This is a genomic window from Dehalococcoidia bacterium, assembly GCA_041649635.1.
In the GTDB taxonomy this organism is placed as follows: domain Bacteria; phylum Chloroflexota; class Dehalococcoidia; order E44-bin15; family E44-bin15; genus JAYEHL01.
In genome coordinates this window covers 1-107,053 of sequence record JBAZMV010000006.1, presented here as the reverse complement: position 1 = coordinate 107,053, position 107,053 = coordinate 1, and the positions used below count along the sequence as shown (strand labels likewise).

The 107,053-nt window shown below is 54.9% G+C and carries 84 protein-coding genes, 1 tRNA gene, 1 rRNA gene and 2 riboswitches; of the genes, 51 read left to right on the top strand and 35 right to left on the bottom strand.

The window, feature by feature from the left end:
* From WC562_09060 to WC562_09040, 5 genes are all read right to left on the bottom strand, one after another.
* Window positions 1-559, bottom strand: a 559-nt coding sequence (locus tag WC562_09060; GenBank protein MFA5056295.1) for a hypothetical protein, incomplete at its 3' end; no start/stop codon positions are given.
* Window positions 560-601: 42 nt separating this feature from the next.
* Entirely contained in the window at window positions 602-1,378 is a 777-nt protein-coding gene (locus WC562_09055) for a sulfide-dependent adenosine diphosphate thiazole synthase (GenBank protein MFA5056294.1), read from the bottom strand.
* Between the two features lie 253 nt (window positions 1,379-1,631).
* A complete protein-coding gene (gene thiC / locus WC562_09050; GenBank protein MFA5056293.1) occupies window positions 1,632-2,927 on the bottom strand; it encodes a phosphomethylpyrimidine synthase ThiC in 1,296 nt (431 codons plus the stop codon).
* Between the two features lie 58 nt (window positions 2,928-2,985).
* Window positions 2,986-3,107: riboswitch (TPP riboswitch) on the bottom strand.
* A 130-nt stretch (window positions 3,108-3,237) separates the two neighbouring features.
* Complete coding sequence (locus tag WC562_09045; protein MFA5056292.1) at window positions 3,238-4,023, bottom strand: hypothetical protein; 786 nt, start codon at window positions 4,021-4,023, stop codon at window positions 3,238-3,240.
* A 214-nt stretch (window positions 4,024-4,237) separates the two neighbouring features.
* The gene (locus tag WC562_09040) at window positions 4,238-4,834 is read right to left on the bottom strand and encodes a hypothetical protein (protein ID MFA5056291.1); all 597 of its coding nucleotides are present in this window, start codon (window positions 4,832-4,834) and stop codon (window positions 4,238-4,240) included.
* Between the two features lie 335 nt (window positions 4,835-5,169).
* On the opposite strand from WC562_09040, the gene WC562_09035 reads away from it, so the two are divergent.
* The gene (locus WC562_09035) at window positions 5,170-5,646 is read left to right on the top strand and encodes a thioesterase family protein (GenBank protein MFA5056290.1); all 477 of its coding nucleotides are present in this window, start codon (window positions 5,170-5,172) and stop codon (window positions 5,644-5,646) included.
* Between the two features lie 265 nt (window positions 5,647-5,911).
* Here the strand turns inward: WC562_09035 and WC562_09030 are convergent, their stop codons facing one another.
* Window positions 5,912-6,325: a protease inhibitor I42 family protein gene (locus WC562_09030; GenBank protein ID MFA5056289.1), complete on the bottom strand. Its 414-nt coding sequence runs from the start codon at window positions 6,323-6,325 to the stop codon at window positions 5,912-5,914.
* Window positions 6,326-6,684: 359 nt separating this feature from the next.
* Here WC562_09030 and WC562_09025 point away from each other — a divergent pair, with 359 nt between their 5' ends.
* From WC562_09025 to WC562_08985, 9 genes are all read left to right on the top strand, one after another.
* A complete protein-coding gene (locus WC562_09025) occupies window positions 6,685-7,557 on the top strand; it encodes a DegV family protein (protein ID MFA5056288.1) in 873 nt (290 codons plus the stop codon).
* Between the two features lie 352 nt (window positions 7,558-7,909).
* Window positions 7,910-9,049 (top strand): 2-hydroxyacyl-CoA dehydratase family protein, encoded by a 1,140-nt coding sequence (locus WC562_09020; GenBank protein MFA5056287.1) that lies wholly within the window; start codon window positions 7,910-7,912, stop codon window positions 9,047-9,049.
* Window positions 9,050-9,356: 307 nt separating this feature from the next.
* Entirely contained in the window at window positions 9,357-10,619 is a 1,263-nt protein-coding gene (locus tag WC562_09015) for a 2-hydroxyacyl-CoA dehydratase family protein (protein MFA5056286.1), read from the top strand.
* The gene (locus WC562_09010) at window positions 10,619-10,909 is read left to right on the top strand and encodes a hypothetical protein (GenBank protein MFA5056285.1); all 291 of its coding nucleotides are present in this window, start codon (window positions 10,619-10,621) and stop codon (window positions 10,907-10,909) included. Before WC562_09015 ends, WC562_09010 begins: the two co-directional genes overlap by 1 nt.
* 92 nt (window positions 10,910-11,001) lie before the next feature.
* A complete protein-coding gene (locus WC562_09005; protein MFA5056284.1) occupies window positions 11,002-11,925 on the top strand; it encodes a hypothetical protein in 924 nt (307 codons plus the stop codon).
* 64 nt (window positions 11,926-11,989) lie between these two features.
* Complete coding sequence (locus WC562_09000) at window positions 11,990-12,784, top strand: acyl-CoA dehydratase activase (GenBank protein ID MFA5056283.1); 795 nt, start codon at window positions 11,990-11,992, stop codon at window positions 12,782-12,784.
* Window positions 12,781-13,845 carry an acyl-CoA dehydratase activase gene (locus WC562_08995; protein ID MFA5056282.1) on the top strand — a complete coding sequence of 355 codons (1,065 nt, stop codon included), beginning with the start codon at window positions 12,781-12,783 and terminating at the stop codon, window positions 13,843-13,845. Before WC562_09000 ends, WC562_08995 begins: the two co-directional genes overlap by 4 nt.
* A 173-nt stretch (window positions 13,846-14,018) precedes the next feature.
* Complete coding sequence (gene plsX, locus WC562_08990; protein ID MFA5056281.1) at window positions 14,019-15,041, top strand: phosphate acyltransferase PlsX; 1,023 nt, start codon at window positions 14,019-14,021, stop codon at window positions 15,039-15,041.
* A gap of 78 nt (window positions 15,042-15,119) precedes the next feature.
* The gene (locus tag WC562_08985; GenBank protein ID MFA5056280.1) at window positions 15,120-15,350 is read left to right on the top strand and encodes a phosphopantetheine-binding protein; all 231 of its coding nucleotides are present in this window, start codon (window positions 15,120-15,122) and stop codon (window positions 15,348-15,350) included.
* A 164-nt stretch (window positions 15,351-15,514) separates the two neighbouring features.
* Here WC562_08985 and WC562_08980 read toward each other — a convergent pair whose 3' ends face one another.
* Window positions 15,515-15,961, bottom strand: a complete 447-nt coding sequence (locus WC562_08980) for a PsbP-related protein (GenBank protein MFA5056279.1) — start codon at window positions 15,959-15,961, stop codon at window positions 15,515-15,517.
* Window positions 15,962-16,441: 480 nt separating this feature from the next.
* On the opposite strand from WC562_08980, the gene WC562_08975 reads away from it, so the two are divergent.
* Genes WC562_08975 through WC562_08960 form a run of 4 tightly spaced genes read left to right on the top strand, consistent with a single transcriptional unit; the run spans window position 16,442 to window position 22,035 of the window.
* Window positions 16,442-17,227 carry a sulfite exporter TauE/SafE family protein gene (locus tag WC562_08975; GenBank protein MFA5056278.1) on the top strand — a complete coding sequence of 262 codons (786 nt, stop codon included), beginning with the start codon at window positions 16,442-16,444 and terminating at the stop codon, window positions 17,225-17,227.
* Window positions 17,224-17,895, top strand: coding sequence for a uracil-DNA glycosylase (locus WC562_08970; GenBank protein MFA5056277.1), 672 nt, complete (start codon window positions 17,224-17,226; stop codon window positions 17,893-17,895). Before WC562_08975 ends, WC562_08970 begins: the two co-directional genes overlap by 4 nt.
* Window positions 17,896-17,905: 10 nt before the next feature.
* Window positions 17,906-20,185: a DNA translocase FtsK gene (locus WC562_08965; GenBank protein ID MFA5056276.1), complete on the top strand. Its 2,280-nt coding sequence runs from the start codon at window positions 17,906-17,908 to the stop codon at window positions 20,183-20,185.
* Window positions 20,182-22,035: an acetyl-CoA carboxylase carboxyltransferase subunit alpha/beta gene (locus WC562_08960; protein ID MFA5056275.1), complete on the top strand. Its 1,854-nt coding sequence runs from the start codon at window positions 20,182-20,184 to the stop codon at window positions 22,033-22,035. The genes WC562_08965 and WC562_08960 overlap by 4 nt, the downstream gene beginning before the upstream one ends.
* 7 nt (window positions 22,036-22,042) lie before the next feature.
* On the opposite strand, the gene WC562_08955 is transcribed toward WC562_08960, so the two are convergent.
* From WC562_08955 to uvrB, 3 genes are read right to left on the bottom strand one after another with little or no spacing between them, the layout of a single operon-like run.
* Window positions 22,043-22,186, bottom strand: coding sequence for a hypothetical protein (locus WC562_08955; protein ID MFA5056274.1), 144 nt, complete (start codon window positions 22,184-22,186; stop codon window positions 22,043-22,045).
* 26 nt (window positions 22,187-22,212) lie between these two features.
* The gene (locus WC562_08950; GenBank protein ID MFA5056273.1) at window positions 22,213-22,719 is read right to left on the bottom strand and encodes a YkgJ family cysteine cluster protein; all 507 of its coding nucleotides are present in this window, start codon (window positions 22,717-22,719) and stop codon (window positions 22,213-22,215) included.
* Window positions 22,716-24,683: an excinuclease ABC subunit UvrB gene (gene uvrB / locus WC562_08945; GenBank protein ID MFA5056272.1), complete on the bottom strand. Its 1,968-nt coding sequence runs from the start codon at window positions 24,681-24,683 to the stop codon at window positions 22,716-22,718. Before uvrB ends, WC562_08950 begins: the two co-directional genes overlap by 4 nt.
* 289 nt (window positions 24,684-24,972) lie before the next feature.
* Here uvrB and WC562_08940 point away from each other — a divergent pair, with 289 nt between their 5' ends.
* Window positions 24,973-27,978 (top strand): hypothetical protein, encoded by a 3,006-nt coding sequence (locus WC562_08940; protein MFA5056271.1) that lies wholly within the window; start codon window positions 24,973-24,975, stop codon window positions 27,976-27,978.
* Window positions 27,979-28,084: 106 nt separating this feature from the next.
* Here the strand turns inward: WC562_08940 and rimO are convergent, their stop codons facing one another.
* The 12 genes from rimO to WC562_08880 all read right to left on the bottom strand — a co-directional run bounded on the left by rimO (window position 28,085) and on the right by WC562_08880 (window position 38,342).
* Entirely contained in the window at window positions 28,085-29,419 is a 1,335-nt protein-coding gene (rimO, locus tag WC562_08935; protein ID MFA5056270.1) for a 30S ribosomal protein S12 methylthiotransferase RimO, read from the bottom strand.
* Between the two features lie 18 nt (window positions 29,420-29,437).
* Window positions 29,438-30,469 (bottom strand): hypothetical protein, encoded by a 1,032-nt coding sequence (locus WC562_08930; GenBank protein MFA5056269.1) that lies wholly within the window; start codon window positions 30,467-30,469, stop codon window positions 29,438-29,440.
* A 55-nt stretch (window positions 30,470-30,524) separates the two neighbouring features.
* A complete protein-coding gene (locus WC562_08925) occupies window positions 30,525-30,968 on the bottom strand; it encodes a protease inhibitor I42 family protein (protein MFA5056268.1) in 444 nt (147 codons plus the stop codon).
* A 39-nt stretch (window positions 30,969-31,007) separates the two neighbouring features.
* Entirely contained in the window at window positions 31,008-31,445 is a 438-nt protein-coding gene (locus WC562_08920) for a protease inhibitor I42 family protein (protein ID MFA5056267.1), read from the bottom strand.
* A 73-nt stretch (window positions 31,446-31,518) separates the two neighbouring features.
* Complete coding sequence (locus tag WC562_08915) at window positions 31,519-32,058, bottom strand: hypothetical protein (protein MFA5056266.1); 540 nt, start codon at window positions 32,056-32,058, stop codon at window positions 31,519-31,521.
* A gap of 178 nt (window positions 32,059-32,236) precedes the next feature.
* The gene (locus WC562_08910; protein MFA5056265.1) at window positions 32,237-32,935 is read right to left on the bottom strand and encodes an AAA family ATPase; all 699 of its coding nucleotides are present in this window, start codon (window positions 32,933-32,935) and stop codon (window positions 32,237-32,239) included.
* 39 nt (window positions 32,936-32,974) lie between these two features.
* Window positions 32,975-33,463 carry a Holliday junction resolvase-like protein gene (locus WC562_08905; protein ID MFA5056264.1) on the bottom strand — a complete coding sequence of 163 codons (489 nt, stop codon included), beginning with the start codon at window positions 33,461-33,463 and terminating at the stop codon, window positions 32,975-32,977.
* 209 nt (window positions 33,464-33,672) lie between these two features.
* On the bottom strand, window positions 33,673-35,148 hold the full coding sequence (locus tag WC562_08900; GenBank protein MFA5056263.1) for a radical SAM protein: 1,476 nt from the start codon (window positions 35,146-35,148) through the stop codon (window positions 33,673-33,675).
* A gap of 332 nt (window positions 35,149-35,480) precedes the next feature.
* The gene (locus tag WC562_08895) at window positions 35,481-36,440 is read right to left on the bottom strand and encodes a methyltransferase domain-containing protein (GenBank protein MFA5056262.1); all 960 of its coding nucleotides are present in this window, start codon (window positions 36,438-36,440) and stop codon (window positions 35,481-35,483) included.
* A 4-nt stretch (window positions 36,441-36,444) separates the two neighbouring features.
* Entirely contained in the window at window positions 36,445-37,017 is a 573-nt protein-coding gene (ruvA, locus tag WC562_08890; protein ID MFA5056261.1) for a Holliday junction branch migration protein RuvA, read from the bottom strand.
* Window positions 37,014-37,547 carry a crossover junction endodeoxyribonuclease RuvC gene (ruvC, locus tag WC562_08885; GenBank protein ID MFA5056260.1) on the bottom strand — a complete coding sequence of 178 codons (534 nt, stop codon included), beginning with the start codon at window positions 37,545-37,547 and terminating at the stop codon, window positions 37,014-37,016. The genes ruvA and ruvC overlap by 4 nt, the downstream gene beginning before the upstream one ends.
* A 45-nt stretch (window positions 37,548-37,592) precedes the next feature.
* Window positions 37,593-38,342, bottom strand: coding sequence for a YebC/PmpR family DNA-binding transcriptional regulator (locus WC562_08880; GenBank protein MFA5056259.1), 750 nt, complete (start codon window positions 38,340-38,342; stop codon window positions 37,593-37,595).
* Window positions 38,343-38,507: 165 nt separating this feature from the next.
* Here WC562_08880 and lepB point away from each other — a divergent pair, with 165 nt between their 5' ends.
* From lepB to WC562_08855, 5 genes are all read left to right on the top strand, one after another.
* Entirely contained in the window at window positions 38,508-39,038 is a 531-nt protein-coding gene (gene lepB / locus WC562_08875; protein MFA5056258.1) for a signal peptidase I, read from the top strand.
* A gap of 121 nt (window positions 39,039-39,159) precedes the next feature.
* Entirely contained in the window at window positions 39,160-39,276 is a 117-nt protein-coding gene (locus tag WC562_08870; protein MFA5056257.1) for a desulfoferrodoxin, read from the top strand.
* Window positions 39,277-39,294: 18 nt separating this feature from the next.
* Window positions 39,295-39,438, top strand: a complete 144-nt coding sequence (locus tag WC562_08865) for a desulfoferrodoxin (protein MFA5056256.1) — start codon at window positions 39,295-39,297, stop codon at window positions 39,436-39,438.
* A gap of 163 nt (window positions 39,439-39,601) precedes the next feature.
* A complete protein-coding gene (gene lsrF / locus WC562_08860) occupies window positions 39,602-40,474 on the top strand; it encodes a 3-hydroxy-5-phosphonooxypentane-2,4-dione thiolase (protein MFA5056255.1) in 873 nt (290 codons plus the stop codon).
* Between the two features lie 2 nt (window positions 40,475-40,476).
* On the top strand, window positions 40,477-41,505 hold the full coding sequence (locus WC562_08855; GenBank protein MFA5056254.1) for a zinc-dependent dehydrogenase: 1,029 nt from the start codon (window positions 40,477-40,479) through the stop codon (window positions 41,503-41,505).
* A gap of 465 nt (window positions 41,506-41,970) precedes the next feature.
* Here the strand turns inward: WC562_08855 and WC562_08850 are convergent, their stop codons facing one another.
* The 4 genes from WC562_08850 to WC562_08835 all read right to left on the bottom strand — a co-directional run bounded on the left by WC562_08850 (window position 41,971) and on the right by WC562_08835 (window position 52,717).
* Window positions 41,971-48,780, bottom strand: coding sequence for a GLUG motif-containing protein (locus WC562_08850; protein ID MFA5056253.1), 6,810 nt, complete (start codon window positions 48,778-48,780; stop codon window positions 41,971-41,973).
* 112 nt (window positions 48,781-48,892) lie between these two features.
* Entirely contained in the window at window positions 48,893-49,486 is a 594-nt protein-coding gene (locus WC562_08845) for an aldolase (GenBank protein MFA5056252.1), read from the bottom strand.
* Between the two features lie 750 nt (window positions 49,487-50,236).
* Window positions 50,237-50,524, bottom strand: coding sequence for a 30S ribosomal protein S20 (gene rpsT, locus WC562_08840; protein ID MFA5056251.1), 288 nt, complete (start codon window positions 50,522-50,524; stop codon window positions 50,237-50,239).
* Window positions 50,525-50,536: 12 nt separating this feature from the next.
* Window positions 50,537-52,717, bottom strand: coding sequence for a bifunctional (p)ppGpp synthetase/guanosine-3',5'-bis(diphosphate) 3'-pyrophosphohydrolase (locus WC562_08835; protein MFA5056250.1), 2,181 nt, complete (start codon window positions 52,715-52,717; stop codon window positions 50,537-50,539).
* Between the two features lie 396 nt (window positions 52,718-53,113).
* A riboswitch (cyclic di-GMP riboswitch) is annotated at window positions 53,114-53,197 on the top strand.
* A gap of 31 nt (window positions 53,198-53,228) precedes the next feature.
* Between WC562_08835 and WC562_08830 the strand changes: the two genes are divergently transcribed.
* The 24 genes from WC562_08830 (at window position 53,229) to purQ (ending at window position 89,216) form a co-directional block, all read left to right on the top strand.
* Complete coding sequence (locus WC562_08830; GenBank protein ID MFA5056249.1) at window positions 53,229-53,696, top strand: hypothetical protein; 468 nt, start codon at window positions 53,229-53,231, stop codon at window positions 53,694-53,696.
* Between the two features lie 91 nt (window positions 53,697-53,787).
* Window positions 53,788-54,378, top strand: a complete 591-nt coding sequence (locus WC562_08825; GenBank protein ID MFA5056248.1) for a hypothetical protein — start codon at window positions 53,788-53,790, stop codon at window positions 54,376-54,378.
* 19 nt (window positions 54,379-54,397) lie between these two features.
* Window positions 54,398-56,665, top strand: coding sequence for a DUF2341 domain-containing protein (locus WC562_08820; protein MFA5056247.1), 2,268 nt, complete (start codon window positions 54,398-54,400; stop codon window positions 56,663-56,665).
* Window positions 56,666-56,766: 101 nt separating this feature from the next.
* The gene (gene hisS / locus WC562_08815) at window positions 56,767-58,023 is read left to right on the top strand and encodes a histidine--tRNA ligase (GenBank protein MFA5056246.1); all 1,257 of its coding nucleotides are present in this window, start codon (window positions 56,767-56,769) and stop codon (window positions 58,021-58,023) included.
* Window positions 58,024-58,357: 334 nt separating this feature from the next.
* Window positions 58,358-59,419: a peptide chain release factor 1 gene (prfA, locus tag WC562_08810; GenBank protein MFA5056245.1), complete on the top strand. Its 1,062-nt coding sequence runs from the start codon at window positions 58,358-58,360 to the stop codon at window positions 59,417-59,419.
* Window positions 59,419-60,276 (top strand): peptide chain release factor N(5)-glutamine methyltransferase, encoded by an 858-nt coding sequence (gene prmC, locus WC562_08805; GenBank protein ID MFA5056244.1) that lies wholly within the window; start codon window positions 59,419-59,421, stop codon window positions 60,274-60,276. The genes prfA and prmC overlap by 1 nt, the downstream gene beginning before the upstream one ends.
* A gap of 34 nt (window positions 60,277-60,310) precedes the next feature.
* Window positions 60,311-61,648, top strand: a complete 1,338-nt coding sequence (locus WC562_08800; GenBank protein MFA5056243.1) for a glutamine synthetase family protein — start codon at window positions 60,311-60,313, stop codon at window positions 61,646-61,648.
* Between the two features lie 219 nt (window positions 61,649-61,867).
* Window positions 61,868-64,812, top strand: a 23S ribosomal RNA gene (locus WC562_08795).
* A gap of 50 nt (window positions 64,813-64,862) precedes the next feature.
* Window positions 64,863-64,937 (top strand) — tRNA-Met (locus WC562_08790).
* A 137-nt stretch (window positions 64,938-65,074) separates the two neighbouring features.
* Window positions 65,075-66,700 carry a CTP synthase gene (locus WC562_08785; protein MFA5056242.1) on the top strand — a complete coding sequence of 542 codons (1,626 nt, stop codon included), beginning with the start codon at window positions 65,075-65,077 and terminating at the stop codon, window positions 66,698-66,700.
* 210 nt (window positions 66,701-66,910) lie between these two features.
* Window positions 66,911-69,547: a PEP/pyruvate-binding domain-containing protein gene (locus WC562_08780; GenBank protein MFA5056241.1), complete on the top strand. Its 2,637-nt coding sequence runs from the start codon at window positions 66,911-66,913 to the stop codon at window positions 69,545-69,547.
* A 35-nt stretch (window positions 69,548-69,582) separates the two neighbouring features.
* Window positions 69,583-71,256, top strand: a complete 1,674-nt coding sequence (locus WC562_08775) for an FMN-binding glutamate synthase family protein (GenBank protein ID MFA5056240.1) — start codon at window positions 69,583-69,585, stop codon at window positions 71,254-71,256.
* A gap of 88 nt (window positions 71,257-71,344) precedes the next feature.
* Entirely contained in the window at window positions 71,345-71,977 is a 633-nt protein-coding gene (gene hisH, locus WC562_08770; GenBank protein ID MFA5056239.1) for an imidazole glycerol phosphate synthase subunit HisH, read from the top strand.
* 10 nt (window positions 71,978-71,987) lie between these two features.
* Window positions 71,988-73,139: a glutamine-hydrolyzing carbamoyl-phosphate synthase small subunit gene (carA, locus tag WC562_08765; protein ID MFA5056238.1), complete on the top strand. Its 1,152-nt coding sequence runs from the start codon at window positions 71,988-71,990 to the stop codon at window positions 73,137-73,139.
* Between the two features lie 75 nt (window positions 73,140-73,214).
* Window positions 73,215-74,213: an NrpR regulatory domain-containing protein gene (locus tag WC562_08760; protein ID MFA5056237.1), complete on the top strand. Its 999-nt coding sequence runs from the start codon at window positions 73,215-73,217 to the stop codon at window positions 74,211-74,213.
* Window positions 74,214-74,929: 716 nt separating this feature from the next.
* On the top strand, window positions 74,930-75,697 hold the full coding sequence (gene hisF / locus WC562_08755) for an imidazole glycerol phosphate synthase subunit HisF (protein MFA5056236.1): 768 nt from the start codon (window positions 74,930-74,932) through the stop codon (window positions 75,695-75,697).
* A 34-nt stretch (window positions 75,698-75,731) separates the two neighbouring features.
* Entirely contained in the window at window positions 75,732-76,409 is a 678-nt protein-coding gene (locus WC562_08750; protein ID MFA5056235.1) for a response regulator transcription factor, read from the top strand.
* Between the two features lie 37 nt (window positions 76,410-76,446).
* On the top strand, window positions 76,447-78,306 hold the full coding sequence (locus tag WC562_08745) for an FAD-binding protein (GenBank protein MFA5056234.1): 1,860 nt from the start codon (window positions 76,447-76,449) through the stop codon (window positions 78,304-78,306).
* 27 nt (window positions 78,307-78,333) lie between these two features.
* On the top strand, window positions 78,334-79,743 hold the full coding sequence (locus WC562_08740; protein ID MFA5056233.1) for a glutamate synthase-related protein: 1,410 nt from the start codon (window positions 78,334-78,336) through the stop codon (window positions 79,741-79,743).
* Entirely contained in the window at window positions 79,740-81,221 is a 1,482-nt protein-coding gene (locus WC562_08735) for a glutamate synthase-related protein (protein ID MFA5056232.1), read from the top strand. Before WC562_08740 ends, WC562_08735 begins: the two co-directional genes overlap by 4 nt.
* A 15-nt stretch (window positions 81,222-81,236) precedes the next feature.
* The gene (locus WC562_08730; GenBank protein MFA5056231.1) at window positions 81,237-83,882 is read left to right on the top strand and encodes a glutamate synthase; all 2,646 of its coding nucleotides are present in this window, start codon (window positions 81,237-81,239) and stop codon (window positions 83,880-83,882) included.
* A 45-nt stretch (window positions 83,883-83,927) separates the two neighbouring features.
* Window positions 83,928-85,526, top strand: coding sequence for an asparagine synthase B (gene asnB / locus WC562_08725; protein MFA5056230.1), 1,599 nt, complete (start codon window positions 83,928-83,930; stop codon window positions 85,524-85,526).
* 36 nt (window positions 85,527-85,562) lie between these two features.
* Window positions 85,563-88,433 carry a phosphoribosylformylglycinamidine synthase subunit PurL gene (gene purL, locus WC562_08720; protein ID MFA5056229.1) on the top strand — a complete coding sequence of 957 codons (2,871 nt, stop codon included), beginning with the start codon at window positions 85,563-85,565 and terminating at the stop codon, window positions 88,431-88,433.
* Between the two features lie 6 nt (window positions 88,434-88,439).
* The gene (purQ, locus tag WC562_08715; protein ID MFA5056228.1) at window positions 88,440-89,216 is read left to right on the top strand and encodes a phosphoribosylformylglycinamidine synthase I; all 777 of its coding nucleotides are present in this window, start codon (window positions 88,440-88,442) and stop codon (window positions 89,214-89,216) included.
* A 249-nt stretch (window positions 89,217-89,465) separates the two neighbouring features.
* Here the strand turns inward: purQ and WC562_08710 are convergent, their stop codons facing one another.
* Window positions 89,466-91,598, bottom strand: coding sequence for a zinc-ribbon domain-containing protein (locus WC562_08710; protein MFA5056227.1), 2,133 nt, complete (start codon window positions 91,596-91,598; stop codon window positions 89,466-89,468).
* Window positions 91,599-91,834: 236 nt separating this feature from the next.
* The gene (locus tag WC562_08705; protein ID MFA5056226.1) at window positions 91,835-92,179 is read right to left on the bottom strand and encodes a hypothetical protein; all 345 of its coding nucleotides are present in this window, start codon (window positions 92,177-92,179) and stop codon (window positions 91,835-91,837) included.
* A 353-nt stretch (window positions 92,180-92,532) separates the two neighbouring features.
* Here WC562_08705 and WC562_08700 point away from each other — a divergent pair, with 353 nt between their 5' ends.
* Together WC562_08700 and WC562_08695 are read left to right on the top strand one after the other, a co-directional pair.
* Window positions 92,533-93,252, top strand: a complete 720-nt coding sequence (locus WC562_08700; GenBank protein ID MFA5056225.1) for a hypothetical protein — start codon at window positions 92,533-92,535, stop codon at window positions 93,250-93,252.
* A complete protein-coding gene (locus tag WC562_08695) occupies window positions 93,249-95,570 on the top strand; it encodes a hypothetical protein (GenBank protein ID MFA5056224.1) in 2,322 nt (773 codons plus the stop codon). Before WC562_08700 ends, WC562_08695 begins: the two co-directional genes overlap by 4 nt.
* Before the next feature lie 151 nt (window positions 95,571-95,721).
* Here the strand turns inward: WC562_08695 and WC562_08690 are convergent, their stop codons facing one another.
* Entirely contained in the window at window positions 95,722-95,862 is a 141-nt protein-coding gene (locus WC562_08690; protein MFA5056223.1) for a hypothetical protein, read from the bottom strand.
* Between the two features lie 219 nt (window positions 95,863-96,081).
* Here WC562_08690 and WC562_08685 point away from each other — a divergent pair, with 219 nt between their 5' ends.
* Window positions 96,082-96,351 carry a hypothetical protein gene (locus WC562_08685; protein MFA5056222.1) on the top strand — a complete coding sequence of 90 codons (270 nt, stop codon included), beginning with the start codon at window positions 96,082-96,084 and terminating at the stop codon, window positions 96,349-96,351.
* A gap of 390 nt (window positions 96,352-96,741) precedes the next feature.
* Complete coding sequence (locus WC562_08680) at window positions 96,742-97,185, top strand: DUF488 domain-containing protein (protein MFA5056221.1); 444 nt, start codon at window positions 96,742-96,744, stop codon at window positions 97,183-97,185.
* Here WC562_08680 and WC562_08675 read toward each other — a convergent pair.
* From WC562_08675 to WC562_08665, 3 genes are all read right to left on the bottom strand, one after another.
* Entirely contained in the window at window positions 97,182-97,940 is a 759-nt protein-coding gene (locus WC562_08675) for a hypothetical protein (GenBank protein ID MFA5056220.1), read from the bottom strand. The genes WC562_08680 and WC562_08675 overlap by 4 nt on opposite strands.
* A 165-nt stretch (window positions 97,941-98,105) precedes the next feature.
* The gene (locus WC562_08670; protein MFA5056219.1) at window positions 98,106-98,606 is read right to left on the bottom strand and encodes a tetratricopeptide repeat protein; all 501 of its coding nucleotides are present in this window, start codon (window positions 98,604-98,606) and stop codon (window positions 98,106-98,108) included.
* A 361-nt stretch (window positions 98,607-98,967) separates the two neighbouring features.
* Window positions 98,968-99,240, bottom strand: a complete 273-nt coding sequence (locus tag WC562_08665) for a hypothetical protein (protein MFA5056218.1) — start codon at window positions 99,238-99,240, stop codon at window positions 98,968-98,970.
* Between the two features lie 14 nt (window positions 99,241-99,254).
* Between WC562_08665 and WC562_08660 the strand changes: the two genes are divergently transcribed.
* From WC562_08660 to WC562_08650, 3 genes are all read left to right on the top strand, one after another.
* Window positions 99,255-100,586, top strand: a complete 1,332-nt coding sequence (locus WC562_08660) for a hypothetical protein (GenBank protein MFA5056217.1) — start codon at window positions 99,255-99,257, stop codon at window positions 100,584-100,586.
* A 394-nt stretch (window positions 100,587-100,980) separates the two neighbouring features.
* Window positions 100,981-101,166, top strand: a complete 186-nt coding sequence (locus tag WC562_08655; GenBank protein MFA5056216.1) for a hypothetical protein — start codon at window positions 100,981-100,983, stop codon at window positions 101,164-101,166.
* A gap of 159 nt (window positions 101,167-101,325) precedes the next feature.
* Window positions 101,326-103,668, top strand: coding sequence for a PAS domain S-box protein (locus WC562_08650; protein MFA5056215.1), 2,343 nt, complete (start codon window positions 101,326-101,328; stop codon window positions 103,666-103,668).
* Between the two features lie 192 nt (window positions 103,669-103,860).
* Here the strand turns inward: WC562_08650 and WC562_08645 are convergent, their stop codons facing one another.
* The 3 genes from WC562_08645 to WC562_08635 are packed head-to-tail and all read right to left on the bottom strand — an operon-like array spanning window position 103,861 to window position 106,802.
* A complete protein-coding gene (locus WC562_08645; GenBank protein ID MFA5056214.1) occupies window positions 103,861-105,204 on the bottom strand; it encodes a glutamine synthetase beta-grasp domain-containing protein in 1,344 nt (447 codons plus the stop codon).
* A gap of 27 nt (window positions 105,205-105,231) precedes the next feature.
* Window positions 105,232-105,570 carry a P-II family nitrogen regulator gene (locus WC562_08640; GenBank protein ID MFA5056213.1) on the bottom strand — a complete coding sequence of 113 codons (339 nt, stop codon included), beginning with the start codon at window positions 105,568-105,570 and terminating at the stop codon, window positions 105,232-105,234.
* The gene (locus WC562_08635; GenBank protein MFA5056212.1) at window positions 105,567-106,802 is read right to left on the bottom strand and encodes an ammonium transporter; all 1,236 of its coding nucleotides are present in this window, start codon (window positions 106,800-106,802) and stop codon (window positions 105,567-105,569) included. Before WC562_08635 ends, WC562_08640 begins: the two co-directional genes overlap by 4 nt.
* Window positions 106,803-107,053: the final 251 nt, after the last annotated feature.

Below are 107,053 nucleotides of genomic sequence, written 5' to 3'. Positions count from 1 at the left end.
TGTATCCGTAGATGTCTGAGTTGTAGTTGCCATTGCGATTGCGGCCATCTTCCCATACGACTATGTCACCCGAGATGGCTGGATGGCGCTGGGAGGCGGAATCAACGCAAATGGGGAACTCGGTATCCGTGGTGATGTTATAGCCGTATATGTCCCAGATGCCATTCTGCCAGCTGCCGTTCCGGTTGTCCATCCATACAATGATGTCTCCCGATACAGCGGGCATCCATTGGCTGGCTGAGTTGGTGGTGATAAGGATATTGGTACCGACGGAAAGATTAAGATAGTAAGCCTTACCTATATAATATGCGTCGCTTTGCCACCCATCGCTGTTACTCTGCTCGCTCCATACCACAATGTCACCTGAGATTGACGGATAATTTTGTTCTAGCGAGTTGGTGTACAGAGGGAACTCCTCTTTTACATATGGGGTTGCTGGCGTGGAGGTGGGGGTAGTGGTTGGCGTAGGTATCGTCTCAGTTGTAGAGCAACTTGCCGCTACCAGCACTATCGACAGCATAAAAAGAAAACCTAAACAACAGGTAATTTGCCTTTTCATCAGCACCTCCAGCTAAATGGAGCTACTGAATGATACCATGCCTTAAACCATTTGTGAAGCAATTGAGGCAGCACGTTTCCCCGAAAGGAGCATCCCGCCGAACGTCGGGCCCATGCGCGGCACGCCGTAGACCGTGCCCACCGCCATGCCGCAGACCACCAGGCCGGGATACACCTCCCCGGTGTGCTCCACAACCTGGTCCTCGGAGGCGGTGATCCAGAGCGGGCCCTCGCCCCGGGTTTGCAGCAGGCCGCGCTTCTCCAGTTTCTTGACTACGCATGCGTCGTGCCCCGTGGCGTCGATGACTACCTTGCATTCCAGCGGCACCGGATCGAGGGCGGATATCTCGTTGGGAAGATAGGCGATGGCGCTCCAGTTGACCACCACGCCGGCTACGCGCTTGTCGGCTTTCAGAACGAGGTCTTCCAGCGAGGTCAGCGAAAATATCTTTACGCCCGCGCTGCACGCGGCGGCTATGGCGGCGGCGCAGGTGTGGGGGGCGCTGGCGGTGTAAAGCCCCTTGCTGTGCTTCTCGTAGGGCACGCCCAGCTCGTCCAGCACCTTCTGCGCCGGCGCGCGTATCGTCAGTATGTTCATGAAATAGCCGCCGATCCAGAAGCCGCCGCCGAGGTAGTTGTTGCGCTCGATGATGAGAGTTTTCACGCCTTTCTTGCATAGGTCGATGGCGGCTATGAGTCCGGCGGGCCCTCCGCCGACGATGATGACGTCGCTCTGGACGTATTCGTCGAACTGGGCGGAGAATTTGCGTATTATGGCGCGGGTTACGTCGCGCTCTTCAACCGGCTGGAAGATGGGCATCTTAAGCTCCTCTGGTGGGCACAGCCCACCCTACGATTCTAATCTGTCATTATCCGACTTGATCGGATAATCCAGAAGGCGAATACAAGATTCGCCCCTACTTGGCAATTGTTAATCAACCCCCTGTATCCCCCAGTCTTGGGGGAATTTAAAAAAGGATAGGGGACACCCCTAAAACCCCGTCAGGAGATTATCTCCTGCACCTCTTTTCACCACTCGCCCCTACACCGTACGGGCACGGCGCGCCGTGCCCCTAACATTTCTCAACGCCCTTGCCGAGGTACTCGGAGACCAGCTTCATGGCGCACATGCCGCCGCACATGGTGCAGGTATCGCCTGAGCCCGAGTGCTGCTTGTGCAGCGAGCGCACCTTTTCCGGGTCCAGCGCCAGCCTGGCCTGCTCCTCCCAGTTGAGGCTCTTGCGGGCCACCGACATCTTGCGGTCGATCTCGCGGGCTCCTTTGATTCCCCTTGCAATGTCGGCGGCGTGGGCCGCGATGCGCGACGCGATGACGCCCTGCCGCACGTCCTCCGTCCCAGGCAGGCCGAGGTGCTCCGATGGCGTGACGTAGCAGAGGAAATCGGCTCCGGACATGGCGGCTATCGCGCCGCCGATAGCGCCGGTGATGTGGTCGTATCCGGCGGCGATATCCGTGACCAGCGGGCCCAGCACGTAGAACGGCGCGCCCTGGCATAAGGTCTTCTGGATCACCATATTGGCCGCTATCTGGTCCAGCGGCACGTGCCCCGGCCCCTCCACCATGGCCTGCACGCCGGCCTCCCGTGCGCGGGCCACCAGCTCGCCGAGGATGATGAGCTCCTCGATCTGGGCCCGGTCGGTAGCGTCAACTATACTGCCGGGGCGCAGGCCGTCGCCCAGGCTCAGCGTCATGTCGTGTCGTTTGGCTATGTCGAGCAGGCGGTCGTACTGCTCGTACAGCGGGTTCTCCTTATCGTTGTGCAGTATCCAGCCGAGGAGTATGGCCCCGCCCCGCGATACGATATCGGTGACCCGCCCCTGCTTCTTCAGCCTGTCGATGGAGGCCCTGGTGACGCCGCAATGCACGGTGACGAAATCGACGCCGTCCTGAGCATGCTGTTCTATCGCATTGAACAGGTCGTCGGCGGTCATGTTCACCAGCGCGCCCCTGTCCTTGATCGCCCTTATCGCCGCCGTGTAGATAGGCACCGTGCCCACCGGTATCGGGCTGTTGGCGATGATGGCTTTGAGTATCGATTGCAGGTCTCCGCCCGTGCTCAGGTCCATGACCGTGTCGGATTTATACTGTACGGCGACCTTCAGCTTCTCAAGCTCGGTCTCTTTGCTGCCGCTGTCGGCGGACGTTCCGATGTTGGCGTTGACCTTTATCTTGAGCCCCTTGCCGATGCCGCAGTGCTGCGTTATCTTGTGTTTTTTATTCGACGGGATAACGATAGTCCCCCCGGCGACGCCCTGCTGTATAAACTCCGGCGTGACGCCTTCGTCCGCGGCGACGCGCTTCATCTCGAAGGATATCCCCCCGCTTTTTGCCAGCTCTAACTGTGTCATATCTCACCCCTTTATAAAACAGAAAACCGAGAGCCTCGGTACTCGGTTCCAGACTCCCGGTCTATTCGGTCCCGCTTCCCTACGCTCGCATTACCGAGATCAGGTTCCAGGGGTTGTCCTTCTATGTCCTCTAGGAATCACGGAAGGGCTCTCAGCCTAACGGCTCCCCCGCGGAGAAATCAATGGTAAGTACTTAATATTTTAACATAATCAGCTATGAGGCGCAAATATTATGCAGTCAAAAACAGAAGAGGACGAAATCGCAGAAAACCCAGAGGCTTAGTCAATAAAAATGCTGGCTCGTAAAAATCTATAACAATTTCGCGGCAGGATTACTGAAGAATTCTGTAATAATCTTAGTCATCTCTATATCTGACAGACTGAAGATTTTATGAATCTGATTGAATAAACTATATTCTGGCACTACGAAGCATGCTGATATCTTTACACATATCTGGAATCGTTCCTCCAAATCTACACGTCCTAATATCCTTTGAATATTCCCCGAAACCCGCTCAAATGGATTTACTGACTCATCAAGTTCCTTAAATTTTTCGCGAACATCATTAATTCGATAGCTAGTGGTGTATTGATAGAACACAGTATCTAGGATTTCCATAGCATCATCTTGAGTGATACTTTTTTCATATTCCGTTAGTTGTTTAACTGTCTCATAGAGAAAATAGGTGCCCAACTCGTGGATTATTTTATGTCTTTGTTCTTTATGTGACTCTTTTCTGAACCTAAATATTTTCTTTTCATAATATTTGAACAATTCCTGTATTAGGTCATTTACTGTGGTAAAACCTGTTATGTAGATACATAGTCCTCTTTTCATGTTTGTTGGATATTCTTTAAAGTTGAAATTCTTATTTTCCTTAGCAGAAATGTTTAGAGACCTCTCGATCCTCTGTGATCTCATATCTTGTGCAGTCCTTGATAAAGGCTTATTGCCATCCCAATTGCCACTCCCAGCCTCATCAACGGAAACCTTCCCTTTACACTTAGGATAATTGACACATACATGGAAATCACATCCATCTTTCTTAGATGTCCGTAGGGTTGTTTTTGCTCCACATTTAGGACAATAAGGCATTATTTTCCTCTATACCGCTGAATCACCATGGCGAATCTACCCTACCAAACAAGTATGCTATAGGACGAAGAAGCCCACCGATAATTAAACCTATTAGTAATATTGGTAACAACCACCAAAACATAAATAGTGCAAAGTTTTCGATTTCAATCTTATCCTCCTTAATTATGAGTCCACGTTCTCTACTCCAGCGCATTTTGCTTCCCCCTCTGGGCTATCTATAAAATGACGAGATATCGAAGTAGAAATCTCGGACAGTTCCGTTCTTTAGTACCACAATCAATAGGTCATAAGACTTACCGTCTGATCCTTCTAACAGTTCTTGGGTCTTCAATTTCCAGTCCACATTTCTCTTGCCACAGCGCATCTCTACATATCTGTACTCCGCATGTACCCCACTTGGCTCCGATGTAGTCGTGATTACTACTGCATCTTCCATCGTTGTGCCTGACCCTCCACTATATAGGCTAGATTGATTAGGTCTTCGTCGGTCATCCTTTTGCAGTGTTTTCTGATTTTGAGCCCTATTGTATTTTCTTTTTCGGGGCAGGTTTCCCTTTGAGATAATGCGTAGTTCCGTTTTATAAACATAATAAACTAATAAAAACGACATCACAGCGATGAAAATTATAATCAATCCGCATATCTGCAAGATGTTCAAAGGGCCCATATCCATGTCTATAGTAGAACCAAAGACAAGAAAGCCGATACCCGCTACCATGCCAAAGAACGGAAGAACACAATTATTTAGCAGATTATCTTTTGATTGCTGTTTCAGTTTTTCTGTTGATTGTTGTCTCATGTTTTCCATTGCTTGTTGTCCGACCACTGTCGCTTGTACCCTTTTTAAAACTTCTGGTTTACATCGTTTACACATTATCTTATCTGCAAGTATATAAGAACATTCTGTGCATATAGGTTCACTACACACACAACATATTTGCGTCGCGACTCTATTTGGATGACAATAACAATTTACGCTCATTTAGCCTTTCCCTTAAGCAGCCTAACTGGGTCAAATGGCGCTGGATAAGTTGGTAACACTTTAGTGCCGATGAGAGAATCTGTCAACAATAGCATCTTTATGTTATGCTTTTGTCGCCGCGGCGGGGATACGAGATCGCAGTATGAAAAAGGAGGGGCGCCATGCCGATAAAGGTTAAGGTCAAAGGCGAGGAACTGCAGGAGGTTAGCGAGCACTTCGCCAAGTTGGCCAGCCCTTCATTCAACGACGTGCTCAACTACAGCATCGAGTCGCAGTCCCTGGAAGAGGGCACCCTCAAATTCGATATGCGCGACGAGCTCTTGGGGAACCCCATATTCCGCGTGCTTCACGGCGGGGTCATCTCCTCGATACTGGATATAGCCGGCGCCCATGCCGTGTATCTGCATATATTCAAGCAGGTCATGGGCAAGCCTATAGATAAGAAGATGGAGCGGCTGGGCCGGATAAGCACCATAGACCTGCGCATCGATTACATCAGGCCGGGGAAGGGGCGGCATTTCACCGCCACGAGTAATATCCTGCGGGTGGGGAGCAAGATAGCGGTCTCCCGCATGGAGCTGCGCAACGAGGAGGATGTGCTTATTGCGGTGGGCACGGGGACCTATACGGCGGGGTAGCAGTTTGTCATTGCGAGGAGTCCTTCCATGATATTGCGGTATATGGAAGGATGACGTGGCAATCTCGTTTTCGTATGGTGTAGGGGCGGTTCGCGAACCGCCCCTACGGTAATCGATATATAAGGGCTCGCAATGACGAGGCGGGGAGCGCAATAATTATTGTGGTGGGTTTTCGAACCCACCCTACACGGTCGGATAAATGGAAAAGGGGGCCGTTTTAAACAACCCCCTTCGTCCCCAACCACCCTTCCGTAGAAAGATATTGTTATTTCACAACTACTGTAACGATGAACGTCTCGACGGGCTCTACATCCGTCTCCCAGGAGCGGCTGTACTGCATCTCGATAGTGCTTGTGCCCTCATCGATAGCCTCGAACGTCCAGACCTCCTGGCCTCCCGCGCCCACCATCCCCGTGTCGGCGCCCACAAACTCGTTGCTCACATCGTCGATTACGGCCTCATCGCCGATCTCCGAGATCGACCAGGCATATCCCGTCGACGGATTCGAGTCGAGGGTCACTATCAACGAATCGCCGGGGGAAAGCTCTATCTGCTGGCCGCTTTCGGCGACGTTGAAAATCTGCGGGTCGCCTGTATCCGCCGAAGCCGTGCAGGCCACTCCCGCGATGGCGGCCGCGGCAAGCACCGTTACCGCTGCTAATCCTAGATAATTCTTCATTTCCTTCCTCCTCTTGCGCCGATTAAAATCGGGTTTCTATTTGCCTGTCTTGTTAATAAAGACGTGCCAGGATTTGTTTTGTCAGCCGCGACATTCCGGTCATTATGTAGGGGCAGGGCTTGCCCTGCCCGATAAAGAGGGCGCAGCGAGCAGCGCCCCTACAACGGAGGGTGGAGAGGGTCAGGGTGAGGGTATTCAACTACAGATATCGAGATTGCCACGTCGTCCCTCCATGATATCGCGGTATATGGAAGCACTCCTCGCAATGACATACGGAATGAGGCATTTCCGGTTGTGCAACCGCCAGAGAATCGTGTATATTAGGGAATACCGTAAAATGAAACTGAGGAGGCGCTTCGATGTCTAATGTGATCGTCATGACCGATACCACGGCATGCTTGCCAAAAGACGTTGCCGATAAGCACGGCATAAAGGTCGTTCCCGCCTCTCAGATAACCTGCGACGGCAAGACCTATATCGAGGGCGTGACCATCACCGCCCGGGAGGCTTACGATATCATCAAGAAGGACCCGGACAGCTTCTGCACCGCGGCCATCACGCCGGGCATACTCCTGGAGGAGTTCCGCAAGGTCGCTAAGGAGCATCCCCAGATATTCTTTGTAACCATATCGTCCGGTCTCAGCGCGGTAGCCCAGTCCGCCAACGTCGCGGCGGATCTGCTCAAAGAGGAGTTTCCAAATTCCAGGGTCGTGGCTTTCGATTCCAAGACCGTGGCCGGCGCGGAGGCCATGATCGCCATCGAGATGGCCGGGCTGGCGGCGAAGGGTAAGGGCCTCGATGAGCTGGCGGGCTACGCCGCGGCGATGCGCAAGGTAACGGGCGGCGTGCTCATGCTGGACACCGTCGGCTACACCTATCGCAGCGGACGCATGTCTAAAGAAGACGCGCTCAAGACTGCGCAGTCGAACATCAAGCCGGTAAACCGCATGTCGGATGAGGGCGTTATGGAGTTTGCCGACATGACGACGGACAGGCTCGAGGGGTTAAAGAAGATGATAGAGGTCGTGAAGAAGGATGCGGCAGCCGCTGAAGCGATGCATTTCATGGTCTCTCACGCCGACGCGCCCGATACGGTGCAGACACTTGTCGATATGATCAACAAAGAGTTCAAGGTCCTGAGCATGATAGTGAGCGACTACAGCCCGGTTATGGGGTACTCCACCGGTCCCGGATGCATGTTTATCGGATACCACCCAGAGATGGGTTTATGAGGCGTATGATTGTCGCAATGTAGGGGCAATTCATGAATTGCCCCTATGCGGGGGAACGTCGGATTTGATTGTAGGGGCGAGGTCGTCTCGCCCTGTTGCGGGCAGACACGCAGGTCTGCCCCTACGCGAATGTCGAAATATGAGGGCTAAGGGTTTGAATATCGACGAGATTGCCGCGTCGCCAACGGCTCCTCGCAATGACAGATTATTGAGAGAGGTACCCCGATGAATCGGGGACAGGGTTTTAGGGGTGTCCCCTATCCCTTTTTAAATTCCCCCAAGAGTGGGGGATTAAGGGGGTTGATTAGTTTAAAGCTGATGAATTTATCTCGACATATGGAGAAATCATAAATTGAGCGTACTCGATCGATTCCGTGAAGTAAATGAATCCTTCCCAAAAACCGCTCAAATCCTGGAGCACAAGAAGCGCGGCGGCAAGGTCATCGGATGGCTGTGCACCTACGTTCCCGAGGAGATAATCCACGCCGCGGGCGCTCTGCCTATACGCATCATCGGTTACTCTCGCGAGGCCAATCTGGACGATGCCAACGCCCATCTTTACATAAATAATTGCACGTTCTCGCGCAGCTGCCTTCAGCTCGGCCTTGAGAAGCAGTACGACTTCCTCGACGGCGTCGTGGGCGGCTCGACCTGCGACGGCGCGCGGCGGCTGTTCGATGTCTGGCGCCAGTATGTAGGCACCCCTTTCCATCACGTGCTGACCGTGCCGCGCAAATTCACCGAGCGCGCTCACCAGCTTTACTATGACGAGGTCGTGCTGTTCAAGAAACATTTCGAGGAGCACTTCGGCGTCGAGATAACGGATAAGGCGCTGTTAAAATCGACAATTTTATTAAACGAATCGCGCGGCCTGTTGCATGAGCTTTATGAGCTGCGCAAGTGGGGCAAGCCGCCGATAAGCGGGGCCGAGACGCTGGAGGTGCTCAACGCGGCGTACAGGATGCCCAAGGAGCTCTTCAATCAGTGGATCACCGAATTAATCGATGAATTGAAGGCCAGCGACAAGGCCTTCACCGGCAGGGCGCGGGTCATGCTGGTGGGCAGTGTGCTGACCAATCCGGAGTTCGTCAAGTCGATAGAGGATCAGGGCGCGCTTGTCGTGACCGACGAACTGTGCACCAGCACGCGCTACTGGGGCGATAAGGTCGTTCTCGACGATGGGAGGCCGATACTGGAGGCCATCTCGCGGCGATATTTGAACAACTTCCCCTGCGCCCGGATGTACCCCTCCGACGAGCGCTTCAACCGCATCATCGATTACGCCCGCGACTTCAGGGTCGACGGTGTGATAAGCGAGATCGTGAGGTATTGCGTGCCGTATGCCCACGATTTGCCGCTACTGACGGACAGGCTGTCGGAGGTTGGCATACCGACATTGGCACTCGACGTGGAATACGGTTCGGCGGGTTCCGGGCAGGTCGCCACGCGGGTGCAGGCGTTCCTGGAGATGCTGGAGGCGCGGAAGAAATAGATGTCGCGTCGAATTTGATTGTAGGGGCGAGGTCGCCTCGCCCTATGGATTCCGGTCTTCACCGGAATGACGATTCGGAAATATAGGTATCCCGTAGGGGCGAAGAATTTTTCGCCCCTACATGAGGATCGAAATATGGGGGTTATTGGGTTTAATATCGACGAGATTGCCGCGTCGCCAACGGCTCCTCGCAATGACAGACTCTTGAGAGAGGTACCCCGATGAATCGGGGACGGGGTTTTAGGGGTGTCCCCTATCCCTTTTTAAAATTCCCCCAAGAATGGGGGTCAGGGGGTTGATTTAAACTGTGAGCACTGAAAGCAATAAAAAAATCGAATCCATAATCAGGGCCTGCAGGCTCATGCTGCGCATGAACCAGGCCAAGCCCGATGCGCGCAAGAGCGACACCCTGTATTATAAGATGCTCGAGACCTATTACCGCCGCCTGCTCGACGCGCACGACGGCGGAAGGCTCATCGCGGCGCACACGGTGTTCTTTCCCACCGAGCTCATCTACGCCATGGACTACGTGCCGATGCACACAGAGGTTACTACCTGGATGATGGCGCTCTTTACCGGCGAGAATTCGGACATTCTCTCGTCCGGCGCTGAGCTGGGTCTGGCCTCCGAGATATGCACGCCACATCGTGGGCTGGCCGGCGCCTTCGCCAACAAATCGATACCGTGGCCGGACGTCATGCTCTGGTCCAGCCTGGTCTGCGACAACACGGCCAAGGCCGGCGAGCTAATCATGAAGATAACGGGCGCGCCGGGGTTCTTCATCGACCACCCGTTCAAGGAGAGCGAGGGGGAGCTGCAGTACCTGGCGGGGGAGCTGCACGACATGGTATCGTTCCTGGAATACAAATCGGGCAGGCGCATGCACTGGGACCGGCTGGCGGAGATCGTGGCCCGTATGGACCTGCAGATAGAGCTCATACGTGAGATAAACGAGATGAGGAAGGCCGTTCCCACTCCGTTCTCGCCGCTGGGTTTCCTGCAGCTGCTTACTATCGACTATCTTTTCCCCGGCCAACCCGAGGCCATTGAATACCTGGAGACGCTGCGCGATGAGCTGGCAGAAATGGTTGAGCAGGGCAAGGGCGCCGTCGACAAGGAGAAATTCCGCCTGATGACGTTCTTCCTGCCCCCGATGTACCTCATGGGCTTCCTGGACCGCATCGCCGTTGAGCACGGGGCGGTCAGCGTGACCGAGCCGTTCTTCACCTTCTGGGGCGAGGGTAAGCTCGACCCGTCTAAGCCGCTGGAGGCAGTGGCCAAGAAGTCCTTTATGATACCGGAGATGCGCATGTACGGCCCGCTCGATAACCGGGCCATAGGCAGCATCAAACAATGCGCCGAGGAGTATAAAGTCGACGGGGCGGTCTACTGGGCCGACGTGGGTTGCAGGCACACCTGCGCCACGATAAAGCTGTTCAAAGACCTGCTGGAGGAGATCGATATCCCTGTCGTGACCATCGATTGCGACGTGGTGGATCCCACAGTCACCTCCGAGGCCGAGGTGCGTGCCAAGATGGAGCAGTTCTTCGAGATGCTGGAGGACAGATAATGGCGGACGAAGAGGAGAGCCCAGTCGAGCCGACACGAAATCGGAAGAAAACAGTCGGCGTGATTCTTATGATTGTAGGCGTATTCGGTTTTATCTTGTGCCTTATTTGGTTTTTTTGTGGACATCGCAATTCCGACGCTGAAATATACATTGGCACATATATTATCTTGTTATTTATGGTTGTCTTCTTTTTGGTATCTATGACAGGAGGAATCCTTTTCTGGGTAGGAGACAACGAGGATAGACGACAAAGCAAGCTTAATAAGGCCGTCGACTCGCAATCGAAATAGCAGTCCTTCGAGATGCTTGAGGATAGATGAGAATTAGAGTATATTAAACAAACAATATTTTTCGATATCGCACGGTATTGAGGTATTAGAAAATGGGCGTTATCAGGTGTCCCGAGTGCGGCAGCAGAACAACCTTGCGTACGTCAAAAATAAGCGATATCAAGTACTACGTCTGCATTAATTACCCCAAGTGCAAAGGCATGGTTCCCATCGAGGGCAGCGTGTACACCGAGATAGGCGGGGGAAGGTCTATGGGAAGACCCCGGATGGAGGACATGCGGCGGCAGAGGGATGAGCATGCTACCAAAGGCATGGTTCTGGCTGATGAACCCCCGACAAATATCTGGAACAAGGGTGACTACACATCAAGGGCCGCGTCTACTCCGTCTCAACGTAAAAAGACGCTTAATTTAGCGGCAGGAACCAGGAAAGGCGAATTTTCCAAGACCAGATGGCCGGGATCCGCCGAGGCCGCGGAATACAGGGCGCGGCGGCAGGGGGAGGGGGTTTCCCCTGACGCCGGGGCCGTACGCGCCATCAGTAATCCCGCAAAGGGCGAGCGCGGGTCGGCTCATGGGTCCGGTCGTTCCATGAGAAGAAGAGATGCTTCTGATTCGTCATGGGGTGACGATTGGGGCGACGATAGCTCTGCGTCGAAGGCTGTGTCTGAGAGGCCTGCCCGGCGAATAACAGAGGAACAAAAAGCTCATACTGTTGAAAGGAAACAGCCAGTTTCGCGGCGGGAAACGGTGCCTGCAAAAGGCGTCTCCGCTAGGAAAAAAGTAGCGCCGGAGCCTGTGAGGAAGAAAGCGCCGAAGGCCGCACCCGCTAAACCGCGGCGGCCGCAAGAGCCTGAGCTTGTGGATGATGAATTCAAGCAGATGGAATCGACGGAGGAAGCTGCAGACGCCGGCGGAAGGAAACGCTCTCCCCTTGTGATCATCATAGCCCTGGCCGTGGCCTTCCTGGCGATAGACGGGATAATCTATGCCGCGGTTCAATTGATAAGCGATTGAAAATGACAGCTGCTTCCCCGCCGCTGTCTTCTCATCAGGATTCCGCTGGGTTAGAATATAGCTCATGAATTACTTAGGTATTGATGTCGGCAGTTTGACCACCAAGGCCGTCGTTCTTAATGATGACGGCGGCTTCGCTTTTGGCGTTGCCGAGACGGGTGACGACGCGGAGCAGAGCGCGCGGGAGGCGGTTCGGCTGGCGTCGAACGGAAATATCGTCGACTTGACGAACGGCTGGCATATCGTTGCGACGGGCATGGGGGGCAAGTCGGTAAAGTTCAGCCCGCAGCACAAGGCGATAAACACCTGCATCGCCCGCGGCGTCCATCACCTCAACCCCTCGATTCGCACCGTCATTGATGTTGGCGGGGAGAGCAGCGCGGCGCTCAAATTGAATGCCAAGGGAAAGCTCAGCGCGTGGGAGAACCAGGACAAGTGCGCCTCGGGGACGGGGATATTTTTACAGCAGATGTCAAAGATAATGAGGATGTCGCTTGAGGAGATGTCGGAGATATCGTTCCAGGCCAAGGCGCGGGCGGAGATATCCAACACCTGCGCCGTCTTCGCCGAGTCGGAAGTGATATCGAACGTGCACCGCGTGCCGCCTACGCCCATGCCGGACATCGTCGCCGGTATTTTCGCCTCAATGTCCAGCCGCGTCATGGCCATGTGCAAGCGCGTCGGCATCGAGCAGAGGGTGGCCGTGGTGGGCGGGGTGGCCATGAACAAAGGATTCATCAACATACTGGAGCAGGACATGGGATTCAAGGTCTTCGTGCCGGAGTCACCCCAGATTGTAGCTGCGCTGGGCGCGGCCATAATCGCAAAAGAAAATGTCGATAAGGGGGCCGCGGCATGACCATAGTCGCCGGCATCGATATCGGCTCGCGCGCGGCCAAGGCGGTGCTGCTCAAGGATGGGCAGATCGTCTCTTCCACCATCGGCGATACGCTTCCCGACAGCGTGATGACATCGACCACGACGATGTCGAATCTGCTGGAAGGCACGGGGCTGAATGTCGAAAATATCGATTACATCGTCGCTACCGGCTACGGGCGCGTGCTCGTGCCGTTCGCGAAAGAAAATGTGTCAGAGATAAGCTGCCACGCGCGCGGCATCAACTTTTATTTCCCCTCGGTGCGCACCGTGCTGGATATGGGCGGGCAGGACTGCAAGGCCATCAGCGTGGACGGGCAGGGGCGTGTCACCAAGTTCGTCATGAACGACAAGTGCGCCGGTGGAACGGGCCGGTTTCTCGAGATGATCGCGGAAGTCCTGGGCGTTCCGCTGTCGGAGAGCGGCGCGCTGGCCACTCAGGCTAGAAATCCAGTTCCTTTCAATACGATATGCGCCGTTTTCGCCAAGACCGAGGCCCTGGCCTATCGCAGAAAGGGCGCGGAGAAGGGCGACATACTGGCCGGACTGAACGACGCTATCGCGCAGAGAAGCCTGGGGTTGCTGAAGCGCGTCGGCATACAAGCGGATTTTAGCATCACGGGCGGCATTGCCAAGAACAAGGGGATGGTCGCTAAATTGACGGAGAAGGTCGGCATGGAGCCGCTGCTGTGCCCGGACCCGCAGCTCGCGGGTGCGCTGGGCGCCGCGCTTTACGCCGAGGAACGGCTGAAAGGTGTCATTGCCGGCGGCGTCGAGATACAGTACGGGTACTCGGACGGCACGGGAGAATATTTCATTACGGTCGACACAGCAAAATGCGACGGCTGCGGGCTTTGCGTGGAGGCTTGCCCAGGTCGCGTTTTGACCATGATTAGCGAGGACGGCCGAGGTCCGTACGCCGCGGTCAAAGAGAATCTGCGCAAGAAGCTGTCATACGTGTGTCCCGGCATCGTGTCCTGCGCCGCGAAGGGCAGCAATTGTCGCGATGTCTGCAAGCACGATGCGATAAAGGTTAGCTGGTAGGGGGCACGGCGCGCCGTGACCGTACGGTGGAAGGGTGTCGAGATTTATTTTGTAGGGGCAGGTCTTGTACCTGCCCTCTGGAGGGCGACCACGAGGGTCGCCCCTACAAAAATCCCCCTGAATCCCCCTTTTCTAAAGGGGGACCAAGGGGAATCAGGCAGAGGAGGCTTTTGATGACCAATACCCCGAAGAAGCTGAGAGTCGCGATAGATGCCATGGGCGGCGACTTCGCCCCGGCCGAGATAGTGAAGGGTGCGATAATGGGCGCGCGCGAGTTCGATGCCGAGGTCATCCTGACTGGCACCGTCTCCGATATCGAGCGCGAGGTCGCTAAACACAACGTCGACGGCATCACCTGTCGCATCGTCGAGGCTACTGATGTCATCAAAGATGGTCAGGAAGCGGCCTACGAGGTCTTCAAAAAGCCCAACAACTCCATCTCCATCGCCGCGAAGCTGGTCAAGGACGGCGAGGCCGATGTCATGGTCAGCGCGGGCAATACCGGCGCGTGTATGGTGGCCGCCATGCAGCACCTGGGCGTGCTGCCCGGCCTGGACCGCCCCATGATCGGTGGAGCCTTCCTGGGGCTGGCGCCCGGGACCGTCCTGCTGGACATGGGCGCTGTCGTCGGCGCGCAGCCCTATCACATGGTCAACTTCGCCGTGGCCGGAGCCGTCTATTGCCGCAGCTTCATGGGCATCGAGAACCCCACCGTCGGGCTGCTCAACGTGGGCGCCGAGGAGGGCAAGGGCAATGAGATGACCAAGGCGGCCTATCCGCTGCTGAAGCAGAGCGGCCTCAATTTCATCGGCAACGTGGAGGGCATGGACATACCGCTGGGCAAGGCCAACGTCGTCGTCTGCGACGGCTTCGTCGGCAATATTCTGATCAAGTTCTGCGAGGGCATCGGGCGCACCGCGACCGCTTGGCTGGAGAAAGAGCTCAAGGACAGCGTCGACGGCGGCATATTGAAGACCACCAACGATAAGCTCTATAAGCTGCTGAGCCCGGCTACGGCCATGGGGGGCGGCCCGATGTGGGGGGTGGGCGGGGTAGCCTGCGTGGCGCACGGGGCGGCGGACGCGGCTCAGATCGTGGGCACTATGAAGCAGGCCAGGCAGACGCTTGAGAGCGACTTCGTCGGCAAGCTGAGAGCCGAGCTGGAGCGCATACAGGGGCTTGTTAACCGTCAGTGATTTTTAGATAATAGCGTGTAGTGAGTAGCGTGTAGGGGCGAGGTCGTCTCGCCCTTTTCTTGAATCCGAGGAGGATGCATGTCCACATTAGACCAGTTAAAGAAGATGATCGCTAAGGTTACGCACGGCACGGAGGGCGATATAGCATTGAACACGCCTTTAAAAGATATTAAGGCCGATTCACTCCACTGGGTTCAGATAATCATCGCCGTGGAGGGCGCATTCAACGTCGAGGTTGATGTGGACGCCATGAGGAATTTTGTTACCATAGGCGACTTTGTGCAGTACATCGAGAAGGCGGGGAAATAAGTTTCATCCTCGATGCCACTTTAATCGAGGTAGCCTCACAATATTCCCTCAGTAGCTTCGAGGCCTATAAGCTACTAATATAGAAGATTGAAGCTGTTCGCCATGGTATTAAATGTGCCCTGATATGTATTCCAGCATGTAACGTCGCATGAACCGACAATCAGCTACGCTGTTTGCTGGCTGATAAGAACACAGAACGTTTCCTGCACAGACTCTCCGTAATCGCCCACATAGGTATATATCACTCTTAACGCAGGTATGCCGTCTATAGTAAGGTTCTGTTTGGAAACGAGGTTGTATTCATTAAAGATTGCGATCATCGGTTCAATGACTTCGGTGAAATATATCTCAGCGCTGGTGTACCCTTCTTCATAAGAAGCCGTCACGGCGCCGAAAGGATACCACTCCGCGCATGTCGTGGGAGAGATGAAGAAGACTCCCGATGCGTCCTCATTCGGTTCCCAACCGTCGGGTACGGATATAGAGAAGCCGTTGATACTATCGGTATAAGTTGTAAATCCGGTCGTTGGCGTTCCCGACGAACCGCATGCGGCAGCGAACACAGCCACTATGCCTATCAACACAACCGCAGCTATTTGTGACAATTTCATAAATCCCCCTTGTAATGAGTACTGTGTGTATCGATTCGAAACATGCGTAACGGGAACACTTTAGATGCCGGCGATAGGGTATGCCAAGCCCAACATCTGACTGGGTATTTAACACATGGCGCTGAAGAACAAGACGCGGACAAAGCGCCGTTGCTAGAATTTCCCATGCGGAGTTTGACGAATTATTAATCAGCCCAGATAGTAAACCGCAATGCTAGCACGACAATCACAATAAGGATGCAGGCTCCAACAATCATCATCGTTGTCCGCGACATACCAGTCCTCCTATATATTAACACTGCAGGCGCAATCCTTATTGTCGGGTCGCGCCTTTTACAAAGGTTGTAATACTCTAATACTGAGGGCAAGTATTTGTCAAGCGTGTCATGGCTAGGCAGCGTCGTTTGTAAACTTTTTGTAGTTCGATTGACTTGAATATACTCGTATGCTATCATCCGTGAATATCCAAAGGCGAGACTAATGTCCAAAGAGAAAGCCCTGGCATGCATTCTAGTCGGCGCGGCGGTGGGTACTCTGGCAGGGCTCACCGGCATCGGAGGGGGAGTCTTCCTGGTGCCCCTGCTCGTCGCCGTGCTGTATGTCCCTCAATATGAAGCCCATGGCACATCTCTTGCCGTGATTTTCCCTATGGCTCTGGCCAGCGCCGTGATGTACGGCGTGAACGGCCACATCCAGTGGGATGTTTTTATGGCGCTGGCCGCCGGCGGTGTCGTGGGCGCTGTGCTGGGGGCCAGGCTGATGAAGCGCGTTCCGGAGAGGCGCCTGCAGTGGTTGTTCGGGCTGTTCATAATCTGTGTGGGATTCGTCATGGTTGTAACCCACCCTACGGTGGCCGAGACCCTTGTAGAGCGTGACCTGGGCGTAGCGGCGTATTTCGGGTTTATACTCGGCGGCCTTGTGGCCGGATTCCTGTCAGGGCTAATGGGGGTGGGCGGCGGCGTGGTGCTGATACCGGTGATGGTGCTTCTGATGGGGCTGGACCAGCATTCGGCGCAGGGGATATCGCTGGCGGCTATAGCGGTCATAGCGTTCTTTGGTGCCTTCACGCATCTAAAGCAGAAGACGGTCAGGAACGATATCGCGATGTATGTTGCTCCCAGCGCCGTGTGTTACGGACTGCTGGGCAGCTTTCTCGCGGACAGGATAGATGCCAATATACTGAGGGACATGGTTGGCGTTATAATAATCATTACGGGCGTACTGGCCGTGTTTAGAGACTGGCGTGCCGGAGGTTTTGCGTCGTGAGCAGTTTTACCGAGTTGAATGGAAAGATCGCAAAGTGCGATGCCTGCAGGCTGTGCAAGCAGCGCAAGCGCGCCGTGCCCGGCGAGGGGCGCGAGGATGCCGATATCATGTTTATCGGGGAGGCGCCCGGGTGGCACGAGGACCAGCAGGGGCGGCCTTTTGTGGGGCCGGCGGGGCAGTTCCTGGACGAGCTGCTGCAATCTATCGGATTGAAGAGAAGCGAGGTCTATATCGCCAACGTCGTTAAATGCCGCCCCCCGAGCAACCGCGACCCCCTGCCCGACGAGATCGAGTCTTGCCGCAAGTGGCTCGACCGGCAGATCGAGGTCATTAAACCGAAGGTGATCGTAACACTGGGACGGCATTCCATGGCCAGGTTTTTCCCGGGCGCTACAATAAGCAGGATCCACGGCACCTCTCGTCAGGGCGACGGAGTTACCTATTTCGCCATGTACCATCCGGCGGCGGCCCTGCATCAGGGAAGCTTGCGCAGGGTCATGATGGAGGATATGCTTAAGCTTCCGGCGTTGCTGGCGGATGGCGGGTCGGCCGGAGAGCAGCCGTTGCCGCAGAAAGAGAAGACAGAAAAGAAAACGGAGAATATCGAGAAGGTCGCAAAGGGAGAGAAGTCGGAACAGACGGAGCCCAAACAGCTATCGATGTTCTAGAGATTTTGTTATGGGAGAAGCGAAGGACAAAGGGTCGACGAAGCATCGGCAGGGGACGGGCCGCAGCGCCGTTTTCTATGTTGTGATAGTCCTGACCGTACTGGTTGCGGCGGCGGTGCTGCTGTTCTGTTTCTACAAGCCGGCGCGAAGCCCGTTCGTCGATACATTCGGATACGGGCTCATCCCGCTGGGCATCTTCATCCTCGCCGTTATGTGGTTCCTTTTCCGTCGCTGGATCCGCCAATTGTTCGAGAAGATGCACGTTCCCGCCTTCCTGCATGACATCAACGTCTGGCTCGGCATCATCTCTATGGTCTTTGCCGTCTTCGGCATACTGGCGTTCTTCGATATGGGCGGGAAGCTGGGCGACGTCATTATCACCGATTCGTTCATCGTCGGGTTCCTCATCGTTCTCGGGCTCATATTTCTCGGCATAATACTTATATGGCCGAGAAGGTGCTGGGCTCTGGTCGTGTACCTAGCCCGCTCGATCGCGAAAATCTATAAGCGTTATCCTCTCCACAGCTATCTGTGGCGCGCTCTGTGCCGGCCGTTCATCTATGTCAAAGAGCATCCCATAGAGCGTAAACCCAAGCCGATACAGGTCACGGCGGTTCGTACCGATATCGGCGTGCAGGAGACTGAAGTCGTACAGCCGAAAGAGAAGCCCGCGAAGAAAGAGAAGAAAATTCCGGCCCCGGTCGAAGACAAGACCGAAGCAGTTAATATTGTCGAGCCGGCGGTGCGTGCGGGAGGGGAGGAGAGCAGGTGGCAGCTTCCATCCCTGACGCTGCTCGAGCGGGAGCCCGAGGCGCAGAAGCCGGCGGTGGACACCGAGCGCGGGGCGCGCATCATAGAGGAGGCGCTGGCCAGCTACGGCGTTGAGGCCAAGGTGGTTGAGTCCAACGTGGGCCCGGCTGTGACGCAGTACGGCGTGGAGCCGGGGTGGGACCGCAAGTTCAAGGAGATAAAGGAAAAGGACAAGGACGGCAATATCACTATTCGACAGAAAGAGGTCTCCAAGACCAGGGTCAAGGTCGAGCGCATCGCCTCGCTGGCCAACGACCTGGCGCTGGCGCTGGAGTCGCCTTCCCTTAAGATAGAGGCGCCGATACCGGGCAAGGCCATGGTCGGCATCGAGGTGCCGAACCCCACGGCATCCACGGTGGCGCTGAGGAGCATAATAGAGACGGGCACTTTCCAGAAGGTAAAGGCCAAGACAAAACTGCCGCTGGCACTGGGCAAAGGCATGTCCGGGGAGAGCATCGTTGCGGACCTAACCAAGATGCCGCACCTGCTGATAGCCGGCGCCACCAACAGCGGCAAGAGCATCTGCATGAAATCCATCATCGCTACGATATTGATGTATGACAGCCCCGAGGAGGTGCGCTTCATCATGGTGGATCCGAAGCGGGTGGAGCTGGTGTCCTTCAATAATGTGCCGCACCTGCTGACCCCGGTGATAGTCGATCACGAGAAGGCTGTGGCCAGCCTTAGATGGCTGGTGCGTGAGATGGATGATCGCTACAAGAGGCTGGCCGCGGTCGGAGCCAGGGATATAGAGTCCTACAACAAGAGCCCGCGTGTCGATAAGCCGCTGGCGTATCTGATGCTCTTCATCGACGAGCTGGCCGAGCTTATGATGACAGCGCCCGATGACACGGAACGCATGCTGTGCCGTCTGGCGCAGCTGGCGCGGGCCACCGGCATCCATCTAATAGTAGCCACGCAGCGCCCCTCGGTCGATGTCGTGACTGGATTGATCAAGGCCAATTTCCCGGCGCGCATCAGCTTTGCCGTGGCCTCGCAGATCGATTCGCGCACCATCCTCGACACCGTAGGCGCGGAGAAGCTGCTGGGACGCGGCGACATGCTGTTCCTGCCGCCCGATGCGCCCAAGCCGAGGCGGCTTCAGGGCACATACGTATCGGAGGCCGAGATCGAAAAGCTCGTCAGCTTCTGGATAGGCCAGCACCCCAGGGAGGCCGGCGTGCAGCTGCTGCCGGATCTGGATACCCAAGCGGCCGCCGGCGACAGGGTCCCGGAGGACGCCTTACTGCAGCAGGCCATAGGTTTAACGGCTGGGCTGAACAACATATCAACATCATTCTTGCAGAGACGGCTGGGCGTGGGCTACCCGCGCGCCGCCAAGATAATGGATCTGCTTGAGGAGAAGGGCATTGTGGCCCCCGGCGAGCCGGGGAAATCGCGTCAGGTGCTGATGAAACAGGATATTAAGAAACAAACGGATGTTAAGAAGCAAGATGCCGCGGAGGGCGATGCGATATGATGAAGGGCTTCTTCGATAAGATTCTGCCGCGGCGGCCGGAGCGTCTAGAGCACGGCGCCTTCGATAAGATGAACACCTGCCTGTACTGCGGCGGGAACCTTCTATCGAACGACACGTTCGAGCGCTTCCGAATATGTCCCGAGTGCGGCTACCACTATCAGATATCGGCCTACGACCGTATCGCGCTCATAGCGGACAATGAGAGCTTTATCGAGATGAACAGGTCGCTGGCCTCGCTCGATCCGCTGTCCTTCTCGGGCGAGACGTCGTATAAGAAGCGCGTCTTCGAGGCGCAGAAGAGGACCGGCTTGCCCGAGGCCGTGGTCACCGGTGTGTGCCAGATAGAGGGCACCTGGACTGTTATGGTGGTGCTGGACTTCAGCTTCCTGGGCGGAGGCATGGGTTGTGTGGTGGGCGAGAAGGTGGCGCTGGCCTTTGAGCATGCCCTTAAGAAACGGCTGCCGCTTGTGGCCGTAGTGTCGAGTGGAGGCGCGCGAGTGCAGGAGGGCGTGCTGGCGCTGATGCAGATGGCCAAGACGGCGGCTGCGGCCAAACAGTTCATCGATACGAACCTGCCCTTTATATCGGTTCTCACCAATCCCACCACTGGCGAGGTTTATTCCAGCTTCGCCAATCTGGCCGATATCATCGTTGCCGAACCCGGGGCGCTCATAGGCTTCGCTCCCATGAGGCTGGTGGCGGAGATGGAGGGAGGAACACTGCCTCCCGATACGCATACGGCTGAAGCTCATCTGAAACACGGGTTGATCGACCTGATCGTGGAACGCCCAAGGCTGCGCGAGCTGCTGGCCGTGCTGCTGGACCAGCTTTTATCTCAGTATCGAATATCGATCAAGAGAAGGTTCGGGCCATATCCGCCGATAAAGACGCACAGGGAATCGGCGTGGAAGAGCGTCCAGCTTGCCAGGCACGAGGACCGGCCCACGTCGCTGGATTACATCGGCAGGATATGTTCCAGCTTCATCGAGTTGCACGGGGACCGCTGCTTCGGCGATGACGAGTCGGTGGTCTGCGGGCTGGCGGATATCGGCGGCGGAACCGTCGTTGTTATCGCTCAGGAGCGCGGACACGGGGACATGGGCAAGAAGGGCTGGATATATCCTGAGGGCTTCCGCAAGGCGCAGCGAGCCATGAAACTGGCGGCCAAGTTCATGCTGCCCGTGGTGACATTTATCGATACCCCGGGCGCCTACCCCGGCCTGAACTCCGAGGAACGGGGGGTGGGCAACGCCATTGCACAGTGCCTGGCCCAGATGTCGGATCTGCCCGTGCCTATAGTGGCCGTGATCATAGGTGAGGGCGGCAGCGACGGCGCGCTGGCCTTCGGTGTCGCCGACCGCATACTGATGCTGGAGAACGCCATCTTTTCGGTGATACCGCCGGAGAGGGCCGCCAGCCTTCTCTACCGGGATTCCAGCAAGGCGGAGGAGGTCGCCACGGCACTGAAGCTGACGGCGAAGGACTGCTCTGACCTCGGCGTGATTGATGTGATTGTGCCGGAACCCAAGGGTGGGGCTCACGTCTCGCCCGATGAGGCGGCGCGCCAACTGAAGAAATACATATTGAACGAGATGGTTCAGTTGCAGGGGACTTTCTGGAGCCGGCTGACCAAGAACAGGTATGAAAAGTATCGCGGCATGGGAAGATATAACTCGCGGTTGAGGGTTGCTTTCTCCAAGGAGAGGGCACAGCTTTCCGAGTATATTTCACTGAAGGTGGATGAGCTCAAGGAGCGCAGGGCTTCTCGTTCGGATGGCGGTGAACTAAAGGAAGGGGCTCAATCGCCTGACGAAGAAGGAAAGCATAAAGAGCCGCCCGAGAGCAAATAGAATCGATTCATTCCGCTTTTTTCCGCAGCCGTTTTAGCACTGCGTCGCGGTAAACTTTACCCAGCGTCCTGCCGTGCTGCGGCATCCGTTCCCGCTTCTTCCTCAGTTTTTTCTCGCGGCGCTCCTGTCTGGTCTCTATATTGTCGCTCATTACTTGTGAACCTTTTATTGATATTATCAAAGATGACTTCTTAACATGGAGACTACGTCTTTAAAGAGATTACATGCTGCTGGACAATAAGGATCTACAGTTATGCAGAGACGCTCTTCTGGCCCTATAGGCACAGGCTCGTCCAGAGGGTATGTTTTGCAAATAGAAGGGCGATCTTCGTAAATTGTGCAAGTAGGCTTCTTGTGCTCATTATAGAACGGGCAAGGTAGTTTCAATGCAAGAGTACCGTCATTCCTAGTTAATAACATTTGTCTAAGAACTTTAGCTTTTCGATATCGCTTCAACCTATTTAATTCCCTTGAGGTAATAGCTATCCCCTTCTCGTGCAGTATAATACCATTGCAGCATTGGCCACATCTTAGACACATGAAGTGTTTTCGAAATATTTGCATACCTTTTTCAGAAAATGGTAAAAATGTTACTAACGCCAAGCTTTTTTCCCTCATTTCGTTTATGAAGGATTCAGCTTTTGCTTCTGTCATGGAGTACAAATCGATTTCTACGAGACTCATTCCATGGCCCTCCGCATCTCGATGATACGGTCCCTTAGCAGCGCCGCCTTCTCGAATTCGAGGTTCTTTGCCGCCTGTTTCATCTGCGATTCCAGGTCTTTGATCAGGCGGAGCTGCTCGTCTTTGGGGAGCGCGCTGACCTGGTAAGGGGCGCGGGTCTCGGCTACGGCGGCGATGCGGTCGCTGATATCCTTGATCGCTTTCTTGATGCCCTGCGGCGTGATGCCGTTGGCCTCGTTGTACGCAACCTGAAGCGTTCTCCTGCGCTGCACCTCGTCCATGGCCGCCTGCATGGATCCGGTGATTGTGTCCGCGTACATGATGACGTTGCCTTCGATATGGCGCGCGGCGCGGCCCATGGTCTGTATCAGCGAGTCGCGCGACCGTAAAAAGCCTTCGTTATCGGCATCCAGTATCGCCACCAGGCTGACCTCGGGCAGGTCGAGCCCTTCCCGTAAAAGATTGATTCCGACAACCACGTCGTAAATTCCAAGCCGCAGGTCGCGCAGGATGTCGATTCGTTCCAGCGTATCGATCTCCGAGTGCAGGTAGTGCGTCTTTATCCCCATCTCCTTCAGGTATTCCGCAAGCTGCTCGGCCATGCGCTTGGTCATGGTAGTCACCAGGCAGCGCTCCCCGCGCTTGACGCGAATCCTTATCTGCTCCATCAGGTCGTCGATTTGATTTTTCGTCGGCTTGACCTCTATCGACGGCTCCAGCAGGCCGGTGGGCCTTATCAGTTGCTCGGCGATACGCCGGCTGTGCTCGTATTCGTACGGCCCCGGCGTTGCGGAGGCGTATATAACCTGATTAACGTGTTCCTCGAACTCCTCGAAGTTCAGAGGGCGGTTGTCCAGCGCCGAGGGGAGGCGGAACCCGTAGTCGACGAGCGTCTGCTTGCGCGACCTGTCGCCGTGATACATGCCGCGTATCTGCGGCAGTGTCATGTGCGACTCGTCGATAATGAGCAGATAATCGTTGGGAAAGTAGTCGATCAGAGTCCATGGCGGGCTGCCCGGCGCCCGCCGCAGCAGGTGCCGCGAGTAATTCTCTATACCGGTGCAGTAGCCGACCTCGCCCATCATCTCGAGGTCGTAGTTTGTCCTGGATTCCAGCCTGGCCGCTTCCAGGAACTTGCCCTGCTCCTTTAGCCCGGCCAGCCGCTCCTTCAGCTCCGCGCGAATATCGTCCATCGCCGCATTCATCTTGTCCGGGGATAGAACGAAGTGCTTGGCGGGGTAGATATCGACTTCTTCGCGCTCGGCCAGCAGTTCGCCGGTCAGCGGGTCCACCTCAACCAATCGCTCGATGGTATCGCCGAAGAACTCCACCCGTACCGCCAGCTCCTCGTAGGCCGGCTGCACCTCCAGCGTATCGCCGCGCAGGCGGAAGCGGCCTCTGGTGAAGTCGATATCGTTGCGCTCGTACTGCATGGCGACCAGCTTGCGGGATACCGTCTCCGGCTTTATCGTTTGCCCTTTCTTCAAGCTCAGCACAAAGCTTTTGTATTCCTCCGGCGAGCCCAGGCCGTAGATGCAGGACACGGAGGCTACGATGACGACATCGCGCCGGCTCAAAAGCGCCCTGGTCGAGGCGTGGCGCAGCTTGTCGATCTCCTCGTTGATGTCGGTCTCTTTTTCTATATACGTGTCGGTCTGCGGGACGTAGGCCTCTGGCTGGTAGTAATCATAGTAGCTGACGAAGTATTCCACGGCGTTATCCGGGAAGAACTCCCTAAGTTCGCTAGCGAGTTGCGCGGCCAGGGTTTTGTTATGTGACATGATTAGTGTGGGGCGCTGCACCCGCTCGATGATGTTGGCCATGGTGAATGTCTTGCCGCTGCCGGTGACACCGAGCAACGTCTGGTGCTTGAGTCCGCGCGCGAGTCCGTCGGCCAGCTTCTCTATAGCCTGAGGCTGGTCCCCTGTGGGCTTGAAGTCTGATACTATTCTGAAATCCGGCATTCTCGCAGCTCGAACGTTCCATAGAAGAGATCAAATTCAATAAATTCGACCGATTACAGTTTAAGTCGTTATGATGGTATTTGTCCAACGCATTTATTCGATAGCACGTAGAAGTAACGAAATCAAATCCTCGAATATCTAATATACGCGTATTGAGTTTATATCTGCGGTCGGTATATAATACAATTCCTGTGATTTAGTCGCATTTTTTGAAAATTATATTAGCAAGCCTTGACAAATTCTGCTATGATGTGGTAGAAAGTGTGAATTGCGTTTGTAAGAGGCGGGTATGAAAGATAGAAGAATGAAGGCCTTAGGTTTATTCGCGGCTCTGTCGTTAGTAGTATGTTTAATTGCCTCCGGCATCGTCTCTGACGCAAACTCTTCTTATGCCGCAACTAGCTCTCTCAAGTGGACCCAGATATCCATCCCGGATGAAGATGATATGCAACTGTATCCCGGTTATGATATCGGCCCCATGGCGGTCTCCCCGGATGGCTCTACTGTTTTCGCTGCCGTACAAAATGAGCTTGTCTTGACCGACTGGGCTCTTATGAAATCTACGAATGGCGGGTTTGGCTGGCAGGAAACGGGACTTGCCGGTGCCATGGCCGCAATAGCCGACACCAGTGACATAGTGGCTGTGGTGCTCTCTCCTTCTTGGAATACAGACAGCACGATATTTGCTGCCACAGAAAAGAATGCTTACTATTCTGAAGATCGCGGCACTTCTTTTGACAATCTGGCAGAAGTTCCCGGGACAGGCGGCGCTGCCGTTATCACGTCTTTAGCCTTGGGGCGGGAGAACGGTAATGTTGTTGTCGCGGTGGGAACGTCGGATGGCGCATTGGGTGGGGACGTGTACATCCTCGATATGGCTGTATGGAACGTCCAGACCATTGGTGCGTATGATGTTCTGGCGGTGGGATTGTCTCCAAGTTATGCGTCGGACAGCGCGATTATTGCGGTAGTTACGGATGCTTCGCAGACGCGGGTGCGCACCAAACTCGGCATCGCAGCCTGGGATGCTGCTGTTAGAGATGCGACTTTCAAGGATCAGGACGGTCTTGATTTTGTATCATACAGGGCCAGCATCGGTTTTCCCAGCGATTATATAGCGGCGAGTGGCAGTAGCAGCATTAGGGTTTTTGTGGGTTTGTCCGCAGTCGGACCGCGAGGAGACGTCTTCAGTATTCAATGGGCGGGTTGGCCGGCGATACCTACAGTTGCTGATTGCCAGGTAAGGGGTTACGAAAATCCTCCTACTAATACGATACCTACCGAAACCAATATATGGAGCATGGCCGTATCTGGTAGCGGTGCGAGTGTAGTTATTATTGCGGGGACTGAGGCTGCGGATCCGGCTGCCATACCGTCACCTCCCGGGCAGTTTATTACCTATGTAAGTCCTGATGGTGGAGCGACTTGGTCTCCCTCTCAATCTGATTATTTATCTTGTAAACAGCCAACAGGAGAAGATAGAGCCACAGCGGTCATGACGTCTTCCGTAGCATATGTGGGTACGTTCGGCAGCCAGAGTGCTGTTTCTAGTGCCAGTGCTTCAGGTACGGGCGGGGGGTTTTCATCTTGGAATCAGCGTGGTCTTGTAGATGTAGTTATAGGTGAAATAACCGATATGAGTCCATCCGAAGGATATTTTGCGGATGGAACAATATATATTACTACATTAAATGCCAGTGACGCCAGTCTTTGGCGTACGCAGACTGAGGGCAGGACGTGGGAGCGCGTTTATTGCTCGACACTGACCGGGACTCCTGCAACATGTGTCTTCGATACAGTGAGGCTTGTCGGAAACATACTTGTCTTGGCTGAGAGTAACAACACAGGTATAGTGCCGTCCTTTGACGGCTGCGTTACTTTTGGGGCTACTCGCTATACTTCGCAGCCGGTGACTGCTTTTGTGATAGAGAGTGAAGAAATTTATTATGCCGGTGATGCCAGTGGTGGTGTGTGGGGAAGCACCGATGCTGGTGTAACCTGGGCAACTTCTTCTGACAGCGACATTCCGACGACCGATATGATTATTGATCTTGTTCTTATGGAGGATGGGGAGATATACGCTGGAACCAATAACGGCGGGGTTTACAAGGCTGGCTCTAGTCTCGCTTTTGAAAGGGTGGGGCCGGATACCCCGGGCGCAACCCCGGATATAGTGCACGTGGCGCCGGACCCCTATGACAGGAACTATGTCTACGTAGGAATACAGGGCGGCGCTGCCACCCAGGGTATCTGGCGTTTCGATCAAAGCGATGATGAGGCGGAATGGGAGCGGATTAAGGATGGTGTAGATATATCCTCGATAGTTTGTGAAGAGCAGGACGGGATCCTATATGCGATAAGTTCAAGCACCGGTATCGGATTGCGCTCCGTAGATCCAACAACGACGAAGAGCGCACCTGAATTTCAGGATATTAACAATGGGTTAGAGGTCGGCGATTCGGTTTTACGCGGGCTGAAGCTGATTCCCAATCCCACCTTCCTGTTTGCCATAGGCGGCGCGTCATATACACAGCTGTGGATCACCAGCGATGAGATGGTCAGGATGAAGCTGCTGGCGCCGGAGGATGGCTCCGAGTCTGGCATCATCTTGGAAGACGAGGTATTCCTGGGCAGGGCTATGGTAAGGCTCGAGTGGAAGGAGATCGAGGGAGCGAAGACATATGAGGTGCAGCTCGCTTTCGATGAGGACTTTATCAGTCCCGTTGATGACAGCTATTACGACGGCGGAACTCACGAGAGTACGGGACTGCTCAAGATGGTATATCCGTGGCTGGGGACGAAATATTACTGGAGGGTGCGTGTTATCGACCCATATATGAGCCAGTGGTCTGAGCCATGGAGTTTTATCACTCCCCTGGGACCGGCGCTCTCCATGCCCGTATTGCTCAGTCCTGAACCCGGCAGCGAGGGTGTTAGCCTCAGGCCGCTTCTGCAGTGGAGCAGTTCCGTGGCCGCTACCGGTTACGAGCTGATATTGACCAAGAATTGTGATTGGAGTAATCCTGTACTTAATCTTTACGGGGACAACGCAGTCAACGAAACGGCATACCAAGTGACGTTTGACCTGGCTAAGAATACGAACTACTGCTGGAAGGTGCGTGGGGTCAACGACATAACCAATTCCCCGTGGAGCGATTCGCTCTCATTCACCACCGGTTCTACGGTCGTGACAGAGAACGAAGGCTTGCCGATATGGGTATGGGTTATCATTGCGCTGGGGTCTATCCTGATGCTGGCTATAATAGTTTTGATAGTACATTCCAGAAGCGGCTGACAGCGACTTTCCAAAATGATTTAATACATCAATTTTGATGTGGCGTATGAAGAGCCCCCGATGAACTGGGGGCTTCTTTTTTAACAGGCGCAACTTTCACTGTTGTTCAATTACGGGTGAATTTTCCTCTCAGGTCGTAGGGCATTGCGTCTGTGATTTTGACTCGTACCATCTGTCCAGTATCCGCCTCCCCTTCGGTAATAACCAGCCCGTCGACCTCGGGCGCGTCGCGGTAGGATCGGCCCACGGTGATGCCGTTATCACAGCCCTCCACCAGCACATCGAGCGTCCGTCCCACGAATGTCCGGTTTACCTGCAAGGACATGTCCTGCTGCAGCGACATCAGCCTATCCAGGCGCTCCGTCTTAACCTCTTCCGGTATGGGGTCTCCCAGTGACTCGGCGGGGGTGCCCGGCTCAAAGGAGAACTTGAAGGCTCCGAGTCGGTCGAAGCGCATCTCCCGTACAAAGTCGAGTAGCGTACGGAACTCTTCCTCAGTCTCTCCGGGGTATCCGACAAGAAACGTCGTGCGTACCGCCAGCCCCGGCATCGCTTCTCTCATCCTGGCGAGTGTCTTGCGCACATTGTCGATATTAGATGGCCGCTTCATACGCCGCAACGTCCTCGGGTCGGCGTGCTGCAGCGGCAGATCGATATATGGCAGAATCTGTTTGCGCCCGGCCATGATATCGATGAGGCGATCGCTGATACGGCCGGGGTATGCGTACATGATGCGGATCCAGTCGATATCGGGAACGGCGTCGATTAGTTTCTCCAACAATACAGTCAAACCGTCCTTCATACCGAGGTCGTGTCCGTAATCGGTGGTGTCCTGTGCGATCAGAACCAGCTCGCGCACGCCCCTGTCGCGCAGGATGCGGGCGTCGTTCAGTATCGCATCTATCGGACGGCTTACGGGCGGCCCCTTGATGAGGGGGATGGCGCAGAAGGAGCACGGCCTGCGGCAGCCGTCCGCTATCTTGAGATAAGCGCTGCCGCCGGAGGCGCTTGCACGAACCGTATCGCGCTCGTCACGGCCAATCGTCGCAGTTGCCGGCAGGTGGCATACGGGTTCGATGGAGCCTCTCTCTCTCAGTCGATCTACTACCTGGACGATGTCCATCCAGCGCCGCGTGCCGAGTATGCCGTCGACGCCGGGCACCTGCTTAGCCACCTCCTCGCCGTAGCGCTGTGTCAGACAGCCCGCCGCGATGAGCAGCTGGCCGTCGCGCTTTTTCGAGGCCAGGCCGCACAACGTGTTGATAGATTCTTCTTTTGCCGGGCCGATGAATCCGCAGGTGTTGACGATGATGATTCCGGCCCGCCCCGGCTGCCCGACGCGTTTATGCCCGGCGCGGACCAGAAGCTGTGCCATCGATTCCGAGTCGACGGTATTTTTGGCGCAGCCGAGCGAGACTATGTGAAATGCTTTTCGCGGCATAATTGTCGACGCTTCATTCTACGTGTCGAACCATTCGGAATAGCTCGTATCCACGGCATAGCCGTTGTCCACTATCTGCACTATTAACCTCGTATATTCGGCTTTAGGCGTGTTCAACTGCATGGTGATGGTGACGCTCTGGTCGATCCCGAGGTCGAAGAGATCGCTCTCCTCGGCGTTCCAGACCATGCCGCTGCCCGCGTCGAAGGCCGCGTATATGTAAACGTCAGTGGCCGCGGCAGTGCCGAGGTTCTCTATCGTTATAGTGAGACTCGTTTTGCCGAACGATGAACTTTGTGCGCTCCAGTCCTGGGAGAGTATAGGCACCGGTGCGATGTCATAAATGTTATTGGCATTTAGCCCCTCGTATTCCGGCGGCAGCTCTCCTATCTCCCAGCCGGAGCCGGTGGTCTCAAGGTAGTAATAGTTCCCGTCGCTGCGAGGCCAGTAGGTTCCCGAAACCCCCTCACCGCCGAGGACGCCCACGGCCATATGATTCGGCAGAGATATGAGCACGGTCCCGTAACCCATATGGTGAAGGATGGCCGCCATCAGTATTGAGGTATCCTCGCAGTCACTGCCGTTATCGGCGAGCGTCTCGATTGGGTAGCGCGGATACTCGTCATAGGCAGTGGTTACGTCGTCCGTAGCATATGGCAGGCCCTGCACGAAGGACACGGCGAAGTTAACGGTCTCCCAAGCGTCGTACCCCGCACTGGCGGCAACCTCTTCTATTTTATCGACAAGCGTGTCAATGTAATCGTCGTCGGCCGGGTGTGTAACGTAAATCGAATAGTCCTGGGTCGTGGCACGCGGCCTTTCCGCGTAGTAGTCGTATAGGCTCTGCGGTATCGCCAGTGTCCACTGCCAGGTCTGTTTATCGTAGCTCCATTCGTATTGCCTGTTGATCGTGTCCGGCGAATAGGTAGGCTCCGCGATTATCTGAACGGGTTCCGATGTCGACGTTGAATTTGGTAGTAGCGCGCATGAGACGGTCGAGGTAAGCGATACCGCCAGTATTAAGATTATCACCGGTATAGCTAACTTCATCCTGCTCCTCTTGATATTAATGGCCCCTTTTTATAAGTATCGATATATCAAATTTCTATTCTACTATCACCGTGATATCGAAGGTTTCGGCAGGATCGGCATCCGGCATCCAGGGCTGGATGTATCTCATCGATATCGCGGCGGTGCCGGCAGCGAGCGCCTCGAATGTCCAGACTTCCTCGCCGGGGGCTCCTACCACGGGAGGGTCGCTCTGCTCCGGCGCTACGTATTCGTCGCTTACATACCGGATAATAGCGGCGTCGCTTATCTCTGAGAGATTCCATGAGTAGCCGGTCGTCGCGTTGGAGTCCAGCGTTACGATAAGAAGGTCGCCGACCGCGAGCGTCTTCTCACCGCCGGAATCGGAGTCGTCTACGTTTACTCCTGTGACCGTAGGTGTTGGCGTGGTCGAAGGTGACTCGCTTTCGCCGCTACACGCGACGCTCGTGACGAGAGTTAATCCCAGTACGACCGCGGCTAATATTTTCAAAGCTTTCATGGTTGCCTCCTCGTCTTTCTCGCGATATTCATGAGTTCTCTATTCAACTATTACAATGATTTCGAAAATGTTCACCGGCTCCGGCTCCGACGCCCTGAATTCCTGCATCGATATCGTGGCCGTGCCCGCCGCCAGGGCTTCGAAGTACCATGTCGATATAGGAAGGCCGCCTGCAGGCGCCTCGTAGGTGTTCCGCACCTTGTGTATGACGTTCGTGTCGCTTATCGCCGAGAGGTTCCACGTATAGCCGGCCGGACCATTAGAATTCAGCGTTACGATGAGCTGTTTTCCCGCGGCCAGAGCGACCTGGTTGCCGTTATAAGAGGCGTCTATATATAATTCATTAGCCGCCGCCGTTGGTGTAACTGTCGGCGTCGGCGTCGGCTGCGGCTCGGTCGAAGCGCTCTTGCAGCTACAGGCTGCGCCCGCCAGAAGAATCGCCAGAAGAATCGCTGCCGCCGCCTTTGTCATATTCATATATTTCTCCCTTAAAGATGCGGATATATGGATTTTAGAGCTAAGGGGTAGGTGTGTCAAACAGCAGCGGTTATCACAGCTTGGAACCGCAGTTGATGCATTTCCAGTTGCGGGTGCTTTCCGGCTCCGGGTTCAGCTTGCCGCAGTAGTGGCATTTCCTGGTGGGCAGCGGGCTCACCTTCTTGGACATAACCTCTCTGATAACCACCTGCCATCGCGGTGATTCGATAAGGCTGCTTCTTGATTCTTTGTCCAGCTGTTCGTACTGTTCGCACTTCTCCAGATCGTATCTGTCCGACCGGCATTCAGTGGGATGCGTGTAAAACTTCCTGCACCAGGAGCAGTCCTCGCGCAGGAAAAATCTCAATAATTCGTCCGGGGTGTAGCTGTGCGATGTGCGCGGCCTTATCCCCGACTCTATCTTGCCTCGCGTATCAGCGCTTGGCGGCGCGGATGTTTTGAGCCTTTGAGCGAGGCGCTCCTGCTTCGCCGCGCTTCCGGCCTGCCATCCCTTGTGTGTGGCCACAGCGGGGCGTACATTGGGATTGTTAGCCTGGGCCGGCGCTTTTCGTGCCGGCGGCTGTTTTGTTTTCTTCTTCTTAAACCAACTCATGAATATACCTGCAAAACAGTGACTACTCGCGAATCTGCATACCTGCGTTCTTATAAAAGATTACACCTCGCGGAGGAATGTGTCCATAGCGGCTTCGTGTTCGATGAGAAGTCGATACCATCGCCGGAATTACTTACCATGACAGGAACCTTGTGACCCCGTCGAGTCGTCAGAGGGCTTAATGGCTGCTGAAAAAATCCTTATAGATACGGTAATGACTGGTGTCCCGGTAGGAGATGAGTTCGATTGGAATTTTGTCAAAGCTGTATATTGCCGCCTGCTTACAGGACATGATTATCGGCGAGTGTGTGGAAATAAAGAACTGAGCTATACCCGCCTCGCCCATCTCGGTGATGACCTTCACGAACTCCACCTGGCTGGCCGGCGACAGGGCGGCCTCGGGCTCGTCGAGGAAATGTATACCCTTTATCTTAAAACGCGCCTTAAAATAGGATAAGCATGATTGCCCGTGGGACTGTATCAACAAGGATTTGCCTCCGAAATAATCAAGCAGCCCCGGGCTTGACTCGGCCCATTCATCGACAAGCTGGGAAAAGTGGCGGAACAGCTCGGGAGAAAAGAACGACCCCGGCACTGAATCGTCGAGCCATTCTATATCCAGGGCGCTATCCAGCATATTTTCATAGGGGTTGTTGGTGCATCTTCGTCGATACTCGCCTTCCCACATATAGATGTTGCACTTACGGCATAATGCCGTGAGAAGGGTCGATTTTCCCGTGCCGTTCTCCCCGGCGAAGATGGTTACCGGGGTGTTGAATTCAAGAGAAGAAGTGCGCTGGAATATTTCAAGATTGAACGGATAGGCCTCTCTTGTCGGGAACCGGTTATGATCAATGGTCGCTTTCTTCAAAAACACAGATTAACTCCTGTCGTCGCCGTCGATATCGTTCTGCCGCTATTCTCCGGTATCGATCTCCTCCGCGATGGCGATGCGCTCGACCTTGAGCGGCACATAGAATACCTTGCCCGCCTCGATGAGGTCTCGCAGCTTCTTCTCATCCTCGCTCAGGCGCGATTTGCCGGACTTGACCTCGATGAAGTCGACGCCTTCGTCGTATTTCACGCCGACAAAATCGATGGGCGAGCCCATGTAAAAGAGGCGGTCGTACTTGGTCATCTCCAGCGCGGCCATGAGCTCGTTGAGCTTGCCGGAGCGCTTGCTGGTGCTGGCGATGATAGACTGCACCACGTCGCGCGGGATGCCTTCGAGCAGATCGCGTATCTCTTTGACCGACGACTGTGAGGCGAGGGCATAGAGCAGCTTTTGCTCCATGCCTTTTATGTCGGGCGTCTCAGCTTGCCGGGGGCGCCGCACCAGAGCGATGATTACGATGATTAAAGCTATGATGACTATGGAGAATACAGCATAGGCAACAGCATCCATATCACACCTCTTAATATTTGGGAGTTGTCGCTGCGTTCAACACCCTGTATCCCCCAGTCTTGGGGGAATTTTTAAAAATAGGGGACACCCCTATTACCCCGTCAGAAGATTTTTCTCCTGAACCTCTTTACTTCGGTCTGTAAGGAAATTAATACCATAACAATCAATCGTGTGGCGACGTTCTTGTAATAAGTTTTAGAAAGGTGCAGTTATTTCTTTTCCCAGACCTTGACCTCGCCGTCGTGGACAGCGTAGCATGTGCCGCCGGAGATCCTTTCGCCGGGCGCTTTCCCGCGGGAAAGTCTATGCTTTAATCTCAGCACACAACGTTCGGTGGCCGCCAGCACTCCGAGGTCGATGAGCTTTTCGCCCAGCTTATCGAATGGCGCGGGCACGTCGCGGCACCGCGAGTATGTGCGAACCAGCGGCTCGAAGCGGTCCTTCATCGCCCGCACCTGGTCGGTTGATATGCAGGGCTGCTCCAGCACGCTGTCCTCGTAGTAGCTGTCGATGAACTTATCGGTCAGCAGCCCCTCCTGCTTGCAGCGCTCGAAAGCCCCGGTGCCGGGATAGGGATAGAATATCGAGACGTGGACGACCCTGGGCTTGACCGCGGCGTTCATCTTGACCGTGTCCAGTATCTGTTTCCTGGTCTCGTGGGGCAGGCCGACCATGTTGTAGCTCAGCGTCTTGATATCCACCTCGTCGCAGCAGCGGAAGGCGTCGCGGATGCGCTGGTTGGGCATGTGTCGGTCCAGGATGTCGCGGCGTATCTTCTCATTGCCGCTCTCGATTCCGAAACGTATAAGCGCGCATCCGGCGGACTTGGCCATGACGGCTATGTCTTTATCCATAAGGTTCGGATGACAATTCATCTCGAACGGTTTCCTGATGCGGCGGCTGTATTGCTTTGTGAACTCGGCGAACCAGTCCTTCTTCATCGGCAGCAGGTCGTCGTGGAATACATGGTACTCGATCTGAGGGAAATCCTTCGTGACCCGTTCCACTTCCTCGATGAGGTTGTCCACGCTGCGGAAGCGGATGTATTTCTCTCCCCCGTACATGCGCTTCATGGCCGGGCTGCAGCAGTAGGCGCAATTGAATGGGCAGCCGCGCGAGGCCATAAAGACGCCGCGCTTCATGAAGTTCAGGTCGAAGCTGTCGGCGAAGGGCATCACCTCGCGATCGGGGAAGGGCAGCGTGTCCAGGTCGTCGATGAGCGGGCGCAGCGGGTTGCGTACGATATCGCCGCCGCGCTTGAGCCATAAGTTCGGTATGTCGGATATGTCGCCGCCGCTTTGCATGCGGTCGCACAGATCAAGTAGAACGCCCTCGCCCTCGCCGATACCGACCATATCCACGCCGTCGATCTTGATTACCTCCTCCGGATAGAGCATGGGATGGGCCCCGCCGCAGATTACCCTGGCGTCGCTGTGCTGTTTGGTGAGCGCGGCCAGCGGTGCGAGATGAGGGAAGGCGTTCGTTATCAGCGAAAATGCCGCGATATCGGGGCGGTTCTTCTTGAGGAATTCAACGTATTTCTCATCCGGGGTGTCGCCCAGCAGGTGGAAGAACTGACACTCGTGACCGCCTTGTTTGAGGTAGGCGATAAGAGAAGCTATTCCGACGTGGAACGGCCCCATGTGCTGGTAGCTCGGATCGATGTAGACAAAAGCGATTTTCATATAAAATCTTTAAGACCTTTGCTTAAGGCTTGGTCAACCCCCTGTATCCCCCAGTCATGGGGGAAGTTTAAAAAAATTGGGGGACACCCCTAAAACCCCGTCAGGAGAAGAATCTCCTGTACCTCTCTTCATAATTGTCGACGTTCAGTGCCGTCGATTATCCAAACCCCCTAACCCCCAATCTTGGGGGAGTTTAAAAAAGATAGGGGACACCCCCAAAACCCTGGCCCCGATTTATCGGGGCACCTCTTTCAAATTTCCTCTCCCTTGAGGGGAGAGGGCTAGGTGAGTGTGAAATCACCTCTAATCTGGTGGGCATAGCCCACACTACATTATAGCTTCTTTTGTCCGCGCACGAGGAACTCGAAGGCGAAGTGTTTGAAGAGCCACGGCATGGCGCGTCCCTTCCAATTCCAGATGCGTGCTGCGAGCTTCGGCGTTCCCGGCGGCGCGTGGGTAAAGGCCTCCGTATGAATATCGTCGACACCTTTAGTCTTTAATATCTTAACGATGTCCCGGCTCGACAGGTGGTGCTCGTACGGCGTGGGCACGGCGAACCCTTTCGGCAGGCGCGAGCGCGGCAGGGTGACTAACTTGTTCGGCTCGACCAGGACTATGTGACCGCCCTTCCTGCATACTCGTATCATCGATTGCAGCGGTTCGTCGATAGGCTGTGAGTGGTGCAGTGAGCCTTTGGAGAATACTACATCGAAAGAATCCTCGCGGAAGGGCAGTTGGCGTATGTCGCCGCAGACGCAGGTTTTGGCTCCCCAGTTCATCAGGTCCTGCATCGACTCGTTGACTATATCGAGGTTAACCATGAGAGCGCCTTCGTTCTGAAGCGGCAGGGAAACCAGTCTGTCGTTACCGCTGCCTACGTAAAGCAGCTTCTTGCCAGAGACGCCTCCGCAAATATCCCTCACCCGTCGGCACAGGTCGCTCGCGCCCTTCTCGGCGTATGCAATGAATATCTCCGCCGCCACGGCGTTGGTGAAGATAGACTCTTTGCCAACGTCGTACAGGTGGTGCTCCCACATGAGCCGGTCGGTCTCGAGGTTCGCCGGATCGGTGGGGCGCTCTCCCGCCCGTGTCGCCGTCATCAGCCTGCCGGTGTATTCTTCCTTAGATTCAAGCGACTTCGCCAGTCCGGACGGCAGCATCTGCGGCACGTTGTTAATTATCGGAAACGTTGCTTTGCACGCAGCGCAGACCAGTCGCTCGCCGGAATCGAACGCAAGATCACTGGAGCCGCAATCGGGGCAGGCTAAAAGGGAAAGAAGGTTATCGTCCATCACATCATTTGCCGGAGAATTGTTGCAGCGCCAGCCGTATCTTCTCCTCTAGCGTCATATCGGGCGATACCGGAAGCGCGGCGACGGCGGAGGCCACCTCGGACGGCGAGTAGCCCAATCCCAGCAGCGCCGCTGTGAGGTCGTTGCCCTCGGCTGAGGCGGTTCCGACAGTGATGCCTCCCATCTTGTCCTTGAGTTCCAGCAGCAGACGGCTGGCCGTCTTTTTGCCCACGCCGGGTATGTGGCTCAGCATGTCGGCGTTGCCGCTGGAGACCGCCAGCGCAAGCTGGCCCGGGTTCAGCGCCGAAAGCACGGAGAGCGCCACCCGGGGCCCGACGCCGGTGACGGTGAGCAGGACACGGAAGGTCTCCAGTTCCTCCTCGGTGGCGAACCCGTACAGAGCGATGCTGTCCTCTCTGACCTGCATGTTCGTGTATAGCGAGACCGTGCTGCCCGTGTTGCCCAGCGCGCTCAGCGTGGAGGCGGGCACCTGGATATGGAAGCTGACGCCTCCAACCTTAATCACAGCCCCGGAGGCGTTGCGGGAGATCAGCTTTCCTTCAATTCCTGCTATCATTTCAGCAAGCTCGATATATGTTGCGCCTGGATGTGGCACACAGCCACCGCCAGGGCGTCGGCGGCATCGGAGGGCCGCGGCGGCGCCGGCAGATTCAGTATAACACAAACCATCTCCGCCACCTGTTCCTTACCGCTGCGACCATAGCTGGTCACAGACTGCTTGACCTGGGTAGGAGTGTAACGGTGAAGCGGCATCCCGCTTTCGATTATCGCTATCGTCGCCGCGCCTATAGCCTGTCCTACGGCAATGGCCGAGCGGGCGTTCTTGGCCACGAAGGGCTCTTCGATGGCAGCTGTGTCGGGATGGTATTGTCTTATGACATCGCGCAGCTCTCTATGTATCTTGTAGAGCCGGTCTGGCATCTGCATGGTTGATGGAGCATTAAGCGCTCCGCAGGCGACATACTTTATCTCGCCGGATACCTCGTCGATTATGCCGTATCCCAGCGTGAGCGTTCCGGGGTCGATTCCTATGATTCGCATTTCACAAACAATTAATTGCAGGTTCGATATCGCTTGCAGCGGCATTCCATGTACTTAGCGGTGTAGAGCAGTGATACGATTAGTCTTTTATCACTGGCCGCCGTATTCTTCGATGGCGTCATCGGGGAAGTCGGCATTGGTGTATACACGCTGCACGTCGTCGAGCTCCTCAAGCCTGTCCATAAGCTTCAGAGCCTGAATAGCGGATTTCTTATCGAGCGCTATCATGTTCTGCGGGATTCTCGTCAGTTCGGAGGAGGTGATCTTGATGTTCTGAGCTTCCAGCTTCTTCCTCACCGCCTCAAGTTCCTCCGGCACGGTCTGTATTTCCAGGGTGTCACCGTCCTGTTTTACGTCTTCAGCGCCAGCGTCGATAGCTAAAAGTGCCAGGTCGTCGGCGTTGCCCAAAGCTTCGACTACAATCACTCCCTTAGGCTGGAATATCCAAGTGACACAGCCGTTCTCGCCGAGGTTGCCGCCGCCGCGTGAAAAGACATTTCTTACCTCTGCGGTTGTCCGGTTCTTATTGTCTGTAAGTACTTCAATCAGTATTGCTGCACCGCTCGGCCCGTAGCCTTCGTAATGATGTTCTGCAGGTTGGACTCCGCCCAGTTCGCCGGATGCCCTTTTGATGGCCCGTTCGATATTATCTACGGGCATATTGCTGTCGCGGGCCTTCTGCACCGCCAGCCTCAGCTTGAAATTCATCTCGGGATTGGGATCACCCCCGCGCGCCGCGGCCTCGATCTCCTTGCTCAGCTTGGTGAAGAGCGTCCCTCGTTTGGCGTCGGCTGCGCCCTTCTGGCGTTTAATGGTTGACCATTTGGAATGACCTGACATCTTATTTTCTCCCAGCCAACATTACAGACAAATTCTATCACCTTGCAGGTTTCAGGTCTATATGCGCTGCGGCCAGCTTGAAGACAGCTTTAAATGCCATGCCATAGATTTGCAGTAACCAAGACCTTGTGAATAATTTCGTCATATATTGCATAATGTTGTATAATGACAAATATGAAGATGTCGATAGTCCTGCAGATAATAGCGTCCGTGGCGCTGGCTTTGCTGCTATTCTTCGGCGTGCAAACCATCATAGAGAGCCGGGTAGTTGAAGGCTCATCGATGGAGGTTAATCTCCACGATGGCCAGCGCCTGATCGTGGTCAAGGCCGCCTACTGGTTCGGCGAGCCGCAACGGGGCGACGTTGTCATTTTCACGCATCCGCTCGATCCGGAACGAACGCTGGTCAAGAGGGTCGTCGGTTGTCCCGGAGAGTCGATTGAGATTAAGAATTCAACAGTATACATTAACGGCTCTCCGCTGGAGGAGCCTTACGTGAAAGGAACAACAAGTCCTTTGTCTAATATGAAAATACCCGACGGCTGCTATTTCGTTATGGGCGATAACCGCCAGGCCAGCAGCGATTCCCGCAGCTGGGGGCCGCTCCCTGAAGAGAACATCATCGGGCGGGCGTGGCTTCTTTACTGGCCTCTGGAAGACTGGCACCTTATCGACGGCTATTCTTACGCGGAGTGACGCGCTGTCTGTCGTAGAGGAATATTCCGTTCTCGCAAGTATGCTCACAGGTGTTGACCGTCCTTTTTTTGAGGGCTATAATAATACTACATTTGGTATTCAATGTAATTGGAGGGTTCCGGTGGCAAACGAAGTAGGCAAAAGATATGTATGCGCGAAATGCGGCTCCGAGTTTATGGTTACCAAAGCCGGGCAGGGAGCCATAACCTGCTGCGGCGAGCAGATGAAGAAGAAGTAAGCAAAAGGAGTAAGTTCTGTGGCTAATCAGCTAGGCAAACGGTTCAAATGCAGCGTATGTAACACCGAGGTATTGTGCGTAAAGGCCGGCGATGGTGTGGTTTCGTGTTGCGGCAAGGATATGGAAATGCAGGAAGCCCGCCCGTTGCCGTCCTCGGATTAACGGTCTGATCCGGATCGAATTTATCAAGCCGGAGGCACCTTATCGCAGTTGCGGTGAGGTGCTTTTTATTTGATGCGAGAGGGAGCCGGGCGATATACTTGACTAACGTCAATCCAACTAATAAACTACGGACACGAGCATATATCAGGAAAGGGACACGATTATGGACTGGGGATTGAAGAACAGGATATATCAGGTGGTGCAGCGCAACGGGCGCTGCCTGATCATGCCCATCGATCACGGGTATTTCCAGGGGCCTACGCGCAAGCTGGAGAAACCGGGCGATACTTTGAAACCCCTGTTGCCTTATTGTGACGCGGTATTCGTCACCAGAGGCGTCCTGCGCCAGGCCATCGATCCCAAGGGCTCGAAACCGATTATCCTCCGCGTATCCGGCGGCTCCAGCGTCGTCGGGCATGATCTTGCCGATGAGGGTATAACGACGGCGATCGAGGATGCAATCCGTCTCAACGTCTCGGCGCTGGGCATATCGATATTTGTAGGCACTGATTACGAGAAACAGTCGCTCCTGAACCTGGCGAAGCTGGTCGATGAGGGCGAAAAGTATGGTATACCGGTAATGGCCGTTACCGCCGTGGGCAAGGAACTGGAGAAGCGCGACGCACGATATCTGGCTCTTGCCTCGCGTATCGCCGCGGAGCTCGGGGCGCGCGTGGTCAAGACATACTGGTGCGAGAACTTCGAGAAGGTCGTGAACGGCTGTCCCGTCCCCGTCATCATGGCCGGCGGGCCCCAGGTCGAGTCGGAGAAAGAGGTCTTCAGTTTCGTCTATGACGGAATGGAGAAGGGGGCCATAGGCGTTAACCTGGGACGGAACATCTGGCAGAACGATTATCCTGTGGCCATGATCAAGGCGCTCAGGGCAATAGTCCACCGGGACGCGTCTCCAATGGAGGCCCAGGAGATATACGATAACGAAAAGAGCGAGGATACGCGCAAGAAGTTCGTCAGGAAGCTAAAGCAGAAGTCGAATTTTGCCGGCGGCGGTGCCGGCGGTAAAGAAATCAAGGATTAACCTTGCGTGTCGCGGTTTACTATAATAACAATGACGTCCGTATCGAAGAGCGGCCTGTATCGAAGATAGGTCCCGGCGAGATGCTGGTGCGCGTCGAGGCCAGCGGCATCTGCGGCAGCGACGTGGCGGAGTGGGACCGCCTCCCCAAGGCCCCGCTTGTTCTCGGTCACGAGATAGCCGGCGTCGTCGCCGCTGTCGGCAAGGGCGTCGAATCTTATAAAGAGGGCGACCGAATCGTCGCCGCGCACCACGTCCCCTGCAATACCTGCCGCTATTGCCTGAGCGGCCATCATACCGCATGCGATACTTTACGGCGCACCAAGTTCGATCCCGGCGGCTTCGCCGAGTTCGTGCGCCTGCCCGCGATAAACGTCGACCGCGGTGTGTTCAAGATACCGGAGGGCGTCTCGTTCGAGGATGCCAGCTTCACCGAGCCGCTGGCCTGCGTGCTGCGCGGCCAGCGCACGGCGCGGCTGCAGCCGGGGCAGAGCGTCCTGGTCATGGGCAGCGGCATCGCCGGGCTGATCCATATACACCTGGCCGGATTGCTGGGGGCCACGCGCGTCATAGCGACGGATGTATCTGACGCGCGGCTGGAGGCGGCGGGACGCTTCGGCGCTTACGCCGCGCTGAACGCCAACGAGGATATCGCTTCGCATCTGCGTCGACTCAACAACGGCCGTCTGGTCGACCTTGTAATCGTCTGCACAACTGCGCCGGCGGCTTTCGATCAGTCGATCAGCCTCGTCGAGCGCGGCGGCACCGTGCTCTTCTTCGCGCCGCCGGAGCCTGACTACAGAATGTCGCTGCCGGTGAACAAGCTGTTCTACAAGAACGATATCACGCTTACCACATCGTACGCGGGCAACCCGGCGGATTATGCCACGGCGCTGGAACTCATCGCCAGCCGCAGAGTGTGCCTGAATCGAATGATCACGCACCGATTGCCGCTGGCTGATATCGGCAAAGGTTTCAACCTCGTCGCCGCGGGCAGCGAGTGCATCAAGGTCATCATCGAGCCGCAGAAGTAGAGAGTGGTATTAATCAACCCTCTGTTATCCCCCATTCTTGGGGGATTAAAAAAGAGTTAGGGGACACCCCTAAGACCCCGTCAGGAGACGCCGTCTCCTGTACCTCTGTTAGGTCGCTAACCTCTTCAGGAGGACTAACACTGACGGTTTATTGACAGCCCATCCGGTGTCGGGAAAACCACGAGGCGGAGCCTCTTCCCCCTCTTTTTAGAAGAGGGGGTTAGGGGGTGTTAATTCATAATTTCTTCCCTCTCCCTCCGCAGGGAGAGGGTCAGGGTGAGGGTCGTGCCCGTCATTCCGGCGAAGGCCGGAATCCATAGCGAGGGCGTATCGCGCTACGACCATACGGGGCCGCTTGTTATTCGGTGGGCGTAGCCCACCTACGTATCTTCGTCGTGTAGGGGCAGGGCAAGCCCTGCCCGATATATAGGGCGCAGCAAGCGGCGCCCCTACTGCGCCGCCCGGCTATCGTTTTCTTAATCTGAGCACTAGAGCAATGACCAAAGCCGCCGCCAGAATACAGCCCACTATGATTAGAACCAGCGTCTCGGTGTTATCCGAGTCGTCGTCTGCGCCTCCAGTCGGCGGCATGGCTGTCGCTGTCGGCGTCGCGGTCGGAGACACGGTCGGCGTGGCCGTCGGCGTCGGCTCAACCGTGGGCGTCGCTGTGGGCTCGGCTGTCGGCGCGGGCGTCTCGGCGGGCTCCGGGGCACATTCGCCCGGGGCCATGACGGCGAAGATAGTGAAATGGGTCACGGAGAAGGTTATCGTGTTGGTGTCAGGGTTCACCGTGCCGTTCAGGTATTCCCACGTCCCTGTTGTCTCGTTATAGAAGGCAATGACCAGCTGCGACGCGTCCGTCCCTTCCGGCAGGGCATCCGGATCGTACGTTACGGTTATCTCTATTGCGGGGTCGAAGGTGGCCCCGTCGGGATGGAAGTCGAATGCGGCGATGACCGTCTTGCCGTCCGGAGGACCGGGACAGTAGTCAATGGAATCGACGTTCAGCTCGGTGAGGGGGCTGCCGTTGCCGAAGAGCGCCGTCGTGCCCGCCGGGATATGGATGGACACGTTGCCCTCCGGCGATATGGCGTACACATCACCCTGCACCGTCCCGCTGCCGTCCGTAAGCGCCATTATCTCGTGGTCGAAGATGTCGATATTGAGCTGCAGAACGGATGGAGGAGAGTAGCCGCCCCCTCCGCCCGGCCGCCTGAAGTTGGCTGTGACGGTGATATCGCCGAGCACGTTGGTATCGGTACGGGCTGCCGTGGTTATGCCGTCGCTCCAGCTCAGGAAGTTGTATCCGGCGTCTGGTGTCGCCGTGACCCCGGTGCCGTCCGCGCCGCAGTCCACGGTCTGGGGCGTAGTGCCGTTGATTGTTCCTCCCGTGCCTGCCGTATAGGTCAGGGTGAACTGGTCGATGGCGAAGTTGGCCGTGACCGTGATGTCGCCGAGAATGTTTGTATCGATGCGGGCCGCCGTGGCCAGGCCGTCGCTCCAGTTGACGAAATGGTAACAGGCGTCGGGAACGGCTGTGACCTGGGCGCCGTCCGCCCCGCAGTTGACGACTTGCGGCGTGGCGCCGGTGATAGAGCCCCCGGCCGACGCGTTATAGGTAAGGGTAAAGGTATCGATGGCGAAGTTGGCCTGGACGGCGTAGCTGCCGCTCATATTGATGGTGGTGGAGGCGGTGTTGGGGTCGGCCACCCGGTTGGCGTCCACGCCCGTGCCCGTCCAGTTAACGAAGTGGTAGCAGGCGTCCGGTGTGGCGTTTATGGTGACTATATCGCCGCAATTGTAGCCGTAAGGCCCGGGCTCTCCCGGCGCGGTGACATTCCCGCCCGCGGTGGAGGAAGTGGTCAGCGTGACCTGATCGATGGCGAAATTGGCCGTTGCCGCGATGTTTCCGAGCACGTTAGTATCGGTGCGCGGGTTGTCCGTTACGGCATCGTTCCAGTTAACGAAATGGTAGCAGGCGTCCGCGACGGCCGTGACCGGCAGGCCGTTAGAGCCGCAGTTGACTATCTGGGACGCGTTGGCCGCGATTGCGCCGTGGGCGCCCGCCGAATAGTTGAGAGTGTACTGATATATGGCGAAGTTGGCCTGCACCGAGTAGCTGTGGCTCATATTGATTGTGGTTGAAGCATTGCCGGGGGCGGCCACCATGCCCGCATCCACGCCCGTGCCGCTCCAGTTGACGAAGTAGTAGCATGAGTCGTTGACGGCGGTGATGGGGACTATCTGGCTGCAGTTGTAGGGGCCGAACGGGCCCTCGCCGGGGACGGATACGTTGCCGCCGACGGTGGATGAGGTGTTGAGCATGAAGGTGTCCATGGCGAAGTTGGCTATAACCGTGATATTGCCGAAAACATTGGCATCGGTGCGCGGATTGTCCGTTATGGAATCGCTCCAGTTTACGAAGACGTAGCAGGCGTCCGGGACGGCCTGCACCGCCGAGCCGATCCCGTTGCAGCCCACCACCTGCGGCGACGTGCCGTTGATGGTTCCGTTCGGACCTGCTGTATACGTTAATGTGAAGCTGACATTATGAGTGAGCCCCTGCCACCAGAGGAAAGGATAGCCGTTATTGCTGGCGCCGCTGTAGTCTATGCCCCAGATATCGTCCGTGCCGTTGTCCGATTCGCAGATGAGGTCCCATCCCGCAGCGTAGAAGGTGAAGAAGTCCTTCATCTCGGAGGTGTTTAGGCCCGTGCCGCCGGCGCTGGTTAATTGGCCGGACGTCTGCATGTCCCAGAAGCTGACAGACACTGAACAGTTGTCGTTGAAACCTATCAGACCGCCCAGATTGCCGCTACCGCTCACAGTTCCTTTAGAGTAAGAGTGTTTTACCGAGCCGCCCGAGGTGTCGCCCGAGGTGTAACCAGCTAACCCGCCTACGGTGGTGCCTCCGCTGACGTTCCCGATAGCGTATGAGTTGTTTACCGTGCCGAAGCTGTTTGAACCTACAAACCCGCCGAGATTGGAGGTTCCGCTCACGGTCCCTGTAGAGTATGACATGGTTATTACGGCGGAAAGGCCGTGGTTCTGTCCTGCAAATCCGCCGATGTACTGGATTCCGCTGACATTTCCCCTTGCGTATGAATCGGACACGTTGGCGTAGTTTGTTCCCACGAACCCGCCGACACGGTTGTTGGTTCCGCTGACGTTTCCTGTGGAGTACGAGTTGTTCACCGTGCCCCAGTTGTTTAATCCCACAAATCCGCCTACATCCCAGTTTCCATTCACGCCGCCAGTGGAGTATGAGCTATTCACTGTACCATAGTCGTTATAACCTGCGAATCCACCGACGTGTTGATTACCCGTCACTTTCCCGGCAGCATATGAATCTGATGTAGAGGCGTTGTTTAGACCAACGAGCCCGCCGATGCAGTTGGTTCCGCTTGTATTCCCTGTGGAGTGCGAGTCGTATATTGAGCCGTTGACTTGGTTCTCACCCGCGAGCCCGCCCACGTAATAGCGTCCGTTCACTGCTCCCGCGGCGGAGGAGTTGGATACCGAGCCGCCGGTGACATTTTCTCCCACGAGCCCGCCGACGTCGTCGTTTCCATCTACACTCGCTGTGGAGGAAGAGTTGTCTATGATGCCGTTGCTGGTTCCCGCGAGCCCGCCGACATTGTCCACTCCGTCAACGGTTCCCGAGGCGTAGGAGTTGGAAATGGTGCCGTATCCGCTGCTGTTGTCGTTCCATCCTACAAGCCCGCCGGTATGCATATAAGTTCCGCTCACGTTTGCCGCGGCGGACGAGTTGGAAACGGTACCCATGTTGTATCCCATAAGGCCGCCGACGGACTGAGAGCCGCTCACGTTTCCCGCGGCGGAGCAGTTGTATACGGAGCCGTAGTTTGACCCTGCGAGACCGCCGACAAAGTCGGCTCCGGTTATATTCAAATCGACTAGGCTGACATTGCTCACTGCGGCCCATTCCGGATTTACATATCCGAAAAGGCCCACATTGTCGGCAGAGCGGTTGATGAACAGTCCCGTGACTGTATAGCCGCGCCCGTCGAAGGTGCCGGTGAACGCGCCCGAGCCGTTGCCCACGGGGATGAATCCCGCGCCGCCGTTCCAGCCGGAAGTAGCGGACGCGTCGATGTCATTGGCCAGGGCGTAGTGCGCGGACAGATTGCATATCATGGCCTGCAGTTCGGAGACATTCGTGATGAGCCAGGGATCACCTACGGTGCCGCTGCCGTTTGCGTAGGCGTAGCCCGCGGCGAAATTGGCCGTGACTGTGATGTTGCTGGTGACATTGGTATCGGTTCGCGGATTCTGGGTCGAGCTATCGTTCCAGCTGACGAAGTAATAGCAGGCATCGGGGACGGCGGTGACCGCCGTGCCGTTGCCGCCGTAGGCGACTATTTGAGATGTGTTGCCTGTTACGCTGCCGCCCGCGCCCGCGGAGTAGTTCAGCGTGAAGCTGAAAGGCCCCGGGTAGATATACCAGACCGGCGAGTTCCCCGGCGTCTGCCATGAAAGGTAGGGATAGCCGTTGTTGATATTTACCGTGTTTTCCTCTATGTCCCAGCCGGAGCCGTTGAAGGTTGACAGGGTCTTCATCTCGGCTGTGGTCTTGCCCGTGCCGCCGGCGCTTATCGACTGGTTGGAGGTCTCCGTGTCCCAGAAGCTGTTGTACACCTCGCTGCTTTCATTCCGGCCCAGGAATCCGCCGATTTCGACGCCGGTTCCGCTGACGTATCCCGTGGAATACGAGCTGTTGATCACACCGCAGCCGTTATCGGTCCCCACGAGCCCGCCGACGTCGCTGGCCCCGCTCACGTTACCTGCAGCATACGCGTCGATTATATCGCCGCAGTTGTTATAACCCACGAGCCCGCCGATGTTGCTGTTCCCCGCGCTCACGTTTCCCGTGGCATAGGAGCGGGATATTAAACCAAGGTTTTCTCCGGCGAGCCCTCCCGCTACCTGGTTCCCGGCCACGTTCGCCGCGGCGTACGAACAATTGATCGTAGCGTCATAGGAGTTCTCCCCTATGAGCCCGCCGGTATTTTCGCTTCCGCTCACAGCCCCGGCGGCGGAGCAGTTGTACACGGAGCCGTCGTTGTAACCCGCCAGCCCGCCGACATCCAGGTTTCCGCCGACGTCTCCGGTGGCGTAGGAGTTGCTTACCGAGCCGTATTCCTCGCTATACCCCAGGAGCCCTCCGATATAGTCGTATCCGTTGACAGTTCCCGTGGCGTAGGAGTTGTTTATCACGCCATACCCGTAGTTATAGCCTACGAGCCCGCCGACGTTGCCGTCGCCCCCGATGACGTTTCCGGTGGCGCAGGAGTTGTTGACCGAGCCGGAATCAGCGTTGTCCCCCACGAGCCCGCCGACGTTGTCGGTGTTTCCGCTGACTTCGGCGGCGGCGCATGAGTTGTTGACCGTGCCGTTATTGTCCCCTATCAGCCCTCCGACGTCGCCCTGGATTGCATTGACGCTGCCGGTGACGTAGGAGTTATTCACCGCGCCGTCCCAGTTGCCCCCGGCGAGCCCGCCGACGTTGTATAGTCCGGTGATATTCACGTCTATAAGGCTTACGTTGCTGAGGGTGCCGAGGTGAAAATATGCGAACAGGCCTACGAAACTGGTGCTTGACCGGTTGATGAATAGACCGCTGATATTGTATCCGCATCCGTCGAAGCTGCCTTCGAACGGGTTTGAGAAGTTGCCTATGGGAATGAAGCCGTTGCCGTCGCTCCAATTGCCCCAGTCTAATACGGTCAGGTCGATGCTGTTGTTCAGCGCGTAGTGGGCGCTGAGGTTGAGTTTCATGTTCTGCAGGTCGCACACGTCGCATATAAGGTAAGGATTGCCTGTTGTGCCGATGCCGCCTTCCGGATCGCCGTTCCATATCCTGAAAAATTCGCAAAGTCCTTCATCAAAGTTCGATAACAAATCGAAGTCGGTGCAGAATAGATCATCGGTGCCGCTTTCACAGGCCTCTACCCGGATGTTGTAAAAACCATCGGCATATGCGGAGGAGTTCAATGAAAAGGAAGTGGCGCTTAGGTTACTGGCTATTTGTGTTTCTACCGCCTCATCATCGATCAGAGATACATTATAGGTAAGGGGGTCATTGTTGGGATCGGTTGCAGGGAACCAGCTGATGGTTACATTGCCCTGGTAAATACCGGGAGCCGGCGCTGTGAATGCGCTGGGGTTAGGCGGCAGGTTGGGCAGTTCGCTAAAAGAGAAAAGAGACTTGGCGCTTGAAAAATTATAAGACGTCCCGCCCTCTTCATATCCAACAGCTACATATACCTCCATGCTGTTGTATGGGTCTGCCGGAAATTCTCTTGCGAAGTGCACGTGCGCATCCGGACAGCCGGACTGCAGGGCGAAGGTCGTGCCGCTGCCTTTATACCAGGTGCCGTTGTTCTCGCCGGGATGGTATTTCAGGTCCCAGCCGCGGTTCTGCAGCTGGTGGCCGGTGGTAAAGATGACCCAGAAATCACCGCTGATATCAATGGATTTATTGCCTATTTCTATTTTCGCTTCACTATTGGTAGAAAGGGGGATAAGAAAATGGCTTGAATTTGGACTGTGTGTATGGTGATAGTCTGAGGCCTGACTAATGGTTCCTACAAGTTCCACATCGGTGTGATTTCTCCAGGCTTCGTTAGAAAAATTACCACTCTGAAATTCGGAAATGTTAAACCCGTTGCCCACAAGGAACACCTGCATATCCACACTGAGAGGGGCTGTGGTTTTAGGCGTTGCATACAGCTCGATGAAGAAACTGGTGTTGGCGCCCATGTCGAAATGATTGGTGAAATGCATCAGGTGGTAGCTGTCTCTCCAGAACCTGGAATTCGATGGCGATGAGTTTATGCCGCGAATAAATGCGATTTCCGGATATATGTTGTCCGGCCGCAGCAGGTTAAACGACCAGGTACCTGCGGGGCCTTCCGTTGCTTCACGGGTAAATGGGACATTGGGATCGGGATTAGGTGTCCCGTTGGTCAGGAAATCCCAGTCGCTGTTGTTTACGCCGGCGTTTTGCGGACGGATCACAAAAGAAACATTATTGATCGTTCTTCCGCCCGGATCAACATTCACCGATAGTGTGTAAAAGTCGAAGCGTGTAATATTCAACTGAGGGGCAATGCCAAGTCCGGTGATGCTGCTGTTGTTCAATGTCCCGTCCGCGGCTACCGCCCCGTGTGACGGCAGGGCGGCCAGCCCGCCAACCACAGCGGCGAGAAGTATTATTATCGTGATATACCCGGCGATGGATTTGAACTGCATTAAGATTGGCCTCCCTTAAAACCCTAACGATTCGAGCCCTGTATACGAAGACTGTATTCGTATACGTAAGTTGGAAAAATATAACATCCTTTTGACATAAAGTCAATGTATTTTAATGTTTTTTATGGTTTAATTGCCGCACGATAGCGATAATCCGGCAGCTCTCTTGGAGCGTGGAAGTGTAATGCAGGGCTTCGTACAAATCGCGGCCCGCGGCGAAGCTGCCGTGGGCGTATACCACAGCGGCTCGATTGTCGATCAGCGCTTTTGCGATATCGTCAGCCATTTTCCCCCCGTACACCTTTTCCCCGCGCCCTATGATCGGCACGTTCGGCATGTAATACGAACCTTCCACATCCAGCGGCTCGATTCTGTCGTCGGCGATGGAAAGGGCGATGGCGTATGAAGGGTGGGCGTGGACCACGGCCAGGGCGGGGGTGTGACGGTAGATGGCGCGGTGCACGGCTATCTCCGAGGAGGCGGTTTCAGGAGTATCGCTATCGTCGATGCCTGCCTCGACCAGGTCGCGCTCGCCGATGTGTCCCAGCATGCAGCCGGAGCGGGTGATGATGATGCGATCGCCGCGGCGTATGCTCATGTTGCCGCCGTGAGATGTGATGAGTCCGCGAACGAATAAGTTGCTGCCGACGACCTGGAACTGCTCCAGTACCGCGTCCGGTATTCCCCTGTTTTTGAATGTTGACATAAGATTCTCGCTTATGCTGGTGAAGGTGTTCTTCACCTTCACCTACCCCTATATTTCGACGAGGTTAAGAACAACGCGCCGAGTAAAAATTCGGCAATCGGGTAGGGGTGACCCTTGTGGTCGCCCGCAACGGTCAGGCACAAGACCTGCCCCTACATATGGGGACACCCCTATCCTTCCATACATCTTAATATCATGGAAGGACCGTCCCCGATTCATCGGGGTACCTCTTTCTCCAGGACTGTCATTGCGAGGAGTACCGCGACGTGGCAATCTCACAGCTGTTCAACCCCCTAGAATCCCCCAATCATGGGGGATGTAAAAAAATAGTTAGGGGGCACCCCTATAACCCCGTCAGGAGAGGAATCTCCTGTACCTCTCTTCGACCTTGGATGTAGGGGCAATCCTTGTGATTGCCCGCAAAAGGGCGAGACGACCTCTCTCCTACGATTAAAATCCCCCGCGTAGGGGCACGGCTTGCCGTGCCCTCTGGATCATCCGGTCAAGCCGTATGATGACATATGGGGACACCCCTATCCTTCCATATACCTCAATATCATGGAAGGACACCCCTGATCGAACGCCCCCTCGGCTGTATACTTCCCTCTCTTTATGGAAGAGGGGGATAGCAGGGTGAGTTAGTCGCCACCTAGCAGAAAGACGTTTCGCCCTCAGCCTCAACTCGAACGTTCGTTCAAGAGATACGATTAAAGGACAAAACGTCTGTAAGCAACCAGTCGAAGTCCGGCGCTACTGGGCCGGGGCGTCTTTGGCCTTCTGCGCTGTGTTCAGGCTTTTCGTTAAGCGGGACTTGCGGCGCGCGGCGTTGTTGGGGTGGATAACGCCTTTCTTGGCGGCCTTGTCCAGGGCGCTGGATGCCTCTTTGACCGCTGCGGCGGCGGCGTCCAAGTCCTTCTCGTCGATGAGATCTCTCGCCTTGGTCACGGCCGTCTTGGCGTAGCTGCGAACCGGCTTGTTTCTGGCCGTCTTTTTCGCGTGTACGCGCGTTGCCTTCATGGCGGATTTTGTGTTTGCCAAAACCTTTACCTCCTATGTGAGTCGTATTGCGCTTATTACGCCCTGCACCCCTTCTATCTTGGACAGGAGCCGGCTCAACTGGCCCAGCCCCTTTGTCTGCAGGGTTAGATTTATCGATGATGTACCGTCACCACGATCGACTATATTTGCCGAAGCGATGTTGACGCTCTCCTCCGCCACTATCCCAGTTATATCCCGCAGGAGCCCCATGCGATCGAACACATCGATACGCACCGGAACGTTGTATAGATGCTCTCCCGCGCCCCAGCTCACGTCGATCAGCCGCTCTTTTTCCGCGGTACCGGCGATGTTGGGGCAGTCTTTCCTGTGGACGCTGATGCCCCTGCTGCGGGTGACGTAACCGATTATATCATCTCCGGGCATGGGATTACAGCAGGTGGCGAGCTGCGTGAGCAGATTGTCGGCGCCCTTCACATGTATTCCGGATGCGGCCTCATGCTTTTTGGGCGCTACCTGCGGCAGAGGCTTCTCCTCCGGTATAGTAAGCCTGTTAGCGATCTGGTGGATGCTGATATCCCCGTAACCGATAGCGGCCAGGAGTTCGTCCGCGCTGTCCTTTTTGAAAATCGCCGCGAGTTCATCTTCAGCGATCGATATGCCTAGCCGCTTCATCTCTTTGTCCAGGATCTCCCTGCCGCGCTCTATATTTTCGCCGCGTTCCTGCTTGCGGAACCATTGCCTGACCTTTTCTTTGGCATGCGATGTGCGCAGGTAGCCGAGGTCCGGGTTGAGCCAGTCCCGGCTGGGGCCCCTGTCGCTCTTGGGCGCTATTATCTCCACCGTGTCTCCCGATTTCAGCTGGTGGGTCAGCGGCACCATGCGCCCGTTTACCTTGGCTCCGGTGCAGCGGTGTCCCAGGTCCGTGTGCACCCTGTAGGCGAAGTCCAGCGGCGTCGAGCCGGCGGGCATGTCCTTTACCTGGCCTTTGGGCGTGTATACCATCACGGTGTCGCCAAAGAGGTCGATCTCCATCAAATCGACGAAGTCGCTGCCGGTTATATCCTTGAACTGCTGGATAAGGACGCGCAGCCCGTCGATGCGCTTGTCGAACTTGTCGTCAAGCCTGCCGTCTTCTTTGTAACGCCAGTGCGCGGCCACGCCGAATTCAGCCGCCTTGTGCATCTCGCGGGTTCTTATCTGTATCTCAAAAGGGGGAAGGTTCGGGAAGAGCGTGACCGTCGTATGGATCGACTGATAGGTGCCGCCGCGGGGGTTGGCGATGTAATCGTCGAATTCGCCGGGGAGGGGATGCCACTCGGGATGGTCGGCGTTCTTATGTATGACGCCCAGGGCGTTATAACAGTCCTTGACGTCGTTAACGATTATGCGTATGCCCAGCAGGTCCTGTATCTTGCGGCTGGTCCCGTCCGGATTCCTGTATTTATCTTCCTTCCTTTTGTAGCTATATACGGGTTTTACCCTGCCGTTGATCTCGGCCTTGATCCCGGCTTTTTCCATCTCCTCCTCCAGCACTTTCATGGCGCCGGCTATCCATAGTTTCTTTTCCTTCTTGTTAACGTGTATCTCTTTATCGATCCTGTCGTATGCTTCGGGGTCGACGCAAGAGAACGCCATGTCCTCCAGCTGCGTCTTTATCTCCCAAATACCCAGGCGGTGTGCCATCGGCGCGTAGACGTTGAGCGTCTCCTGCGCCAGGTTCTTGGCCTCTTCCATTCCCTCCGCTGTCCGCTTGTCCGGGTCCATCCTGCTTAAGTTATGCACCCAGCTTATCTCATGCAGGCGGCATGCCAGCTTTATGAATACAACACGGAAGTCTTCCGTCATGGCTACCAGCATCTTGCGCAGGCTCTCGGCGTAAGCGTTCCTGTCGCTTTCGCTCTTACCCTCCGAGAATTCCTTTATCCAGAAGACCTTTTCCAGCTTTGACAGCCTTTCTATAAGCTTGAATACGTCGTGTCCGAACTCCGCTTCTATCTCCGTGAAGTTCGCGTTCTCGTACTGCGGAATTCTGTGGAGCAGCGCCGCCACGATACATCGCTCGTCAAGCTGAAGCTGGGCCACCGTGTAGGCGCTGGACGTGGCGTGTTCCAGGTCTTTCGGATACTTCTTAGCGACTATGGCATGCGCCCTGGTTATCTTGCCAAGGGCGGCCTCGGGCAGATATTCACCCGCCCTCTCTATTAAATCTTTTATCTTGATCTTCTCAGACATGGCTATACTATCTCTATTTGCGCGCCAGAGGATTATACTTTATGAGGGGCATTTGTGTAAATTGTAGTCTTATCTTTGGGTGTCGCGATAGTATCGTGAATCGTCAGCTTCAACTGACTCGGCCTGGATGCCGCGCGGGCAGGCGGGCTGCTATATTGGATACGAGTAGAATGATTCTTCCGCATGTGTCGTGCAAATAGTGGAGGCGATGTGATAAAAGTCATATTTATTGACAGGGGATTTTAGTATATTGTTATTACATAATATCGGGGGGCTATTGACAAAAATGTATAAATATGCTTAAATATCTTCTACAAAGCGTAAATTGGTGGCAAAAAACTGATAGTTTGTATAGAAAGGAGGTGCAAAGAAGGAGAAATGTGGTATAATTAGAAATGTCCATTAGGGGGCGATGAAGCGCAGTCTGTATTTGGTTGCTTGGGCTGCGTGGAGCCAATAGCAAAACCGACCGAATGAAAGGCATAATAAATCTTTCAGGAGGTCTATTTTTATGGAAAGGAAAGTAAGAACAACAAGGAGACAGCGCAGTAAGAGATCGTGGATATTCAGCCCGTTCATAATTGCGCAACTGGCTGTGATCATGGTGCTGTCGGGGGTAGGAGCAGCGTTCGCGTTTACACCGAACACTATTGTGCAGGATTCGCAGCCTTGGGCTGGGACCAGCTCGATAACAGAAACGGCTAATCTTGATGTGACTGATTACTGGTTTGGGTATAACACTGCCCTTACTCAGGTGCACTCTGTTACCGTTGAAATAACAAATACGGATAGTTCTGCACACACCACAGATATAGAGGCGGTTATTCTTGATGGTAGCAGTAACATTGAGTGGTCAGATTCTGCTAGTGGTGTTTCATGCACTGCAAGTACCACTACGACTTACACTTTCACTTTCACTACCGACGTAGCTTTCAGTGAGGTTGTTACGCTGAATATCGTCCTTACTGAGCAGTCCTAAAATTAGAGAATAAGATAGAGTAAATAAGCAATACTCGGAGTGATTTTAGGGCAAGTATTTCAAGGGGGCGCTGTCCTGCGGCGCCCCCTTTATGGCTTCCAATGGTATAATTTCGAGTGTCGAGAATAGGCTTAGGGAGCGACGGGTCCACTATATGTTCAAGGGTAAGACTGGCTACTATCTGATAGTTGCGTTGTTCGCGGCAGCGGCCGCTTGGATCGGGTACTTCATCACTCAGGTTATCAGAAGCAATGCTCTGAGTTCGACATCGCTGATATGGATGTCTTTAATAGCGGCGGCTGTGGTTGTTGGTATCGGCCTTGTTTATTTCTCTACAAAACGTCGGCACGGAGAGCAGGAGATACCTTTTAACGTTATGGATACGGAGAACGTTAGAGTCAAGACCTACAATCTTATAATGGCTACTTCCAAACGGAACCCGGGAACTGCGTCGGTGAGGTCAACAGACATGGTTAACGGCATAGCTGTGGAACCGGTAAATAAAGACGTTATGCCCCACCGCATCCGGGTGGAGGTTCGGATAAATGAGGATCAGGAGCAGATTGCGGGCAGGGAGATGGTGATAAACGCTGGAGCGACTGTTCCCGTTACGCTACGTTTACCAAAGCTGTTGCGTCTGGCGGAGATAGCGATGGTGGACATAAGGATCAGGCAGGTTTAGCTCGCGGGTTTGAATCGCAATGAAAGCGCTATCGATAAGGAAACTATTTTTTATCGCTGTGGCACTGGTCGTAGTGTTTACGGGCGGCGGTATTGCCTATGCGCTCACTGTTCATCAACTTCCCGATACTGGCTGGTCTAAGTACGATCGCAACTTCGGTACGTGGACTGTTACCAGCCAGCCGGAGTTCCAGGCGGGCGTACTCAATAATGTCGATGTCATCTCAAGCCCCGGCGATGTCAAGATAGCGACCTCCTCGGATTGGCTTAATGGTTACGCTTACAGGAAATCAATGAGCATCAGCGCCGCCGAAAATACATATTTGAACTCAGGCGGAACAATAACTATGGACGGAGACTACACCGTCCATACTTTCACCAGCGGGGGCACTTTCATCGCAGGTAAAGATGGTGATGTTGAGGTGCTTGTTGTAGGTGGTGGCGGTGGTGCGGGAAGGGGCACAACGAATACGCGTTTGAATGCTGGTGGTGGTGGGGCGGGTGGCCTTATATATATAGATGCCTATACGGTATCTGCTGGGAATCATAATGTCGTTATTGGTAGCGGCGGCGCTGGTTCCACGGGTACTTCCAGTGCAGGTTCGGATGGCTCCGATTCTCAATTTGGAAACCTGATTGCTGAAGGTGGAGGGGGAGGTGGCAGTTCCAGCGCTAGAAATGGGCGTGCTGGTGGCTCGGGTGGTGGTGCCGGTGTTTCAGCTACTTGGTTTTTTGTGTGGATTTGGTCTTATGGCACAGGCGGAAGTTCCAGCCAGCCAACTTCCAACGACGGCTACCCGAACACAGGTTTTGGAAATGCCGGTGGAACTTCAAGTGCAAGCAGTCAAATGGGACAGGGTGGTGGTGGTGCTGGTGCTGTGGGGTCGGGAACAACCGGCGGTGCGGGAAAAACCTATGCGATTTCAGGAAGTGATGTAACTTATGCTAAGGGTGGAAATGCCCAGTCGAGTGGTTCGAGTGGTTCTGCGAATACAGGTAACGGGGGTGATGCTGCGGCGTCCAATTCCGGAGCTAACGGTGGGGCGGGCGGCTCGGGTATAGTAATTGTAAGATGTTTAACCTCGGATTTCATGAGCGATAATTCTCAGACCAACTATCAGATGCAGTTGACGGTTAGTAATTCAAGCGGAGTCAGTTCAGGTTCTACAGTCTATCTTAACGGTGCCTCTCTCAATTGGCCTTATGATATCAGATTTACGGATAGCTCCGGCACCGGTTTGCTTGATTACTGGATTGAGGAAAACGATTCCCTAGTAGCTACTGTATGGGTCGAGTTTAGTTCTATACCGGCATATCCCGATGAAGGTTCGTTCTACATTTACTACGACAATGCCGATGCCTCAGACGCGAGCAATGGAGGAAACACATTCATATTCTTCGATGATTTCTCCGGGGATCTGAGCAAGTGGAGTACTCATGTCTCTTACGGCACCGTCGGTATAAATACGGACGACGGTTATCCCGCCCCGTGTCTCGAGATTGGCGGGGGCATCACGAGCGGCAACTACGCTTTCACCGCCGTCGGCACGGACGCGAGCTATAGCACATTTCAGGACGGCATAATAGAGGCGGATATCTATCCGGCCACGGACGCTCTGCCTGAAATAATTTTCCGGGGCGTTTATGCTTCTAATGCCGGATATAAGGGCCGGTGGGATTGCCGCACCGGCATGGAGACGCCGTGGATGATATATCCATATAGCGGATGGACCGGCTTTGGCACGGCGGTGACGCAGTTCGGACTGGCCAACCAGTGGCAGAAAGCCAAGCTTGTCATCAGCGGCTCGACATTCAGCATATACAGCAATGGCGTATTGCAGTCTACTGAAACCGATGTCACCTATACCGGTCCGGGCGAGATCGGCTTAGCCAACCATTATGGCGCGTATGTCCTTGTGGATAACATACGGGTGCGCAAGTATGCGTCGCCTGAACCGACTTGGGGTGCCTGGGGGGTGGAGGAGACGCCGTCATATAACATGATCGATAATACCATCGCTTCCAATGTCTTCGATACCGGACAGGCCGGCGCCCGTTGCGACCTTCTGAGCCGGGATGAGTCATTGCCGGCTGGCACCAGTATAACTTTTGAGGTGCGTGCGTCGGACACCACATTCGTTAAAAGCGACCTTGCTCCTATATGGCAGGACGCTTCGGTGATACCCGCTGTATTCGGGCAATACCAGCAATGGCGTGCGACATTGTCCACTACTGACGGCGGCGTCACTCCTGTGCTGCACGAGGTGCGAGTCCTCTACTCATGGTAGAGTTAAAACCTCTTTCGTTTGGTTTTGTCGATTTGATATCTTTACAACACCCCCGTCTTATTGTATCCTACGTTAATTCGGTTGATGTGAGAGGTTGATGAATGTATAAGGCGCCGCGTGGAACCATCGATATACTGCCCGCAGAACAGGCGTATTACAAATATGTAGAGTCTCAGGCCGCGGAGATGTGCCGCCGCTACGGCTACGGGCGCATCGAGACGCCCGTGTTCGAGGATGCCGGTCTCTTCGTGCGGACGATAGGCCAGGGGACGGACATCGTCGAGAAGGAGACCTATACCTTTAAAGACCGCAGCGATCAGGAGATGACGCTTCGTCCCGAGGGCACCGCTCCGGTTTGCCGTGCCTACATCGAGCACGGCATGCATTCCCTGCCGCAGCCGGTCAAGCTCTACTACTTCGCGTCGATATTCCGCTACGAGAGGCCGCAGAAGGGGCGCTACCGCCAGCATCACCAGTTCGGCGTGGAGGCCATCGGCGAGAGCGATTCCGCGCTCGATTCCGAGGTTGTCGAGATGTCCTGGAACTTCTACGCCGTGCTCGGATTGAACGATCTCGTTCTATATATCAACAGCATCGGTTGCAGGGAGTGCCGCCCGGGTTATATCAAGAAGCTCAAGAGATATTACTCGTCTCATATCGACGAGGTCTGCCCGCAGTGCAAGATTCGATACGAGCGCAACCCGCTGCGCCTGCTGGACTGCAAGGAGCCGGCCTGCCAGGGCCTGGCGGACGCGGCGCCAAAGAGCGAAGCTTCCCTTTGCCCCGAATGTAAACAGCATTTCAAAGAGGTCCTGAGGAATCTCAAGATCGTAAAGGTTCCATATAAGAAGAACCATCGACTGGTGCGCGGCCTCGATTATTACACCCGCACCGTTTTCGAGATACAGCCCGCGGCGGGCGGCGGCGCGCAGAGCGCGCTGGGCGGTGGGGGGCGCTACGACAACCTCATCGAAGAATTAGGGGGCAAGCCCGCGCCCGCGATCGGGTTCGCCGCCGGCATCGACCGCATCGTAATGTGTCTCAAGGAGCAGGGCGTGGAGCCGCCGCCGAGCGAGGACCAGGGGATATATGTCGCTTACGCGGGTGAGAAGGCCAAGGCCGAAGCGATAAGGCTGACCGCCGAGATGCGCACCGCCGGTATACCGGTTCATATCGGATACGGCGGCAAAAGTTTGAAATCGCAGATGCGCCAGGCCAACAACCTGGGCGTGTCGTTCGCATTCATATTCGGGGATGACGAGGTTGAGAAAGGGACCGTAATGTACAAGGACATGGAGGGTGGCGAGCAGTGGGAGGTGGAGATCTGTGAAGTCATAAGCCTGCTGACACAGGGCTAGCGGATAACGTAGAAGAAGAGCTCTCGTTAGGGTTCTTCTTTTTGTTTTATAATGGGTAGCGGATATTTGCGTCAGGGGCATGCCGGATGGATGTTCCGCGGGCGTATGGCCATACGCCCCTACGCGATTGGATACATATAGGGTCGAACCTCCGTGTTAGCCCTGTGGATTCCGGCGAAAGCCGGAATGACGGCAAGGGAAGTTCAGAGGGATTACCCTCTGGCAGGGTGTTAGGGGTGTCCCCTAATATTTATGTCCCCCAACGTGTGGGGGACTAGCAGGGGGTTCGGATATGGTTTCCCCTTTTAAGGGGATGCCAGGGGTTACATTAAAAATGTTCGATAAACTCGAATCAATTGAAAAACGCTACGAAGAGCTGAACCAGCTCATGTCTCAGCCCGAGGTCATATCCGATCTGGATAAGCTTCAATCGCTGGCCAAGGAGCAGGCATGGATAAGCGACACCGTGGCCAGGTTCCGCGAGTATAAGAAGGTTCTTAAGGAGCTTGAGGACACGCGCTCAATGAAGGCCAAGGGACTGGATGAGGAGATGTCCGTCCTTATCGATGAGGAAATGGAAAAGCTGAGCAATCGCCAGCAGGTGCTGGAGCAGGAGCTTCGCGCCGCGCTCATCCCCAAGGATAAGAATGATGAAAAGGATGTCATAGTCGAGATACGCGCCGGCGCCGGCGGAGACGAGGCCGGCTTGTTCGCTGCGGACCTGTTCCGTATGTATACCAGATACGCTGAAACGAAGCGCTGGGGGATCGAGGTCATCGACAGCAATCAGAGCGGCATCGGCGGATTCAAGGAGATCATCTTCGAGGTCAAAGGCAGGGGGGCCTACAGCCGCCTCAAGTGGGAGAGGGGGGTTCACAGGGTGCAGCGCGTGCCCGTAACGGAGTCGAGCGGGCGCATACATACGTCTACGGTTACCGTGGCCGTGCTTCCCGAAGCGGAGGAGGTCGATATCAAGATTAATCCTGATGACCTTCGGATCGATATTTATTGCGCAGGCGGCCACGGTGGACAGAACGTGAACAAGGTGGCCACCGCGGTCAGGATAACGCACCTGCCCACGGGCATCGTCACGGTATGCCAGGACGAGCGCTCGCAGCTCAAGAACAAGACCAAGGCTATGGCGGTGATGCGCGCCCGCATCCTGGACCAGGAAAGGCGCAGGCAGGAGGAGGAGATATCGGCGGACCGGCGCTCGCAGGTGGGGACCGGGGAGAGGTCGGAGAAGATACGCACGTACAATTTCCCGCAGGGGCGGGTATCCGATCATCGCATCGGGCTGACATTGCATAACATCGAATCGATACTGGAAGGAAATCTGGATCCGATTATCGACGCGCTTGCCTCCGATGAGCAGGCGCGGGTGCTGGAGAGTTAGTGAAGGTAAAGGAAGCCCTGCACGATACCGCCAAAAAGCTCGCCGCCGCCGTAGAAGAGGCTCCTCTCGAAGCGGAGCTGCTTTTGATGCATGCCATGGATATCGATCGCGTCGGTCTATATGTCGGGCTCGAAGACGACCTGCCGTCACGATACAAAAGCTCGTTGTCTCGGCTGGTCACTCGCCGACTCGCGAAGGAGCCGTCCGCTTATATACTGGGCCATCGCGAGTTCTACGGGCTGGATTTCTACGTGGCGCCCGGCGTGCTCATTCCAAGGCCGGAGACGGAGACGCTGGTTGAGGAATCGGTCGCATATATCCGCAGCAATTTCCCTAACGATTATCCCGTCATCGCCGACATAGGAACGGGCAGCGGGGCCGTCGCGATATCGCTGGCGCACCTGTTTCCCAAGGCGAAGGTCTACGCTACGGATATATCGGCTCAGGCGCTGGATATCGCGACTCTCAATTGTATCAGGCACGGCGTTCGTGTCGAGCTGTTGGAGGGCGACCTTCTCGCCCCACTGCCGCAGGCCGTCGATATCATCGCGGCCAACCTCCCGTATATCAGGGACGATGAGATGGGCGGGCTGAGCGAAGAGATACGGGGTTACGAGCCGCGCGTCGCGTTGTCCGGCGGTGAGGATGGGCTCGATGTTATACGAAGACTTATCATCGACGCGCCGGGTAAGCTTCGAAATGGCGGAGCGGTTCTACTCGAGATCGCGCCGTCGCAGGGAGAGGCGCTGGCGTCGTGGTCTCAAGGCCTCGGTCCCTGGGAAAGAGCCGATCTGGTCAAGGACTGTAGCGGGGTCGGTCGGATTTTGAAATTACTATTGACAAAGCGTCAGCCGTAAGTATAATCTAATATTTTCAATCAGGAAGTGTGATATGACGAAGAAAAAAGACTCGGCGAAAGAAATCGTTCTCCGCAAAGCAAAGGAGAACAAAGTGAGGTTCGTGCGGCTCTGGTTCACCGATATACTGGGGTTCCTGAAGAGCGTGGCGATAACGGTGGAGGAGCTGGATCGGGCGCTGGAGGACGGCATGGGCTTCGACGGCTCTTCTATCGAGGGTTTCGCGCGTATCGACGAGAGCGATATGGTGGCCATGCCCGACCCTACTACTTTCAGCATGCTCCCGTGGCGTCCCAGTGAATTCGCTGTGGCCGCGATGTTCTGCGACGTGCAGAAGCCCGGCGGCGAGGCCTTCGAGGGCGATCCCAGATATGTGCTTAAGAGGAACGTTAAAAGGGCGACGGAACTCGGCTACACGTATTATGTCGGGCCGGAGATGGAGTATTTCTATTTCAAGAAATCGGATTGCGCTGAGCTTATAGACCGGGAAGGATATTTCGATATGAATCCTTCCGATACGTCATCGAACATGCGGCGCGATACAATAATAGCGCTGCAGGATATGGGGATCCATGTAGAGTATTCCCATCACGAGGTCGCGCCCTCTCAATACGAGATAGATCTCAGATATAACGAAGCGCTGAAGATGGCGGACAACGTCATGGTCCTGCGCCTCGTAGTGAAGCAGATAGCGCAGCAGTTCGGCTATTACGCTACGTTCATGCCCAAACCCATGGCTGTCGTTAACGGCAGCGGCATGCACGTGCACCAATCGCTGTTCAAGGGTAAGCGCAACGCCTTCTTTGACGCCAGGGACAAGTATAACCTGTCTCCGGCGGCGAAGTACTTCATGGCAGGGCTGCTTAAGCATTCAGCCGAGATTACGCTTGTAACCAGTCAGTGGGTAAATTCTTACAAGAGGCTCGTTCCCGGCTATGAGGCTCCGGTGTACGTATCATGGGCGCGGCGCAATCGCTCGGACCTTGTTCGCATACCTGAATACAAGCCGGGCAAGGAATACGCTACAAGGCTGGAGTACCGATCTCCCGATCCGGCGTGCAATCCGTATCTGACGTTCGCCGTTATGCTGGCCGCGGGGCTTGAGGGCATAGAAAAGAAATATTCACTGCCGGCTCCTGTAGAGGAGAATGTCTTTGAGATGGGGGAACAGGAGAGGAAACGCAGGGGCATCGGCACCCTGCCCGGCAGCCTGTCCGAGGCCATCTCCTGTGCGGAGGGGAGCAAGCTTTTGAGGAAGGCTCTGGGGGAGCATGTATTCAATACCTTTATTCAAAACAAGAAGATTGAATGGAACCTGTATCGCACACAGGTAACGGATTATGAAGTAAACAGGTATCTGCCCATACTTTAATAATCGTTGCGTTCAGGTGTTGACAGGTAAAATTATGTGTGATACCATATCTGTCCAGTGATATATCAAATGAGGGCCAATTGAATACGTGAGCTAGGCAAGGCCTGATGTAGTCTTTATCGAGACGGCTCACATCAAGCCGTCTCTTTTTGTGAGAGGTACCTTAAAAACTGAATATAGTCGCGAAGAGAATAAGAGGTATACCCACCTGTTAGTGTAGGTCAAGTTATTAAGGGCGCATGGTGGATGCCTTGGCGTCAAGGGCCGATGAAGGGCGCGGAATGACTGCGATAAGCCTCGGTTGGCTGTCTATCAAGCTTAGCCGTGGATTCCCGAATGGGGCAACCCATCCTTCCGAAAGAAGGATACTCCCAGCTGAACACATAGGCTGGGAAGAGGTAACCGGGGGAACTGAAACATCTAAGTACCCCGAGGAGAGGAGATTATTCCCTTAGTAGTGGCGAACGAAAGGGGAAAAGCCCAAACCGTAACTGCTTAACGGCCTCGGAGCCTATGCGGTTGCGGTGTTGTAAGGCATGGATGCCCTGACCGAGTAGGGGCAAGAAGTTACAAACCGAACTCTAGCTGAAGGTGTCTGGAAAGTCCCATCAAAGAGGGTGATAATCCCGTAAGCGAAAGAGGGAGGCTTCTTCCATGTTCTTGAGTACCACGGGACACGAGGAATCCTGTGGGAAGCTGGGGTGACCACATCCCAAGGCTAAATACCCTTGACGACCGATAGTGTACTAGTACCGTGAGGGAAAGGTGAAAAGAACCCCGAGAGGGGAGTGAAATAGAACCTGAAACCGTGTGCCTACAAACCGTCAGAGTCTTTCTTCGGAAGGATGATGGCGTGCCTATTGAAGAATGATCCGGCGAGTTAATCGGTGTAGCAAGGTTAAGTCGTTTAAGCGATGGAGCCGCAGCGAAAGCGAGTCTTAATAGGGCGATTCAGTTGCATCGATTAGACCCGAAACCAGGTGAGCTATCCATGGTCAGAGTGAAACTCAGGTAAATCTTGAGCGGAGGCTCGAACTCACCAATGTTGCAAAATTGGGGGATGAACTGTGGATAGAGGTGAAATGCCAAACGAACCTGGAGATAGCTGGTTCTCCCCGAAATGTATTCAGGTACAGCCTCAGAGATAAGCATTGGAGGTAGGGCTCTGGATGTGCTAGGGGGCGAAAAGCTTACCGAACTCAACCAAACTTCGAATGCCATTGCTGTAAACTCTGGGAGTGAGACTACGGGGGCTAAGCTCCGTGGTCGAAAGGGAAACAGCCCAGACCATCAGCTAAGGTCCCTAAGTACAGGCTAAGTGGGCAAGGAGGTGGCGTTGCACAGACAGCCAGGATGTTGGCTCAGAAGCAGCCATCATTTAAAGAGTGCGTAATAGCTCACTGGTCGAGTGGTGTCGCGCCGACAATCCACCGGGGCTAAAGCCTGTCACCGAAGCTATGGATTCTTCCCGCAAGGGAGGAGTGGTAGGGGAGCATTCCGTTTAGCAGCGAAGGCGAGTCGCGAGGCTTGCTGGAGCATACGGAAGAGAGAATGTCGGAATAAGTAGCGTAAGGCGTGTGAAAACCACGCCCACCGAAAACCTAAGGTTTCCTACGCAAGGTCAATCCGCGTAGGGTTAGTCGGGCCTAAGCCGAGGCCGAGAGGCGTAGGCGATGGACAGCTGGTTATTATTCCAGCACCGCTCATTGCTTACGGCATGACGGGGACACGGAAAGGTAAATGGAGCGTGCCTACTGGACATGGTGCGTCCCTGATTATAGCCCTTCTTCGGAAGGGTGAAGAGAGGGGGAAGTTGCGGGGCAACCCAAGGCGATTCCGTTGACCCTATGCTGTCAAGAAAAGCCGCATGCTTGTAATGAGCGTCCGTACCGCAATCCGACACTGGTAGGTGGGGTGAGAATCCTAAGGTGAACGAGAGAACCCTCGTTAAGGAACTAGGCAAAATAACCCCGTAACTTTGGGAGAAGGGGTCCCCGGTTCGTCCGGGGCGCAGTGAATGGGCCCAAGCGACTGTTTAGCAAAAACATAGGTCTCTGCCAACTCGTAAGAGGAAGTATAGGGGCTGATACCTGCCCAGTGCTGGAAGGTTAAGGGGAGAGGTTAGCGATAGTTTACTATTGCGAAGCTTTGAACTGAAGCCCCAGTGAACGGCGGCCGTAACTATAACGGTCCTAAGGTAGCGAAATCCCTTGTCAGGTAAGTTCTGACCCGCACGAATGGTGTAACGACTTGGGCGCTGTCTCAACGAGGGACTCGGCGAAATTGCAATACCCGTGAAGATGCGGGTTACCCGCGACTGGACAAAAAGACCCCGTGGAGCTTTACTACAACTTGGCATTGGGTCGAGATTTCGGATGTGTAGGATAGGTGGGAGGCTTTGAAGCCGAGGCGTCAGCTTCGGTGGAGCCAACGGTGAAATACCACCCTTCTGTGGTTTTGGTTCTAACCTCTGAGCAAGCAGGGGGAAAGTGCCTGGTGGGTAGTTTGACTGGGGCGGTCGCCTCCTAAAATGTAACGGAGGCGTCCAAAGGTTCCCTCAGGGTGGATGGAAACCACTCGTAGAGCACATTGGTATAAGGGAGCTTGACTGTGAGACCAACAAGTCGAGCAGGGACGAAAGTCGGGCAAAGTGATCCCACGGTCCCGTGTGGAAGGGCCGTGGCTTATCGGACAAAAGCTACCCCGGGGATAACAGGCTTATCTTGCCCAAGAGTTCACATCGACGGCAAGGTTTGGCACCTCGATGTCGGCTCGTCTTATCCTGGGGCTGGAGCAGGCCCCAAGGGTTGGGCTGTTCGCCCATTAAAAAGGCACGCGAGCTGGGTTCAGAACGTCGTGAGACAGTTCGGTCTCTATCCGTCGTGGGCGTAGCAGATTTGAGGGGGGCTCTCCATAGTACGAGAGGACCTGGAGGGACAGACCTCTGGTGTGCCAGTTGTCGCGCCAGCGGCATTGCTGGGTAGCCATGTCTGGCAGTGATAAGCGCTGAAAGCATCTAAGTGCGAAGCATGCCCCGAGATTAGATCTGCCATCCTTCTTCGGAAGGAGTAAGGCCGCAGCAAGACTAGCTGTTTGATAGGCCGCGTGTGTAAGGCGTGCGAGCGTTTTAGCTTAGCGGTACTAACGGCCGAGGACTTGACCTACACTAAGAGTTGGGTATACTAAAGTTCAATGCGACTATATACAGTAGTACCGCGGGATAGAGCAGTGGTAGCTCGTCGGGCTCATAACCCGGAGGTCGTTGGTTCGAATCCAACTCCCGCTACCAAGGAATTAAGCTGAAAAGCTCTGAGATTCTTAAAGAGACTCAGGGCTTTTTATATTTTAAGAATGTGGTATGAAATACTTTCGTAACAATTGAGGCATATACTCTAGGATAAAATTTATTAAGAAAGGTTCTTGCCGATGGCGAAGTACATTTTTGTAACCGGCGGCGTAGTCAGCTCGGTGGGGAAGGGCATTGCCGTCGCGTCTATAGGCAGGATATTAAAGAGCCGCAAAATCTCCGTATCCGTGCAGAAACTGGATCCTTATCTGAATGTAGATCCGGGGACTATGTCGCCTTACCAGCACGGCGAAGTTTTTGTTACCCGTGACGGCGCTGAAACGGATTTAGATTTAGGCCACTATGAACGATTCATAGATATAAGGCTGACGAAATCATCCAGTGTTACATCGGGACAGATATATAATTCGATAATCTCGCAGGAGAGACAGGGAGGCTTCCTTGGCGGAACGATACAGGTTATTCCCCATGTTACAAACGAGATAAAACGCTGTATTCGCGTTGTTGCTGAGGAGAGTGAGGCAAGCGTCGTTATCGTCGAGGTCGGCGGCACGGTAGGCGATATCGAAGGCCAACCGTTCCTTGAAGCTATCAGGCAGCTCAGGACGGAGGTCGGCCGCGACAATGTAATGTTCGTTCACCTGACGCTTCTTCCTTATCTACAGTCGACCTTCGAGTTGAAGACGAAGCCGACACAGCACAGCGTCAATGAGCTCAGACGCATGGGTATTCAGCCGGACGTGATAATCCTGCGCAGCGACTTGCCCATCAACGACGATGTCAAAGACAAGATCGCTTTATTCTGCGATGTGGAACGGAGGGCTGTCATAGCTTTGCCGACCCTGCCGATAATTTACGAGATACCTCTCGTGCTCGAGGAGGCCGGGCTGGGATCTCTGATAGTCGAAAAACTCGATCTGCCCGGGAACGAGCCGGATTTCGATGAATGGCGGGATATCGTTGATCGTATGAGGGAGCCTAAGGAAAGTATTAAGATAGCGATAGTAGGCAAATACGTCAAGCTGCATGATTCGTATATTTCTGTTAAGGAGTCGCTGTACCATGCGGCTGTACACTACGGCCGGGACATCGAATTACAGTGGGTAAGCTCTGAAGACCTGGAACAGAACGGCGACTCAGTACTTCACTCGGCTCAGGGCATCGTCGTGCCGGGCGGATTCGGAATCAGGGGCATCGAAGGCATGATAATCGCGGCAAGATACGCCCGCACTCACGGAATACCTTATCTTGGTTTGTGTTTGGGTATGCAGGTTATGGTTATTGAATTCGCTCGGCATATCCTGGGATCGGATGAGCCCAATACCACCGAATGCGATTCCAAAACCGCCTACCCGGTTATAGATCTGCTTCCGGAGCAGCGAGGCATCGAATATATAGGCGGCACCATGAGGCTCGGCGAATATGAGTGTTGTCTGACGGCAGGCTCCAAGGCCGCAGCCGCGTATAAAGAACCTCTGATTTATGAGCGCCATCGCCACCGTTACGAGTTTAATAACGATTTTCGCAAGATGTTCGAGGACGCAGGTATGTGTTTCAGCGGACTTTCACCTAATGGATACCTGGTAGAGATAAGCGAACTCAAAGGCCATCCCTTCATGGTCGCTTGCCAGTTCCATCCGGAATTCCTCTCACGCCCCGATCGGTCTCATCCGTTGTTCCGTGAATTCATGAATGTAGCAAAAGATATCGTAGTCGAAGGCTCTCAATCGCCACTACAAATTTAAAAAGCCTTTTTAACTCTGCAGAAGCTCGCATTATAGCACTATCGCCTTCATCGACGGCATTTCGATTGACCAACAATCACTTTGGGGCGCTTTTTGCTTTGATGTCGGTTGTTGCTTAACGAAAAAGGCTATTGACAAAATTAGATAATCTGCTATTATATAAAAGCGGTAATCGGAAAGCGGTTGCCGATATCCTATAGAGTAACAACAATGGTGAAATCAAAAATGCAATTGGTTCGCCCTGAAATAATCGGCAGCGGGCTTCCGCTGCTGGATGACCTGCTGAAGGGACTCAGGTGGGGAGACAATGTCGTTTGGCAGATGGACAGCCTTGACGACTATCCTTTCTTTGCCGAAGCCCTAATTAAACACGCGATGAAGGATGGCAATAAGTGTGTTTACGTGCGTTTTGCGCCTCACGCGCCGGTAATCAAACCGAGGCGCGGCCTTGTTATCGTGGACATAGACCCGGGTCAGGGCTTCGATTATTTCAGCGGCGAGGTCTTCCGGCTTATCGAGGACACGGGAAGGTATGCCTACTTTATCTTCGATAACCTGTCGGCGCTGGTGGACGAATGGGCCACGGATGAGCTGCTGGTGAATTTCTTCCAGATAACATGCCCGCACCTGTTTGAGATGGGCGACATAGCCTACTTTTCGCTGAGGAGGGAGCAGCACGGACAGGGCGCGGTATCGCGGATACGCGCCGTCACGCAGGTGCTCATCGATGTATATCATGTCAGCGGCAGCAAATATATACATCCGTTAAAGGTGCAGGGACGCCATTCGCCGGACATGTTCCTGCCGCACAGGATGGGAACGAATGAGTGGGAGCCCGTTGTTCGCAGCGGCGAGGCTGCCTCCGTGCTCAATGCCGCCAGCAGGAACGCGGTAAGCCTGAAGAAGACATCCATCGCTCCCTGGGACAGCGTCTACGGCAGGCTGGCGAGCTATGAGACGCTCGGCAAGGATTCGCCGGAGATCGATAGAGAGAAGGCGCTTCTGAAAGACGAGTTGGCGCGAATGATGATCGGGAGCCACAGGAAACTCGTCCAACTTTCGAACAAATATATGAGCGTGGAGGACCTGTTCGATATCAGGCATCGCATCATAGGATCCGGACGCATAGGCGGCAAATCGGCCGGCATGCTCATGGCCCGCGCCGTCCTGTCCGCGGCACAGGATAGTTTCGATTTCAAAGGCATACTTGAGGAGCACGACTCGTTTTATATAGGTTCAGATGTCTTCTTTACGTTCCTGGTGAATAACGGGCTCTTCGAACTCAGGCTGCAGCTTTCGAATCAGGAGAAGCTGTCCTGGGACGACTTTGCCGGGGTCGAGGAGAAGTTCCTTAACGGCAAGTTTCCGCCGGATGTAATGGAGCAGTTCAGGGATATGCTGGACTACTACGGGCAGGCCCCGATAATCGTCCGTTCCTCCAGCCTGCTGGAGGACGGGTTCAATGACGCTTTTGCCGGCAAATATCGCAGCGAGTTCTGTCCCAACCAGGGGGGGCCGGATGAAAGGATGGAGGCGTTTCTTAAGGCGATGAAGCTGGTATATGCCAGCGCGCTGAACCCGGATGCGCTGTCGTATAGACGCAGGCGCGGTCTGGACGAAGGCGATGAACAGATGGCGATCCTGGTGCAACGCGTGTCGGGAATGCCGTATAAAGAATACTTTTTCCCTACACTGGCCGGAGTGGCTTTCTCGCGGAATCTGTACGCGTGGACGGACCGCATCGACCCTAAGAAGGGGATGATCCGCCTTGTGTTCGGGCTCGGCACACGCGCCGTAAATCGCGTGAGCGGCGAGTATCCGAGAATTATCGCCGTGAGCCATCCCGAACTGCGTCCGGAAGTTGGAATGGGGGTGGCAAAGTACGCGCAGAGACTTGTTGACGCGCTGAATATTAAAGCCAACAGGTTCGAGACGCTGATTTTCGGCGATCTGGTCGGCGGGAGGGATTATCCCGGCTTGAGCATGGTTACCTCCGAGATCGACGACGGGTACGTGCGGGACAGCGCTGCTTCCCTGTCGGATACGTTGGAGCTTGTCCTGACCTTCAATAATCTGATCAGGAAGACAAAAATCGTCGCCATTCTAAGAGAAATACTGTACAGGCTCGAACAGGCGTGGGGCCAGCCGATCGATATCGAGTTCACCGCTTATTTAAATGAAGAAGGGGATATTTCAATCAACCTGCTGCAATGCCGCGCTCTCCACGTGCCCAGGGCCAGCGGCGTCGATGTGCGTATGCCGGAGGATGTTCCCGCAGACAGGGTGCTGTTTGCGTCGGAGCGCACTATCAGCGCGGGTATAGTTGATGATATCAGGCACATCATTTTCGTCGATCCGAAGAGATACGCCGAAACCGATATCGACAGGAAGAGGTCGCTGGGGCGGGTCATAGGTGTGCTGAATGAACTGCTGGGCCGGGATGAAGGCAGGATAATGGCGATGGGGCCGGGCAGGTGGGGCAGCAATAACATCGACCTGGGCGTGAACGTGACCTACGCCGAGATAGATAACGTCTCCGTTCTGGTGGAAGTGGGGAGTGAGGAATCCGGCTTGAAACCGGAATTCTCGTACGGGACGCATTTCTTCCAGGACCTTGTCGAATCGGACATACTGTACGTTCCGGTTTACCCCGGCGATGAGAAATCCAGGTTCAACAGGGGGTTTTTCTACGGCGCGAGGAGCATATTCGCGGAGTTGCTGCCCGATTACGCCGAATTCGATAATTTAGTGCGTGTCATTAATGTGGCGGAAAGCGGCGGCGGATCGGCAAGGCTGTTAGCAGATCCCCAGACGCATAAAGCCATGTGCATATTGCAAGAAGCGTGACGATTAAGGAAGGTTAGAAAAAGGAGGCAAATAAAATGAACCTTCATAGACCGAATGCGAACGATGCAACCAGAACTGTGAACAGATCTAAGAGCGTGGTGCCGATGAGCGGACTGTGCAGCAGGTGTGTGGACAACTGCACGGGCAACTGCGAGGTATTCAAGGCCAGTTTCCGGGGAAGGGAACTGCTGTACCCGGGGCCTTTCGGCGATATCACCGCGGGCGGCGATAAGGACTATCCGGTGGATTACTCGCATCTCAATATTCAGGGATACGCGTGCGGCGCCAAGGGCCTCCCGGACGGGATCGTCGGCGATTCCGACTCGGCCATCTTCCCGGCGGTTAACACGGAGACGGAGTACGGCCGTGACAGCAAGGTCAAGATGACCGTGCCGGTATTCACCGGGGCGCTGGGCTCAACCGAGATCGCCCGCAAGAACTGGGAGCATTTCGCCGTCGGAGCGGCGTTGAGCGGCATCACCCTTGTCTGCGGCGAGAACGTGTGCGGGATCGATCCCGGGCTCGAACTCGATGCGAAAGGCAAGATCGTGTCGTCGCCGGAGATGGACCGCCGTGTCGACTGGTATCGCCGTTACAAATGGGGCTACGGCGAGCTGCTGGTGCAGATGAACGTCGAGGACACCAGGCTGGGAGTGGCCGAGTATGTCATAAAGAAACACGGCATCGATACCATCGAGCTCAAGTGGGGCCAGGGCGCCAAGTGCATCGGCGGCGAGATAAAGGTCAACAGCCTGGAGCGCGCGCGGGAGCTTCAGAAGCGCGGCTATATAGTAACACCGGATCCTTCGCACCCGATAACGAAAGCGGCGTATGAAGACGGTTCGCTTAAGGAATTCGAGAGGCACAGCCGCCTCGGTTTCCTCAACGAGGACAGCTTCCTCGCCGAGATAGAGAGGCTGAGGGACCTGGGTTTCAAGCGGATCACGCTTAAGACCGGCGCGTACGGCCTGCGTGAGCTGGCTATGGCCATCAGGTGGGGCGCGAACGCGAATATAGACCTTTTGACAATAGACGGCGCCTCGGGCGGCACCGGTATGAGTCCATGGCAGATGATGGTCGAGTGGGGCATGCCCAGCATTTACCTGCATTCCGCGGCACACGATTTCTGTAAACGCCTGGCCGATAAGGGCGTGCGCCCGCCGGATATAGCATTCGCCGGCGGCTTCAGCAACGAGAGCGGCGTGTTCAAGGCGCTGGCGCTCGGCGCTCCGTACTCAAAGGCCGTATGTATGGGTCGCGCGCTCATGATACCGGGCATGGTAGGCAAGAATATCGCCAAGTGGATAGGGGAGGGCAAGCTGCCGTCCACCGTGAGCCAGTTCGGCTCGACTCCCGAAGAGATATTCGTTTGCTACGAGGAAGTGAAGGATATGGTTGGGGCAGATGAGATGAGCAGCATACCGCTGGGCGCAGTGGGCGTCTACAGCTTCTCTCAAAAGATAAGGGTCGGCCTGCAACAGATAATGGCCGGGGCCAGGTGTTTCAACGTGCCGTCAATCAGCCGTTCCGATATCATGTCGCTCACCGAGGAATGCGCAAAGGTAACGGGGATACCGTACCTAATGGATGCTTATAAGGATGAGGCTCTGCAGATTCTTTATGGAGATGACGGATACGGCGTCGGTGCCGCGGTGAAGAGCGGCAATATCTTCGCCGGCGCATATCCCAGACTCAGATCGTATGAGTAGCAGTTAAAGTTGTCAAAGGTTCGATGAGAGTAAAAGTAAGGAAGCGCGGCGGTCGGCTGAACAATTACCGCCGCGCCGGATATACGAGATGATAACGATAGTAGATTACGGCGCGGGCAATATAAGGAGCGTTGCCAACAGCCTGACCGCCGTTGGTTATCAGGCGAAGGTAACGAGCAGTCCTGACGATATCGCGGCGGCTGACCTGTTGATATTGCCGGGGGTTGGGGCTGCCGGCGACACGATGAAGAGCCTGAAAAACCTGGGCATCGCCGATGCTTTGACCGGATACATTATGAGCGGCCGTCCGTTTCTCGGTATCTGTATCGGCTTTCAGATACTCTTCGATAGGACGGAGGAGAACGGCGGACACGATTGTCTGGGCATCGTTCGCGGCGAGGTGCGCCGGCTGAGAGGCGTTAGCAAGATACCGCACATGGGATGGAATCAAGTAGGGCAACGGTCGAACCATCCGGTATTTGAAGGTATTCCTGACGGAGCGTGCTTCTACTTCGTTCACAGCTACTATCCGGCGCCCGAGGATAAAAACATCGTAGCCGGCGAGACCGATTACGGCCTGAGCTTTTGCAGCGTCATCGCCAGCGGCAACATGGTGGCCACGCAGTTCCACCCGGAGAAAAGCGGCGACGTCGGCCTTCGTTTTCTTAAGAACTTTGTGGAGTTCGGTGTGAAGAAGCTCGATGGAGCGGGTGTCCGCTAGGGGTTCGCGTATGGATAAAAAGTCTTTTCTGCTGCTGGATGACGGAACGATCTACCATGGTAAATCGTTCGGCGGCGTCGAAACCACATACGGCGAGGTGGTTTTCAATACCAGCATGTACGGCTATCAGGAGATGCTGACCGATCCTTCGTACTCGGGGCAGATACTGGTACTCACTTACCCGCTCGTCGGCAATTACGGGATTAATAAGGTCGACGGCGAGTCGAAGCAGATACAGGTGAGGGGGCTGATCGTCCGCGAACACTGTACCGAGCCGAGCCATACCATGAGCGACATCAGTCTTCAGGATTATCTTGAGAGCAATGGCATACCGGCGATGAGCGAGATAGATACCAGGTCGCTGGTGCGCCGCCTTCGCTCCAAGGGCGTGATGATGGGCATCCTCAGCTCTGAGATGAGTCCGGAGGAAGCAAAAGAGGAGATCAAGCGTTTGCCGCGTTTCGGCGCGGTCAACTACGTTAGCCAGGTGACCGCCGGCGTTTCCTATGAGTGGGATGCTGACAGCTCGGAGTATTCGTATCAAATAGTACTGGTGGATTGCGGGTTGAAGTACAACATACCGAGGATATTGAGCGGCAAGGGATGCAGGTGCATCATAGTACCGTCAAGCGCGAGCGCCGATGACATACTGTCGCTGAGTCCGGACGGTATTCTCATTTCCCCGGGTCCCGGCGATCCCGCTGTTCTGAATGACATCGAGCGCACGGTCGGTTCGCTCCTTGGCAGGGTGCCTTTGTTCGGGATATGCCTGGGCCATCAACTCATCGCCAGGGCGCTGGGGGCTGACACGTTCAAACTCAAGTTCGGCCATCGCGGCGGGAATCATCCGGTGATGGACCTCCATACAAGGCGCGTCTTCATCACAGCGCAGAATCACGGTTACGCTGTGGATGCCGATACGCTTCCCGCGGGCCTCGAGGTGAATCATGTGAACCATCACGACGGTACCGTCGAAGGCCTCATGCATAGAGATCTGCCTATCATCTCTATTCAATATCACGCCGAAGGATCGCCCGGTCCCGAGGACAACTTATATATATTCGATCGCTACTTGGAGATGATCGATGATTTTAACGGCGGGAAGAAGCGGGTGGGGCGGAAGACGGACAGAGCCCCGGTGAACGCAAGAAAGAACTCGTAATCTGCACTTGTATTCAAGTCTTGTGCAGCGGTGATATAATTGGGCTGTTTATGTCTACAGCAGGGGGGAAGAGCTATGGTCACTAACGATAGTTCCGATACCGAAAGAAAGATAGTCACCATACTAAAGGTGCTCAGCGAGTCGTCTAAACCGGTCGGCTCTACCACCATAGCAAGGGAGCTTGAACGGTTCGGTATCTTCCTGAGCGAGAGAGCCGTCCGATATCATTTGAGAATCACTGACGAGAGGGGTTATACCCGTCCGGAAGGCCATGACGGCAGGACGATCACGCCGCTCGGGTTGGAAGAATACAAGCTGGCCCTGGCTCCCGATCAGGTCGGATCCATTCTGGAAAAGCTGGAGACGATGGCATTCCAGACGACCTTCGATCCGGAAAAACGCACGGGTTTACTGCCGATAAATACATCTATAATAGCGAAAAAGGATGCAAAAAAAGCCTTTAATGCCATGGAAGATGTCATCAATGCCAAAATATGTATCAGCGACCTGGTGGCGGTTGCCGGCGAAGGGGAGAAGCTGGGCTCGGTAGTGATACCGGAAGGCAAAATAGGAATAGCTACCCTCTGCAGCGTGACGATAAACGCCGTATTGCTGCGGGCCGGCGTGCCCACTGGCTTCAAATTCGGCGGCGTTCTGGAGATCCGAGACTCGAACCCGAGGCGTTTCACGGCCATTATCGAGTACCACGGCTCATCGCTTGATCCGTCCGAGCAGTATATCAGGGCTAAGATGACAAGCGTGGGCCATATGGTCGCAACCGGCACTGGCAAGGTGCTGGCGGTGTTCCGCACCATACCGGGCCCGGCGAGGTCCACGGTGGAGGAAAAGCTGGCCGTGCTGAATGAAGCCGGCATCAGGGGCATGTGCATATTGGGCGAGGTCAGCCAGCAGATATGCCAGATACCGGTGGGTCTTAACCAGGCGGGCATGATACTGTTCGGAGGGTTGAATCCTATAGCGGCTGCGGTGGAGGAGGGCGTGGAAATCGACAATATCGCCGAGAGCGGCCTGATCGAGTATGAAAGCCTGCGGCCGTTCTCCGAGGTCATATAGAAATCAGCATTCGAAACCCCCGATGTCCCCCTTATCAAGGGGGAAACAATAACCGAACTCCCTAAATCCCCCATACGTTGGTAATCAAGGAAGGGCTTGATTAATCAAGCCCCTACAGACACCCCTAAACCCCCGAGCCCGATTCATCGGGGTACCTCTCTATATCGTCATTCCGGCGAAAGACGGAATCCATAACGGGCGAGGCGACCTCGCCCCTACATTTTTAATCTGTCATTGCGAGTCCTTCCAGAATCAATGTTGCTTGGAAGGATTCCATACACTTAAATCATGTAAGGACGACGTGGCGATCTAGCTTGCTCGGCGTGTCCTTCCATGATCAACATTGTATGGAAAGATTCACCTTCAACAGCGTAAAAAAACAGGGGACACCCCTGTAACCCCGGCAGGAGAAAACTCTCCTGCACCTCTTTTTGCATCTGTCATGCTGAATGAAATGAAGCATCTCGTCACCCGGCGTGCTGAAGATACGAGATTCTTCAGTCGCTTTGCTCCTTCAGAATGACATCTGGATCATACGGTCAAGCCGTATGATGACATAGGGGGAGTTCGCATGCCCTTTTGTTTAAGCGGAAGCAACTTCCGCTTGTTTTTGCTGGCAAACCATCTTGACAAGTGAAAAAACTGCTGATATTATGTTATCGGTAAGCGGCAACCGCTTTCCGATATAGAGCGGATAAATGAGAATGGAGATGACGGTGCTGACCAAACGTATCATACCCTGCCTGGATATGACAGGCGGCCGCGTGGTGAAGGGCATAAGCTTTAACGATCTGCGCGACGCCGGCGATCCGGTAGAGATGGCCGCCATGTATTACGAGCAGGGCGCCGACGAGCTGGTGTTTCTGGATATCGGCGCCACGCCGGAGGGGCGGGAGACGATGGCGGATATCGTGAGGCGCGTGGCCGAGAAGGTATTCATACCGCTCACGGTGGGCGGCGGTTTGAGGAACACTGACGATATGCAGCGCATGTTGCGGGCGGGAGCGGACAAGGTGGCGATAAACACGGCTGCCGTCCAGTCGCCGGACCTGATAAGGGAAGGGGCCGGACGCTTCGGTTCGCAGTGCATCGTGGTAGCGATCGACGCGCGGCGCATGGAGGGGGAGGATTGCGATGCTTGGGAGGTGTGCACCTACGGCGGCAGGAAGCGGACGAACATCGATGCCGTGGAGTGGGCGCAGGATGCGGTCGATATGGGAGCCGGGGAGCTGCTGCTCACCAGCTGGGACGCCGACGGTCACCGCGCCGGCTATGACCTGGAGCTGACCCGCACTGTTAGCGAGGCAGTGCCGGTTCCGGTCATCGCCAGCGGAGGGGCCGGGAACCTGGAACACATGTATCAGGCCCTCGTCGCAGGCAAGGCTGATGCGGTGCTGGCCGCCAGCATATTTCATTACGGGGAACATACGATAAAAGAGGTTAAGGAGTATCTCGCCGGCAAAGGCATACCGGTAAGAATATAGTCACTTGAAGCGAGCAAGGCAGCGGACGGCAGTCATGTTTAGATTATTGATGATAGCGGAGAACAGGGAGCACGTTGAAGAGCTCAGCCTCGGCCTGGCCGAGGGGGGCTTCCTGTGCTCGATCGTTTCCGCCGAGGATATCAGCCTCAAGGATTCAGACGCGCTGTCCGCGGACCTCGCGGTCGTGGCCATAGACGGGGCGGCCCCCGGTTCCGAAGTACGGAAGCTGCCGAAGCGGCTCAAGGACGATACGCGACTTCCCGTGGTCACCCTGCTTTCAAGCAAAAGTATCGATGTGCTTGATTCAGCTGCGAACGTGGACGATTTTGTTATGGAGCCCTGGGATACGGCTGAATTGATAGTGCGGGTAAACCGGATACTGAATCGAAGGGTCGATGGTGATAGTAAAGACCTGATCGCATGCGGCGAGGTCGCCATCGACACGTCGAAGTGCGAGGTGGTCTTCCGGGGCCGGCTCGTAGAACTGACCTTCAGGGAGTACGAGCTGCTCAAGTTCCTGGTGAGCAACCGGGGCAGGGTCTTCAGCCGCGACGCCCTGCTGGACAAGGTGTGGGGCTACGACTTCTACGGCGGCGACAGGACGGTTGACGTGCACGTCAGGAGGCTGAGGAGCAAGCTGGATGAGTCCGACTGCATCGAGACGGTGCGCAATATCGGCTACCGGTTCAGGGAAAACGCTCATAGTTCTTAAAGCAGTCGATTTAAATAGCGGGTGAAGAGGCATAAAAATGAAGGCATTAGAAGAGTTCAAAAAGATAGCGGGCGGCATAAAAGTCCTCGGCAAGGAGGAGGAGAGGGAGCTATACAGCCATGACATAGGCGACGTGCCGCCGGTCATGACCAGGACGCTCTTCAGCACGCTGCCCGATTTCGTGGTGCAACCGAAAAGCGTCGATGAAATAAGGAAGGTCGTAGCCTTCGCCGGCGAGCATAAGATGCCCGTGGTGACGCGGGGCGCGGCCTCGTGGGGCTTCGGCGGCGTGATACCGACCAGGGCCGGCATCGTCATCGACCTGTCGCCCTTCCGCAACATACTGGCCATCGACGCCGCTGATAAGACCGTTACCGTGGAGGCCGGCGCGCGCTGGAGCGATATCGACATCCTGGCCAAGAAAAAGGGCCTGTGCCTGATGACATACCCGTCAAGCAAATTTTCCACGGTTGGCGGCTGGATATCCACCGGCGGCTACGGCATAAACAGCTTCAGGTACGGCCACCTGTCGAAGCAGATCGTGTCTATTACGGTCGTCACCGGTGGCGGCGAGGTCAGGAAGCTGTCGCCGTCGGATCACGATTTCAGCTATTTCATCTCCACCGAGGGCGAGCTCGGCATCATCGTCGAAGTTACGCTCAAGCTGCGGGATCTGCCGAAGGGTTCATACCCCCGCCTCCTGTATTTCCCGGGCGATGCGGAGGCTTTCGACTTCATCGCACGGCTGACGGCGGACATGGAGGCAGCGCATCTCGTTCCCAACGTCATCCGGTACCTCGACGAGAACCACCTGGGCGATACCAACGAGATCATGCGCTCAGGCATATTCAAGAAGAGCGCCGGCGTACTACTGGAGTTCGGCAGCGTCGAGGACGAAAGACGCTTCACGCAATACATGTCCCGGAACGGCGCAATTGAAGAGGCGCCGCGCTATGTGGCGAGCTACCTCTGGAATGAGCGATTGTTCGGCATGAAGACCAAGCGCCTGGGGCCGACCATACTGGCCAGCGAGGTTATAATCCCCATCGCGTCGGCCGCGGCTTTCATCAAGAGGGCCAAGAAGATAGGCGGCCATTTCGGCGTGGAGATATGCATAGACTCCTATATCATCGACGCCCGGAAGGTGCTGGTCATGGCTACCTTCCTGTGCGACTCCCGGAAGAAGAAATACTATATCAACCTGCCGCTGGTATCCATACTCACCAGCGTCGCGGTCTCGCTGGGCGCGGAGCCCTACGGGCTGGGCCTGTGGAACGCGGCCTTCATCAAGCACCTTTACATCGGCGACAAACTGGACGAGCTGAAGGCCTTCAAAGCCAAGGCGGACCCGAACAATATCCTGAACCCGGGCAAGTTCTTCGGGGTCGGCGCAAGGGGTGTATCGTCGCTTGTCTTCCGCCCCGCCGTCTACGGCCCCGCCATGCGGCTGCTGGTGCTCACGGCGCCCGTGATCGGCAAGGCCGCCACCACGTTCCTGGGGAAGGACAGGAAGATAGACAGCCTGGACTACGAACTCAGCATGCACGCCTGCGCCAAGTGCGGCAACTGCATGGCGGTGTGCCCGGCCTATCTGGTCACCGGCAACGAGGGGATGACGGCCAAGGGCAAGATCGCCCTGGCGAAGAAGCTCCTGGACGGGAAAGAAGTGACGCCGGAGGAGGCGGCCAACGCCTTCATGTGCATGCACTGCCGCGCCTGCGAGGAGGTCTGCCAGACCAACCTTGAGCTGATGATGCTCTGGGACGCGCTGGAGGGCCGGCTTGAAGCCAGATTCGGCCGTCCGGAGGCCGAGATAGCGGAGTTCCTGAAACATGTGGACGAGAGCAAGGAGTACTGGGAGAGGGTGGAGAACGGTACGGCCGCCCTCCGCGTATAAATATATTTAAAGAGACGGGTAAAGACTATGCCGAAGAAATATCATATACATCCGAAAGTTGCGCCGCTCGGTTTCGACTACGTGAGCAAGTTCAAGATCGTGCGCGGGGAGAACTGCATCAACTGCGGCAAGTGCACCAAGGTCTGCATCTATGAGGCGCACAAGCGCCGCGTGGACGATCGCCGCAGGATGGCGGAGCCCAACACCGTGGTCTGCCGCAACTGCTTCCGCTGTATCCAGGAGTGCCCGCGCGGGGCCCTGGAGAAATCCCTGGACAAGGATTTCGCGGCCGTCGGCGGCGCGTACTGGAAGCCAGATATGCTGCTGAGCCTGTGGAAGCAGGCCGAGGACGGGAAGGTGCCCGTCTCCGGCGCCGGCTACCGCGGTCCGTTCAGCGGAGCCGGCTTCGACAGCATGTGGACCGACATGTCCGAGATCGTGCGGCCGACGCGTGACGGCATCCACGGCCGGGAATATATCAACACATCCGTCGATATGGGACGCAGGCTGAACCACCTGAAGTTCGGCGCCGACGGGCGGTTGCTGTCGGCCGTGCCCGATACCGTCGATATCCCGATCCCGATACTGTTCGAACTGCCGTCGGAGAAGCCGGGCGCGAACGTCGTTGAGGCGCTTGTGAAGGCGGCCGCGGAGATCATGACGTTCATCGTCATCCCTGCGGCCGATATCACGCCGGAGATCGGGAAGTACGGCGGCAATATCATACCCCTGCTTGCGTCCGCTGAGGTCGATAAATACGGGGCCCTGCTGAGTAAGGCGCGCCTGGTATCCATCGAGTACGGCGACGAGGTGTCGAAGGATTACCGCGGGCTGAGGGAAAGGATCGCAAAGCTGAGCAAAGCCACCGTCATCATACGCGTCCCGGCCGTCGCGGGCGTGGAGGACATCGCGGCCAAACTGGCCCGGGACGGCGCGGAGATCGTGCACATAGCGGCCGACTACCGCGGGCGGGGGCGCAACGGGTCGGCGGGGGCGCAGGGGCGCCTGCTCAAGGATATCATCAGGGCCGTGCACCTGAGGCTGGTGGAGGAGCGCATCCGCGACGAGGTGGTCGTCATCGCATCGGGCGGCATCGCCATGGCCGAGTACGTGGTCAAGGCCATGCTCTGCGGCGCGGACCTGACGGCTATAGATATGCCGCTCATGATCGCGCTGGGCGCCCGGTTATACGAGGAGCCGGAGATGCGGCTGATTCTCCCGGAGGGCCTCGGCAGGATACCGGTCGCGAAATTAACGCAGCGCATGGTGAACCTGATGGGCGCCTGGCACTCCCAGATACTGGAGATGATGGGCGCCATGGGCATCCGCGAGGCGCGCCGGCTGCGCGGGGAGAGCGGCCGGGCCATATTCTTCGAGGAGATAGACAGGGACACCTTTGGCGTTATATTTAAGAAAAAGAAAGCGGCAAGCGTATGAAACCATCGACCGTACAAATCAAAAATACACCTTCCAGGTTCAAGCACCAGGTGCCGAAATACAAGGTCACCCGGTCCGACGCCTGCATCAACTGCGGCACGTGCGTAGCCACGTGCCCCTACGGCGTGCATGAGAGGGTCGAGGGGCACAACCGGGCCAAACCGCCCATCGACTATAAATGCATCGGCTTCGAGTGCCGCAACAGCGATTTCTGCTGCATCGACAAGTGCCCGCGCCAGGCGCTGAGTCTGTCGCTGAACCCGATGTACGCCACGCTGGGCGACTACCGCTGGACCGCGGATATGATCACCGGCACCTGGATCATGGCCGAGACCGGCTATCCGCCGCAGCGCAAGGACCTGGAGTATAACACCGGCAACTCCGGCGGCGGCTTCGACAAGCTGAGGCTCAAGTTCGTGGCCCATCCGCCCCGCGTCGATAAGTCCGAAATTTCGACCGAGATACCGCTGAACCGCAGGAACGACGGGCGGGCCGACATCGTCATCTCGACCCCCGTCTACGGCGGCGGCATGTCCTTCGGCTCGGTGAGCCTGCCCACCATGGTCTCCAAGGCGCACAACGCGGCCATATGGAACACCTTCAGCTGCACCGGCGAGGGCGGCTACCCGGAGATGCTGATACCGTACGACGATCACATGATAACGCAGGTCGCTACGGGTTTATTCGGCGTGCGCGAGGAGACCGTGCAGCGCGTCAAGATAATCGAGTTCAAATACGCGCAGGGGGCCAAGCCGGGCCTGGGCGGGCACCTGCTGGGCGAGAAGGTCACGGAGAGCGTGGCCCGCATGCGCGAGGCCGTCAAGGGAACTTCTCTGTTCTCGCCGTTCCCGTTCCACTCGGTGTACTCCATCGAGGATCACAAGAAGCACATAGACTGGGTCAAGGAGATGAACCCCAAGGCCCTGGTATCGGTCAAGGTCTCGACCCCCAGCGACGTGGACATGGTGGCGGTGGGCTCGTACTACGCCGGGGCCCATATCATTCATATCGACGGCGGCTACGGCGGCACCGGGGCCGCGCCCGATATCGCCAAGAAGCACATCGCCATGCCCATCGAGTACGCCATCACCAAGGTGCACAGCTTCCTCAAGGAGGAGGGCGTGCGCGAGCACATGACGCTCATGGCGTCGGGCGGCATACGCACGGCCCACGATGTAGCCAAGGCCATCTGCCTGGGCGCGGACGGGTGCATCATCGGCACGGCGGAGCTGGTGGCGCTGGAGTGCGTGCGCTGCGGCAACTGCGAGTCGGGTCGCGGCTGCGCCCGCGGCATCGCCTCCACGGACTCCGAGCTGTCCGACCTCTTCGGCGAGGAGTGGGCCACGCAGCGCCTGACCAACCTGTACCACGCCTGGAACGTGCAGCTGGTGGATATCCTGCAGAGGTTCGGCATGAGGAGCATCAGGGAGCTGGTGGGGCGCACGGACCTGCTGGAGCACATAGATTACAGTAACTGAGCGGAGTTGGCTGATATGGATAACGTTGAAAAAATACTATCGTCAAGAACCGAGCTGTTTCGGGACATGTCGAACCTCGACCCGAACCCGGAGGAGGAGGGCGGCTGCGGCGTAACCGGCTTCATCTGCTCCATCCCCGTGACGGGCAAGAACATCTTCGCGCCGTCGGTGCAGATGCACAACCGCGGCAACGGCAAGGGCGGCGGCGTCGGCGCGGTGGGCTTCGTACCCGAGGCGCTGGGCGTGTCGCGGCAGGTGCTGGACGACGACTACATGCTGCACATCGCGCTGCTGGATACAAGCGTGAAGGACGAGATCGAGGAAAATTTCATCGCGCCGCACTTCAGGATCGATAAATTCGAGAAGCTGGCCACGCTGGACGACTATCGCAAGCTCGGTTTGGAGGTAAAGCCCCCGGACGTGATGCGCTATTTCGTGCGCGTCAGGGAAGACGTCCTCGATAGATTCATCGCGGATAACAGATTCGAGTCGCTGGCGCGCCGCGACGCCGAGGACGAGTTCGTCTACCGCAACAGCTTCAATATCAATAAAAAATATTACGCCTCGCTGGGCGAGAAGAAGGCCTTCGTCATGTCCCACGGGCGCAACATGATGATACTCAAGATCGTGGGCTACGCGGAGAACGTCGTACGTTATTACAAGCTCGACGATTTCAAGGCCCACGTCTGGCTGGCGCACCAGCGCTATCCCACCCGCGGCCGCGTCTGGCACCCCGGCGGCTGCCACCCCTTCAGCGCCTTGAACGAGGCTCTGGTGCACAACGGCGACTTCGCCAACTACCAGTCGGTCCTCGAATACCTTAAACAGCGCAGCTACCACCCGCTGTTCCTCACCGATACCGAGGAGGCGGCGCTGCTGTGGGACCTGTGGAGCAGGGTCTATAAATATCCGTTGGAATATCTCATCGAGGCCATGGCGCCGACATCGGAGATGGACTTCGACATGCTGCCGGCCGGGAAGCAGGAGCTGTATCGCGCCATCCAGAAGCACCATGTGTTCTCGTCTCCGGACGGCCCGTGGTTCTTCATCATCGCCAGGAACGACGCGGGCAATAGCCAGTTCCAGCTCATCGGCATCACCGATACCGCCATGTTGCGGCCGCAGGTCTTCGCGCTGCAGGAGGGCGATGTGCAGATCGGGCTCATCTGCTCGGAGAAGCAGGCCATAGACGCCACGCTCATCTCGCTGGAACAGGAGGACCCGCGCTTCCGGCCCGTCGCGGACAAATACTGGAACGCCCGCGGCGGCAGCTACACCGACGGCGGCGCCTTCATCTTCAGCCTTAAGGATGACGGCTCGGGCGGCAAAAGACTCGTATGCGCCGACAAGTTCGGCAAGGTCATCGAGACCACCCGGGACAAGGCCATATGCGATACCTCGAAGGCGCTGAAAAGCACCGCCGAGAGCAGGGCCATGGAGGAGAAGCTGCGCACTATGCTGGCGCAATCGGACGCGGCGCCGGGCGTCTTCGCCTGCGTGCGCGATAATATGGTGAGGCTGGACGCCGACGGCTTCAGGTATATCATCGGAGCCATCAAGAACCAGGCGCTGAAGAACGATGTCTGCAAGACCGCGGCCGTAGAGGCGCTCACGCTCCTCAACGACCGCAGATATAACACGGGTGTGATAAAGCGCGGCTCGCTGCAGCACGTGCTCAAGCTGGCGCTGGACGAGCTCTTCGCGGCCACGCCCGCTATCACGGCCAGGTCGGCTTCGCGCTTCGTCAGGATCGATTTCGCGACCCGCGGCGGGCTGCGCGCGCCTGAGAAGAACGAGCAGGTTCTCGTCATCGACGCGAATAATTTCGAGCCGGAGGGCGACAACTGCGACGCCGTGCTCATGGTGAAAGCCTTCAAGCTGGGCTGGAAGCGCTTCATCGTCTATAACTACCGCGGCCAGCGCTTCACCGGCTGCGGCTTCGGCCCGGCGACTACGGGCGTGCGCATAGACGTCTACGGTTCATCGGGCGACTACCTGTCGTCGGGCATAGACGGCATGGAGATATACGTGCACGGCAACGCGCAGGACCAGCTGTGCCAGATCATGAAGGAGGGCAAGCTGGTGGTCTTCGGCGACGTGGGGCAGACCTTCATGTACGGCGCCAAGGGCGGCGCGGCCTATGTCATGGGCAACGCCGCGGGCCGTCCGCTGATCAACGCCGTGGGCCGTCCGCGCGTGGTCATCAACGGCACCGCCCTCGATTACCTGGCCGAGTCCTTCATGGCCGGCGATCCGCACAACGGCGGCGGCTTCGTCATATTGAACGGCATCGGCTTCGACGACGGGGATGGTTCGATCAAGGAGTACGAATCGCCTTATCCGGGCTCGAACATATTCTCTTTAGCCTCCGGCGGCGCCATCTACGTGCGCGACCCGCGAAGGAAACTTGTCGACGAGCAATTGAACGGCGGCGAGTTCGCCAGAGTGACGGACGCCGACTGGAAGCTGATACTGCCTTATCTGGAAGAGAACGAGAGGCTCTTCGGCATCAGCATCGACAGACTATTGACCGTCGACGGTAACAAACTGTCGCCGAAGGAGGTCTACCGGAAGATCAGGCCCAAAGGTTTCAAGTCCTCCGTGCCGGATGACGACGGCTTGAGCGAGACGGTGAAGACAGAGGCCGCCGCGTGCAGATAGGCGCGGGACGGTATCGGCTGTAGATTTGGAAAGGGTTTATTAATAGTGTGCGGCATAGCCGGATGTTTTGGCATAATAGACACTGAGACAGTTGAAAGGATGCTGGACGCGCTGCCCCACCGCGGCCCGGACGACCGCGGCATCCACACCCACCGGGATATGGTGCTGGGCCACACGCGCCTGTCCATCGTCGACGTGATAAAGGGGCATCAGCCCATCCTGGCCGACGGCGGTCGCTGCGGCGTCATCTGCAACGGCGAGATATACAACTTCCGCGAGCTCAGGAGAAGCCTGTCCGACAGGCACGTTTTTACTACGGATTCGGACTCGGAGGTCATCCTGCACCTCTACCGGGAGAAGGGCCCGCAATGCGTGAAGGATCTCGACGGCATGTTCGCCTTCGCCATATTTGACGGCGACGATTACATGCTGGCGCGCGATCCCGTCGGCATCAAGCCGCTGTACTACGGCTACGTCGATGGGAAAATGTATTTCACCTCCGAGCTGGGGGCCATGAGCCTGGCAGGCGTCTCCGAGGTGCACGAGTTCCCGGCGGGCTATTATTACACACCATCGGAGGGCTTCGTTTCATACTACCGCATCCCGCCGGTCGAAGATCACCCGCTCACCGGTGTCGATGAGGCCTGCGAGACCATCCGGAATACGTTCATCGGCGCGGTGAAGAAGCGCCTCCTTGCGGACAGGGAGATCCACGTCGGATCGTTCTGCTCCGGCGGGCTGGACTCCAGCCTGGTCGCGGCCATCGCCGCCGACGAGATACCCAACCTGCATACCTTCGTCGTCGGCATGAGGAACGCCTGCGGCGAGGAGAGCGACGACCTCGTGGCATCGCGCATCGCCGCACAACATATCGGCTCCACCCACCACGAGCTTATCTTTACGGAGGACGAATACTACGAGGCGCTGCCGATCGTCATTAATAAGCTGGAGAGCTACGACCCGTCCCTCGTCCGCTGCGCCGTGCCGTGTTATTTCACCTGCAAGCTGGCGGCGGATTACGTTACCGTCGTTTTGACGGGCGAGGGCGCCGACGAGATATTCAACGGCTACCATTACATGAAGAACCTGCCCGCGGACAGGGCCAACGCGGAGGGGCGGCGCTGCATCGCCAATCTGCACAACATCAATCTCCAGCGCGCCGACCGCATGGGCATGCTCTTCAGCCTGGAGCTTCGCGTGCCGTTCCTGGATACGGCCATGATAGACCTGGCCATGAAAATTCCGGCCGAGCTGAAGATCAAAGAGACGGGACGGGACGGCGACAAGATAGAGAAGTGGATATTGCGCAAGGCGTTCGAAGGTACCGGTTATCTGCCGGACGACATACTCTGGCGCTACAAGGTACAGTACACCCAGGGCGCCGGCTGCGAGGACCTCGGCGAGAAGCTGGCAAACGCCGAGATGAGCGACGGCGAGTACGAACGTATCCGGGCCGAAACCCCCCAGGCCGTCATCAACAGCAAAGAGGCGGCCTACTATTTCAAGATATTCCGCCGCTATCACCCGCAGGACTCGGTGCTCGGCTCCATCGGTATCTGGACCGGATTCGATTTCGCCGAGGAGAGGGAGAAGGTCAGCGGCACCGCCGATGGCGATAAGAGGCGCATGTATGGTAATCATTAATAGGTGTGGGATACAATTTGACAAGAGAAGCATGAAATGAACGAAAGTTCTGTCTATAACGTTGCGGTCTCGGTCAAGGCGGGGCTTCCCGACCCGCGGGGGGCGGCGCTGCAGAAGGATGCGCGGGACCTCGGCATCCGGGTGTTGAAGTCAGCGCGCGTCTCGGATATATACATCATCGCAGGCGCCTTAACGCCGGACGACGTAGAAAGGATATGCAGGGAGCTGCTGGCCGATCCGCTTGTCCAGGACTACTCCATAGGCTTGCTGATAGAGAATGCGCGAAAAAAAATCCATATCATTGAGGTCGCTTACAATCCGGGCGTACTGGATCCCGTCGAGGACAGCATCAGAAAGGGCATCCGCGACCTCGGGATAGGGGGCGTGGAATCGGTTAAGACGGCCAAACGGTATCATCTCGGCGGACAGCTGAGCGCAAGCACCCTCAAGACGATAGCCGATAAGCTTCTGGTGAATCCCGTAATACAACATATCGTCGCCGGGGGAGAGGCAACGACGCTGCCGTCCGCCGCGTACTCGTTCGCGCTCAACGTCGTCGACCTGCTGGCCATGGATGACGAAGGCCTCATCGCGCTGAGCAGGAACCGCCTCTGGCTCAACCTGGACGAGATGAAGGTCATCAGGGATCATTTCAAAAAGATCGGCCGCAACCCCACCGACGTCGAGCTTGAGACCATAGCGCAGACATGGTCCGAGCACTGCGGCCACAAGACGTTCAAAGGGAAGATAACGCTGGACGGCGTCGTCATCGACAACCTGCTCAAGAGCACGATAATGAAGGCCACGCGGGAGCTGAATAAGCCCTGGTGCCTCTCCGTATTTAAAGACAACGCCGGCGTCATCGAGTTCGACGAGGATAACGCCGTCTGCTTTAAGGTCGAAACGCATAACCACCCCTCGGCCGTGGAGCCCTACGGCGGCGCGGCCACGGGTCTGGGCGGGGTCATACGCGACGTGCTGGGCACGGGGCTGGGGGCCAAGCCGGTATGCAACACGGACGTGTTCTGCTTCGGGCCGCCGGACCTGCCTTACGATCGTACGCCGCAGGGCGTGCTGCACCCGCGCCGCATATTCAAGGGCGTGCGCGCGGGCGTGGCGGACTACGGCAACAGGATGGGCATCCCGACCCTCAACGGGGCCGTCTGCTTCGACGACAGGTACACCGCCAACCCGCTGGTCTTCTGCGGCACGGTGGGCGTTATGCCGAAACATATGGCTCAGCAGGGGAGACAGAGCGCGGGCGACCTGGTGGTCGTGGCCGGCGGTCTGACCGGGCGCGACGGCATACACGGCGTGACCTTCGCCTCGGGAGAGCTGACCGCGGAATCGGAGACGGTGTCCTCGGTCTCGGTGCAGATAGGAAATCCCATAGTCGAAAAGAAACTCCTGGACGTGCTGCTCAAGGCGCGCGACAGGGGGTTGTACAGCCGCATCACCGACTGCGGCGGCGGCGGCCTGTCCTCGGCCGTGGGCGAGATGGGGGAGGAGACGGGCGTGCGCGTCGACCTGGAGAAGGTGCCGCTGAAGTACGCCGGACTGTCCTACGATGAGATATGGATATCGGAATCACAGGAGCGCATGGCGCTGGCCGTTCCGCCGGACAATGCGGCCGAGCTGCTCGATATGTTCGCGGCGGAGGGCGTTGCCGCGGCAATAATCGGCGAGTTCACGGATGATAAAAGGCTGCGTCTGTTCTACGACGGGAAGAAGGTCTGCGACCTGGACATGGAGTTCCTGCACCGCGGCCTGCCGCAGCTGGAGCGCCGGGCGCGCTGGACGCCGCCCCGCTTCGAGGAGCCCGACCTCCCCGAGCACGTCGATCTGAAAGACGATCTATTTAAGATACTGGGCTCGTGGAACGTGTGCAGCAAGGAGTGGGTCATACGCCAGTACGACCACGAGGTGCAGGGCGGCAGCGTGCTGAAACCCCTCGTGGGCGCGGAGAGCGACGGCCCCGGCGACGCGGCCATCATCAGGCCCGTGCCCGGCTCGGACAGGGGGATCATCATATCTAACGGCATCAACCCGAAGTACGGCGACATCGACCCGTACCGCATGGCGGCCTCGGCAATAGACGAGGCGCTGCGCCAGGTGATAGCCGTCGGCGGCAGCCTGGAGCGGGTGGCCTTGATCGACAACTTCTGCTGGGGCAATCCGGAGAAGCCGGACCGCATGGCCGGGCTGGCGCTCGCGGCGCGGGCCTGCCACGATATGTCGCTGGCCTACGGAACGCCGTTCATCTCCGGCAAGGACAGCCTGTACAACGAGTACGAGAACGGTGACGGGAGCATCTGCATACCGCCGACGCTGCTCGTTTCCGCGCTGGGCGTGATGGAGGATGTCAACCGCGCCGTCACCATGGACTGCAAGAAGGCGGGAGACCTGATATACGTCATCGGCCTTACTTTCAGCGAGATGGGCGGCTCGCACTATTTCGATGTACACGGATTCAAAGGCAACGTCTCTCCCGGTGTCGACCCGGCGAGGGGCAAGGCCGTCATGGATGCTTTAAGCGCGGCGATATCTAAGGGACTGGTGAGGGCTTGCCACGATTGCAGCGAGGGCGGCATCGGCGTCGCCGCCGCCGAGATGGCCTTCGCCGGCGGCCTGGGCATGAAGCTCGATACGAATAAAGTTCCCCTGGGGGAAGATATCGAACGAGACGATTTCATACTCTTCTCCGAATCGAACAGCCGCTTCATCGCCGAGGTGTCGCCGGAGGACGCGATGGGGTTCGAGCGCGTCATGAAGGGCATCGACCACGCCGCTATAGGCAGGGTTACGGAAGGCGATATCTTCGAGGTCGGCGGACGGGACGGCGCGCTGCTGCTCTCGGCATCGATAAAGGAGCTTAAGGAGGCCTGGCAGCGGCCTCTGCGCTGGTAGGATACTATGTCAAAGGTCAGGACGCTTATACTGCGCGCGCCGGGCACCAACTGCGACCCGGAGACGAAGTACGCCTTCGAGCAGGCGGGCTCATCCGTTGATCTGGCGCACGTGAACGAGCTGCTGCGAAAAAAGAGACCGCTTTCGGATTATCATATCATGGTCATCCCGGGCGGCTTTACCTACGGCGACGATATCGCCAGCGGCAGGATACTGGCCAACGAGCTGCGCGCCGGGCTCACGGACGCTATGCGGGAGTTCACGGCGCAGGGCGGGCTGATACTGGGCATCTGCAACGGCTTCCAGGTTCTGGTCAAGTCCGGCATCCTGCCCGGCGATGCTACACCCGTAACACTGACCCACAACGATTCGGGCCGGTTCGAATGCCGCTGGGTGCATCTCAAGGCGGATCCCTCCAGCCCGTGCGTGTTCACCAGAGGCATCGATATGATGTACCTGCCCGTGGCCCACGGCGAAGGCAAATTCGTCGCCGACGCGGATAAAGTAAGAACCGCCCTGAGCTACTGCGACGGCGCGGGCGATACGTCCGCAGGCTACCCCCACAACCCCAACGGCTCCGCGGCGAACATAGCGGGCATCTGCGACGCGACCGGCCGCGTCTTTGGCCTCATGCCGCACCCGGAGCGCTTCATCCGCCGCACGCAGCACCCCCGATGGACGAGGGAACGAAGCGATAAGCCCGGAGACGGGATGGGGATTTTTGAGAATGCGGTGGGGTGGGCTAGGAGGGGATATAGTCCCACAGGGAAGTCTACCGGATGACGACGGGCTGATCGAGACGGTGCCGCTTGCGGCTGCGGCGAAAAAGTAATCTGATACTAGCTGAATGTTAAAGGGCGGGGTCAACCTCGCCCTTTTTGTTGAAGCTGAAGAGCTATATTATTCCACTAAAGTTTTTTTACTTGGCTTTGCATACACATCTGCAGCCCTGTTTAACTGTAAATATACCTATATTGTGTGAAAAGGTGTGTGATCTATCAAGGAAATATGCCAAATCGAATGAAATAGAGGTCAATTATGTTGATTGTATAGTAAGCTACGCCTTGCTACCCGATGTAGCCCTTGTTTTGGCGGTCTGCCGTAACAATAAGGGCAACCAGAGCCCCTGTTTCTATGAGTAATCATAGCTTGCCATTCATGGCCTTTATTGCATATCCACCACACTTTTCTCCCGCTATGTATTGTCACCTTTTCAGGTGTGATGTCACCGTTCTTTGTTGGATGCCATTCCTTAGCAAGTTCGGGGTTAAGAGTAGCAAGGCAGTTGTCTTTGCACGCAGCCTTTCCAGAACAGTAAGGGCAACCAGAGCCCTTATTCCTCTGATCGATCACAGCTTGCCATTCATGGCCTTTATTGCATATCCACCATACTTTTCTCCCGCTATGTATTGTCACTTTTTCAGGTGTGATGTCACCGTTCTTTGTTGGATGCCATTCTTGGGCAAGAGAGGGATTCAGAGTGGCCAAGTAGTTGTTTTTATTTGCAACTCTTATTGCACAATATGGGCAACCACTACCTCTGCTCCTGACCGCTGTCTGAGTCTGCCATTCATGACCTTTCTCGCATATCCACCAGACCTTGCTATTATTCATAATAGTCACATTATACGGTGTCAAGCTACCGTTTTTTGTCGGATGCCATTCTTTAGCAAGGTCTGGGTTCAAAGTTGCTAGGCAATTGTCAACGCATACTGCTTGTCCGATGCAAAATGGGCAACCATGGCCGGATGCCCTATTAGCAACCGGAGCCTGCCATTCATGGCCTTTGCTGCATAGCCACCATACCTTCTTATGACTCTTCGTAGTGACGTCTTGCGGTGTCAGGCTGCCATTCTTTTTTGGGTGCCACTCTCTAGAGATGTTAGGGATGAGCTCTAATAGACTAAGACCGGGGAGAGGTGAAGGCAACATATCCCAAAGCCTTCGATATTCCGAATCATTGATAAAAGTCTGTCTCTGAAGATATTCAGTAACGGCCTTTTTCCTATCCTCATTCAGGTTACACTGCTCAGTCAGCAATCTAAGTATTTTCTTAATCACAGTTAAGTGATGCTCTTTTAAAGTATGAAATATGTCGGTACAATCTATTCTTTTTAAGCCTACCCCTCTGACATTAATCAGAGTAATACCACTGTTTCTAATTGCAGCCGCCTTTTCCCTATCTTGCAGATATTTATTACGATGCCAATATGAACCATCGACTTCGATGCCGGTTTGTATCTCATCAATGTATATAGCACATTCTTTACCTAAGGTTTTTTTCTTCTCTTTAGATGTCGTAGATGGGAATAGATATTTTAATTCGCAGTATATTCTTAGTTCCATTTCTGAGATTTGTGAATAGCAGAACGGGCAACCAGAGCCATTTTCCCTGTTGTATATTACAGCCTGCCATTCATGGCCTTTCTTGCATATCCACCAGACTTTCTTGTTAGCTCTAGCAGTAACCATATCAGGCGTCAGGTCGCCATTTTTTAACGGATGCCACTCCTTTGCTAGCTTGGGATTAATAGTAGCCAGACTATTGTCCTTGCATACAGCTTGTCCAGCGCAATATGGGCATCCGTGATCCTTGCTCCTGGTATTTGCTGTAGCTTGCCATTCATGGCCTTTCTTGCATATCCACCACACTTTTCTCCCGCTATGTATTGTCACCTTTTCAGGTGTGATGTCACCGTTCTTTGTTGGATGCCATTCCTTAGCAAGTTCGGGGTTAAGAGTAGCAAGGCAGTTGTCTTTGCACGCAGCCTTTCCAGAACAGTAAGGGCAACCACTGCCAGCTGTCCTATCAACAACCGGAGCCTGCCACTCGTGACCTTTCTTACATATCCACCATGCTTTTCTATTACTTCCTGTGGTTACCATATTAGGCGTCAGATCACCATTTTTTATCGGGTGCCACTCTTCAGCAAGACTTGGGTTGATAGTTGATAAACAATTGTCCTTACATGCGAATTTACCGGAACAATATGGGCACCCAGAACCTAATGAAGTTCGCGAGTAGACCACAGCTTGCCATTCATGGCCTTTGCTGCAAATCCACCAAACCTTTTTATTGGAACGCGACGATACATCGCTCGCTTTCAAATTACCATTCTTATTGGGATGCCACTGCTTAGCGAGTTTAGGATTAGCTTTATCCATGGTGATCCTAATCATGGTCTGATTCTAGCATAAAGCGAGTATAAGCGTGCAAATTGATTTTTTCGGAGCATAGAGGCAATTTTTCAATAACATTTTCCGCCTTCTCCGTCCTTACCGCCTCGCGCGTAATACTCCCATAACAATCAGGTGTGTAATATATCCTTTGATAGGATTGAGAGGGAGTGAACAAGGCTCTGCCTGTTTTCTTAACCTGAACCCGTATAAAAAGAGCCGTCTTATATGCAGCCTTGGACGGCTCCGTGTCCTTCCGCATTTATCCCTGCCGCTTCGGCCATTTTCACCACCAGCCGGATAACGGCAACCATGAGCGCCACAGCAGCTCCCGTCATCGGGTTTAAAGGCGCGGACGGATAGCCAACAATGCCGTCCACAAACATGGCGAGCTCGCCTATGCCGAACACCGTCCCCGCGATGATATTCATGGGGCGGTTATTTTTTCTGCCCAGCAGCAGCGTGAGTAAGGCAAAGACCATCAGCATCGCCAGCACGGCAGCAAGTTCCGTATTGCTGAGCACGGAGACCTCGGTGGCGTTTAACACGCCCTTGTTTCTTTCAATCAAATAGAATTCAGCACTATAAACTATTGTACATAACTGTTGTGCATAAATATAGGTATATAAAAGACTTGACTTTGGAAATTCTTATCTTCTAGGTTTAGTATGGTTCGAATTCAGAGTGATATGTATGCAATTGATGCATAGTATAGGATGGTGTATAATCGGGTATGCTCATATAGCTAGTTGGGTTATAAGCTATCAGCGCCTGAAGCTACAATGCTTGTGACATCAACTCTATGAGTAGAACTATTTCTGGGCTCAGGTTACATGCTCACTGTTAGTAATACCGTGAGCGTTCCCGTATTATAGTCTCTGATAACATGTAACAATTGTAAGAGCCAGCAAGGCGAGATAGCATGACAGTGAAATATGGAAACTACGTTGGTTGGACAGCTTTTTTGGATGTATTCGGTTTCAAAGGCCTAGAAATTGAGAAAGGACTCCCTCAACTAAACGAAATATTAAATCATAGCCATAGTGAGGCACAGAAGCATCTTACTGAACGGGAGACTATACCAAGAGTCTACCTTAGACTTCAAGACAGTCTACTGCTTCTTTATCCATGTAATCCACAAGATGAGGATAGCCGAGTAGATGTTATGCAGCAGTGCATAGGTGAGATTAGAGAAGTCATGGCTATCTTCTCTGACTGTGAAGTTCCATTACGAGGTGGTATTGCATATGGTAAAGTTATTTACAATGAGAACTCCATAACGGGCAAGCCACAGGAAAGAGCATTATTGTATGAAAGTGTAGCACCAGCTCCTTTAGTTCTAATGGGAGCACGGGAGTGTATGCCTGATCCAGAAAAACAAACCCATGATTGCGTGAAGGAATATTTGTCTCCTGCGTTTCCCCGATTCCAAGAAATTAAGTTAAAGAAGAAAAATACTGTTAGAGACGGTTGCATGATGGGTGCTCTTTTCTACCCTAGTCCTCGGGACAATTTTCTGCGCATGGTACACGATAAGTACCTTTATCACGGCACTTGGGGACCACCAGAAGTTGCAGTGGCATGGTCAGAAGCATATCACTTTATTGAAAGAGACCTTTCAAGAGAGGATATAAAAGAATGATTGATAGGTCATTGATCGAAGATATGATTAAAACGCCGTTCAAGAAAACTCATCATTGTCAAATGTATGATACCGGCTGGAAAGATGCGATCGAGAAGTTAAAAACAATAGAAGATAGCAGACTCTATAAATCTCATAATGGCACTACTAGAGCAGACTATATAGGCCGGAGGCTAGGACATATTACTGTGAACCCGCATAGACCATATAATACACAAGCACTCAAAGAATGCTACGTATGCTTGGATGAGTGTGAGCAAGAATTAACAGCGTTTGACGATAGATATATTAATACAAGTCATGAACGAATACGCTCATTTGTGGAAGACCTGGTGGAACGTGCTAGAAACGCTAGAAGGATGTTGCTACATACTAACGAAGTAGACCGTACTGATCGAGCAAACGCTTCTGCAAAAAACTTTCATTTGATTCTATTTGGCCCCAAAGGTGCAGGTAAGACTTTCTTACTAAATCACATACTCGCAAAATATAGTGATTATTTCGATCAGGAGCATATACTTTGGGTGAGAATAAACTTAGTGGAGAGATTTGGCGGAGATATTGCAACGGACTTCAAGTTTGATCTTCGTCATCGAATACTTGCCCAAGCCACAAAAATCGTTATGCGCTATTATGATCCTATTTCAGAATATGCTAAGCCTTCTAAAAAATACCCGTTACGAGTTGTGGAAACACTATACGAAGCCGTGAAGGAAGAGGCACCAGATACAGACACAGCGAACAGATGGACTGACCAAGTGTCCTCTATGAAAAATGCATTTTGCAAGCTTGGTTCTGATCCTTCAATAAGCCCAGATTTGGTACCACGGCATCTAGGTGAAATTGTGATGAGGTTCATTTTTCAGAAAGGTTATTCAGTAATATGCGTACTTGATGGACTTGATAAATTAGAAGCAAGTGTTGCTGAAACTCGACGTTTCGAGAGATTATTTGATGCGGCTGTTAATCTAACGACGAGTACTGGTAGCCAAGGTATGATGATGGTCTCTGTCACACGTACCGATACTCTTAATACTCTCCCGAACATAGCTAGGCACGCTAATCCTTTCGTTTCTGGAGAAACCCAGAGACTTAGGATACACCCCGTTAATCTAAACGCATTAGTAGATCGGCGCTTGTCTTTCCTCCGCGAAATGGTTCCGGTAATTGCAGCTCAAGAAGGTTGGACTACGGAGGATTGGCCTAACCACATAGACGAATTTGTACGCGCGTTGAATTCCGAACAAAAGAACGATTTCACCGAAGTCTTGCTATACACACTTGGAGACAACCGCCGAGCACAGACTCAAGCACTTCAACTAATCTATTATCATTATCTTGAGAAAGCTAAATTGACGCGTTACTATATCCCAGAGTGTTTAGCTCTTGCAGGACAACGCTTCCCTCCGAAAGTGTATCGTTATGGCCTTACTGACAAAGGTAATTGGCGTAGAGAATGCGTAGATAATTCAGCATTTGACAACCATTTATTACCTTCTATATTTCATTTTCCTTATCTAGATCGTGATCTATGCCATAGTCAGGCTGCTGAATTTCCACATACTAGCGGTATCTTGTGGGGGATACGTCTTCTCCAAATTTTGGGCGCCTCAGATAGGCTTTTTCAAGATAGAGGGCTCGCCTTTGAGCCCTTGGTGGCAAAGGAAGCATCAGATATTATGTATAAATTGTTTGGTTACCCTAGAAGCCAAACATTGGATTTAATCATGGACTTCCAAGAATTTGAATTTCTGAGCCTTAAACCTAGTGACTTCCCGGTGCACCGCGAACCTAACAGACTCTATGTCCAAATGATGCCTAAAGGCCTCATTGTTTTGCGAAGTTTCATTTTCGATGTTGCATACTTGAGTCTTTGTGCAATGAGAGTACCAACGGGAGGAGAAACAGTAACGGCGCCATTTAAGGATAATTGCTTCATACCAGCATGCTTAGATGTTGCAATTGACATGCGTGCTGATTGGCCTCTTTCGGTTAGCCAAGCTTTACTCCAATGGATGGCGGCCAAGATTATTAACTCAACAGCTATATGTAGAATAATCATTGAAATCAATAATAGGCAGCAAGACATTTATAAAACAAAAATAGATTCCCTTACCCATCGCTATAGGATGATAGTTAATGAAGCTGTGATGGGACGAGAACGTATGGTAGATGGTATGTTTCAATTCGCTTCACGGCTTGGTAAAGAGGTTATCCCTCAACTGATGGGCATGATTGCTTCTCTAGATAAGGAAGATCAAAGAGCATCAAAAGAACTCGAACAAATCGTTACTGCATATTGGTCACACTGGTGCTGATCTCTCAAACTATCTATTCATGGGAGTGAACAAGGCTCTGTCTGTTCTCTTAACCTAAACCCGTATAAAAAGAGCCGTCTTATATGCAGCCTTGGGTGGCTCCGTATGCGCCTGCATTCTATGCCTGCCGCTTCGGCCATTTCACCGCCAGCTAGATAACAGCAACCATCAGCACCACTGCGGCTCCCGTCATCAGGTTGAAAGGCGCGGACGGATAGGCTGTGATGCCGTCCACACTTCGCATCTTGTTCTCAAGGAAGGCATTGAACACGCGCCCGCCCGGAACAGGCATGATCCGGGAACGATCAAGCGTTGAACGGGTAAATGCAGCTCTCTAATCTGCCGGTTAGGCATACCGCTATTTTCTCATATTTGGGCGGCTGTTTTTGCGGTTTGACAATAGGATGTGCAGGGCATATCATTCACCATGAATATAAAAGAGGTAAGAGGTCAGCTCACTACAAGTTGATATGGGAAATCTCGGAACTGAAAGGGGGCAACCAGAATGGGTATGACAGTCTACAGCCCGGATGGCTCAGTCGCATCAGTGTTCCAGGGCATAAAGCGCGATGGCAATAAGCTGGTCTTGAAGCAACTGGCTTTGGGACAGGTACCGATGGACGTCATCATAACCCCGAAAGAGGGCCTTAAGTCGCTGAGCATGGGGATGAGCCTGGGGCTTCTCTCGTTCATCTTACTCTTCCCCTATTTCTATTTCAGCTACCGTGGTGAAGAAAAGAAGAAGGCTGCAGCTCCAAAACCAGACGAGCCAAAGGCTTGATCCGCCTGGTCGTCACGGGTACCTCCAACGACCCCTGCTCCACCGCTGACAATCCCGCAGGGAGCAAGATTCTTCACAGCGTTTACATAGCCAGCCGCACAGCCAGCTTTGTTAGCTATGATAGCTGAGCCGGTTTCACCATGCTTGAAGAGTTGATATGCTCCTTGATTTGCCCCCAGGGGGAATTGAATCGGGTAGCAATACCATAGTCATATACAGGTCATCGAATCATAGCCCGGCCTCAGCGTTGGACGGCTCCGCGTCCTGCGGGGAAGGCGTTGAACACGCGCCCGCCCGGGGGTTATTTTACGCACCGGAATTGCCGGGGGACGGAATCAGTGATACAATTTCATAACCGCGGCGGGATACGGGCAGCAAAAGGAAAAAGTCATGTCCTCAACAGACTTCTATACAATAGGTTATCAAGGGCGCTCCTTGGACAATCTGCTTGAAGTATTGCTCTCCAACAACGTCCAAACCGTAGTTGATGTCCGTGAGTTGCCGCACAGCAGGATCCCCGTATTCTCCAAGAGCCGTCTTTCAAGTGCTCTTGAGCACGCTGGAATAAACTATGTCTCGGTTCGTCATCTGGGCAGTCCCCGCGAGCTGCGGAATGAATATCGGCGTACGGGTAACTGGACTGCTTTCGCCCGGGAATTCGAGTCGTTCCTGCAAACCAGGCAGGAAGAGATTGATGAATTAACCTCACGGGTTTACGCGGAAAAGACATGCCTCCTGTGTTTCGAGCGGGACAGCGGGCTTTGCCATCGCAGCATCGTGGCCAAGGCCGTTAAAGAACACTCCGGCAACGGTTTGCAGGTCAATAATCTCTAGAGCAATACCTCTTGCCGCCCTTCTTCCGACAGCGGCGGATAGAAAAGCCCTATGATGATCCATGATTTGGGATGGTCGCGCATAGTTCCCACAATAAAGTGAGTGTCGTTCCGATGCCGCATAGCGTCTTCATATTTTTGGCGCAGCTTTTCTTCCCACCTGTTGCCATATTCCTTGCGCCACCTGCGATATGACTGACATATCTCCCAGTCTACCACGCTTTGCGTGTGCCCCTTGCATTTGGGGTCATCGCACCAATATCTGTATTTGAAGTCAAACGGTATCTTTTCAAGAACGGGAGGCTTATCGCTATCGAAAAAGCGCTGTTGCTGCAAAGCGGCTATCTGCGCGCCGGTCCAGGACTCTTTTGTCGGCTCAATAATCAATGATTCTATTCGTTTAGGACGAAAGAATCCCAGTGAAATATTGGTTCTTTCTTGCTCGTCGCATATTTTCTCTAAGGAACGTTTCCTAAGAGGTTCCAGGAAGGCCCGCCTTTGCGCCCAGTCGTGTTCGGTGGATAGCATTGCGTCTAATACTTCGATGGAATCGATATCAATGTTGTGGCTTTCCGGCCTGGGATCGCTCGATTTCTTGATACGGGTTCTTATCCACTGGTACTTTTTAAATTTCTTTTCGGATACCAGAAAGCGGAATGGCAGGGGATGAAGTCGCAGCCATTCACCGCTCCGAGTGACGCCCGCAGTGCAGCTGGACTCGATGTATTTCCTGCTGGGGTTAGGATAGGTTTTCACAAGAATAAGGATATCTTCTCGTACAAACGATGCGCGTGTCACTATCTTACGTCTCTCATATCACTGATAGCCAAGAGGGTTTGTATAATTATATACAAGGGTCTATGATGTGTAAAGCTGATATAAAGACGGAGGTGTACATATTGTTGCCTTCGCTTCAGAGAATCAATGTATCCCGTTCGCGCTGATGCGCGCCGCCCGTTGCTCCAGCGCCTTCGCTTCTTCCTCCCGCGACATCTTTCTATAGACCCCGGCGAGGTTGTTCAGGCTCACGGCCACATTGGGATGATTCAGGCCATAGGCTTTCTCGTAGATCTCCAGCGAGCGTTTGTGAAGCGGCTCGGCCTGCGCGTACTGGCCCAGGGTATAGTAAAGCGCCGCGAGGTTGTTCAGGCTCGTGGCCACAGTAAAATGATCCGGGCCGTAAGTTTTTTCGTAGATCTCCAGCGAGCGCTTGTGAAGCGGCTCGGCCTGCGCGTACTGGCCCAGGGTATAGTAAAGCGCCGCGAGGTTGTTCAGGCTCATGGCTACACTGGGATGATTCGGCCCTTTTGTTTGCTGAGCGACTTGAAGCGCTTTCTCCGCCACAGTCAAAGCGTCGCCGTATTGCCCTTTTTGATAGAGAGAAATGTATTTCTGATTGAGACTATACCATTCACTTGCCATAATTTACTCTTATAATTTATTATGTAATAGCTGTTATAATTGGTTCAAATCAAGCAGGGATAAGGCCTTTTATCTTTTTTAAATGATAAGACGTGCCACATGTGGAAGTCAATAGAAAAGCATAGTGGGTAAAAATATAGCTAAAATAGTATATTATTTGTTTGGAAGTATATAAATATAGTGACCCGATAAAGTTAATCAAATCCTTCCCCGGCCGGAATTTTTAAAAAGCATGCCGGGAACAGGTAAGATTCGCCGGTGTCACACGGCAAGTAGCATACGGGACGTCGAGCAGTCAGCCGCGCTCCGGGGAAATAGAAAAGGGGCGACCGGAAGGCCGCCCCTTCGCATTTATGCATCTTTACAGCAAAGGCAGGTAATTATTCTTCTCGTAGTCCGTGACCCAGGTCCTGTACTTGTCCCACTCGATCTTCTTGTTCTCGAGGAAGGCGTTGAACACGTGCTCGCCCAGGGCCTCGCGCACCACCTTGCTGTTCCGTGTGAGTTCCACCGCCTCCCAGAGGCTGCCGGGCAGGGGGCGTGATATATTCAGACTTTGTTGCCAATTTGCTAGTATTTTGTTATCCTTTATGCACTCCGTATCTGGCTTAACAGAATAATAGGATCTTAGCAAGCTGGAGGCCGTTCATGCAGGAGATTCCCAAGCATTTTCGTGCGCAGTTCACCGACCGATTCATAAATTTTGTGCGAAGTACCGGGGAAATGATGATCCAGATGGAACTGGAGTTCAACTCTTGTCTGGACATTGCCAGGCTTAAAAAGGCCTTGGATCTTACACTCGATGCCGAACCGATACTCGGATGCCGTCTTGTAAAGCGGTGGTGGCGTCCGCACTGGGAGAGACTAGACGCAGATAGCAGAGATGTACTTTTAGTTGCTGAGGATGCTCGTGAATATGAAGGGTTCAAACGTTCTCCTATAGACCCATATACCGGGCCGCAGATCAAGGCCTGTCTGCTGCGAACAACGGACAGGAATCGTCTACTGATCAAGGTAGCCCATGAGGTAGCTGATGCTCGCGCCGTTACACAGATAGCTAAAATAGTTTCAACTAACTACTCCAGGCTGGCGTATGAACCAGAATACCGTCCTGAACCGAATATAAATGGAGACAGGAGCATCTGGCAGGTTTTAAGTCACGTGCCATGGCACGCCTACCCAACCATCTTGTACAATTATTATAGCGTGTATATGCTTCCGCTATTTATCCCCCTCGGAACAGTACATCTTCCTGTCACAGCGGACAACGATCGGACACTGGAGTTTATCAACCGCACGGTTCCCGAGGGCCTCTTGAAATGCATTATCGAATATGGGCGCCAGCGCAATGGAACGCTTAACGATATTATGATGGCGGCATTGTTTCACGCAATCACTAAGGCATCCGACTGGGACCACAAATCGCAGCTCAGACTGCGCGTGACGGTTGACCTGAGACGATTCAAGCCGGCGGACATCGTAGGCGGGATATGTAATTTGGGCGGGATGGAGATAGTCGACCTGGGCACCGATCTAAATGATGACTTTGACTATACGTTGAGACGCATCTCATCGTTCATGAGGCAGAGGAAGGCTTATTGGATCGGCCTTCACGATTACTTAGGGTTTGCACCATTAACCGTATTTCATTCGCACAATGTGATGACAAAAATAATTGTTCTAATAGTGGAGACTTCGACTAATGCCGGACATGCTCCAACTGTCTTCACAAATATGGGAGCTATAGAACAGACAGACGTTACTTTCGACGTACCGCCGGTCGAGGCCAGACTATTGCCACCGGTAGATTATCCGCCGCATATCATTTTCTGCTTTAGCAGCTACAACAGGTCGCTAACGATTTCAGCAGGCTCGTGGCCGTGTTCTAAGAAACTGATAGAGCGATGTCTTGATGAGATGATCGCTGTGCTGAGCGGGCTGTCTTCGGAAAAAGCCGCAGTCACGGCATATGCGGCATGAACCGGGTACACACGACAGCTCCAGACAGGACAATTTAGGCCTCTGAAAGAGTTAACCGGCTTTTCTGCCTCAAATAGCAATACGGCAGTTAGAGCATGATACCTTCGACTCGTTCGCACTCCCGTTACCCGGGGGTTTTCATATTCTACAAAAGTTACTTTGGTCGCCCCGATTTTGCAGCTAAAGCCGCAGATCCCCATGGTATACGTCGAGACACAGACCGAGCGGTAAGGTTCTATTAGCGCAGGTTAATTTTATTTGAAAATATTGGTGATAATACTTGACAAGATAATGTTAGATGTAATAACATGTTATCCCTTAAAGTTGGGTGCTGTACGATAAAATAGCACTGATAAGTAATAGACTTTAAGTACATTAAAGGAGGAAAAATAGCATGAAAGCGAAGAGTTTCATTGCAGCATTTATAGCGGCACCCTTTGTAATGGCACAGTTGATACTGGCTCCTATTGCTGTCTGTGTGTTGATGTTTAGAGGGATCTTGTTAGATATCCCTATAAAAATGGTTATGCCTAAGCATGCAATGACAACCAAAGTAGCGTTGATAAGTAATAAATCCTGAGTAAACTATTAAAGGAGCATAGCATGAAAAGTAAGAATGTCTTTGCTTTGTTTTTTATGGCGCCTTTTGTCATCGCACAATTAATAATGGCTCCCTTTGCCGCAGGGATTCTAGTATTGAGAGGGCTCCTATTTAGATAATCCTAGAAGAAAAACTGCGCTGAAGCAGGCTCAGGAGGCACTTAGAGATTCTGAGGAGGAGTTGCACCTAATATACGCCTCAATTCCTGATAATGTGAGCGTGATCGGTCTGGACGGTAAACTTTTGTATTGCAATGATGCCGGAGTCAAGATGTTTGGAGGGACCTCCGTAGATCAATATATTGGACGCAACGGTTTCGATTTTATCGCTGGTAGCAGTAGAGAGAAAGCTTTTGCAGAGTTTCCGAAGATATTCAATCAGAACGGCGGAGGCACCGATGAATACAAGATTCGCAGGGACGATGGCAGTGAATTTGATGGGGAAGTGACAGCTACGCTTATGAGGGACAAAGATGGCAATCCGCAGAGGATTATTACAGTAATGAGGGATATTACCGAGCGCAAGCGGGCGGAGGAGGCTCTGAGAGCTTCAGAGGAGAAGCTGCGGCTTATATTCGCTTCAATGCCGGATAGCGTAAGTGTGATCGATATGAGCGGCAAGATCATAGATGAGAACGATGCCGGAATCAGGCAGTTTGGAGTTAGCTCCAAAGAACAACTCATCGGACGCAACGGCTTCGATTTTATTGCCAGCAGTGAAAAAAACAGGGCTATCGAAATAATGCAGAACATATTCAGTAAAGAGAGCGGCGGCCCCCATGAATTCAAGATGATAAAGTTGGATGGCAGTGAATTTGATGGCGAAGTCATAGCCACATTAATGAGGGATAAAGATGGCAAGCCGCAGAATATCATGACCGTTATCAGAGATATCACAGAGCGCAAGCGGGCGGAGCAGGCGCTGAGGGAAAGCGAGGAGATGTCGCGGTCCATGCTGGACAAAGCTGCCATGGGGGTTTACCTGCTGCAGGACAAGAAGTTCCTGTACGTGAACCCGACGTTTGAAAAGATAATAGGCTATGCTAACGAAGAGCTTATCGGGCGGGATGTGATCAATTATGTGCATCCCGATGACAGGAGCATGGTCAGGACAAGAGCTGTGGAGAACCTTAAAGGTATATCCAATTCGCCGTATGAATTCAGGGTTATGAGGAAGGATGGCCGTGAGATCTGGGTCATGGAACGTGTCGCGTCCATCCAGTATCAAGGGCGGCGGGCAGCAATAGCCAGCTTCATGGAGACCACAGAGCATAGAAAGGCGCAGCTAGATTTGGAGCGCGCGTACGAAGAATTGAAGAAGGCACATGAGCGCATGGTGCAAACGGAAAAGATCAGGGCTATGGGGGAGATGGCCAGCGGCATAGCGCATGATTTCAACAATATGCTCGCGGTGATACTGGGGCGCGCGGAGCTGATCATGGATGATGTCAAGGATGACAAGGTAAAGAGGGGCATCTGGATCATTGAGCAGGCTGCCCTGGACGCGGCCAAAACGGTGAAGCGCATTCAAGAGTCCGCGCGGAATCGTGTGGATGTAGCCTTCGAAAGGCTGGATGTGAATCAGGTGGTGGAAGATGTACTCACGATGGTGGAGACCCGGGTGACAGAACTGGAACAGACGAAGAGGATAACCATAAAAGTAGCTCAGGAACTGGCGAAGGTAGGAATGATATCCGGCGATGCCGCCGAATTGAGGGAGGCACTGCTGAATATTCTGTTCAATGCCTTAGACGCTATGCCTATGGGCGGTAAGCTTACGGTAAAAATCTGGCAGGATGAGGATTCGGTGCAGATATCGATAACGGATACAGGGGTAGGTATACCTGATAAGATAAAAAACAGGATATCCGAGTCGTTCTTCACTACCAAAGCTTCCAAGGGGTCCGGACTGGGATTGAGTGTAACTTACAGCATAATTGCCAGACATGGGGGCATGATTAAGTTTGACAGCGAGGAAGGTCATGGAACTACATTCTACATCAAGCTGCCGCTGGCCGTTGAGACTGCTCAGAAGGATATGAGAAAAGTGAAAGCGGCCGAAACTAAAGCCGCTAACATACTGGTGGTGGATGATGAACCGGAGGTCTTGAAGGCCCTGGGGCTGAACCTGGAACACTTCGGTCACTGGGTGAAAGGATTCACCAGCGGAGCCGAGGCTATAAAGGCCTTTAAGGATGGCAACTACGATCTTGTTATAACGGACCTCGGAATGCCGGAGGTATCAGGGTGGGATGTAACCCGCGCTATAAAGGAGATACAACCGGACATGCCCGTGCTTCTCATCACAGGCTGGTCCATAGAGCTCGATGAAGAACAGAAGAAGATCGTCGACGGGGTTATAGCTAAACCGTTTAGCCGTGATTCGATCTCGTCAGCGATAGCCCGGGTGTTACCCACCAGGAAGGGCGTACCGGGAAAGAGAGGAAATGGCAGCAGGGGTGTAGTACACATCGTCTCATAGCTAATAAATCCAGCGCAGATCTGTTCGTGAAAATATACTTGGTATTTCCAAGTGTAATTGAATTATATCATCAACATCATAGATATATGCAGGTCATCGAGCTAGAGCCCAGCTTCAGCGTTGGACGGCTCCGTGTCCTTTGGGGCAGAAAGTAGGGGCACGGCATGCCGTGCCCCTACGCATTGATGTCTCTTACAGCAAAGGCAGGTAATTATTCTTCTCGTAGTCCGTGACCCAGGTCCTGTACTTGTCCCACTCTATCTTCTTGTTCTCGAGGAAGGCGTTGAACACATGCTCGCCCAGGGCCTCGCGCACCACCTTGCTGTTCCGTGTGAGTTCCACCGCCTCCCAGAGGCTGCCGGGCAGGGTCTTGATGCCGCGCTCCTCCCGCTCCTTATCGCTCATCTCGTACACGTTCTCCTCCACCGGGGCCGGTATCTCGTACTTGTTCTTGATGCCCTCAAGCCCCGCGGCCAGCATCACGCTGAATGCCAGGTACGGGTTGCAGGCCGGATCGGGCGAGCGGTACTCGATCCTCGTCGCGTTCTCCCTGCCGGGCTGATATTCCGGCACCCGGATCAGGTCGGAGCGGTTGCGCCGCGCCCATGAGATGTATACCGGGGCCTCGTAGCCGGGCACCAGCCGCTTGTAGGAGTTGACCCACTGCGAGGTGACGGCCGTGATCTCCGGCGCGTGCTTCAGCAGTCCGGCGATGTAGTACTTGGCCGTCTGCGACAGGTACATCGGGTCGCTGGCGTCGAAGAAGGCGTTCCTGCCGTCCTTGAACAGCGACTGGTGCACGTGCATTCCGCTGCCGTTTATTCCGAAAACGGGCTTGGGCATGAAGGTCGCGTAAACGCCTTTATTCAGAGCTATCTGCTTCACCACCAGCCGGTATGTCATAACATTGTGCGCCATGGTCATGGCATCGGTGTACCTGATATCTATCTCGTGCTGGCTGTCGGCGACCTCGTGGTGCGAATACTCCACCTCGATGCCCATCTTCTCCAGGGTCAGCACGGTCTCGCGCCTGAGATCGGTGGCCGCGTCCAGAGGGATCATGTCGAAATATCCGCACTTGTCCAGCGGCTCCGTGCCCTTGTCATCCCTGAAGTAGAAGAACTCCAGCTCCGGCCCTACATAATAGGTGAAGCCCATGTCCGCCGCTTTCTTCAGGGTCCTCTTCAGAACGAGCGCCGGATCGCCCTCGAAGGGCTCGCCGGTCGGTTTGAGTACATCGCAAAACATGCGCGCCACGGCGTTGTGCTCCGTCGGACGCCAGGGCAGAAGCCGGAAGGTGTCCGGGTCCGGCATGGCGATCATGTCGCTCTCGTCGATGCGTGCGAAACCCTGTATCGACGAGCCGTCGAAGCCCATCCCCTGATCCAGCGCCTTCTCCAGCTCGCCGACCGTGATGGCGAAGCCCTTCAGCATACCCAGGATGTCGGTGAACCAGAGCCTGATGAACTTGACGTCGTGCTCCTTGACCATCTTCAGGACGTACTCGTTGCTTTCCTTTCTACTCTTTGCAGCCATTTGTAAACCTCCTCCTTTTTTATCCATCTATATTGCATTCATTCCGGAATCCCCGGTCCTGATGCGTATCACGTTCTCTATCGGCATCACGAATATCTTGCCGTCGCCGCGCTCCCCGGTGCGGGCCTTGCTGATTATCGTATTCACCGCCGCGCCCACATCCTCGTCCAGCACCACCATCTCTATCTTGACCTTGGGCAGCAGCTCCACGCAGTACTCCCCGGCGCGCCATTGCAGCGTTATGCCCTTCTGCTTGCCGCGGCCGCTGACCTCGGAAACGGTCATGCCGAATATCCCCACCTCCGTCAGTGCCTTGCGCACCGGCTCCAGCTTCTCCGGCCGGAATATTGCCTCTATCTTTTTCATAGCGATATGCCTCCGTAAGCCCTCTCCCCGTGTTGCGATATATCGAGCCCCACGGTCTCCTCGTGCTCCTTGACCCTGAGGCCGATTGTGACGTCCACCAGTTTGGTAAGCACCCAGGTGATCGCGAAGGCGTACAGCCCCACGGATGCTATCCCCGCCATTTGTTTCAGCAGCAGCGCGCCGCTGCCCGCCACCAGGCCGTCGGCGCCGGCCGGGTTGATGGACAGGCTGGCGAATATCCCCACCGCCAGCGTGCCCCAGAGGCCGCCCATGCCGTGCACGGCCCACACGTCCAGCGACTCGTCCAGCTTCATCCTCTTCGTCCGCAGAAGTATGCAGTAGTAGCCTATTAGCGACGAGACGATGCCTATGGGCAGTCCGTATATCGGATCGATGTATCCGGCGGCCGGGGTCACGGCCGCGAGGCCGGCCACGGCGCCGGTGGCTGCGCCGAGCGCCGATGGCCGGCGGTGCAGCCAGCCCAGCGCCAGCCATGTGACCGCGCCGGCTGCACCCGCGATATTTGTAGCCACGAAGGCGCTTGACGCCAGACCGCCTGAAGTGAGGGCGCTGCCCGCGTTGAAGCCGAACCAGCCGAACCAGAGGAGGCCCGCGCCCAGCATCACCATCGGTATGTTGTGCGGCTCCATGGGCTCGCCGTCCTTATATCCCCTGCGCGCGCCGAGGACCAGCGCCAGCGCCAGCGCAGACATGCCGGCGTTCACGTGCACTACAATGCCCCCGGCGAAATCTAAAGCTCCAAGTTTTGCCAGCCAGCCGCCGCTGCCCCAGACCCAGTGCGTCACGGGACAATAAACTATCGTGAACCACAGCGCGGCCAGCACCAGGAACGAGCTGAACTTGATGCGCTCGACCACGCTCCCGGTCCACAGCCCCACGGTGATGATGGCGAACATGCATTGGAAGGCCATGAAGGCCAGGTGCGGCACGGTCGTTGCATACGTCGCCGACGGCTCCTGACCCACATTTCTAAGCCCGGCCCAGCTGAGGCCGCCGATCACGCCTCCCGCGTCCGGCCCGAAGCTCAGGCTGTAGCCGTAGATCACCCACAATATGCCAATCAAGCCCAGCAGGGCGAAGCTCATCATCTTGGTGGAGAGCACGTTCTTGCGGCGAACCATGCCGCCGTAGAACAGCGCCAGGCCCGGCGTCATGAGCATGACCAGCGCCGTCGATATGAGGATCCATGCCGTGTCACCCGCGTTTATCATTTCTTATAATCTCTTTCACAAGTCGGTGTCGTTGGTTACAAGACAATGTTACTTAGCGATTGTTTCGCGGGAATTACGCGAATGTTACGGTCGTGTTACGGTTTTTGGGAACCCTCACCCTGGCCCTCTCCCTGCGGAGGGAGAGGGAAGATAATTAAGATGTAACTCCCCCTTACCCCCTCTTCTAAAAAGAGGGGGAACTTAACGGGCACGTCGTGCCGTGCCCCTACACGATGTCCGTCATGATCAGG

Bases quoted from the DNA above. Each gene is read 5' to 3' on its own strand.
- WC562_09055 (MFA5056294.1), bottom strand. From the start codon at position 1,378: ATGCCCATCTTCCAGCCGGTTGAAGAGCGCGACGTAACCCGCGCCATA.
- thiC (MFA5056293.1), bottom strand. From the start codon at position 2,927: ATGACACAGTTAGAGCTGGCAAAAAGCGGGGGGATATCCTTCGAGATG.
- WC562_09045 (MFA5056292.1), bottom strand. From the start codon at position 4,023: ATGCCTTATTGTCCTAAATGTGGAGCAAAAACAACCCTACGGACATCT.
- WC562_09040 (MFA5056291.1), bottom strand. From the start codon at position 4,834: ATGGAAAACATGAGACAACAATCAACAGAAAAACTGAAACAGCAATCA.
- WC562_09035 (MFA5056290.1), top strand. From the start codon at position 5,170: ATGCCGATAAAGGTTAAGGTCAAAGGCGAGGAACTGCAGGAGGTTAGC.
- WC562_09030 (MFA5056289.1), bottom strand. From the start codon at position 6,325: ATGAAGAATTATCTAGGATTAGCAGCGGTAACGGTGCTTGCCGCGGCC.
- WC562_09025 (MFA5056288.1), top strand. From the start codon at position 6,685: ATGTCTAATGTGATCGTCATGACCGATACCACGGCATGCTTGCCAAAA.
- WC562_09010 (MFA5056285.1), top strand. From the start codon at position 10,619: ATGGCGGACGAAGAGGAGAGCCCAGTCGAGCCGACACGAAATCGGAAG.
- WC562_09005 (MFA5056284.1), top strand. From the start codon at position 11,002: ATGGGCGTTATCAGGTGTCCCGAGTGCGGCAGCAGAACAACCTTGCGT.
- WC562_09000 (MFA5056283.1), top strand. From the start codon at position 11,990: ATGAATTACTTAGGTATTGATGTCGGCAGTTTGACCACCAAGGCCGTC.
- WC562_08995 (MFA5056282.1), top strand. From the start codon at position 12,781: ATGACCATAGTCGCCGGCATCGATATCGGCTCGCGCGCGGCCAAGGCG.
- plsX (MFA5056281.1), top strand. From the start codon at position 14,019: ATGACCAATACCCCGAAGAAGCTGAGAGTCGCGATAGATGCCATGGGC.
- WC562_08985 (MFA5056280.1), top strand. From the start codon at position 15,120: ATGTCCACATTAGACCAGTTAAAGAAGATGATCGCTAAGGTTACGCAC.
- WC562_08980 (MFA5056279.1), bottom strand. From the start codon at position 15,961: ATGAAATTGTCACAAATAGCTGCGGTTGTGTTGATAGGCATAGTGGCT.
- WC562_08975 (MFA5056278.1), top strand. From the start codon at position 16,442: ATGTCCAAAGAGAAAGCCCTGGCATGCATTCTAGTCGGCGCGGCGGTG.
- WC562_08965 (MFA5056276.1), top strand. From the start codon at position 17,906: ATGGGAGAAGCGAAGGACAAAGGGTCGACGAAGCATCGGCAGGGGACG.
- WC562_08960 (MFA5056275.1), top strand. From the start codon at position 20,182: ATGATGAAGGGCTTCTTCGATAAGATTCTGCCGCGGCGGCCGGAGCGT.
- WC562_08955 (MFA5056274.1), bottom strand. From the start codon at position 22,186: ATGAGCGACAATATAGAGACCAGACAGGAGCGCCGCGAGAAAAAACTG.
- WC562_08950 (MFA5056273.1), bottom strand. From the start codon at position 22,719: ATGAGTCTCGTAGAAATCGATTTGTACTCCATGACAGAAGCAAAAGCT.
- uvrB (MFA5056272.1), bottom strand. From the start codon at position 24,683: ATGCCGGATTTCAGAATAGTATCAGACTTCAAGCCCACAGGGGACCAG.
- WC562_08940 (MFA5056271.1), top strand. From the start codon at position 24,973: ATGAAAGATAGAAGAATGAAGGCCTTAGGTTTATTCGCGGCTCTGTCG.
- rimO (MFA5056270.1), bottom strand. From the start codon at position 29,419: ATGCCGCGAAAAGCATTTCACATAGTCTCGCTCGGCTGCGCCAAAAAT.
- WC562_08930 (MFA5056269.1), bottom strand. From the start codon at position 30,469: ATGAAGTTAGCTATACCGGTGATAATCTTAATACTGGCGGTATCGCTT.
- WC562_08925 (MFA5056268.1), bottom strand. From the start codon at position 30,968: ATGAAAGCTTTGAAAATATTAGCCGCGGTCGTACTGGGATTAACTCTC.
- WC562_08920 (MFA5056267.1), bottom strand. From the start codon at position 31,445: ATGAATATGACAAAGGCGGCGGCAGCGATTCTTCTGGCGATTCTTCTG.
- WC562_08915 (MFA5056266.1), bottom strand. From the start codon at position 32,058: ATGAGTTGGTTTAAGAAGAAGAAAACAAAACAGCCGCCGGCACGAAAA.
- WC562_08905 (MFA5056264.1), bottom strand. From the start codon at position 33,463: ATGGATGCTGTTGCCTATGCTGTATTCTCCATAGTCATCATAGCTTTA.
- WC562_08900 (MFA5056263.1), bottom strand. From the start codon at position 35,148: ATGAAAATCGCTTTTGTCTACATCGATCCGAGCTACCAGCACATGGGG.
- WC562_08895 (MFA5056262.1), bottom strand. From the start codon at position 36,440: ATGGACGATAACCTTCTTTCCCTTTTAGCCTGCCCCGATTGCGGCTCC.
- ruvA (MFA5056261.1), bottom strand. From the start codon at position 37,017: ATGATAGCAGGAATTGAAGGAAAGCTGATCTCCCGCAACGCCTCCGGG.
- ruvC (MFA5056260.1), bottom strand. From the start codon at position 37,547: ATGCCGCTGCAAGCGATATCGAACCTGCAATTAATTGTTTGTGAAATG.
- WC562_08880 (MFA5056259.1), bottom strand. From the start codon at position 38,342: ATGTCAGGTCATTCCAAATGGTCAACCATTAAACGCCAGAAGGGCGCA.
- lepB (MFA5056258.1), top strand. From the start codon at position 38,508: ATGACAAATATGAAGATGTCGATAGTCCTGCAGATAATAGCGTCCGTG.
- lsrF (MFA5056255.1), top strand. From the start codon at position 39,602: ATGGACTGGGGATTGAAGAACAGGATATATCAGGTGGTGCAGCGCAAC.
- WC562_08850 (MFA5056253.1), bottom strand. From the start codon at position 48,780: ATGCAGTTCAAATCCATCGCCGGGTATATCACGATAATAATACTTCTC.
- WC562_08845 (MFA5056252.1), bottom strand. From the start codon at position 49,486: ATGTCAACATTCAAAAACAGGGGAATACCGGACGCGGTACTGGAGCAG.
- WC562_08835 (MFA5056250.1), bottom strand. From the start codon at position 52,717: ATGTCTGAGAAGATCAAGATAAAAGATTTAATAGAGAGGGCGGGTGAA.
- WC562_08830 (MFA5056249.1), top strand. From the start codon at position 53,229: ATGGAAAGGAAAGTAAGAACAACAAGGAGACAGCGCAGTAAGAGATCG.
- WC562_08825 (MFA5056248.1), top strand. From the start codon at position 53,788: ATGGCTTCCAATGGTATAATTTCGAGTGTCGAGAATAGGCTTAGGGAG.
- WC562_08820 (MFA5056247.1), top strand. From the start codon at position 54,398: ATGAAAGCGCTATCGATAAGGAAACTATTTTTTATCGCTGTGGCACTG.
- hisS (MFA5056246.1), top strand. From the start codon at position 56,767: ATGTATAAGGCGCCGCGTGGAACCATCGATATACTGCCCGCAGAACAG.
- prfA (MFA5056245.1), top strand. From the start codon at position 58,358: ATGTTCGATAAACTCGAATCAATTGAAAAACGCTACGAAGAGCTGAAC.
- WC562_08800 (MFA5056243.1), top strand. From the start codon at position 60,311: ATGACGAAGAAAAAAGACTCGGCGAAAGAAATCGTTCTCCGCAAAGCA.
- WC562_08785 (MFA5056242.1), top strand. From the start codon at position 65,075: ATGGCGAAGTACATTTTTGTAACCGGCGGCGTAGTCAGCTCGGTGGGG.
- WC562_08780 (MFA5056241.1), top strand. From the start codon at position 66,911: ATGGTGAAATCAAAAATGCAATTGGTTCGCCCTGAAATAATCGGCAGC.
- WC562_08775 (MFA5056240.1), top strand. From the start codon at position 69,583: ATGAACCTTCATAGACCGAATGCGAACGATGCAACCAGAACTGTGAAC.
- hisH (MFA5056239.1), top strand. From the start codon at position 71,345: ATGATAACGATAGTAGATTACGGCGCGGGCAATATAAGGAGCGTTGCC.
- carA (MFA5056238.1), top strand. From the start codon at position 71,988: ATGGATAAAAAGTCTTTTCTGCTGCTGGATGACGGAACGATCTACCAT.
- WC562_08760 (MFA5056237.1), top strand. From the start codon at position 73,215: ATGGTCACTAACGATAGTTCCGATACCGAAAGAAAGATAGTCACCATA.
- WC562_08750 (MFA5056235.1), top strand. From the start codon at position 75,732: ATGTTTAGATTATTGATGATAGCGGAGAACAGGGAGCACGTTGAAGAG.
- WC562_08745 (MFA5056234.1), top strand. From the start codon at position 76,447: ATGAAGGCATTAGAAGAGTTCAAAAAGATAGCGGGCGGCATAAAAGTC.
- WC562_08740 (MFA5056233.1), top strand. From the start codon at position 78,334: ATGCCGAAGAAATATCATATACATCCGAAAGTTGCGCCGCTCGGTTTC.
- WC562_08735 (MFA5056232.1), top strand. From the start codon at position 79,740: ATGAAACCATCGACCGTACAAATCAAAAATACACCTTCCAGGTTCAAG.
- WC562_08730 (MFA5056231.1), top strand. From the start codon at position 81,237: ATGGATAACGTTGAAAAAATACTATCGTCAAGAACCGAGCTGTTTCGG.
- purL (MFA5056229.1), top strand. From the start codon at position 85,563: ATGAACGAAAGTTCTGTCTATAACGTTGCGGTCTCGGTCAAGGCGGGG.
- purQ (MFA5056228.1), top strand. From the start codon at position 88,440: ATGTCAAAGGTCAGGACGCTTATACTGCGCGCGCCGGGCACCAACTGC.
- WC562_08710 (MFA5056227.1), bottom strand. From the start codon at position 91,598: ATGGATAAAGCTAATCCTAAACTCGCTAAGCAGTGGCATCCCAATAAG.
- WC562_08700 (MFA5056225.1), top strand. From the start codon at position 92,533: ATGACAGTGAAATATGGAAACTACGTTGGTTGGACAGCTTTTTTGGAT.
- WC562_08695 (MFA5056224.1), top strand. From the start codon at position 93,249: ATGATTGATAGGTCATTGATCGAAGATATGATTAAAACGCCGTTCAAG.
- WC562_08690 (MFA5056223.1), bottom strand. From the start codon at position 95,862: ATGCCTGTTCCGGGCGGGCGCGTGTTCAATGCCTTCCTTGAGAACAAG.
- WC562_08685 (MFA5056222.1), top strand. From the start codon at position 96,082: ATGACAGTCTACAGCCCGGATGGCTCAGTCGCATCAGTGTTCCAGGGC.
- WC562_08680 (MFA5056221.1), top strand. From the start codon at position 96,742: ATGTCCTCAACAGACTTCTATACAATAGGTTATCAAGGGCGCTCCTTG.
- WC562_08670 (MFA5056219.1), bottom strand. From the start codon at position 98,606: ATGGCAAGTGAATGGTATAGTCTCAATCAGAAATACATTTCTCTCTAT.
- WC562_08660 (MFA5056217.1), top strand. From the start codon at position 99,255: ATGCAGGAGATTCCCAAGCATTTTCGTGCGCAGTTCACCGACCGATTC.
- WC562_08655 (MFA5056216.1), top strand. From the start codon at position 100,981: ATGAAAGCGAAGAGTTTCATTGCAGCATTTATAGCGGCACCCTTTGTA.
- WC562_08645 (MFA5056214.1), bottom strand. From the start codon at position 105,204: ATGGCTGCAAAGAGTAGAAAGGAAAGCAACGAGTACGTCCTGAAGATG.
- WC562_08640 (MFA5056213.1), bottom strand. From the start codon at position 105,570: ATGAAAAAGATAGAGGCAATATTCCGGCCGGAGAAGCTGGAGCCGGTG.
- WC562_08635 (MFA5056212.1), bottom strand. From the start codon at position 106,802: ATGATAAACGCGGGTGACACGGCATGGATCCTCATATCGACGGCGCTG.